100 protein-coding genes, 2 tRNA genes, 1 other RNA gene and 1 pseudogene (2 of these 104 cut by a window edge) are annotated in these 115343 nt (G+C 31.9%); 38 read left to right on the top strand and 66 right to left on the bottom strand.

The annotated features are described in order from the left end of the window. Nucleotides 1–1177 carry the 3' end of a cytochrome c biogenesis protein gene (locus ACQY1Q_RS01040; protein ID WP_431003418.1) on the top strand. It extends 1976 nt beyond the left edge of the window, so the window shows 1177 of its 3153 coding nt (coding positions 1977–3153); the start codon falls outside the window, past its left edge; it ends in the stop codon at nt 1175–1177. Continuing rightward, complete coding sequence (locus ACQY1Q_RS01035; RefSeq protein WP_431003417.1) at nt 1174–2382, top strand: hypothetical protein; 1209 nt, start codon at nt 1174–1176, stop codon at nt 2380–2382. Before ACQY1Q_RS01040 ends, ACQY1Q_RS01035 begins: the two co-directional genes overlap by 4 nt. On the opposite strand, the gene nadB is transcribed toward ACQY1Q_RS01035, so the two are convergent. The 3 genes from nadB to ACQY1Q_RS01020 all read right to left on the bottom strand — a co-directional run bounded on the left by nadB (nt 2379) and on the right by ACQY1Q_RS01020 (nt 5333). Beyond that, a complete protein-coding gene (nadB, locus tag ACQY1Q_RS01030) occupies nt 2379–3935 on the bottom strand; it encodes an L-aspartate oxidase (RefSeq protein WP_431003416.1) in 1557 nt (518 codons plus the stop codon). The genes ACQY1Q_RS01035 and nadB overlap by 4 nt on opposite strands. Then, nucleotides 3936–4862: a quinolinate synthase NadA gene (nadA, locus tag ACQY1Q_RS01025; RefSeq protein WP_431003415.1), complete on the bottom strand. Its 927-nt coding sequence runs from the start codon at nt 4860–4862 to the stop codon at nt 3936–3938. Nucleotides 4863–4985: 123 nt separating this feature from the next. Beyond that, nucleotides 4986–5333, bottom strand: coding sequence for a winged helix-turn-helix domain-containing protein (locus tag ACQY1Q_RS01020; protein WP_431003414.1), 348 nt, complete (start codon nt 5331–5333; stop codon nt 4986–4988). 287 nt (nt 5334–5620) lie between these two features. Between ACQY1Q_RS01020 and ACQY1Q_RS01015 the strand changes: the two genes are divergently transcribed. The 6 genes from ACQY1Q_RS01015 to dsrP are packed head-to-tail and all read left to right on the top strand — an operon-like array spanning nt 5621 to nt 11874. Then, the gene (locus tag ACQY1Q_RS01015) at nt 5621–5860 is read left to right on the top strand and encodes a hypothetical protein (protein ID WP_431003413.1); all 240 of its coding nucleotides are present in this window, start codon (nt 5621–5623) and stop codon (nt 5858–5860) included. Nucleotides 5861–5863: 3 nt separating this feature from the next. After that, complete coding sequence (locus ACQY1Q_RS01010) at nt 5864–8191, top strand: molybdopterin-dependent oxidoreductase (RefSeq protein ID WP_431003412.1); 2328 nt, start codon at nt 5864–5866, stop codon at nt 8189–8191. Between the two features lie 4 nt (nt 8192–8195). Then, nucleotides 8196–8885, top strand: coding sequence for a nitrate reductase cytochrome c-type subunit (locus ACQY1Q_RS01005; protein WP_431003411.1), 690 nt, complete (start codon nt 8196–8198; stop codon nt 8883–8885). A gap of 1 nt (nt 8886) precedes the next feature. Continuing rightward, nucleotides 8887–9513 (top strand): cytochrome c3 family protein, encoded by a 627-nt coding sequence (locus ACQY1Q_RS01000; RefSeq protein WP_431003410.1) that lies wholly within the window; start codon nt 8887–8889, stop codon nt 9511–9513. A 6-nt stretch (nt 9514–9519) separates the two neighbouring features. Then, nucleotides 9520–10641 carry a 4Fe-4S dicluster domain-containing protein gene (locus ACQY1Q_RS00995; RefSeq protein WP_431003409.1) on the top strand — a complete coding sequence of 374 codons (1122 nt, stop codon included), beginning with the start codon at nt 9520–9522 and terminating at the stop codon, nt 10639–10641. A 15-nt stretch (nt 10642–10656) separates the two neighbouring features. Further along, nucleotides 10657–11874, top strand: a complete 1218-nt coding sequence (gene dsrP, locus ACQY1Q_RS00990; protein ID WP_431003408.1) for a sulfate reduction electron transfer complex DsrMKJOP subunit DsrP — start codon at nt 10657–10659, stop codon at nt 11872–11874. A gap of 322 nt (nt 11875–12196) precedes the next feature. Here dsrP and ACQY1Q_RS00985 read toward each other — a convergent pair whose 3' ends face one another. From ACQY1Q_RS00985 to ACQY1Q_RS00970, 4 genes are all read right to left on the bottom strand, one after another. Next, nucleotides 12197–13087, bottom strand: coding sequence for a mechanosensitive ion channel family protein (locus ACQY1Q_RS00985; RefSeq protein WP_431003407.1), 891 nt, complete (start codon nt 13085–13087; stop codon nt 12197–12199). 11 nt (nt 13088–13098) lie between these two features. Further along, complete coding sequence (locus ACQY1Q_RS00980; protein ID WP_431003406.1) at nt 13099–13395, bottom strand: HPF/RaiA family ribosome-associated protein; 297 nt, start codon at nt 13393–13395, stop codon at nt 13099–13101. Nucleotides 13396–13406: 11 nt separating this feature from the next. Next, a complete protein-coding gene (locus tag ACQY1Q_RS00975; protein ID WP_431003405.1) occupies nt 13407–13910 on the bottom strand; it encodes a Dps family protein in 504 nt (167 codons plus the stop codon). A 176-nt stretch (nt 13911–14086) separates the two neighbouring features. Beyond that, complete coding sequence (locus ACQY1Q_RS00970) at nt 14087–14248, bottom strand: DUF1328 family protein (RefSeq protein ID WP_431003404.1); 162 nt, start codon at nt 14246–14248, stop codon at nt 14087–14089. Between the two features lie 221 nt (nt 14249–14469). On the opposite strand from ACQY1Q_RS00970, the gene ACQY1Q_RS00965 reads away from it, so the two are divergent. Next, complete coding sequence (locus ACQY1Q_RS00965) at nt 14470–15099, top strand: SOS response-associated peptidase family protein (protein ID WP_431003403.1); 630 nt, start codon at nt 14470–14472, stop codon at nt 15097–15099. 4 nt (nt 15100–15103) lie between these two features. Here ACQY1Q_RS00965 and ACQY1Q_RS00960 read toward each other — a convergent pair whose 3' ends face one another. Both ACQY1Q_RS00960 and ACQY1Q_RS00955 read right to left on the bottom strand, forming a co-directional pair. Further along, the gene (locus ACQY1Q_RS00960; RefSeq protein ID WP_431003402.1) at nt 15104–15898 is read right to left on the bottom strand and encodes a patatin-like phospholipase family protein; all 795 of its coding nucleotides are present in this window, start codon (nt 15896–15898) and stop codon (nt 15104–15106) included. A 5-nt stretch (nt 15899–15903) separates the two neighbouring features. Next, the gene (locus ACQY1Q_RS00955; protein ID WP_431003401.1) at nt 15904–16956 is read right to left on the bottom strand and encodes a helix-turn-helix domain-containing protein; all 1053 of its coding nucleotides are present in this window, start codon (nt 16954–16956) and stop codon (nt 15904–15906) included. Between the two features lie 188 nt (nt 16957–17144). On the opposite strand from ACQY1Q_RS00955, the gene ACQY1Q_RS00950 reads away from it, so the two are divergent. From ACQY1Q_RS00950 to ACQY1Q_RS00925, 6 genes are all read left to right on the top strand, one after another. Next, complete coding sequence (locus ACQY1Q_RS00950; RefSeq protein ID WP_431003400.1) at nt 17145–17681, top strand: hypothetical protein; 537 nt, start codon at nt 17145–17147, stop codon at nt 17679–17681. A 40-nt stretch (nt 17682–17721) separates the two neighbouring features. After that, on the top strand, nt 17722–18234 hold the full coding sequence (locus ACQY1Q_RS00945) for a hypothetical protein (protein ID WP_431003399.1): 513 nt from the start codon (nt 17722–17724) through the stop codon (nt 18232–18234). An 11-nt stretch (nt 18235–18245) separates the two neighbouring features. Further along, nucleotides 18246–19139 (top strand): tetratricopeptide repeat protein, encoded by an 894-nt coding sequence (locus ACQY1Q_RS00940; RefSeq protein ID WP_431003398.1) that lies wholly within the window; start codon nt 18246–18248, stop codon nt 19137–19139. Between the two features lie 118 nt (nt 19140–19257). Continuing rightward, the gene (locus ACQY1Q_RS00935; protein WP_431003397.1) at nt 19258–20250 is read left to right on the top strand and encodes a hypothetical protein; all 993 of its coding nucleotides are present in this window, start codon (nt 19258–19260) and stop codon (nt 20248–20250) included. Nucleotides 20251–20364: 114 nt separating this feature from the next. Then, a complete protein-coding gene (locus ACQY1Q_RS00930; protein ID WP_431003396.1) occupies nt 20365–20964 on the top strand; it encodes a DUF6642 family protein in 600 nt (199 codons plus the stop codon). 146 nt (nt 20965–21110) lie between these two features. Further along, nucleotides 21111–21734 carry a JAB domain-containing protein gene (locus ACQY1Q_RS00925; RefSeq protein WP_431003395.1) on the top strand — a complete coding sequence of 208 codons (624 nt, stop codon included), beginning with the start codon at nt 21111–21113 and terminating at the stop codon, nt 21732–21734. A 98-nt stretch (nt 21735–21832) separates the two neighbouring features. Here ACQY1Q_RS00925 and ACQY1Q_RS00920 read toward each other — a convergent pair whose 3' ends face one another. The 4 genes from ACQY1Q_RS00920 to hutH form a co-directional block, all read right to left on the bottom strand. Continuing rightward, entirely contained in the window at nt 21833–22378 is a 546-nt protein-coding gene (locus tag ACQY1Q_RS00920) for a hypothetical protein (RefSeq protein WP_431003394.1), read from the bottom strand. Nucleotides 22379–22387: 9 nt separating this feature from the next. After that, the gene (locus tag ACQY1Q_RS00915; RefSeq protein ID WP_431003393.1) at nt 22388–23581 is read right to left on the bottom strand and encodes an ImmA/IrrE family metallo-endopeptidase; all 1194 of its coding nucleotides are present in this window, start codon (nt 23579–23581) and stop codon (nt 22388–22390) included. Between the two features lie 499 nt (nt 23582–24080). After that, the gene (locus tag ACQY1Q_RS00910; RefSeq protein WP_431003392.1) at nt 24081–26078 is read right to left on the bottom strand and encodes a urocanate hydratase; all 1998 of its coding nucleotides are present in this window, start codon (nt 26076–26078) and stop codon (nt 24081–24083) included. A 3-nt stretch (nt 26079–26081) separates the two neighbouring features. Further along, nucleotides 26082–27572 (bottom strand): histidine ammonia-lyase, encoded by a 1491-nt coding sequence (gene hutH, locus ACQY1Q_RS00905; protein WP_431003391.1) that lies wholly within the window; start codon nt 27570–27572, stop codon nt 26082–26084. Nucleotides 27573–27650: 78 nt separating this feature from the next. Here hutH and ACQY1Q_RS00900 point away from each other — a divergent pair, with 78 nt between their 5' ends. From ACQY1Q_RS00900 to ACQY1Q_RS00890, 3 genes are all read left to right on the top strand, one after another. After that, entirely contained in the window at nt 27651–28544 is an 894-nt protein-coding gene (locus ACQY1Q_RS00900; protein ID WP_431003390.1) for a LysR family transcriptional regulator, read from the top strand. Between the two features lie 669 nt (nt 28545–29213). After that, nucleotides 29214–29546, top strand: a complete 333-nt coding sequence (locus tag ACQY1Q_RS00895) for a hypothetical protein (protein WP_431003389.1) — start codon at nt 29214–29216, stop codon at nt 29544–29546. Continuing rightward, nucleotides 29546–29971, top strand: a complete 426-nt coding sequence (locus ACQY1Q_RS00890) for a TerB family tellurite resistance protein (RefSeq protein WP_431003388.1) — start codon at nt 29546–29548, stop codon at nt 29969–29971. Before ACQY1Q_RS00895 ends, ACQY1Q_RS00890 begins: the two co-directional genes overlap by 1 nt. A 65-nt stretch (nt 29972–30036) precedes the next feature. On the opposite strand, the gene ACQY1Q_RS00885 is transcribed toward ACQY1Q_RS00890, so the two are convergent. The 8 genes from ACQY1Q_RS00885 to ACQY1Q_RS00850 all read right to left on the bottom strand — a co-directional run bounded on the left by ACQY1Q_RS00885 (nt 30037) and on the right by ACQY1Q_RS00850 (nt 41190). Further along, nucleotides 30037–32673 (bottom strand): T9SS type A sorting domain-containing protein, encoded by a 2637-nt coding sequence (locus tag ACQY1Q_RS00885; protein ID WP_431003387.1) that lies wholly within the window; start codon nt 32671–32673, stop codon nt 30037–30039. A gap of 261 nt (nt 32674–32934) precedes the next feature. Next, nucleotides 32935–35244 (bottom strand): DNA topoisomerase 3, encoded by a 2310-nt coding sequence (locus ACQY1Q_RS00880; protein ID WP_431003386.1) that lies wholly within the window; start codon nt 35242–35244, stop codon nt 32935–32937. Nucleotides 35245–35346: 102 nt separating this feature from the next. Then, the gene (locus tag ACQY1Q_RS00875; RefSeq protein WP_431003385.1) at nt 35347–37578 is read right to left on the bottom strand and encodes a M1 family metallopeptidase; all 2232 of its coding nucleotides are present in this window, start codon (nt 37576–37578) and stop codon (nt 35347–35349) included. Between the two features lie 72 nt (nt 37579–37650). Next, a complete protein-coding gene (locus tag ACQY1Q_RS00870) occupies nt 37651–38145 on the bottom strand; it encodes a DUF6702 family protein (protein ID WP_431003384.1) in 495 nt (164 codons plus the stop codon). 39 nt (nt 38146–38184) lie between these two features. Beyond that, entirely contained in the window at nt 38185–38961 is a 777-nt protein-coding gene (locus ACQY1Q_RS00865; RefSeq protein ID WP_431003383.1) for a carboxypeptidase-like regulatory domain-containing protein, read from the bottom strand. Then, nucleotides 38954–39760, bottom strand: coding sequence for a carboxypeptidase-like regulatory domain-containing protein (locus ACQY1Q_RS00860; protein ID WP_431003382.1), 807 nt, complete (start codon nt 39758–39760; stop codon nt 38954–38956). Before ACQY1Q_RS00860 ends, ACQY1Q_RS00865 begins: the two co-directional genes overlap by 8 nt. Continuing rightward, entirely contained in the window at nt 39757–40560 is an 804-nt protein-coding gene (locus ACQY1Q_RS00855; protein ID WP_431003381.1) for a carboxypeptidase-like regulatory domain-containing protein, read from the bottom strand. The genes ACQY1Q_RS00860 and ACQY1Q_RS00855 overlap by 4 nt, the downstream gene beginning before the upstream one ends. A 105-nt stretch (nt 40561–40665) precedes the next feature. Next, nucleotides 40666–41190 (bottom strand): hypothetical protein, encoded by a 525-nt coding sequence (locus tag ACQY1Q_RS00850; RefSeq protein WP_431003380.1) that lies wholly within the window; start codon nt 41188–41190, stop codon nt 40666–40668. Nucleotides 41191–41261: 71 nt separating this feature from the next. Here ACQY1Q_RS00850 and pepE point away from each other — a divergent pair, with 71 nt between their 5' ends. Then, complete coding sequence (gene pepE / locus ACQY1Q_RS00845; protein WP_431003379.1) at nt 41262–41963, top strand: dipeptidase PepE; 702 nt, start codon at nt 41262–41264, stop codon at nt 41961–41963. A 118-nt stretch (nt 41964–42081) separates the two neighbouring features. Here pepE and ACQY1Q_RS00840 read toward each other — a convergent pair whose 3' ends face one another. Continuing rightward, nucleotides 42082–43269, bottom strand: a complete 1188-nt coding sequence (locus tag ACQY1Q_RS00840) for a THUMP-like domain-containing protein (protein WP_431003378.1) — start codon at nt 43267–43269, stop codon at nt 42082–42084. A gap of 136 nt (nt 43270–43405) precedes the next feature. Here ACQY1Q_RS00840 and ACQY1Q_RS00835 point away from each other — a divergent pair, with 136 nt between their 5' ends. After that, nucleotides 43406–44275, top strand: a complete 870-nt coding sequence (locus ACQY1Q_RS00835) for an outer membrane beta-barrel protein (protein WP_431003377.1) — start codon at nt 43406–43408, stop codon at nt 44273–44275. 632 nt (nt 44276–44907) lie between these two features. Here ACQY1Q_RS00835 and ACQY1Q_RS00830 read toward each other — a convergent pair. After that, nucleotides 44908–44990 (bottom strand) — tRNA-Leu (locus ACQY1Q_RS00830). A gap of 39 nt (nt 44991–45029) precedes the next feature. Continuing rightward, nucleotides 45030–45102 (bottom strand) — tRNA-Lys (locus tag ACQY1Q_RS00825). 109 nt (nt 45103–45211) lie between these two features. Between ACQY1Q_RS00825 and ACQY1Q_RS00820 the strand changes: the two genes are divergently transcribed. After that, on the top strand, nt 45212–45730 hold the full coding sequence (locus tag ACQY1Q_RS00820; RefSeq protein WP_431003376.1) for a shikimate kinase: 519 nt from the start codon (nt 45212–45214) through the stop codon (nt 45728–45730). On the opposite strand, the gene ACQY1Q_RS00815 is transcribed toward ACQY1Q_RS00820, so the two are convergent. Further along, the gene (locus ACQY1Q_RS00815; RefSeq protein WP_431003375.1) at nt 45722–46228 is read right to left on the bottom strand and encodes a phosphoribosyltransferase family protein; all 507 of its coding nucleotides are present in this window, start codon (nt 46226–46228) and stop codon (nt 45722–45724) included. The two genes, ACQY1Q_RS00820 and ACQY1Q_RS00815, sit on opposite strands and share 9 nt — an antisense overlap. Nucleotides 46229–46277: 49 nt before the next feature. Then, nucleotides 46278–46652: an RNA-binding S4 domain-containing protein gene (locus ACQY1Q_RS00810; RefSeq protein ID WP_431003374.1), complete on the bottom strand. Its 375-nt coding sequence runs from the start codon at nt 46650–46652 to the stop codon at nt 46278–46280. A gap of 80 nt (nt 46653–46732) precedes the next feature. Here ACQY1Q_RS00810 and ACQY1Q_RS00805 point away from each other — a divergent pair, with 80 nt between their 5' ends. From ACQY1Q_RS00805 to ACQY1Q_RS00790, 4 genes are all read left to right on the top strand, one after another. After that, nucleotides 46733–47608, top strand: coding sequence for an FKBP-type peptidyl-prolyl cis-trans isomerase (locus ACQY1Q_RS00805; RefSeq protein ID WP_431003373.1), 876 nt, complete (start codon nt 46733–46735; stop codon nt 47606–47608). A gap of 430 nt (nt 47609–48038) precedes the next feature. After that, nucleotides 48039–48215 carry a hypothetical protein gene (locus tag ACQY1Q_RS00800; RefSeq protein ID WP_431003372.1) on the top strand — a complete coding sequence of 59 codons (177 nt, stop codon included), beginning with the start codon at nt 48039–48041 and terminating at the stop codon, nt 48213–48215. Between the two features lie 146 nt (nt 48216–48361). Next, nucleotides 48362–49489, top strand: a complete 1128-nt coding sequence (locus ACQY1Q_RS00795; protein ID WP_431003371.1) for a methionine aminotransferase — start codon at nt 48362–48364, stop codon at nt 49487–49489. 11 nt (nt 49490–49500) lie between these two features. Beyond that, on the top strand, nt 49501–50196 hold the full coding sequence (locus tag ACQY1Q_RS00790) for an AbiV family abortive infection protein (protein WP_431003370.1): 696 nt from the start codon (nt 49501–49503) through the stop codon (nt 50194–50196). 976 nt (nt 50197–51172) lie between these two features. On the opposite strand, the gene ACQY1Q_RS00785 is transcribed toward ACQY1Q_RS00790, so the two are convergent. Then, nucleotides 51173–51841, bottom strand: coding sequence for a TrmH family RNA methyltransferase (locus ACQY1Q_RS00785; RefSeq protein WP_431003369.1), 669 nt, complete (start codon nt 51839–51841; stop codon nt 51173–51175). 51 nt (nt 51842–51892) lie between these two features. Here ACQY1Q_RS00785 and ACQY1Q_RS00780 point away from each other — a divergent pair, with 51 nt between their 5' ends. Continuing rightward, entirely contained in the window at nt 51893–52576 is a 684-nt protein-coding gene (locus ACQY1Q_RS00780; RefSeq protein ID WP_431003368.1) for a Sir2 family NAD-dependent protein deacetylase, read from the top strand. Here ACQY1Q_RS00780 and ACQY1Q_RS00775 read toward each other — a convergent pair. The 7 genes from ACQY1Q_RS00775 to ACQY1Q_RS00745 all read right to left on the bottom strand — a co-directional run bounded on the left by ACQY1Q_RS00775 (nt 52573) and on the right by ACQY1Q_RS00745 (nt 59935). Continuing rightward, nucleotides 52573–53049: a DUF6495 family protein gene (locus ACQY1Q_RS00775; RefSeq protein ID WP_431003367.1), complete on the bottom strand. Its 477-nt coding sequence runs from the start codon at nt 53047–53049 to the stop codon at nt 52573–52575. The genes ACQY1Q_RS00780 and ACQY1Q_RS00775 overlap by 4 nt on opposite strands. 74 nt (nt 53050–53123) lie before the next feature. Further along, the gene (locus tag ACQY1Q_RS00770; protein ID WP_431003366.1) at nt 53124–54014 is read right to left on the bottom strand and encodes an anti-sigma factor; all 891 of its coding nucleotides are present in this window, start codon (nt 54012–54014) and stop codon (nt 53124–53126) included. Between the two features lie 74 nt (nt 54015–54088). Further along, nucleotides 54089–54760 carry a Crp/Fnr family transcriptional regulator gene (locus ACQY1Q_RS00765; RefSeq protein ID WP_431003365.1) on the bottom strand — a complete coding sequence of 224 codons (672 nt, stop codon included), beginning with the start codon at nt 54758–54760 and terminating at the stop codon, nt 54089–54091. 125 nt (nt 54761–54885) lie between these two features. After that, nucleotides 54886–57153: an aconitate hydratase gene (locus ACQY1Q_RS00760; RefSeq protein ID WP_431003364.1), complete on the bottom strand. Its 2268-nt coding sequence runs from the start codon at nt 57151–57153 to the stop codon at nt 54886–54888. Between the two features lie 242 nt (nt 57154–57395). Beyond that, an RNA gene (gene rnpB / locus ACQY1Q_RS00755) (RNase P RNA component class A) lies at nt 57396–57702 on the bottom strand. A 481-nt stretch (nt 57703–58183) separates the two neighbouring features. Then, nucleotides 58184–59305: a molecular chaperone DnaJ gene (gene dnaJ, locus ACQY1Q_RS00750; RefSeq protein WP_431003363.1), complete on the bottom strand. Its 1122-nt coding sequence runs from the start codon at nt 59303–59305 to the stop codon at nt 58184–58186. A gap of 69 nt (nt 59306–59374) precedes the next feature. Further along, complete coding sequence (locus ACQY1Q_RS00745) at nt 59375–59935, bottom strand: nucleotide exchange factor GrpE (protein WP_431003362.1); 561 nt, start codon at nt 59933–59935, stop codon at nt 59375–59377. A 202-nt stretch (nt 59936–60137) separates the two neighbouring features. On the opposite strand from ACQY1Q_RS00745, the gene ACQY1Q_RS00740 reads away from it, so the two are divergent. After that, a complete protein-coding gene (locus ACQY1Q_RS00740) occupies nt 60138–60329 on the top strand; it encodes a hypothetical protein (RefSeq protein ID WP_431003361.1) in 192 nt (63 codons plus the stop codon). A 63-nt stretch (nt 60330–60392) separates the two neighbouring features. Here the strand turns inward: ACQY1Q_RS00740 and ACQY1Q_RS00735 are convergent, their stop codons facing one another. The 4 genes from ACQY1Q_RS00735 to ACQY1Q_RS00720 all read right to left on the bottom strand — a co-directional run bounded on the left by ACQY1Q_RS00735 (nt 60393) and on the right by ACQY1Q_RS00720 (nt 65627). Next, nucleotides 60393–61157 carry a DUF6503 family protein gene (locus ACQY1Q_RS00735; protein WP_431003360.1) on the bottom strand — a complete coding sequence of 255 codons (765 nt, stop codon included), beginning with the start codon at nt 61155–61157 and terminating at the stop codon, nt 60393–60395. 151 nt (nt 61158–61308) lie between these two features. Next, the gene (gene murA, locus ACQY1Q_RS00730; RefSeq protein WP_431003359.1) at nt 61309–62625 is read right to left on the bottom strand and encodes a UDP-N-acetylglucosamine 1-carboxyvinyltransferase; all 1317 of its coding nucleotides are present in this window, start codon (nt 62623–62625) and stop codon (nt 61309–61311) included. Beyond that, nucleotides 62626–63252 (bottom strand): DUF4290 domain-containing protein, encoded by a 627-nt coding sequence (locus ACQY1Q_RS00725; RefSeq protein WP_431003512.1) that lies wholly within the window; start codon nt 63250–63252, stop codon nt 62626–62628. A gap of 44 nt (nt 63253–63296) precedes the next feature. After that, a complete protein-coding gene (locus tag ACQY1Q_RS00720) occupies nt 63297–65627 on the bottom strand; it encodes an ATP-dependent helicase (RefSeq protein WP_431003358.1) in 2331 nt (776 codons plus the stop codon). Nucleotides 65628–65809: 182 nt separating this feature from the next. Here ACQY1Q_RS00720 and ACQY1Q_RS00715 point away from each other — a divergent pair, with 182 nt between their 5' ends. Further along, nucleotides 65810–66322 (top strand): hypothetical protein, encoded by a 513-nt coding sequence (locus ACQY1Q_RS00715; RefSeq protein ID WP_431003357.1) that lies wholly within the window; start codon nt 65810–65812, stop codon nt 66320–66322. Nucleotides 66323–66347: 25 nt separating this feature from the next. On the opposite strand, the gene ACQY1Q_RS00710 is transcribed toward ACQY1Q_RS00715, so the two are convergent. The 8 genes from ACQY1Q_RS00710 to ACQY1Q_RS00675 all read right to left on the bottom strand — a co-directional run bounded on the left by ACQY1Q_RS00710 (nt 66348) and on the right by ACQY1Q_RS00675 (nt 79435). Next, nucleotides 66348–67772, bottom strand: coding sequence for an alpha-amylase family glycosyl hydrolase (locus ACQY1Q_RS00710; RefSeq protein WP_431003356.1), 1425 nt, complete (start codon nt 67770–67772; stop codon nt 66348–66350). Nucleotides 67773–67801: 29 nt separating this feature from the next. After that, entirely contained in the window at nt 67802–69466 is a 1665-nt protein-coding gene (locus ACQY1Q_RS00705) for an alpha-amylase family glycosyl hydrolase (RefSeq protein ID WP_431003355.1), read from the bottom strand. A 2-nt stretch (nt 69467–69468) separates the two neighbouring features. Further along, nucleotides 69469–71856, bottom strand: coding sequence for a TIM-barrel domain-containing protein (locus ACQY1Q_RS00700; RefSeq protein WP_431003354.1), 2388 nt, complete (start codon nt 71854–71856; stop codon nt 69469–69471). Nucleotides 71857–71870: 14 nt separating this feature from the next. Further along, entirely contained in the window at nt 71871–73724 is a 1854-nt protein-coding gene (locus tag ACQY1Q_RS00695; RefSeq protein WP_431003353.1) for a glycoside hydrolase family 13 protein, read from the bottom strand. Nucleotides 73725–73854: 130 nt separating this feature from the next. Further along, on the bottom strand, nt 73855–76161 hold the full coding sequence (locus ACQY1Q_RS00690) for a glycoside hydrolase family 65 protein (RefSeq protein WP_431003352.1): 2307 nt from the start codon (nt 76159–76161) through the stop codon (nt 73855–73857). A gap of 91 nt (nt 76162–76252) precedes the next feature. Further along, nucleotides 76253–76900, bottom strand: a complete 648-nt coding sequence (pgmB, locus tag ACQY1Q_RS00685) for a beta-phosphoglucomutase (protein ID WP_431003351.1) — start codon at nt 76898–76900, stop codon at nt 76253–76255. After that, complete coding sequence (locus ACQY1Q_RS00680) at nt 76900–78276, bottom strand: MFS transporter (RefSeq protein WP_431003350.1); 1377 nt, start codon at nt 78274–78276, stop codon at nt 76900–76902. Before ACQY1Q_RS00680 ends, pgmB begins: the two co-directional genes overlap by 1 nt. Nucleotides 78277–78409: 133 nt before the next feature. After that, nucleotides 78410–79435, bottom strand: coding sequence for a LacI family DNA-binding transcriptional regulator (locus ACQY1Q_RS00675; protein ID WP_431003349.1), 1026 nt, complete (start codon nt 79433–79435; stop codon nt 78410–78412). A 197-nt stretch (nt 79436–79632) separates the two neighbouring features. Here ACQY1Q_RS00675 and ACQY1Q_RS00670 point away from each other — a divergent pair, with 197 nt between their 5' ends. The 5 genes and pseudogenes from ACQY1Q_RS00670 to ACQY1Q_RS00650 all read left to right on the top strand — a co-directional run. Then, nucleotides 79633–82731, top strand: a complete 3099-nt coding sequence (locus ACQY1Q_RS00670; RefSeq protein WP_431003348.1) for a SusC/RagA family TonB-linked outer membrane protein — start codon at nt 79633–79635, stop codon at nt 82729–82731. 12 nt (nt 82732–82743) lie between these two features. After that, nucleotides 82744–84300 carry a RagB/SusD family nutrient uptake outer membrane protein gene (locus tag ACQY1Q_RS00665; protein ID WP_431003347.1) on the top strand — a complete coding sequence of 519 codons (1557 nt, stop codon included), beginning with the start codon at nt 82744–82746 and terminating at the stop codon, nt 84298–84300. Between the two features lie 19 nt (nt 84301–84319). Then, a complete protein-coding gene (locus ACQY1Q_RS00660; RefSeq protein ID WP_431003346.1) occupies nt 84320–85681 on the top strand; it encodes a SusE domain-containing protein in 1362 nt (453 codons plus the stop codon). 78 nt (nt 85682–85759) lie between these two features. Continuing rightward, complete coding sequence (locus ACQY1Q_RS00655; protein ID WP_431003345.1) at nt 85760–88480, top strand: alpha-amylase family glycosyl hydrolase; 2721 nt, start codon at nt 85760–85762, stop codon at nt 88478–88480. 100 nt (nt 88481–88580) lie between these two features. Further along, nucleotides 88581–89471: pseudogene (locus tag ACQY1Q_RS00650) on the top strand (alpha/beta hydrolase); the annotation flags it as partial. 315 nt (nt 89472–89786) lie between these two features. On the opposite strand, the gene ACQY1Q_RS00645 reads toward ACQY1Q_RS00650, so the two are convergent. The 7 genes from ACQY1Q_RS00645 to ACQY1Q_RS00615 all read right to left on the bottom strand — a co-directional run bounded on the left by ACQY1Q_RS00645 (nt 89787) and on the right by ACQY1Q_RS00615 (nt 96115). Continuing rightward, nucleotides 89787–90113 (bottom strand): hypothetical protein, encoded by a 327-nt coding sequence (locus tag ACQY1Q_RS00645; protein ID WP_431003344.1) that lies wholly within the window; start codon nt 90111–90113, stop codon nt 89787–89789. A gap of 382 nt (nt 90114–90495) precedes the next feature. Further along, nucleotides 90496–91656, bottom strand: coding sequence for a flavohemoglobin expression-modulating QEGLA motif protein (locus ACQY1Q_RS00640; protein ID WP_431003343.1), 1161 nt, complete (start codon nt 91654–91656; stop codon nt 90496–90498). A gap of 27 nt (nt 91657–91683) precedes the next feature. Further along, nucleotides 91684–92511, bottom strand: a complete 828-nt coding sequence (locus ACQY1Q_RS00635) for an N-formylglutamate amidohydrolase (protein ID WP_431003342.1) — start codon at nt 92509–92511, stop codon at nt 91684–91686. Continuing rightward, a complete protein-coding gene (locus ACQY1Q_RS00630; protein ID WP_431003341.1) occupies nt 92511–92840 on the bottom strand; it encodes a hypothetical protein in 330 nt (109 codons plus the stop codon). Before ACQY1Q_RS00630 ends, ACQY1Q_RS00635 begins: the two co-directional genes overlap by 1 nt. 2 nt (nt 92841–92842) lie before the next feature. Then, complete coding sequence (locus ACQY1Q_RS00625; RefSeq protein WP_431003340.1) at nt 92843–93685, bottom strand: sulfurtransferase; 843 nt, start codon at nt 93683–93685, stop codon at nt 92843–92845. Further along, nucleotides 93675–94706, bottom strand: coding sequence for a glutathione synthase (gene gshB, locus ACQY1Q_RS00620; protein ID WP_431003339.1), 1032 nt, complete (start codon nt 94704–94706; stop codon nt 93675–93677). The genes ACQY1Q_RS00625 and gshB overlap by 11 nt, the downstream gene beginning before the upstream one ends. Before the next feature lie 83 nt (nt 94707–94789). Further along, a complete protein-coding gene (locus ACQY1Q_RS00615; protein ID WP_431003338.1) occupies nt 94790–96115 on the bottom strand; it encodes a dicarboxylate/amino acid:cation symporter in 1326 nt (441 codons plus the stop codon). Between the two features lie 132 nt (nt 96116–96247). Between ACQY1Q_RS00615 and ACQY1Q_RS00610 the strand changes: the two genes are divergently transcribed. After that, nucleotides 96248–96895 (top strand): DUF937 domain-containing protein, encoded by a 648-nt coding sequence (locus ACQY1Q_RS00610; protein ID WP_431003337.1) that lies wholly within the window; start codon nt 96248–96250, stop codon nt 96893–96895. Nucleotides 96896–96972: 77 nt separating this feature from the next. Here the strand turns inward: ACQY1Q_RS00610 and fabG are convergent, their stop codons facing one another. The 11 genes from fabG to ACQY1Q_RS00555 form a co-directional block, all read right to left on the bottom strand. After that, the gene (gene fabG / locus ACQY1Q_RS00605; protein ID WP_431003336.1) at nt 96973–97719 is read right to left on the bottom strand and encodes a 3-oxoacyl-[acyl-carrier-protein] reductase; all 747 of its coding nucleotides are present in this window, start codon (nt 97717–97719) and stop codon (nt 96973–96975) included. A gap of 146 nt (nt 97720–97865) precedes the next feature. Further along, nucleotides 97866–100835 carry a M16 family metallopeptidase gene (locus tag ACQY1Q_RS00600; protein ID WP_431003335.1) on the bottom strand — a complete coding sequence of 990 codons (2970 nt, stop codon included), beginning with the start codon at nt 100833–100835 and terminating at the stop codon, nt 97866–97868. 191 nt (nt 100836–101026) lie between these two features. Continuing rightward, nucleotides 101027–101263: a hypothetical protein gene (locus tag ACQY1Q_RS00595; protein WP_431003334.1), complete on the bottom strand. Its 237-nt coding sequence runs from the start codon at nt 101261–101263 to the stop codon at nt 101027–101029. 119 nt (nt 101264–101382) lie between these two features. Further along, nucleotides 101383–102258: a succinate--CoA ligase subunit alpha gene (gene sucD / locus ACQY1Q_RS00590; RefSeq protein WP_431003333.1), complete on the bottom strand. Its 876-nt coding sequence runs from the start codon at nt 102256–102258 to the stop codon at nt 101383–101385. Nucleotides 102259–102334: 76 nt separating this feature from the next. After that, on the bottom strand, nt 102335–103255 hold the full coding sequence (locus tag ACQY1Q_RS00585; RefSeq protein WP_431003332.1) for a UDP-3-O-(3-hydroxymyristoyl)glucosamine N-acyltransferase: 921 nt from the start codon (nt 103253–103255) through the stop codon (nt 102335–102337). A gap of 6 nt (nt 103256–103261) precedes the next feature. Then, nucleotides 103262–103840 (bottom strand): hypothetical protein, encoded by a 579-nt coding sequence (locus ACQY1Q_RS00580; protein WP_431003331.1) that lies wholly within the window; start codon nt 103838–103840, stop codon nt 103262–103264. A 102-nt stretch (nt 103841–103942) separates the two neighbouring features. Beyond that, nucleotides 103943–104509: an elongation factor P gene (gene efp, locus ACQY1Q_RS00575; RefSeq protein WP_431003330.1), complete on the bottom strand. Its 567-nt coding sequence runs from the start codon at nt 104507–104509 to the stop codon at nt 103943–103945. A gap of 15 nt (nt 104510–104524) precedes the next feature. Then, nucleotides 104525–105310 carry an acyl-ACP--UDP-N-acetylglucosamine O-acyltransferase gene (gene lpxA, locus ACQY1Q_RS00570; RefSeq protein WP_431003329.1) on the bottom strand — a complete coding sequence of 262 codons (786 nt, stop codon included), beginning with the start codon at nt 105308–105310 and terminating at the stop codon, nt 104525–104527. 5 nt (nt 105311–105315) lie between these two features. Next, nucleotides 105316–106707 (bottom strand): bifunctional UDP-3-O-[3-hydroxymyristoyl] N-acetylglucosamine deacetylase/3-hydroxyacyl-ACP dehydratase, encoded by a 1392-nt coding sequence (locus ACQY1Q_RS00565; RefSeq protein ID WP_431003328.1) that lies wholly within the window; start codon nt 106705–106707, stop codon nt 105316–105318. After that, nucleotides 106700–107740, bottom strand: a complete 1041-nt coding sequence (gene lpxD, locus ACQY1Q_RS00560; RefSeq protein WP_431003327.1) for a UDP-3-O-(3-hydroxymyristoyl)glucosamine N-acyltransferase — start codon at nt 107738–107740, stop codon at nt 106700–106702. Before lpxD ends, ACQY1Q_RS00565 begins: the two co-directional genes overlap by 8 nt. 62 nt (nt 107741–107802) lie before the next feature. Continuing rightward, nucleotides 107803–109026 (bottom strand): HD domain-containing protein, encoded by a 1224-nt coding sequence (locus ACQY1Q_RS00555; RefSeq protein WP_431003511.1) that lies wholly within the window; start codon nt 109024–109026, stop codon nt 107803–107805. A gap of 159 nt (nt 109027–109185) precedes the next feature. Between ACQY1Q_RS00555 and ACQY1Q_RS00550 the strand changes: the two genes are divergently transcribed. Genes ACQY1Q_RS00550 through ACQY1Q_RS00540 form a run of 3 tightly spaced genes read left to right on the top strand, consistent with a single transcriptional unit; the run spans nt 109186 to nt 112389 of the window. After that, the gene (locus tag ACQY1Q_RS00550; RefSeq protein ID WP_431003326.1) at nt 109186–110733 is read left to right on the top strand and encodes a response regulator; all 1548 of its coding nucleotides are present in this window, start codon (nt 109186–109188) and stop codon (nt 110731–110733) included. Nucleotides 110734–110776: 43 nt separating this feature from the next. Then, entirely contained in the window at nt 110777–111190 is a 414-nt protein-coding gene (gene tsaE / locus ACQY1Q_RS00545) for a tRNA (adenosine(37)-N6)-threonylcarbamoyltransferase complex ATPase subunit type 1 TsaE (RefSeq protein ID WP_431003325.1), read from the top strand. Beyond that, nucleotides 111190–112389, top strand: coding sequence for an alanine dehydrogenase (locus ACQY1Q_RS00540; RefSeq protein WP_431003324.1), 1200 nt, complete (start codon nt 111190–111192; stop codon nt 112387–112389). The genes tsaE and ACQY1Q_RS00540 overlap by 1 nt, the downstream gene beginning before the upstream one ends. An 8-nt stretch (nt 112390–112397) precedes the next feature. On the opposite strand, the gene ACQY1Q_RS00535 is transcribed toward ACQY1Q_RS00540, so the two are convergent. Next, nucleotides 112398–113894: an ATP-binding protein gene (locus ACQY1Q_RS00535; RefSeq protein WP_431003323.1), complete on the bottom strand. Its 1497-nt coding sequence runs from the start codon at nt 113892–113894 to the stop codon at nt 112398–112400. Further along, nucleotides 113866–114606, bottom strand: a complete 741-nt coding sequence (locus ACQY1Q_RS00530; RefSeq protein ID WP_431003322.1) for a response regulator transcription factor — start codon at nt 114604–114606, stop codon at nt 113866–113868. Before ACQY1Q_RS00530 ends, ACQY1Q_RS00535 begins: the two co-directional genes overlap by 29 nt. A 175-nt stretch (nt 114607–114781) precedes the next feature. On the opposite strand from ACQY1Q_RS00530, the gene ACQY1Q_RS00525 reads away from it, so the two are divergent. After that, nucleotides 114782–115343, top strand: the beginning of a protein-coding gene (locus ACQY1Q_RS00525) for an AMP-binding protein (RefSeq protein ID WP_431003321.1). The gene runs 1073 nt beyond the window's last position; only the first 562 of its 1635 coding nucleotides appear in the window; the start codon lies at nt 114782–114784; its stop codon lies beyond the right edge, outside the window.

Here is a 115343-nt window from a genome sequence, read left to right as displayed (position 1 = left end):
TTTTCCTAATAAAAATGATAAAAACAATACATGGTTTAGTTACACACATCATTTTAATGATTTTACTGAAGAAGATGCTCGTTTTGCCCAAAGTATTCTACCCGGTTACTTTAACGATTTAAACCAGCATAAAAATAGTGAAGCTTATCAAAAGTTAATATACATTAAAAAATACCAAGAAATATTAGGAGCTTCCGTAAACCCATCACCTGAAAGGATAGAAGCTGAAATTTGGTACAACAAAGCCAATATAAATTTTTGGTTATTTCAAGTCTTTTTCTCTTTGGGCTTTGTCTTATTAGTATTGGCTGTTTTAAAAATGTTTAGTAACAAAAAATGGATACATATGTTATGGAACATAGGCGTGTTATTAACGTTGATTTCATTCTTGCTATTTACATTTAATATGGCGTTACGATGGTATATTTCACAACATGCACCATGGAGCAATGGTTATGAAATGTTATTATTCGTAGCTTGGTGTTTACTTTTAAGCGGATTAATTAGTTTTCGTAAGTCAGATTTTGCATTGCCTTTGGCAACATTATTTTCAGGAGCTTTGTTATTTGTCAGTTACTTAGATTGGCTAAATCCGGAAATAACCAATTTAATGCCGGTTTTAAAATCATATTGGTTAAAAATTCATGTGGCAACCATTGTAAGTAGTTACGCACCGTTGGCTTTATCTGCTGTTTTAGGAGTTATGGCATTGCTTTTAATGTTATTTAAAACCACTAAGACAAAAGAAATTATTCAATTAAAAATTAAAGAATTAAGTTACATTAATGAACTTTCCATGATCATAGGTGTGTTTACACTTTCGGTAGGAACGTTTTTAGGAGGTGTTTGGGCTAATGAAAGTTGGGGACGTTATTGGGCATGGGATCCAAAAGAAACATGGGCACTTATTAGTATTATAGTGTATGCTATTGTATTACATTTAAGATTTATTCCTAAACTCAATAATTTTTTAACCTTAAACATAGCCAGTATGTTTGCTTTTTGGTCTATCATTATGACTTCTTTTGGGGTAAATTATTATTTGTCAGGATTACATAGTTATGCAGCAGGAGATTCAATTCCGGTACCTAAATTTATCTATGTTATTTTTTTAAGTATGATTTTACTAACTATCTTAGTTTTGGTAAAGCAAAAAACATTAAAAATTAAAAAATGAAACTATTAGAAAAGCAAAGTAGTATAGCCCTAAGTTATTTTTTTATGATTGCTGTTTTGGGGGTATTGTTGCGTAGCTTTTCTGTAATTGTGATTCCTTTTAATTATCGTTATTTAGTACATACACACTCGCATATTGCTTTATTAGGATGGGTATATACAAGTTTAATGGTATTAGGGTATACAATGTTTTTATCTGAGGTGAAAATAAAACGGAACTATATAGCTGTTTTTTGGAGCACGCAAATTACTATTATAGGTATGCTGGTTACGTTTCCATTAACAGGATACGCTTTATTTTCTATATTTTTCTCTACCGCATTTTTAATAGCTTCGTATGTATTTAGTTTCTTGATTTTTAAACATACGCCCGTAGCAATTAAAAAAACGAATGCGTATCAATGTTATCGAATAGCCTTGGTGTATATGATCTTATCGAGTTTAGGTCCTTGGTCATTAGGAATCATTATGAATACCCTAGGAGAAAACTCAGGATGGTATCGAAATGCCATTTATTTTTATTTGCATTTTCAGTATAACGGATGGTTTATTTTGGCCTTATTTAGCGTGTTGTTTTATACATTAGAACAACAAAAGATTTATATAAGCAATGTTATATTTAATTCCTTTTTCAAGTTATTAAATATAGGAGTAGTATTAACATTTGCAATTTCTTTATTGTGGATGAAAATAGGGCTCAGCATGAATATTATAGCAGGAATAGGAGCAGTATTACAACTTTTAGCTTTTGTAATTTTATTAAAAGAGTTACAAAGGTATTATGAGAAGCTTAAAGGTTATTTAGGAGCTTTACACGTATTTTTTGTATTACTCACTTTTTTTTACAGCATAAAATTAATTCTTCAAGGAGTAGGAGTATTTCCTTATTTTTCAGACACAATTTCCGGTAATATAAGCTTCATTATAGGGTATTTGCACTGGATTTTTTTAGGAGTTGTTAGTTTAGGAATCTTTATTTTTTTAAAATTATTTGAACTTATAAAACTTCCTAAAATAGGTATATGGATGTTTATTATTGGTTTTATAATATCTGAAGGACTTTTATTTTATAAAGGATTTATGACTATGAAAAATGAACCACTAACAAATAACTTTAATTATTTTTTGCTAGTGGCTAGTTTTTTATTGCTTATTTCAGTAGGATATATACTAGGAATAACTGTTTATAAAAAGAAACATATTTAATGTATATTATCAATATTAAAATAACCTCCTTTATTTTCTTTACGGTCAATAGATTGATTAATAATTAAATGAGCTACATTAATCATGTTACGTAATTCACATAAAGAGGTATTTAATTTAGAGGTTTTGTACAATTCTTCAACCTCAGTATAAATAACATCTAATTTTATATTAGCTTTTTTTAATCGACTGTTACTTCTTACAATTCCAACATAGTTTCGCATTAAAGCTTGTACTTCTTTTAAGTTATGCTGAATTAATACATGTTCTTCGGTTATGGTGGTTCCTTTATCATCCCAATCAGGAATTTCAATAGGAGAAAAATCTGTGTTATTTTTAGATAGATGCTTATAAATATTATGAGCATATACTAAAGCCTCTAATAAAGAGTTTGAAGCAAGTCTGTTAGCACCATGAAGCCCTGTTCTGGAAGTTTCTCCACAAGAAAACAAATTGTTAATTGTTGTTTTTCCTTGTTGATCTACAACAATACCTCCGCAAAGGTAATGACAAGCAGGTACAACAGGAATCCAATCCTTTGAAATATCTATATGTAAACTTTTACATTTATCATATATGGTAGGAAAGTGCTTTATAAACTCTGCTATATTTAGATGTGTACAATCTAAAAAAACATGCGTATCACCAGATTTCTTTAATTCTTTATCAATACACTGTGATACAATATCTCTGGAAGCTAATTCAGCTCTTTCATCATAATCAAGCATAAAACGATGCCCTTTCTTATCACGTAAATAGGCACCGAAGCCTCTCACTGCTTCAGAAATTAAAAAAGTACTACTTCCTTCAGAGCTATATAATGCTGTTGGATGAAACTGGATAAATTCCATATCTTTAATAGCAGCTTTTGCTCTGTAAGCCATGGCAATACCATCACCGGTAGCAATTACAGGATTAGTTGTATGTCCGTAAACTCTACCAATACCGCCAGAAGCAAGTAAGGTATTTTCAGCATTTATGGTTAAAATAGTCCCGTTTTTTTCATTTAATACATAAGCACCATAACAAGTTACCTGTTCTTTAGGTTGTATTTTTAATTGATGCTCTGTTATTAAATCAACTGCAAAATGATGGGTAAGTAATGTTATATTTTCTAATTGATGTATACGTTGTAGCAGCGCCCTTTCAATTTCATATCCCGTAATATCTTTATGATGTACAACTCTGTATTCAGAATGGCCACCTTCTTTTCCCAAATCAAAATTACCTGAGGCATCAACATCAAAGTTGGCTCCCCATTCAATTAACTCTCTAAATCTTTTAGGGCCTTCAGTAATTACCATTTCTACTACTGAAAAATCACATAAACCATCACCGGCAATTAAGGTATCTTGAATATGCTTTTCAAAAGAATCTTCTTTGGTATCTAATACTACGGCAACACCACCTTGAGCGTATTTAGTATTCGATTCATTTTCGTCACTTTTTGTAACGATGGTAACCGTTTTAGAAGGAAACTTTTCAGCTATTTTTACAGCAAAAGTAAGACCTGCAATTCCGGATCCAATTACTAAATAATTAGTATGTATCATTTATTTTGAAAGTTCAAGCATGCGCTCAATTGGAACTAAAGCTCTTTTACGAATGTCTTCAGGAACTTCTACATAAGGCGCTTCATTAGCTAAGCAATCATATAGTTTTTGTAGCGTATTCACTTTCATATAAGCACACTCACTACAAGCACACGTATTGTCTTCTTTAGCCGGAGCAGGAATTAATTCGGTATTAGGAACTTCCTGTTGCATTTTATATAAAATACCTGCCTCAGTAGCCACAATAAACTTTTCATTGGCATGTTCTTTTACATAATTGATCATACCTGAAGTTGAACCAATATAGGTAGCGGTTTTTAATATATGTTCTTCCGATTCCGGATGGGCAATAATTTTATGATCTGGATATTGTTTATGCAATTCTAACAGCTTTTCTATAGAAAAAGCTTCATGTACTACACAACTACCATCCCATAATAACATATCTCTTCCGGTTTCTTTTATAATGTATTTTCCTAAGTTTCTGTCAGGAGCAAATATAATCGGGGTTTCTTCCGGGATAGATTCTATAATTTTAAGAGCATTAGAAGAAGTACATACTATATCTGTTAACGCTTTTACTTCAGCACTACAATTCACATAGGTTACTACTGTATGATCCGGATGTGCTTTAATAAATTTCTCAAACTCATCCGGCGGACAAGATTCAGCTAAGGAGCAACCCGCATTTAAATCGGGTAGAAGTACCTTTTTTGTCGGGTTTAAAATTTTTGCTGTTTCAGCCATAAAATGAACACCGGCAAACACAATTATTGAAGCATCGGTTTCAGCTGCTTTTTGTGATAAGCCTAAACTATCTCCAACATAATCAGCTATTTCTTGAATGGCATCTTCTTGATAATAGTGAGCCAAGATAACAGCGTTTTTTTCTTTTTTTAGTTTATATATTTCTTCTTTAAGATTCATTCTTATCCAACTTTTAAACGAAAAACAAAAATAACATTATATTAATAATTAGAATATGATAATCGTCATAATTACTACTTAGAATATGTACAATTGTGTTTTATAAAATATAAAAAGATATTTTTATCCTTTATTTGAGGTCAAAAAAATACTTAGTTGTTTATCTAAAAATTGCCAACATTTCTTATTAAGAGTATCATATTTACTAATAAGTTCTTCACCATAAGCAGTTACAACAGTACCACCTCCGTTAGCACCTCCAGAAACACTTATTACAACAGGTTTTTCAGCATTTTTATTAATAGAATTAAGTAATTTCCAAGCTTTTTTATAAGACATTCCCATTTTTTTTGCTGATTTAGATAACGATTTGGTTTCTTGAATAGTTTTAAGTAACTGTATTCTGCCTTCTCCTAAAAACATTTTATTGTTTACCTCTATCCACACTCTACTTTTAATAGTATAAGTCATAATTATACGGTTTAATACTTCAAAAATAAGATTCAAAACTTTCTTTAGGTATGATATTTATCATGTAAAGTAGTCTTATTTTAATTGATTATAAATAACATAGTGGTGTTTTAAAAAATGATGATTTTAGGTGTTAGATATACTTCTGAAAAATAAATATATAGTTAAAAATCGTTATTTCTTAAGAGATACAACGGGTTGATTTAATGTGTTTTATGATAAAAGTCATGTTTATTAAGTTTATATTTTTAGTAATTTGCTAAAGAATCAAATTAACTATTTTCCAAATGCCTATAAAAAGTTATTTAGCACATCCACATGAAGGAAAGAAAGAAGAATTATTACGTGCTATTTCAGAGTTGCATGAATGCGAAGTGCTTCCTGCAGAAAATAAAGAAGTTTTAATACTTGTTACTGAAACGGAAAATAAAGAAGACGAAGAAATTTTACAACAAAAATTAGAGGCCATTAGCAGCTTAAAGTTACTAGCAATGGTGTCTGGATTTAATACTCCTAAAAAGCACTAAATTATGTATACTTCAACAACAAACAGACGAAGCTTTATCAAAAAAATGGCAATGCTTTCTGCAATGACAGCAGCAGCAACCATGTTTCCGGGTATTATGTTTGCCGGTGAACAAGAAGAAAAACTACCAAAAGGAGGGAATTTAGATTGGAAAAAAGCACCTTGTAGATTTTGTGGAGTAGGGTGTGGTGTATTGGTAGGTATTGAAAATGGTAAAGCCGTAGCGGTTAAAGGAGACCCTAAATCGCCTGTAAACAAAGGCTTGTGTTGTGTAAAAGGATACCATTCGGTAATGGCTATGTATGGTAAAGATCGTTTGACAAAGCCTTTAGTGAAGAAAAACGGGAAGTATGTAGAAACCACGATGAAAGAAGCGTTGGATTTGATTGCTTCTAAAATGAAAGAAACCATCAAAGAACATGGAAAAGATGCCGTTTCAATTTACGGATCGGGGCAATGGACAATTCCGGATGGTTATGTAGCGTCAAAACTATTTAAAGGCTGTATAGGTACGAATAATGTAGAGGCTAATGCACGCTTATGCATGGCGAGTGCTGTAACCGGTTTTATGACCTCTTTTGGTATTGATGAGCCTATGGGGTGTTATGAAGATATTGATCATGCCGACGTTTTTGTCTTATGGGGTAATAATATGGCAGAAATGCATCCGGTATTATTCTCAAGATTATTAGATCAACGTTTAAAGAGAGGCGTAAAAATTATTGATTTTGCTACGCGCACCACACGTACAAGTATGGCAGCAGATAAATCAATTTTATTTTTACCTCAAACAGATTTGGCAGTAGCCAATGCAATTTGCTATGAAATTATACAGAACGGTTGGGTAAATACCGCTTTTGTGGAAAAGCACTGTAACTTTAGTAAAGGCTTGACCAATATGGGGTACGGTTTGGAAGATAATTATAAGTTTACGGATAAACCGGAAAAAATAAGTTTTGAAGAGTATAAAAAGTTCTTAGAAGACTATACCCCTGAAAAAGTGGAGAAAATATCAGGAGTTTCTGCTAAAGATATTAAATACATGGCTGCTTATTATGGAGATCCTAATAAGAAAGTAATGTCGCTTTGGTGTATGGGAATGAACCAACATACCCGAGGAACATGGATTAATAACCTAGTGTATAATATTCACCTGCTAACCGGTAAAATCTCCTCTCCGGGAAATAGTCCGTTCTCTTTAACCGGTCAACCTTCAGCTTGTGGTACCGTTAGAGAAGTAGGTACGTTAACACATAAATTACCGCACGGCGTGGTGATGAATAAAGAACATCGCGAATTTGCTGCTAAAATATGGAATGTTCCTGTTGAAAATATAGACCCTAAACCTACCTATCATACCGTAGAAATGTTTAGAGCTTTGGACAGAGGAGACATTCGTTTTATGTGGATTCAAGTAACGAATCCGATGGTAACCATGCCTAAATTAAAGCGTTATAGAGATGGTGCTAAAAAAGAAGGACGATTTATTGTAGTTTCAGACATTTATCCGACGCCAACAACAGACATTGCAGATGTAATTCTACCTTCTGCTATGTGGATTGAACGCGAGGGAATGTACGGAAATTCTGAGCGTAGAACACAGTATTTTGAGCAAATGGTACAGCCACCCGGGGAAGCGATGAGTGATACCTGGCAGTTGGTAGAAGTAGCTAAGCGATTAGGATATGAAAAACAATTCTATTATGATGAAGCCACTCATATAGAAGAGATTTATGCTGAATATCGTAAACATCACGATAATAAAAAGCATAATATGGCACCTTTAGAAGTATTAAAGGAAAATCCGGGAATGATGTGGCCTTATGTGGAAGGAAAATCAACACAATGGCGTTTTAATGCCAAATATGACCCGGCATGTAGTAATGGAGAAGACTTTCATTTTTACGGAAAACCAGACGGAAAGGCTGTAATTTGGCAACGTCCTTATGAACCAGCGGCAGAAGAACCGGATGCTGAATATCCATATTGGTTAAATACGGGTAGGGTAGTTGAACATTGGCATACAGGATCTATGACACGTCGTATTCCTGTATTACACAAAGCCATGCCTCACAGTTATGTAGAGTTGAATCCGGAGGATGCAAAACGAATGCAAATAAAAACAGGAGATAAGGTGAAATTAACTACCAGACGCGGTGAAATAGTATTACCGGCTTCTGTAAATCAAAGAGGTGTTCCGGCCCCAATGCAAGTATTTGTGCCGTTTTTTGATGAAAATATGCTGATTAATGATATTACATTAGATTCATTTTGTCCTATTTCAAAAGAACCGGATTATAAGAAGTGTGCTGTTAAAATAGAAAAAGCATAATAGTATGAGAAAACGTTTAGGCATCATATCGCTCTTTATTATTTTATTTATTGCTTTTATTACTCTATGGAATTATAGTTATTATCAAGGACAGGAAGAAGCATATATTCCTATAGAAAATAACAGACCTATTCCTATAATACCTTCAGAAACAGGAGTGTTTCAGCGATCTGAATTTGCTTTAGAGTATGCAAATATGCCAGTGGATGAAAATCACCAGAGAAGTATAAAAAGTTATTATAATAACAGAGCTTTTTACGGAGCTCCGCCAAGCATTCCGCATGAAGTAGAAAGTGAGCGTAATATGGGAGGGAATAGCTGTTTAAAGTGTCATGAAAATGGTGGATATACAGATAAATTTAAAGCATATGCTCCGGTAACTCCGCATCCGGAAATGGTAAATTGCCGCCAATGCCATGTACCTCAAAACACAGAAACATTATTTAAAGCCACCAATTTTGAAAAAGGAACTATTCCATTGGTAGGTGTTAATAATGCGTTGGCTGGAAGTCCGCCTGTAATACCACATCAATTACAATTAAGAGAAAATTGTTTGGCCTGTCATGCCGGACCTAGTGCTCCTAAAGAAATTAGAGTATCTCATCCTGAGCGAGTGAATTGTCGCCAATGTCACGTTCCTAACAATAAAGTTACAGAAGATATAGGTGTTTTTGTAAGAAAAAATCAAAACTAATATGAACAATCGTTATCATATACATATAGTTATTAGTTACTTAATTATCGGTTTTTTATGGAGTTCTTGTAAGCATAAAGAAGAATATCACAGTATTACTGATAAAATAGAGGCTAAAAGTAAAAATTATCACGGTACCTCAATTTCTTCAGAAAAATATTTAGAAGGAATAGAAACTATAGAGGTTATTGAAAATGGACATACTTTTTTAATTCCTGAAAGAAAAGGAGAACTCAAATCGTTTGCTTGTACAGAATGCCATACCAAGCCTATGCACCAAATGCAGAGCAAGGATTCTACTAAAAAAGCACATTGGAATATTAAATTAAATCATGCTGATTTGGGTACGATGAACTGTGTAACGTGCCATAATGGCGATAATCCTGATGCTTTAAAGAGTTTAACAGGAAATCCTATTGATTTTAATAATAGTTACAAATTATGTAGTCAATGCCATCAAAAACAATATAAAGACTGGACCGGTGGAGCACATGGAAAACGTATTGGTGGATGGGCACCTCCAAGAGCTTCTATGACCTGTGTAAATTGTCATAATCCACATGCTCCGTCATTTGATACGAGATGGCCGGCACGATTTAATACGCAAAAAATAAAAGAACGAAAATAAATAGGCATGAGTAATACGAGTAAAAAATGGTTTTCCTTAAGCCTTAAGAGTAAGAATAAAAACATTTCAGATTCTTGTGGCTGTGGTAAAACTTCAGGAGGGTGTGGCACCCATAAAGAAGAATTGAGCGAAGCTGAATTTTTTGAAAAAGCAGTAGAAGCCTCTATTGGAGAAGAGAAACATAAAGATGGTTTTGATCAGGTTTTTGATGTTACCATGAGCCGAAGATCTGCTTTTAAAAAGTTAACAGCAAGTTTATTAATAGGTGCAGGCGCTGTATCTACTTCTTGTAGTTTAACCAGCGGTGATGATACTAAAGAAAAGGCACAAATTGATTGGGAAGAGCAGTTTAAAGGGAATTATAAATTAATGACCGATGAAGAAAAAAAAGCTACGGTAAATCGTTTAGTGCGTTCATATCAATTGCGTACCGGAAAAACGCTGAATATGTCTTCTAAAAATGCAGAAGAAAGCGTATTGTTTGGTTATGCATTTAATATTTCTAAATGCCAAGGGTATATGGATTGTGTAAGTGCTTGTGTTAAAGAAAATAACCAAGATAGAAACTCGCAAATGCAATACATCCGTATTCATGAAATGAAAGACGGTAAAGGTTTTAATTTTAATGAAGCCGATGATAATTACTATCATGAAGTACCTGCTGAAGGACATTTTTACATGGGAACTCAATGTTTTCATTGTGATAACCCTCCATGTGTAGAAGTATGTCCTGTACAAGCTACTTGGAGAGAAGAAGACGGATTGGTGGTTGTTGATTATGACTGGTGTGTAGGTTGTCGTTACTGCATGGCTGCTTGTCCGTACGACGGAAGACGATTTAATTGGAGCAAACCGGAAGTACCTGAAGAAGAAATTAATCACAATCAACATTACCTAGGTAACAGAATGCGTAAAAAAGGAGTTATGGAAAAATGTACATTTTGTGTACAACGCTCCAGAGCAGGTAAAAATCCGGCTTGTGTTGAAGCATGCCCTACCGGTGCACGTATTTTTGGAAATTTATTAGACCCAAATAGCACCATTCGCTGGGTATTGGAAAACAAAAAAGTATTCAGATTAAAAGAAGATTTAGGTACTGAACCTAAGTTTTGGTACTTCATGGATTAAAAAATAAAATGACACATGAAACAACTTAAAGTTTTTGGTAGCTTAGTAAAAGATAGTGTAGATGTTATTACAAAAGGGTCTAAAACATACCATGTATGGATGGCTTTTTTAACATTGGTAATGTTAATAGGGATGTATTGTTATTCCATACAGTTAGAACACGGATTAAGTGTTACCGGAATGACTGATAGGGTGAGCTGGGGGTTATACATTTCTAATTTTACATTTTTAGTAGGAGTGGCAGCAGCAGCAGTTATGTTGGTAATGCCAACCTATGTCTTAAAAGATATAGACTTTAAACAAGCTGTATTGATAGGTGAGGGCTTAGCGGTAGCAGCACTTATTATGTGTTTGGCTTTTGTAATAGCAGACATGGGAGGGCCTTCTGTTTTATGGCATATGATACCCGGGATAGGCGTTTTCAATTTTCCTAACTCCATGTTAACATGGGATGTAATTGTATTAAATGGGTATTTATTTTTAAATATTACCATTCCGTTTTACATTCTGTTCAGACATTACCAAGGAAAAGAAGCAAAAGCTAATGTGTATGTACCGGGAGTTATATTGTCTGTTTTTTGGGCGGTAGGAATTCACTTAGTTACAGCATTTCTTTATCAAGGTTTACAAGCACGTCCTTTTTGGAACAATGCTTTATTAGGACCAAGATTTTTAGCCTCTGCATTTGCAGCTGGTCCAGCTTTAATTATTTTAGTTTTAGCAATCATTAGAACCTTTACAGCATTTAAAATTGAAGATAAGACTATCAAGAAAATAGCGATGGTAGTTACTGTCGCTGCTCAAATAAATATTATAATGTTAGTTTCTGAATTGTTTAAAGAATTTTACGCTCCAACACACCATAGTGAGAGTGCTTATTATTTATTTTTCGGTTTAGATGGAAAAACAGCGTTGTTACCATGGATTTGGACGGCTATTTCATTAAATGTTTTAGCTACGGTATTGCTCACTTTTCATAAGCTTCGTAATAATTTTAAGGTGCTATTTTTTGCTTGTAGTATTTTGTTTATTGCTATTTGGATAGAAAAAGGTTTCGGCTTAATTGTTCCGGGATTTATTCCGGGGCCTTACGGGAAAATTGCGGAATATACGCCAACAGGTATTGAAATAGGTGTTACCTTGGGTATTTGGGCCTTAGGTGCACTTATTTTTACAATGCTAGCTAAAACAGCCATAAGCATTGAAACAGGAAAACTACGATATAAAAAGTAACAAAAAGCCGGAAACTTTATAAAGTTTCCGGCTTTTTTAAACTAAACATACAAATGACAGTCGTCACAATTTTTAATTTCTCCATAATAGGTTTCTCTATATTTATGGAGTGTTTTTAAGGGAAGGCCCAGAAAGTATTTTTTTATATAGGTGACTTTCGTTATAAGCCTTCCCATCGGGGGTGAAAATCTTTTTTCTGTCCTTGTTTTTCTTTTGATATATAAAAGTTTCATATGTTATCTTATTATTGATACTTCTGTTTGTCGTAACTAACAGAAGATTGAATTCTTATTTAATTTTATTCGCTTTTTAGTGGGATGTATTATGCTTTTTTTAAAGAAATTGGTATGCTATCTTGTGAACCATATAATTTAATTTCCTTAATATCTGCCGGCATATTTAAACCGTTGTCTACAATTGTATTTTTAACGTTTCTAATTACATCACTTTTTACTTCTAAAGCACCTCGTTTATACTCTTTTGTTTTGGTCCAAAACAATACTTTAAGGTTTACAGTACTAACTCCAAGAGAATCAACAGTAACAAAACATTGATGTTCGTCAGTATCAATTACTCCTTTTGTTTTTACAACAGCATCAATAATTACTTTTTTAGCTAGATTTATATCATCTTCATAGTCAATTCCTACAATAAAATCCGATCTGTAAAAGCCGTCTTCTGTATAATTAAAAACTGCTTTTTTAATTATATCACTATTGGGTATATATACATCTCTACCATCAAACGTTTTTAGTTTTGTATATCGAAATTCCATGGTTTTTACTTTTCCAAAAATTTCACCAATCATAACTGTATCATCTACATGAAAAGGTTTATTGAATGATAGTATAACACCCGATATAAAATTTTCTCCAACATCTTTAAAAGCAAAACCTATAATAACTGCAGAAGCACCTGCCGCTGTTAATAATCCTGTAGCTATGCCTCCTAATCCTGCCATTTTTAAGGCAAACATTATAACAATTACTACCAATCCTAATTTTATAGATTTAGTTAAAAAATTAGTCATTAAAGGATCTTGAGTTCTGGCAGAAATGGTTTTTCTAAAAAATCTGGCAATGAAATCTGATAATAAAAAGCCTATAGCAACAATTAGTATTGCTACTAATATTCTAGGAGTTTGCTCTATTAGTTCATTCCAATGAGTTTGCAATGATTCTTTTAATTTTTGTAAGGTGTCTTGAAAATTCATTTATTTATATTTTAATGAGAAATCATTTGTGATTTTCGCCTTTCGAGCTGATCTTTCAAATCGTTAATTGTTTCTCTAATAGCTTCTTCAAAACTTGTTTCATTAGAAGAAGCGTATATTCTTGGACCTTTTAAACTCAATCTAATACCACAGTGATTTCTTTTCTGCTCGTCATTATCCAACTTCAGAAAAACATCACTTCTTATAATAAACGGGTATTGTTTTTCTAATTTATCTAAGAGTTCCTTTAGCAGACTTTCTAAACGATCACTTTGGCTTACGTTTACGTATTCATATACAATATTCATAGCTCACTATTTTATGATAATATAAGCTCGTCATTAAGCTGCTCAACTGTACTTTTAGACCATGCATTTAGCATCCAACTTACTTTCTCTAATTGTTTTACGTATCCACCAATCATATCAATGGTACCTTCATCTTCCGCCTCTTCCGCTTTTTTAATAACATTTTTCATTTGTGATAAAAGTATTTTATGGTCATTTAATAAAATATATACCATATCTGTATCTGTTTGAAAAGGCGTTTCTTCAGAAATAGAAGCCATTTTTAAATACTTACTATATCTACTAATTGGGTGATATTGTAAGGTTAAAATACGCTCTGCAATTTCATCTATTTTAACTCTGGCATCTATATACATTTCTTCAAACTTTCCGTGTAATTCAAAGAAGTTTTTACCAACTATATTCCAATGGAAATTTCTAAGTTTTTGGTAGTATATATGGTAATCTGCTAATAATTGATTTAACTCTTTAGCAACGGGTAAAGTATGTTCTTTAGATATATTCAAATAATTCATAATTATATTGTTTTAAAGGTTACTAATCTATTTACACTACAAAGGTACATTGGCTATTAAGGGGTTTTTAGCTCATTTGATTTGGATCTTTGCTCATTTCAAATTTGTAAAAGTTTGGGCATAAAAAAACTCTGACAGATTCAGAGTTTTTTTATGATAATGGAAGTTATAAGTTTCTATACTCTTCTTCTTCCTGTTAGTAATGATATAACGAATAGAATTAGAAATATGAAAAATAAAATTTTTGCAAATCCGGCAGCTGCCCCGGCAATTCCCGAAAATCCTAAAAAAGCAGCTATAATAGCTATAATAACAAAAGTGATTGTCCAACGTAACATATTTTAAAGTTTTTAAGTTAATATTAATTTGTAGTATGCTTTGCAGCACATTACAAAGGTAGTGTACGGTTGCACTGTGGTTTAGCTCATATAGTTTTGATATTAGCTCATTTAAAAAGCTACGAAAAATATGAAATGGGTTAACATGAAAATGTATTGAATTAAATTTATTGGTTATAGATGTATAATTTTGATTATGAGAATAATAAAATTATAATCCCATGAAATATAAATTATCAAATGTAGCCAGTAGAACCCGAATAGAAGAGCTAACAAAATTACCTTTTAAATATGCTAATATTTACAAGCCTAAGCGTAAAATAGATGGTACTAAAGAACAAAACGTTAGTATTATTACTATGGAAAATCCTGGTGAAATAATACAAGGTATTTGGGGAATGCTTCCTCAAAACTATGAAGATCATTGGAATAAATTTCAGCAAATTAAAAGTACACTTCATACGTGTATTAACGATATTTACAACAATGTTTTATACAAAGAAGCCTTATTTAAACGCAGATGCTTACTTATTGTTACCGGATTTTATGCTCATAAGCTTTTAGGAAACAAAGTTGAAAACTATTTAGTTGAAAAAGAGAATAGAGAGCCTTTTTATTTAGCAGGAATTTATAATACTACAGAAGATGGTTTTTATACATGTACAGTTATTAATACGAATGCTACAGAAGAGTTGAATAGCATAAATAATTTATATGAAACTATGCCTTTACAAATTCCGCAGATGTTTAAGAACAAATGGTTAGATAAAAATACTACAAGAGAAGAACTAGCGCATTTAGTATCTAAACCGTATCATATTAACTTTTGTGTTCAAAAAATAATATCTTAATATACTAGGCTAAAACTTCATCAATATAGTTTTTTGCTTTGTTGTATATTTTTTCAACTTCTTTAATATCAAAGCCACTAAACTCACCTAACGGATAGCATATGGTGGCATAAGTGTTAAAAAACTTATATTCTTCAGAAGAGAGCATTAATAATTTAGCTGTATGAATTAACACTTTTAAGGTGGTATTTAATTCACTGTTACTTTTTTCAGTAGGGTAGGTAACGTAGCTTCCTATAATAGGATAGTCAGATGATTGAAAAGGATCTATTGGAAAATTATCAAGAATACCTCCGTCAGAATATAAAGAGTTGCCTATTTTAACAGGGTTAAACAATCCGGGAATAGCACAAGATGCCAAAACAGGTTTCAATAAATCTCCTTCATAAAAATATTGAGTAGCCCCTTTATTCAAATTGGTGGTTGATAGCGTTAAGGGAATAGAAAGTTCTTCAAAGGTTGCTTTTATTTTCCCTTTTAATAGCCTAGCATAATTACCGGAATTAAATATTCCGGGTTTTGCAAAAGTTATCCAAGAATATTGAAATAGTTCTGTGGTTTTAAAAAAAGACAAAATTTCCTGAGGTTTCATTCCGGACGCATACATTGAACCTACTAATGAACCGGCGCTACAGGCAGAAATAGCATTAACTTTAAATTGTAACTCTTCTAGTTTTTCTAACAAAGCAATATGAGCCACTCCTTTTTCACCGCCGCCACTTAAAACCAAATTAACAGGGGTTTTATTGTCTAAGCTCTTTAATTTATGCAGGGTGCAGGTATAGGTGTCTTTAATCATAGTTTTTAAGTTCGGTTAGGTTGAGAAATTTTTATAGATGCTTCTTGTTTGTTTTTCAAAAACTTACTAGGGCTTATTCCGTATTTTCGTTTAAAAATTTTAGAAAAATAACTTCTGCTGCTAAACCCAATAGAATACACAATTTGAGAAATATTATAATCTGTATTATTTAACATATTTCTGGCTTCTTCTAAACGTACATGTCTAATATATTCTATAACGGTTCTTGAAAACAACAATTTAAATCCCTCTTGTAGTTTGGCTTGGGTAATTCCTAGGCCATTTGCCATTTCTTCAACGTTGTATTCTTCAGAAATGTTTTTAGATATTTTTTGAGCTGTTTTTCTAATTAGTCGAAGCTCTTTTTTAGTTAAAGAAGTATCCGGTTTACGTTTACGAACAATATCTTTATCATGCTGTAGCATATGTTCTGATAAAATTTGGTAAATAATACCTTCTTTCATCAAAATTCGGATAATGCCTTTTTGCTTTACAGAGTTTAACTGTTTAATTAAGTTGGCTAATTTTAAATTATAAGTTCCAAAATAGGCAAAAACATTTTCGTGTTGCTGATCATGAAAAACTTCATACAAGCGTTGGTTTAAAACAGAACCATCATTTAAACGTTTTTTTAAAAACTTAACTCTGTTTACTTGAATGGAGTTGATGTGAAGTTTGTTATTTTTTTCAAAATATACATAATTCTGCCCATCATTTTTACTGGTAATTATAACCGATTGAAATTGCTCTAGTTTTCTTTTATTTTCTTCAAGATTAAAACGATGAAAACTATAGCCTTCAAGTGTGTATATAAAATGAATTGGGTTGTATTCTGAAGTATCCATTTGAAGCACTAGGTCTTCAAAAAAAGTAATGTTATATTCTAATAAACTGCCACCCCATTCAAAGGTGATGAAAGTAATACTACCAAAAGCATGCTCATTATTAACTTGTAAAACATATTCGCCCCAATGTTCACTCAAATTTCCTCCAATAGCTTTTTGAAGTTGTTTTACTGTTTCTTCAGTGTTTTTGGCGGTAATATGTATTGTTTTCATAAACCAATCTTTAGGGAAATTCAAAGATAATTTATTTCACTTTTTCTTTTACATCAAATGAGTTGAAACCTGTTTTTTTGTGAGTTAAAATTAATTCATTTTTTAATGAGAAGTATATAAATGCGTAGGAGTTACTATTTGCCATATACTAAAATAGTATATTTGGTAATTGGTATTATACTTCATTTATGACTAACTTTTATGAAATAGAAAAACCTATTACAGATGTAAATTATCTGACTATAGCAATCAAATATACAGTACTTTTTATACTATTATTTTTAGTTAGTTGGATAGCTATTCCTTTATTAGTTTTAAAAAGAAGCTCATCCGGAGTTCATAAAGTAGCTGAATTTCTTTTTGAAAATGTCGTTCTATCTAGTCTGGTAATTTCAATTGGAATTTTATCTTGGTTTATTTACCGGATAATTAAAAAATATAAGAAAGGAGAGGTGTTTAAAATTGAATTTAACGATGCTGAGCAAAAGTTAGGTATTAAAACAATTAATTTGGTTAATAATCAAGAGCGTGATAATTTGTATGAGTATAAAAATGTGAGATATAATTTTTACGAATCAACAGACCTTTTGTTTGGTAAACAAAGAATAGTTTGTATTATGAATACGAATAAAGTAGTTCATACAATTAATATTGACCGTACAGCATGGTGTAGAAATGAACAGCTGGATGAACTAATTGAAAAAATGATGAACTCATCACTTTGACAAAAATTATATACATTTATTTCTTACAAAAAAACAAAAAATGAAAAAATTACTTTTTCTTATAATCATAGTATCAATCACAAATTTGAAAGCTCAAAATAGCGATAAACTTTCTTCTCCAATAAACTTTTTTAATTCTATTGAAGGAACTTGGGAAGGAATGCCTAAAGACACTTCATTTATTTCTGTTCTTGATTATAAGAAACAAAACAAAGAGCATTTTGTATTTGTAGATAACGACTTACTTTCAAAAAAACGTAAGCTTTTTTCACATTATGAAGGAGTTTACTTTTTTAACCCTAGTCAGAATTGTATTGAGTATAGAACTATTAATAAGTCTGAGATTCATAATGGTTATTGTAAAATAAGTAAAGACACATTATTTCATTATGCAACCGTTAAAAATAAATCAGGAAGCATAAAAGCATACGCATCAGCAATTGTAAAAATAGATGATAAAACATTGGCTTATTACGCTGTTTATGGAATGGATGAAACCATTCCGGAGTTAGTATTTAAAAAACCTTTAATTTATAGAAAAATAGAACAGTAAAAAATAAATAGATGAAAAGAATATTAGGAATAGCAGTTACAATTTTAATTTCTCAAATTGGATTTAGTCAAGATTATGAATTAGAGTTTCAAAAATACTGTGAGACGAATGATACAATTAATCAATTAAAGGTTTTAACAAAGTGGAAGTCTGATAAACCAAACAACCCAGAACTTTTTATGACTTATTTTAAGTATTATTTAATAAAATCTAGGAAAGAAGTTCTTGAGTTATCAACTGATAAACCCAATGGAGAAAGGTTTATTGTAAAAGATAGTTTAAATCAAACGACAGGATATTTAGGAAGTCAAATTTATTATAATCAAAAAGAATTAAAAAAAGGACTGGATAAAATTGATGAAGGAATCAAACTTTATCCAAACCGGCTTGATATGCGATTTGAAAAAGTATATGTATTAGGAGAGGTAGAGGATTGGGAAGGTTTTACTTCAGAAATAATCAAAATAATAAAACATTCAATTACGAATAACAACGACTGGGGCTGGAGATACAATAAAAAATACGATGGAAATGAAAAAGAATTTCTTTTAGATATTCAAAATTTTCAACTACAATTATATAATACAGGAAATGATAATTTGTTAAAAAACATGAGACAAATTGCGAATACGATTTTAAAATATTATCCAAATCATATTGAGAGTTTGTCAAACTTATCAATTACTTATTTGCTAACAGGTGAATATGATAAAGGAATTGAGGCGCTTGTAAGAGCAGAAAAAATTAATCCGAAAGATTATATAATTCTAGGGAATTTGGCACAAGGATATAAATTGAAAGGAAATAAGAAGAAAGCAATTGAATACTATCAAAAAGTTATTGATTATGGTGATGATAAAGCAAAAGAATATGCACAGCAACAAATAATTGAGTTAAAAGAATAAGGTGTAAGTGTATATTAAAGGAAAACACTTTAAGGATTAAGGTTAATTACCTCTCAATAAATTATTTAAAATAAACCAACTTTGGTTTAAGAAGTAATATAATTTTAATCCGAAAAAAATGAAAAATTTAATCAACCTCACAATTTTTGTGTTTGTAACAAACTTATCTTTTGGGCAAAATGTATCTATTGGAAGCTGTAAATCTTGTCAGTCTACTCCAAATTTATTTATTAAAAACTTTAAAATAGCTAACGGAATAACTTCAGCTACGTTAAACACAGGTACAGCTTGGGCTTATCATAATATTTATATGGAAAGCGCTAGTGTTTATAATAATTTTGAATTTAAGAAAGGAACAGAATATTGCATTGAAATAGAGTTCGAATTATCAAAACAAGGGAATAGTAATTTTACTGACCATAAATTTAATATAAGAGCAGCCAATCATCTAGTTCCTAATTCTAACGGTCCAACTCAGTTACCTTCAATTTTAAATACAGAATTAATACATGAAGAACTTTATAGAAATAACAGGTTTAATTTAAGCAGACCTAATTTAGCTAGTATAAATACATTAAAGATTAATTATACTCCGACTTCCGATTTTAAACAAATCTGGTTTTATGTAACTACATCATCCAATGGTCCTACTGCTAGGTTTACTGTTAGAAATGTTGATATTAGGGAGCAAGGAGCCAAGGCTCAAGCTAAATTTGTTAACCCTAAAAGAGTAGAGAAAATTAATAATACTGATGTTAGTGTGCTTTGTTTAGACACTGATTTATTAGTTGATGGCACTGATAGTCAATGTGAAGACAGATATTTTGTTGGGCTAAGTGAATTTAATGTATTTACCTGGTCAGACATCAAAGTTTTACATTCTGATTGGGTAAAACCACTATCTCAAGTACCTAATAATATTAAAATAACAGACTTTTTACCTCAAGGATATCAATTAAGACCCAATAAAATATATAAATTTCGTTTAGCTGTAGGAATACCTTGGAGCTCCGTTGATATCTTTTTTAAAGTTGACTGCTGTACCAGTAATTTTATTTTAAATGAACAAACTCAAGATAAAAAAGATAAAGGAAATTTTAAAATTAAGTAAAGTAATCTTTATAATAATGTATTTAAAAAACCTTTAATTTATAGAAGAAGAGAGCAATAAAAAACAACATAGTTATCGTATTTTTGTGTGTTACTTTTCCTTAAATTTTGAAACTTGTTAGAAAAAAGAGAACAATTACCCCAAGAAAATTATACACCTACAGATTATTTTATATACTGTTTAGAAGCCGTTGATGATATAGAAACGGAAGAGGTTACTTCAACGCAACAAAAGTTGGAGGAGCTAACCATACAATATGGTATAGCGAGTATTTATAAGACATGCGACTCTATTGAAGGTTTAGAGGCAAGTTTAAATACGCTGGTGTTAGACGATCATAATTTTAAAAACTATGAGATTATCTATTTGGTAATGACGGGTGAAGCAAATAGTATTTGCTTAAATGATTATTACTATAGTTTACAGGAAATTGCGGAGATTTTTGAAGGAAGATTGAATGGTAAAATAGTACATTTTTCAAATGCCAAAGTTCTCGATTTAGACGATGAAGAAGCACAGTATTTTTTAGATATTACAGGTGCTAAAGCTATTTCCGGGTATGGTAACAAGTTTAATGGAATAATCAGTGCCAATCTAGATCAAGTATTCTTTAATTTATTTAAAGAAGATGATAATATGCTTGATGTGGTGGAACAATTGTATCAAAAACATTACAAAGTTTGTAAACTGCTTGATTTTAGATTGTATTATTAAGCTGAAATAGATACCGAAAATCTTTTTTTAGTAAAAAACCTTAAAGAAATAGAATAATTGGCAGTAAGCATAATTGTTCTTTTTTAAGACAAGTTTAATACTATAAATACATTTTTCAGTTTAAAATAAAACCTTATTTTTATGCTATGGATATAAAACTGACCGAAGAAGAAAAAATTAAAATATTGAATTCCGATGATATTTTCGGAATTATGCAACGCATTTTAGTAAGAGAAAATAAAATAGACCAAAACCGTGAGCACTTTTGGGTAATTGGTTTAGAAAACAACAACCGTATTTTATTTATAGAACTCATTAGTTTAGGTACAGTAAACCAAACACTGGCAAAACCTATGGAAGTGTTTAGCTTGGCGTTGCAAAAAAGAGCGGTTAAAATAATTTTATGCCATAACCACCCAAGCGGAGAGTTAAAACCTTCTGAAACAGATAAAGATATTACTGACAGACTTATTCAAGTAGGTATTATTGTAGATACTGAGGTTATAGACCATTTAATTATTTCACCAAAAAGCTATTTAAGTTTTGTAGATATTGGCTTGTTTGAAGAGCTAAAAAAGAGCACTAAATATGTACCTACCTTTGAATTATTAAAAGAAGCCAAAAAAGAAGCTTCTGAATTGGCTAAACAAAATGAAAAAATTGAAATAGCTAAAGAACTAAAGCGTAGAGGTACTACTAATGAAGATATAGTTGCCATTACCGGACTTTCTACAGATGAAATTGAAAAATTAAGGGTTAGGAAGAAGTAGGTTAAGTAAGGTCAATAGAACTGGGTTATAATTAATATAAATATTATAACCCAGTTATTTTTATACTTTAAACATTTGGAAGGATAGTGTCCTAAAAATTATTTTTCACTCAATTTAAACATAGCCTTGGCTATACTTAAAGTAGTTTTGTCATATTCTTCATGACCGTATCCATATTTCTCGTTTAATTCATAAAATTCTTTATAAATAACGAATGGGTTTTGTGATTCTCCTACCCATTTTACAATAATATCTAAAATTTCATTCATTATGGGTTGAAAAGTCATTCTCCCATCTGATTTTCTAATCCCATTATTATCAGATTTACGTTTACCTGAATTAAGGAAAATATTTTTCTCATCGTAAATAATATTTCGAACCTCTTTAAATTCTTTTCCCTTAGGTAGATAATCCATTAATAGCTTACGAATACCTTTATAATAAATATTATATTTCTCTTCGGGGTTTTCAAATTCTTTTCCAATTAACTCTCTTAATTCATCAATTTCTTCAATATTACCTTGATCAGAATTGATAGTTAATTGTCTGCCCACTTTTTCATTTGCCATTTGTAATAATTCTAATCTTTCTAAATCTGCTTCTGAAAGTTCCTGCTTTTTCTTTATATTGTTATCTTTTGCCATAAATATTTATTATTTAATTTCTAAAATAGACTTGATTTTCTTGCTTGTTTCTTTTATACTCTGATTATCCCATGATATTGGGTTTAATTTATTTAAAGCTTCTTTATAATTGGGATAATGTTCTTTAAAAGCAGCATGATAATTTTTTCCATACAACTTATCCTGATACCAAGTGAAAAATGAATAAACTATTGATACGTGTATTTCATTTTGTTCAGCAAATTTTGAGACTAGATAAGGATTGTTTATATATTTTTTGATATAGTTGAATTTTTCTTCAGACATAAAAAAATCTCTAGCAAAAGAATCAGCTTTTTCTTCTATTAAAAATAAATCATCATCACCAGTTAAATGAAAACTATTTGTTTCTATTAAATCAAAGTCAAATAAAACATGATGTAATTCGTGTAAAAGAGTGAACCAAATCGTAGGATATTTTTTATTAAAATCAGTAAGAACAATACAAGGTTTTCCTTTTACGATAAATGTCCCACCTCTTACTTGAGTTGTAGATAAATAATCTTGAAAAATAACAGTAATACCTATATTGTAAAGCGCTTTACAAACAGTTAACAAGCCTTCTTTTACATCTTGGGAATAAGGTTTTATTTTAATAATTAATCCTTTTAATTTATTTCTATCATATTCATTAGGATTGTCTATAATTCTAAAACTTTGATAAGCAGATTTTATCCAGAAGTCTTTCATTTTATCAGAAAAACTCCTCTTGGTTCTACTATACAAAGGCTCAATAAGTTCATCTTCGAATTCTTGGATAGAAGAGTATCCAAAAAAAGTAAGAACTCTACTGACTAAGTCATTAGTTTCATAATTTTTATCAAAAAAACCAAGCTTTGTTAATGTTTTTACGTCAAAGTTTTTTAACAAAAAAGTAGCTTTTCGAGCTTTGTCAATCGTGCCAATATTTTCCTTACTTTGATTGTTCAAAACAACTTTAATAAACTTGTCAATATTTATCTCTAAAAATTCCGCTATTTTAACAACATGAATTAGATTAGGCTGTTTAGCTGTACCATTGATTATTTGCTCAAAAACATCTTTGTCAATATTTAAAAGTAATAATGCTTTAGTTTTACTAATATTATAATCAATCAATTTTTGCTCAAATTCGTTTCTAATATCAAAATTTTCATCATCTGAAAAAATTGATTTTAATAAATTATCTATGTTGCTTTCTTTCATTAAAAGAGTATTTACCCTGCAAATATAGTTATTTTTTTTGTTTTTATATTTAATTAAGGGGAATTACCCTTGGAAATATCTGAAACAATAAGATGTTAAATATAAATATAGAACCCTATTAAACAAACTCCTAAATACCTTTGTAAAAAAGATGCTTACCTTTTCTAAAAAACATCAAGACGTTTTGTGTAAAACATCAAGGTCTTTTGTTTAAAACGTCTTGATGTTTTTTAGCACTTATTAATATGTTGTTTTACAATGAGTTGTAAAAATCAAAAAATCCCTACTTTTTAAGGTAAAAACAGGAACTTGTTTTGAGATAAAATCAACAATTACATCTACAAGCGTACTTCCAATTTCTTTTCAGGTTATTACGAAGGATTGATAGCTACTAAAGCAATCCGTCGATAAAAAAAGACTGCCACAGCAAAAGTGTTTCCTTTGCAATGGCAGTCTTATTTTTTAAAACGGGAATTAGTCGTATATCCCTATCTAGCTATTAAAACAAGTTTTCTAAAAGCGTTTCATCTACCAAATTAGGTAATGTTACTTTTAAACTTGGTGTACGGTCCATTTCGCGTTGAATGGCAAATAAGGCTTCTTTATTTCTTGCCCAGCTTCTTCTGGCAATACCGTTATTTACATCGTAAAATAACATTTTCTTTAGGCGAGCATCTGCTTCCGTAGTTCCGTCTAATAACATACCAAAACCACCGTTAATTACTTCACCCCAGCCAACACCACCACCGTTGTGGATAGATACCCAGGTAGCACCTCTAAAACTATCGCCAATAACATTATGAATAGCCATATCTGCCGTAAACTTACTTCCGTCATATATATTAGAAGTTTCTCTATACGGAGAGTCGGTACCACTTACATCATGATGATCTCTTCCTAAAACTACCGGACCAATTTTTCCTTCACCAATAGCTTTGTTAAAAGCTTCGGCAATTTTAGCACGTCCTTCAGCATCTGCATATAAAATACGTGCTTGTGAGCCTACCACCATGTTGTTTTGCTTTGCATTGGTAATCCAAGTAATATTATCTTGCATTTGCAATTGTATTTCTTCAGGAGAGTTTTCCATAATTTCCTGCAATACGGTAGCTGCAATAGCATCAGTAGCATCTAAATCTTCAGGCTTTCCTGAGGTACATACCCAACGGAACGGACCAAATCCATAGTCAAAACACATAGGGCCTAAAATATCTTGTACGTATGACGGATATTTAAAATCAATACCATTTGGGGCAAATACATCTGCTCCGGCTCTAGAGCTTTCTAATAAAAAGGCATTTCCGTAGTCAAAGAAATACGTACCTCTTTCGGTGTGTTTATTAATAGCTTCCGCATGACGACGTAATGTTCTTTGTACTTCTTGCTTAAACACTTCCGGCTCTTCACGAATCAATCGGTTCGCTTCTTCATACGAAATATCAACCGGATAATAACCTCCCGTCCAAGGAATGTGTAACGAGGTTTGATCTGAGCCTACATGAATAAAAATACCTTCTTCATAAAAACGTTCCCATACCGTTACCACATTACCAATAAAGGCTATAGAAACCACCTCATTAGCGGCTTGTGCCTGTTTAACACGTATAATTAAATCGTCAATATTATCTACTAATACATCTACCCAACCTTGTTCATGACGTTTGGTAGCCGCTTTAGGATTTACTTCTGCAGCAATGGTAATACAACCGGCAATGTTTCCTGCCTTTGGTTGTGCACCACTCATACCACCTAAACCTGCTGTTAAAAAGATTTTTCCGCTAGGTGTATCTCCTTTTTCTAATATTTTTCTAAAGGCATTCATTACCGTAATGGTAGTTCCGTGTACAATACCTTGCGGTCCAATGTACATATAAGAACCTGCGGTCATTTGTCCGTATTGCGTAACGCCTAAAGCATTAAATTTTTCCCAATCATCAGGTGCAGAGTAGTTAGGAATCATCATTCCGTTAGTAACAATAACCCTAGGTGCTTCTTTTGATGAAGGAAATAATCCCATAGGATGCCCGGAGTACATGTGTAGTGTTTGTTCATCGGTCATCGTGGCTAAGTAGTGCATGGTAAGCAAGTACTGCGCCCAGTTTTGAAATACCGCACCGTTACCCCCGTAGGTAATTAACTCTTCCGGGTGTTGCGCCACAGCAGGGTCTAAGTTATTTTGTATCATTAACATAATAGCCGCTGCTTGTAACGATTGTGCCGGGTATTCCTCAATACCTCTGGCATATATAGCGTATTCAGGCTTAAAACGATACATATAAATTCTACCAAAATCATTTAATTCCTGTGCAAACTCTTGAGCTAATTCAGCATGCCAATGCGCAGGAAAATAACGTAAGGCATTTTTAATGGCTAATTGTTTTTCTTCTTTAGAAAGAATATCTTTTCTTTTCGGGGCTCTGTTAACACCCTCAGGATAGGTTCTTTTTGCAGGTAAAACTGCCGGAATTCCCTGTAGTATTTGTTCTTTAAATGTCATAATTTAGGCAACTTTAAAGGCTTGTTCTTTAACTAATTGAATAATGGCGTAGATGTCGTCTTTTAAAATTCTATCTTCTTCCAGTTTAGCAACTTTACTACGAATTAACGCAAAGTTATGCTCTAAAATATCAGAAAACGTATTAGGTCTTCTAAATTCCATAGCTTGTGCTGCATACATAAACTCAATGGCGAAAATCTTTTCTAAATTGCCTAGAATTTGATTGAATTTTCTTCCTGAAATACTTCCCATAGACACATGATCTTCTTGCCCTAAAGAGGTAGGAACACTGTCTGCGGAAGGAGGAAAGCACAACGATTTATTTTCAGTAACCAAAGCAGCCGTGGTGTATTGCGGTATCATAAATCCTGAGTTTAACCCTCCGGCCGTAGTTAACAAACGCGGTAAACCGTATTTACCTTCTAATAATAAGTAACATCTTCTGTCTGATATATTACCCAACTCAGAAGCGGCAATAGACGCATAATCTAACGCCATGGCTAAAGGCTGACCGTGGAAGTTTCCTCCGGAAATAGCCTCGGTTTCACTTAATACAATAGGGTTGTCAGTTACCGAGTTCATTTCAATTTCTGCCAACTCTTTTAAGTGGGTATAGGCATTTCTTGAAGCTCCGTGTACCTGTGGCATACAACGTATAGAATACGGATCTTGTACACGTTCACAATCATAATGCGCTTCTAAGTTTTGAGAACCGTCTAATAACATTCTCATACGTTCTGCTACCTTTAAATTACCCGGAAACGGACGAATAACATGCAAAGCTTCTTTAAAAGGAGAAGCACTTCCTTGAAAGCCTTCTAAACTCATGGCACCCGCTAAATCGGCCAGATCCAACAAGTATTCCATTCTTTTAAGTCCGTTAATAGCATGTGCTAAAATAAATTGCGTACCATTAATTAACCCTAAACCTTCTTTAGCACTTAGTTCAATAGGCTCTAAATTATGGCTTTTTAATACCGCTGCAGCCGGTTGTATGGTATCGCCTACCCAAAACTCTCCTTCACCAAACAACGGTAAAAATAGGTGAGATAACGGAGCTAAATCACCCGAAGCACCTACAGAGCCTTGTTCCGGCACAATAGGTAATAAATCATTTTCTATAAAATAGATAATACGCTCTACTACTTCTAAACGAACTCCTGAAAATCCTTGTGATAACGCCTGAACTTTAGTTATCAGCATGAGTTTTGACAAGAATTTATCAATAGGATTCCCTACACCAACCGCATGGGTTATCAATAAGTTTTTTTGTAATAAACTGGTTTCTTCCGGAGAAATTTGAGTGTCGCATAAAGGACCAAATCCAGTGTTTATTCCATACACAGCTTTGTCAGAAGCAGCCATAGCTTCAACTTTAGCTCTGCACGTATGTATGTTATTAATAGCTTCTGGAGTTAGCACGCCTTGTAACTCATTTTTAGCTATAGCCATCACTGTATCTACAGTTAAGGTATCTATTCCGTATTTAAACATGTGTATTCTACTTAGTTTTACAAATTTATGCCTATTTTTGATGCTTAACAATATCAATATTGATAGGTATTAATAACTATGAGTTATCAATTAGAGTACAGACATCTGAAATATTTTTTGGCAGTAGCAGAAGAATTGCATTATAGAAAGGCGGCTGAAAAGTTATACATATCACAACCGGGCTTAAGTAGACAAATAAAACAATTAGAAGATAGCTTGGGAGTTACATTGTTTGAACGACATAATAGAAGTGTGGTATTAACAGAAGCAGGGAAGTACCTAAAAACTGAATTGACACAAAATTTAAAGAGTTTAGACAATATTTTAAACCACGCTAAACTGATTAGTACAGGGAAAGATGGTAATTTAAAGTTCGGATATGTAGGTTCTGCCATACAAGAAATTATTCCGGAGTTATTAGTCAAGTTAAATCAGCAATACCCTAAAATATCGTTCAGTTTAAAAGAAATGGACAATCAGAGCCAGATAGCAAGCTTACTGTCTAACGATATTGATATTGGTTTTGTACGTTTAGAAAGAGCGCCTAGAAGCATACAAAGCAAAACCATTATGGTAGAGCCTTTTTGCTTAGTATTACCCGAAAAACATGTAATTACTGCTGAAAACTTTAGCGGGTTGCAACAATGCAAAGAAGAGTCTTTTATATTGTTTGATCCTAAATATAGTGTATCGTATTATGAAAAAGTCATGCAAATTTTTGATGAGTATAATTTTACGCCCATAGTTTCACACAATACCATTCATGCAGCTTCTATTTATAAATTGGTTGAAAATGGCTTTGGTATTTCAATAGTACCTAAATCATTAACGCAAACTCAGCATCCTCATATTCGGGTTATTGAGCTTACGGATATTCCGCAAAGAACCGTATTATCTGCGGTTTGGAGTAAAGAAAACCGAAATCCCGTTATTAAAAATGCCGTTGATCTTTTAACGGAAGTTATTGTATAAAGTTTTTTTTGACACTTTGTCAGCACTTCTTTTTTTGGTATATCGTTTGCTTTTTCCTTAACAACTATTTTTTATGGTTTAACTTTTTAAAAATTTTAGATTATGAAGAAACGTCCAACAAAAGTAAAATTGGTAGGAAAAGAAAAAACGAACTATAAAATAAAGTTCCCGTATTTAAAAATCCCTGTAATAGTAAACGAATATATGTACCGGAAGATGCTCAATGAAACTGATGAGTATTATTTTGTAAATTCTTAGGGCTAGTATTAATTCACTAACAGAACCTTAAACACCTTAAAAGTTTATTTAGATACTTTTTAAGGTTTATAAGTGAACTTGCCTAATTGGTTGTTATAAAAGTAAATACATTGTTAGGGTCATTAAAAAACAATGTATTACTTAAGGTGTTTTAGCAATGAGATACCTCAACGTAAAGCTGTTTAATTTTAAACAGCTTTTTTGCTTTTTATTAAAAAAAATGGGGGATTAATGCTCAAATAATTTGAAAAAAATAAAGTATTTTTAGGTGTATTAAATTGATGCTTATGTAACGCTTTTTTGTAGAACATTCACGGGCAAAATTAGGGATAATGAATGCTAAAAGAATCTTAGACTTGTGGTGGCAAAACTCTAAGAAAAAGTATTTTTTACAATCTATAATTTATAAACATGAAAGCATTAATTTTAAAAGCATTTTTTATACTAACATTGGTAGGTAGTTACTCAATGAAACCGGTAACTGAAATATTAGAACCTAAAAAAGTAACCGCAACTTATGAAGGTTATACAGAATTAGGGTATAGTTTTATCTTTGTTAATGAAGATGATGACGATGAAATAGTAACATTTGAAAGTATTTCTGAAAAGTTATTAGAACAATATGATTTAACTGACGATAGTTATATAGATGAAAAATTTGAAATTACTTTTGATTATGAAGTAGTAAACAAAGAGGAAGAAATTAAAGTTCCTGTATTAAAAACCATAAAAAAAATTAATTAATGAGCATTTTAGATTTATATGAATCCGGTAAGCACAGAAGTAATGTGGCGCATTTTTGTGCTATTGTAAATATAGCCAGAGTTGATGAAGCCCTAAATGAAAGCGAAGAAAAACTAATTAATCGTTTTGCCAGAAAGTTAGATATAACAGAGAGTGAGTATGAAGAAATAGTGAAGGACTCTAAGAAGTATCCAATTCAACCTCCTTCAAATTCAGATGTAAGGTTAGAACGATTGTTAGATTTATTTAAGATTATTTATTCTGATCATCACATAGACGAGCCGGAAAAGAAGCTGATTCTTAAATATGCTATTCAAATGGGATTCTCTGAAGAGTCTGCTGAAAACATTATAAAGAAAACAATCAAAGTATTTAATGGAGATATAGATTTGGATGAATATAAGTCTATCTTAAAATCGATTTAATAAAAAAATCCTGAGAACATTCTCAGGATTTTTTGTTTTAGATTCAATGTTTAGCATACATAATACTATTCAATACTAATTTTATGAGTTATGGTTTGTTGTAATTCATTAGTTATTTGTAAAATATAAAGTCCGGGAGTTAGAGAAGAGGTGTTGATACTAACTACTTCTTTGTTGTCGGATATCTTTCTTTTAGGTAAAACTTCTTTTCCTAATATATCATAAACGGTTACTTGTAACTCAGAGGTTAAAGAGTTTTTTAATTTTATGTGTACAACATCACTGGCAGGGTTTGGATATACCGTAAAAGTACTTGCCAATGCAGAGTTGTCAGAAGTGCTTAAAGAACTTTCATTAATGGTAAAATCTAATATTCCGGAACCCCATGAAGCAAAACGTACCGTATGAGTAGCCTCAATATAATCAACATCCATTGCGTTAAAAAAGCCTATTCCTTCTGCTATTGAATACCATTTTTCAGTGGCTACATCAAAAACATACGGACCAATATCTGTACCCGCAAAAATAAACTTTCCATCTGGAGTAGCTACCATTCCTCCGGTTTGTGCATCAATTCCGCTAGGAAAGTCACCGGTAACATCTTGCCAAGTCAAGCCCCCGTCTTTAGATAAAATAGCTCCAACAGTATTAGAACTAGGGCCGCAAAACAATATCCAATTATCATTGGTTGGTAACACAATGCCGCTACCTATATCACCACGCCCCCAAACTTCGTTAGTTTGTAAAAACGGTGTTGTAACTCCGGTATTAAAAGTAGTTCCACGATCGTCAGATATAAACACTTTTCCGTCTTGTAACATAAAAAATTTATCCGGTGTATTCCATGCTTGTGCTAAGGCTGCTACATGGTTATTTCCTTTATCAATAGAATAACCGTTAATAGAAGTTCCGTCCCAAGTAGCTCTGTTTAATTCTTTAGCTAATACCCACATTCTTTTGTCCGGAGCTTCATGGTCTATATAAGTCTGTACCCAGCCCATAACTGTATTTTTAGGAAAATCGACACTGTTAGTTTCTGAAAACTGAGAGTTTATTTTTGCAATGGATTGAAAATTGTTAGTTGATGAATAAACAGTAACGGGAGCATACACTTTAGCTCCTTCACGTTGCCATTTCCATGCATATTTTCCATCATAGCTATCAATAGGAGGGCCGTCACCACCAATGCTTTGGTAAAAGTCTAAAACATCTTGATCTTGATCGCTAATAACACTACCACTTCCTTGATCTTGTGTACTGTAATAAATATGGTTAGGATTGTTAGCTCCTGTAAATAGGTTTCTTCTATAAATTAACGGATTAATTGTGTGTAGTACATTTAAGTTTATATAGTGCGCATTGGCATATCCTGAATTATCAAAAGCAGTTCCTTCCGGAGGAAAATCTACCCATTCTTTATAAGAAATAAAAATACCTCCATCTGAACAGCGAGCTGAAAATAAATCACCTGAACTGTTATAGAAAAAGTGGGAAGATTGAAAGTCAGGATGGTAATTAAAACGGATTCTATTATAATAATCAGCAGCACTTAAACTGGTACCGTTTTGGTATCTTCCCCAGCCACTGGTGGTAGAAAGTGTGGTATCTAACCCGTCTAATGAAATTACAGGTTGCGCATATCCGGCAACAGAAATACTCGGGTTTTCAGGGTGCACAGCAAAAAATTTACCGGGCGACATTTTTCCTGTTCTATCTCCATACCAATTTCCTTTAGGATATTTACTCACCCAATTGGTACCGCCATCTGTAGAAATCCAATAATCTTGACCTTCTGTTACATATAACATTCTACTATCACCACTTACGCTAAACTGATTATTACCATGACTTGCTGTATAGGTACCTAAAAGAGAGAAGTCTGTTTTATCAGCAGTTAATGTATAAAAGCCTCCGGAACGAGCCAGGTAAACAGAAGCGGCGTTAGGTTGTATAGCATATCTGGGCGTATATAAAAAACTACTTTTTTTAGTACCAAAATCTTTCAATAGCGTAAAATTAGCTCCATAATCAGTAGATACAAATACTTTTTGCCCGTTGGTAACATATAGGGTATGATTATCTTGTCGGTTAATTGCAGCACTGGTATTAGCATCCGGAAGTCCGTTAGACTGCGACCAACTTTGCCCTTGATCGTCAGAATAGTAAAGGGGACCGTTTTCTATGTGTACTATAAGTCGGGTTGTGGTATTTACTTTAAAAGCAAATAAATTTTGATATCTGTTAGGCCAATTATCGGTTAATAAAACAAAATCATCACCACCTGTTCCTTTCTTAGGATTGTATATAGTTCCTCTGAAAATATAAGATTTAGAGTTAAATTCTCCGGCATAATGATTATGAGTTACGCCATAAATGGTATCGGTATTTTCTAACAACTCAGCAAATTTAAAAGCACCCGGCATGTTTTTAGGGCCTCTGTTTTTCCAAGTACCTGTTAAATTTCCGTTGGCATAGGTAGTATTAGGCCTTTTTAGGTTTTTAAAGCGTTGTGCTGTAGCTGTTAGTTTTTTTAGAATTTTTTGATGTCTTGCTGCTTGTTCAGGAGTCCAAATAGCTTGTTTATCAGGATTGTTATTCTTTTCTTCTCGTTCATGATCTTTTGGAATAGCTACTGAAGAAGTATTTTGCTTACAAGCCATTGAAATAACAAGAAGCAACAAAATAAAATACTTTGTTTTCATGAGTTAGGGGATTTTTGTAACGGTATAAAGATAGTTTTTTAAGTTAATTAAAAAGACATTGAATTTTTAGTTTTCATTTTTTAAGATTGCTATCTTACACAAAAAGAGTGTGAAACGTATTCAATTTGCTAATGAGAATTGTAAACACATTATACATTTCTGTTATTGGATTAACTTATTAGCACCGGTTCATTAAAAGTTCTAATACGACTCTTATAGCTACACAGATGTAGGTATTAATAAGTTGAGGAAATAAAATTACTAGCTTAAAAGTATTTTATATACTAATTCCTTAGTTAATGGCGCACCATTGGCTATCTTTTTGATATTTTCAAAAGTAAACACAAAATCACAACCGTTTTTATAATTGGAGCATCCATATGCTGTTTTCCCTTTTAAAACAGTTCCTTTTTTACATTTAGGACAAGAAATTACCTCAGGAACTTCTTTATCATTAATTTCTTTATTGTCGGTTGTTTGTTTAGGTTCAAGTTTTAAGTTAAACTCTTCATCAAAACGAACTAAAGCTTCAATTTTTCCCGCATCTGTTTTCCAGCCTTTTAAATTGGTTGTACATCCTTTTTCTAATAAACGAATAAGCTGATTATCAGAAATTTTCTTTTCCATGAATTCAAAAGGTAAGGTAAAGTTACAACCGTTTTTATAGTTTGAACAGCCATACGCCGAGCTGCCTTTTAAAAGCTGTCCCTTTTTACATTTAGGGCATTCTTTTCCTACAATTTTATTTTTATCCTGTGATTCTTTTTGAGGTATTGTTTCTTCAGTTTGATCTAAGGAAGAAATTTTTTTAACGGTAGTGTTTGAACGTACTTCATATACAAGAGTATCAACCATTTTTTTCATCTGATTGATAAATGTAGCTGCATGATATTCACCTCTTTCAATCTCTTTTAATCGCTTTTCCCATAAACCTGTTAATTCTGCTGATTTTAAAAGTTCATTATCAATTAAATGAATCAAATCAATACCGGTTTGGGTAGGTACAATTAACTTTTTTTGACGTTCAATATAATTTCGTTTGAATAATGTTTCTATAATACTGGCTCGGGTAGAAGGGCGTCCTATTCCGTTTTCTTTCATTAATTCACGCATTTCATCATCTTCTACCTGTTTTCCGGCAGTTTCCATAGCTCGTAGTAAGCTGGCTTCAGTATAATTACGCGGTGGCTTGGTTTCTTTTTCTAAGAACGAAGGTTCATGAGGGCCTTTTTCTCCTTTCTCAAAGGTAGGTAGTACATCAGAATCACTCGTTTTTTTACTTTCATTTTCATATTCAAAAACAACTCTCCAGCCTTTAGTAATCACCTCTTTCCCTGTAGTTTTAAACAATACATCATCCGCTTTTCCTTGTACAGCTGTGTTAGCAATGTCGCTATCCGGATAAAATACAGCTATAAAACGTCTTGTAATGATATCATATACTTGTTGTTGGTTATGCTGAAGTTGTATTTGAACACCGGTTGGAATAATAGCATGGTGATCGGTAACTTTCTTGTCGTTAAAAACCTTGGTTGATTTTCTTATTTTTTTCCCTAATAAAGGGACTGTTAAGCTAGCATAGGCTGTTAAGTTTTTTAATATGGCCGGTACTTTAGGATAAATATCATTAGGAAGAAAAGTAGTATCAACTCTGGGATAAGTAACCACTTTCATTTCATATAGTTTTTGTACTATTTTTAAAGTTTCATCTGCAGAAAAGCCAAATTTATTATTACAGTATACCTGCAAACCGGTTAAGTCAAAAAGTTTAGGAGCATATTCTTTTCCTTTCTTTTTGCTAACAGAAGTAATTTCAAACTCAGCTTCTTTAACCTTGTTGGCAAATGCTTCACCATCTTCTTTTTTTAAGAAACGGCCTTCTTCACAGTTAAAAAGGGTATCTCTATATAGAGTTTGTAGTTCCCAATAGGGTTGTGGTTTAAAATTTTGTATTTCATGATAACGTTCAACCAACATGGCTAGGGTAGGTGTTTGTACCCTTCCTATTGAGAGTATTTGTTTGTCTCTACCAAATTTAACGGTATATAAACGAGTAGCATTCAATCCTAATAACCAATCACCAATGGCTCTGGAATAACCCGCGTAGTATAAGTTATTGTATTTTTCTTCTTCTTTTAAATTATCAAATCCTTCTTTTATAGCTTCTTCAGTTAAAGAAGAAATCCATAACCGTTGTACTCTTCCTTTATATTCAGCTTGGTTAATAACCCAACGTTGAATTAACTCTCCTTCTTGTCCGGCATCGCCACAGTTTATAACAATATCTGCTTTTCCTAGTAATGATTTAATAATGTTGAATTGTTTTTGTATTCCGGAATCTTTCACCACTTTAGTACCAAAGCGCTCGGGTAACATTGGAAGGTTGTTTAAATTCCAACTTTTCCAATGAGGTTTATAATCTTTGGGTTCAAGAAGAGTACATAAATGTCCAAAAGTATAGGTAACAGCATAGCCATTGCCTTCAAAATATCCATCACGTTTAGTATTGGCTCCCAAAATAGTAGCTATTTCACGAGCAACGCTAGGTTTTTCTGCAATACAAACCTTCATTCTATCCTATTTTAAAAATCGAAATTACTATTTTTTATGGTATGTATACAAACAAAAAACGTGGCAAGTGCCACGTTTTTTTAACAATGATAGATATAGTATCTATTTTTGTACTTTATTTTTAAACTTATCAAATTTATTAGTGGTCTTTTTGGGCCAACTATTATTTGAAGTATCAATGTCTGCAGTCTCTAAATCCGGATCAACAACAAAACTTTTAATTTCTTTATCAGAAGTAAACACACGGAATACTTTATTCTCATCTCTTCTCCAAATTTGAGCAGGGAAAGTTTCACGCTTTTTAGAACCATCTGCATAAGTTAACTCAACAATTATAGGCATTACAAGACCTCCAGGTTTTTCAAATTCAACCTGATAGATATATTTAGGGATATCTTTTAATTCAGCTTTTTTATCGGCTGGTAAAGTATTGATATAATTCTCTATCTCTTTTGAGTTAGCCTCGTCATTTTTACTTGTTAGATATACTATTTTATTCCCTAATCTGGCAAAATAAGCTGGATATTGTTCTTGTAATTTTTTTGTTTCTTCATTTGGTTTATCTGTTAAATATAATGGTTTTACTTCTTTAATACCTATGTCAGTATAATCGGTAGTATAAAACCATCCTCTCCAAAACCAATCTAAATCCATTCCGGAAGCATCTTCCATAGTTCTGAAGAAATCAGCAGGAGTAGGATGCTTAAACATCCATCTTTGAGCATAGGTTCTGAAAGCATAATCAAATAACTCAGGGCCCATAATTGTATGACGTAACATGTATAATCCGGCAGCCGGTTTTGTATACGCATTAGGACCGAAATTATGTACATAATCTCCTTGAGACATAATAGGAGATAAGCGGTTTTGATCTAAACTCATGTAACGAACAATATCTTTTGGTAAGTTACCTGTGTTGAAATTAGGGTCGTAATCTAATTCAGCCAACGTTTCAACAAAAGAGTTAAGTCCTTCATCCATCCAAGTCCACTGACGCTCATCAGAGTTAACAATCATAGGGAAGAAGTTATGTCCAACCTCATGAGTAATTACTCCTATCATTCCGTTTTTAGTTCTGTCAGAATATGTACCGTCCGGTTCAGGTCTTCCATAATTAAAACAAATCATAGGATATTCCATTCCTTGACGATCTGCATGTACAGAGATTGCTTTTGAGTAAGGATAATCAAATGTTAATTTAGAATATTCTTCTAAAGTGTTAGCTACCACTCTGGTAGAGTGCTCTTCCCATAACGGGTTTCCTTCTTTAGGATATAAAGAAACTGCCATAACGGTTTTACCGTTGATATTAACAGCCATTGCATCCCAAATATATTTTCTAGAAGTTGCAAAAGCAAAATCACGAACTTGGTTAGCTTTAAAATGCCATGTTTTAGTTTTAGTTGTACCTTCTTTTTCATTAGCTTCAGCCTCGGCTTGAGATACAATAAATACCGGATTTTTATATGACTTTCTAGCTTTTTCCCAACGGCTGCGTTGTTCTTTGCTTAATACATCTTTTTCGTTTTGTAATTCTCCTGTAGCATCAAGAATATGGTCTGCCGGTACAGTTAACTTTACATCATAATCTCCAAATTCTAAAGCCCATTCACTACGGCCCCAGAATTGCATATTTTGCCATCCTTCTACGTTATCATAAACCGCTAAGCGAGGAAAGAATTGTGCAATTGTATAGTTTTTGTTTCCATCAGGAAATGATTCAAAACCTGAACGACCTCCGTCTAATACTGAATTGTTGATTAAGTAATTCCACTTAATTCTAAATTTAAATTCGTTACCCGGAGCCAAAGGAGTAGGTAAGTTAATACGCATCATTGTACGATTGATAGTGTAGGGTAAATCTCTACCATCAGCGTATTTTACAGCCTCTATTTTAAAACCAAAGTCTTTTGGTTTAGCCATGTTTTCTTTTACGAAATTTTCAGGAGTCTGAAAAGGAGCAGCACCTCTAGATTCTGCTAAAGGACTTTTTGAATCAGGAGCCCTCATGTTTTGATCTAATTGAACCCATAAATATTCTAAATGGTCTTTAGAGTTATTATGATATGTAATTGTTTCATCACCATAAATTCTATTTGTAGCTTCATCCAAGCGTATATCCATTACATAATCAACTTTCTGCTGAGTATAACCATGCCCTGGAGCACCTGAAGCAGTTCGTTGTTCATTAGGAGTTGCCAAAAGATCTTTTAACTGGCGAAACTTGTTTTGGTCTGTATGACCTTTTTGAGGTTCTTTCTTTTCTACTTCTTGTGCAAAAATTGAAGTGGATGCTATAAGAACTGAAAATAGAAGTGATGTGTATTTTCTCATTTCCTGCTTGTAAAATTTGTTTTTAAATAAGCGGAAAATTAATGAATTAATCTTACTATGAAAGTATCTGTGTTAAAAATTTAACAAACCTTTATCATTTTTTTTATCTAAAAACAGGCTTTTACGTTCTTTTTTAACAGTTGCTTTAATAAGATTTTGTTGATCCGGAAAGTATTTCACTAGAATATCGTTTTGAATTTCTATGGATTCAACTGAGGTAACATTACTAATTTCTAAGTAGAAATAGACAATATTGCCGTCATACTCTTTACCTATAAACTTATATTCTCTTTCTTTATTGTTTAAGAGTATTTTAAAATGTTCTTTTAAGTATGAATAAAAGTATTTTTCAGCATTGGCATTTTCATGTTTAGAAGCTAATTGTAGGTCTGTTTGATATTCTTTGTTTATGGCTAATTCTATATCATCCATAAAAACATTCATAATCATTTGGACACTATTATTTTTTTCGCTGTATTCTATTTCTGTTAGTGCTATGTAATATTTATGAATTCCGGTAAAGGAAAGAAATGATAAAATAAGTGTATAAAATAATATTTTTTTCATGAAAGTATAGCAACAAATTCTACGCCAAATTACAACTTTTTACTGATAAATTTCAGGATTTAGCTTTTTAAATTCAATCGATTTTTTTAAGAGAAAATCAATCATCGCAACTTTTCCTTGCTTAAATTTAACAGGAAAATTTTGATCTGTTTCGCTAAAGTAAATAAACCTGTATACATCAGTTTCTTTTATTGTTAATTCATTAAGTATATACTCTGAATAATTAGTTTTTACTTGATGAATTCTATTTTCAAGATCTTCAATATGTTTGTTTTGCTTTAGTTTTTTTAATCTTCCTGATATCCAGTTTAAAAGCGGATCTAACGGAATCCCTCCATAACTGGAAGTTGCTGCGTGTAATTCTCGTTCTGCTTTGGTTAGTATTCTTGATCCTGCAAAAGGTAGTTTTAAGGTAATTGCATTAATAACTTTTTCTTCTTTAATTAATTTACTATCGGCACCTAAATAGCCTAATAAATTATTTTTCTTTACTTCAACTTCATCTAACGAAATCGATATTTTGTTTAATTCTATGTTGTTTTTATGAATTCCAAAATGACTTTTTTTTACTACCCATATTTTTGTTTCATATCCTACATACGATAATTGTAAACTGTCATTTTCTTTTGCTAACACTCTAAATTCTCCATTTTCATTGGTAAATGTACCTTGTTTGGTTTGTAAATTAAGTACGTGAACATCTGGTAATAGAGCAACTTTGTCTGCTATTTCAGCATATATAAAAGTTCTTTTTTCTTGAGCATATACTAAAATAGTTGTAAAACATAAAAAAAGGGTAATTGTATGTTTATTCATGAATGTTTTTAATGATTTTTAAATAGCTTTTGCTTTCTTGTTGTAAAATTTTAATGATTTCTAATTTTTTTCCTTTTTTATATAAATTTTCAATGCCTAACGGATTGCAATATTCTAAAAAGTGATAATAACGCTCCGGTGGAATTTTAAGATCTTCAAAGAAGAATTTTTCTCCTAATTCAGCCATTAATTTTGTAGGCATTCCTTTTTTAAAAGCGAGTTCTTTTCTTAATGCCCATAAACGTTTAGAATAGCCAAAAGGAATATTTTTAGCTGTACCTGCCCCAACAAATAATCTAGTAGGGTCTGTATTAACCACATGGGGCCTGACTTTTTCATCTATATAATCATCATCTTCAACTACGGTCATGTCAACATTAGAAAAATCCATTGTTTGTTTTAAAGCTTCTTCCTTTCTATCTTTTGGGGTTTGCCTTAAATCTGAGGATAAACTACCGGATAGATTATGTTTTTTTAACTGAACTTCATCAAGAGTATAGGTAGTTTTTTCCAGGTAAAAAATATTATCGCTAATGCTGAAATGCTTTTTAGAAATTAAGACAAGCTTAGTTTCATATCCTACAAAAGAAAAACGAAGACTGTCGTTAGGTTTTGCCGGTATTTTAAATTCCCCTTCATCATTTGAATAAGTCGCTCTTCTAGTAGAGGTATTTATGATATGAACGTTAGATAGCACACCTACTTTATCATAGATTTTACCAAAGATAAACTTACGTGAGTTTTGAGAAAATGTATGTAAGGTGCTTAAAAGAACAAGTATGAGAACTATTTTTTTCATTTTTTTGATTTAATGGTTTTAAGATACAAAATACTTTCTACTCTTAATACATCTATCAATTTAAATAATTGCTTGCTCTTGTATAAATTTTCAATGTTTTTACTACTACAAAAAGATATAAAATGATCATAGTTTTCTTTCGGAATTTGTAATTCTTTAAAGAAAAAAGAAGGAGTAAGCTCTTTAAGAAGCTTTTTAGGAAATTCTTGTTTCTCTTGTATGGACTTTTTTAGCGCTCTTTCTTTTTTTAGTTTTTTACTTTCAAAAGATTTTGAAACACCAATCCCTTCAAAGGTGTTTGGAGGTCTAACAATAGGAACTCTTGATGAATGTTTTTCATAAAAACTTACTGGTTTTGTAGGAAATTTAATCATCATATTTTTTATACCCGAAACCAATTTTTCAACACGTTCTGCCTTTTCATCTTTAGGTGTTTTTTGAATATCAGATAAGAGATTCCCTGACAATTGATGTTTTTTAACAACCACTTCATCTAACATGTTAGTTTTGGTATCTAACGTTATATTTAGTTGTTTTTCAATCATCACAGCCTTAGATATAAATACTTTTTTATGGGTATGTTGTATAGATGAAATTTTTAAAGAGTCTCCTAAAGAAACGTATATCTGAAAACTTCCGTGATCGTTACTAAAGGTTCCTTCGTTGTTAGATTGGTTTATGATATGGGCATTAATAACAACTCCGGATTCATCAATTAGTTTTCCTTTAATTTCAATTTTTTTCTGCTGTGCATTACATAACTTAGTACATAGAAAAAGAAAAAGTAGTTGTTTTTGCATAGACTGGTTAGTTTTGTTTGAAACAAAGTAACAGACTAGCACTCTTAAAAATGTTTTAAGGACCTTGTAAAGTTTTGTTAAATTAAAACATAGAGGTTCAAAGTACTATCTTTCTAAAGTTAATGTTTGAATACCATTTACTTCAAATTCTTTTCCTTTAATGTTGTTTTTATCTGAAATATAGTATCTTAAAATAAGTTTATCTTCTTTAAAGTCGGAAATAGAAACAAAAAGTGTGTCTTTATTCTGAATGAGTATTAATTGGTTATTTTCTACAACCCATTTAGCATTATTACCAAAACCATTAATCACCTGTGCTTTTTGTTCAATTGTTTGACTTTTGTTTTGTGTAGTTGAAGTATTAATCATTGTAAAATCTCCTTTAACGGATAAAGAGTTATTTTTATTGAAAATAAAAGAAAAATTATATTCCTTTCCCAGAATTTCAACATCACTTTTTATTGATTTATTTTGATAATTAACTTTAGTAACACCTTCTACATAAAAATCAGTTAATCTCCATTTTCCTAACATAGAATTATTGGTTGCAATTGAAAAGTCAGTTTCATTTTCAGAACAAGAAAATAACAATAATACAGAAAATGATAAGAGAAAGAAGATTTTTTTCATAGACGCTAATTTTTATAAGATTAGTTTTGATAAAGGTATAAAATAATTAGTTTTGGATAAATTTTTTTAAGATGAAAAAACTAATTGTTGCAAGTACCTCTACTATTCACGGAAGTGGTTATCTTGAATACATTTTACCTGTTTTAAAGGAACATTTTAAAAATGTTAAAACAATTTTATTTATACCTTATGCCAGACCGGGAGGAATAAGTTATGAAGGATATACATTAAAAGCCAAAGAAGCTTTTGAAAAAATAGGAATTGCGGTTGTAGGTATACATGAGTTTACTAATCCCAGAGAAGCTGTTTTAAAAGCAGAAGGAATTTTCACCGGAGGAGGTAATACTTTTGAATTGGTTAATCAACTATATAAAAATGAACTAGTAGAAGTATTACAAGAGGTATTAGATAAAGGAACTCCTTATTTAGGAACAAGTGCAGGAAGTAATATTTGTGGGGTTACTATGATGAATACAAACGATATGCCTATTGTGTATCCTCCAAGTTTTAAAACTTTAGGAGCCATCCCATTTAATATTAATGCTCATTATTTAGACCCGGATCCTGGTTCTACTCACATGGGAGAAACTAGAGAAACCAGAATAAAAGAATATCATGTGTTTAATGAAACGTCTGTTTTAGGTTTAAGAGAAGGGAGTTGGTTAGAAGTTAACGGCGATTCAATTATCTTGAGAGGTAATTTAACTGCCAGACTTTTTCAAAAAGATAAAACTCCGCTAGAACTACTAACAAATACTGAAGTTAAGATATAAAAAAAGCCTTGAGAAATCAAGGCTTTTTCAGATATGTTTATATATCATTTCCCCTAATAAAAACATATCAAGATATAGACACTTATCAATGTAATAACGCAGGGGAATTATAATTATTTTATTGAGAATTGATCTTTTTACATTTAATTGCAATTAAGTCATTATTAAGGTCTGTTGAAAAGAATAGGTAAGTAGTACCGCCATCTTTTAACTTTGTTTCTTTTCTTAATTGTTCTACACTTTTTGGAAAATTTCTTGTAGTAATGTTGGCTTGTTTTTCAGTTATTTCTTTTTTAATTAATTTCTTATTGTATTTAAAAACCTTTTCAATTAAAAATAATCTTCCCGGAAAATTAGCAATCAATTCTTCAGATGTATATAAATGAGAATGTTGATGTAATTTAGCTATTTTAAGTTGTTCGGATATATGAGCAAAGCCTCCTGATTTTAATATTGCAGCGTTGGGTTCATATAAGTAATGTTGCGGTAAGCTATAAGTTATTGTAGGATTACTATCCTTTTCAAAACTAAAAATATCAACAGTTGTATCTAATATGTTATGCGTTTTTATTTCTATGCCATCTACATATTCCTTTTCTAATAAAAAAAGTAATTCTTTTACCTCATTTTTTAAGGAAATAATATGAATTTCTTTTACGTGTTTAAGTTCACTTATAGCAGAAGAGATATCTAAAATAGGAGAATTTTTAATCAGGATAGTACTCGATTTAGAAAATAAAAAATCTAAATGCTCTGGAACGTTAGGTAGACAATCTTTTAGTAAAAAAACTTTACCTTTTATATCACTTCTTCTGGAAGGATCAATATATATACAGTCAAATTGTTTCTCAACATTTTTAAGATATTCTATTCCGTCAATCGCAATAGTATTAATATTGGTGGTTTTTAATAATGAATAATTATAATTTACAATGGTTGATAGTTCACTATTAATTTCGCAATGAGTTACAGATGTAAAAGCTTTAGAAAAATAAAAAGTATCTACACCAAACCCACCGGTTAAGTCAATTAAAGAATTACCCTTAATAAGGGTTGCTTTATATTTTGCTGTTCTTTCTGAAGAAGTTTGTTCTATACTTAGTTTAGAAGGATAATAAATCAAATTTGTTTGAAACCAAGTAGGTAATTTTTTTTCTGCTTTTTGCTTTGCCATAATTTGATTAACCAGTTCTTGAATTGATATAGTATCAAAAGGAGAACCTTTAAAAATTAATTTATTTATATCCGCTTTTAAGTTGTTTTGTATAAATAATTGAGCTTCAGAAGTTAAAATGTCTCTATTCATTGAATGCAAAAAGTGAAAAAATTATACTAGTATAAGCAATACAAAAATACAGATATTTTCATGCTTGAAACCGCTTTAAATTGGACATTTTTTTAGTACGTTTGCTTCCTTTTTTAACTAAAAACGTAACTATTTTATGATGAAAAGAAGTATTTTATTGATTGCTATGATTTTAGTAGCTGTAAGTGCTAATGCACAATTTTATGTATCTGCCAGCGGAGGATATTCAATTCCAAGTGCAGGTGTTCGATTTGGTACAGAAACCACAATGAACGGAATTAAAAATACATATGGTAGCTATGGAGAAGGGATACATACTCAATTAAGAGGTGGATATTATTTTAATAAATCTTTTGGTGTAGAAGTAGGATTAGGGTATTTATACGGATCTGATCAAAACATTGCTTATGTTGAATTACCTAATCAACCATTTGTTGATGTAAAAGCTAGAGGTAGAGCTTATGGAGCTTCTGCATCTGTTGTATATAAGTTTACAAATAATGTTTACGGACGTATTGGAGCTTTAATTAAAGTTGGTGGAAAAACAGAAGCTATAGGTATCCTTAGAGATATTAAAATTCCGGCGAATACTTTTCCTGGAGTACCTGTTGAAACTACTTTAGATGTTGATTTTGTACACGATTATAAAGGTAGATTGCCATTAGGAGCTATTGCTGCTATTGGTTATAAATATGATGTAGCAAAAAATGTGTCATTATTTGTAGAAGCTGAATATATGGGGGTTAGTGTAACGAGAGATAGTTCTACAATGAAAGAATTCTCAGCAGTTATCAGAGAAAACGGAGCTACATTAAACGTAGATCAAGTTAGAGAAATTATGAAGGCTGGAGGAAGTCCTTTAACTCCGGTTTTTAATAACCATGTTGAGTATGTTGATGAATTGCCTTTAGGAGCTGATCAAACAGGGTCTAAGCAATTATCTCAAAAAGTTCCTTACTCTTCTTTTGGAGTAAACTTTGGTATTACTTATACTTTTGGAAAATAAATGTAGTATTTAAAGATAAAATCAAAACAATATTTTGAAAAGGCATAGAAGTATTTTTCTATGCTTTTTTATTTAAGTATTATAGTAAAATCATTTTTATGATAATATATTGAGTTTTTATATAAGTGATATTAATAAAAAACCCGCTCAAAATAAATTGAACGGGAAAATTGCTATGAAAAAGAAAAGATTCTAAGACGTCTCTCAGAACTAAAAACAAATATATAGCAAGGTGCTATATAGATATGTTAAAATTTTAAAGTTTTTCTATCCCTAGAAACCCTAAAAATGCACTAGGGTTTTCCCTAGTTATATTGTTTTCCAGTTAAAAAAAGAAAAACTCTTACTAACAAAAATGTTAAGTAAGAGTTTCGTTTTAAGGTTGTATGTTTTTTGGTTTTAGTTTTTCATAAAAATTTTATGAGTTTTTCACTGATGTAAATATACAATGATTAAATAGTAAAAAAAATACCCGATATCCCTAGTTATGGACTAAGGGAAAACCCTTAAATGAGTAGATAAAATTACTTAGGAGGTTGTTAAAAAAATTAAGATTTGATAAAAAAGTAGGCTATAAATAAAGAAACCTGTAAACTATTACTAAAAAATAAACAGTTTACAGGAATTAACAGTGCACATAACAGGAATCGAACCTGCACTTCCTTAGGAAACAAGCCCCTCAAGCCTGCGCGTCTACCAGTTCCGCCATATGTGCATAAACTAAAAAAGTTAAGCAAGTTTGCTTAACTTTTTGTGACCGAGCTGGGACTCGAACCCAGGACCCTCTCCTTAAAAGGGAGATGCTCTACCAACTGAGCTACTCGGTCATTGCTTCTTTCCGAAAGCGGTTGCAAATATACAACGGTTTTTTAATTTACAAAAGCTTTTTAAAAGTTTTTTTTATTGATATTTGTAAGCGTTTAATTTTCAATAAAAATGAAGATAATATTATTAGGATATATGGCTAGCGGTAAGTCTTCCATAGGAAAAATAGTAGCAGAAAAGTATACTTTACCTTTTATAGATTTAGATGATTACATAGAAAAACAAGAAGGAAAAAGTGTATCTGCTATTTTTAAGGATAAAGGAGAAATTTATTTTAGAAGAAAAGAGAATGAATGTTTACAAGAGCTTCTTCATCATGAAAATAACTTTGTTTTATCTTTAGGTGGGGGCACACCTTGTTATGCAAATAATATGCAGTTGATTAATGAATCTGTAACATGTTTATCTATTTACCTTCAAGCTAAAGTTGCTACTATTGTAAATAGATTAAAGAATGAAAAGGAACAAAGACCTTTGGTAGCAAATTTAAATGAAAATGATTTGGATGAATTTGTTGCTAAGCATTTATTTGAACGTAGCTTTTTTTATAATCAGGCAACTTATAAAGTCAATATAGATACTAAAGATATAGAAACTATTTGTTCAGAAATTTATAGCTTATTAACTTAAATAAGCTATAGTTTCTGTATTACTAAATTCAACTACCACGTGTTCTTTTATAGAAGTTGACAAGGAAATTCCTTTAAAATCTGCTTTAACAGGGTATTTTTTATGATTTCTATCTACTAAAACAGCCGTTTTAAATTTTTTAAGTGGTACATCTAAAAAGTATTTTACTCCATATATTAAGGTTGTACCGGAATTTAAAACATCATCAACTAAAACTAATGCCTTATTTTTATACTCATCAGGATTTAATGACGTGGTAACAGAATTAATAGGCTTCTTTTTATTAATAAAAACTTCGCAAAGCAAAACGTTAATTGATGAGATTTCTGAAAGAATAGTAGCTAGTTTTTCAGCTAGAATATATCCGTTTTTTGAAATTCCTGCTATAACAATTTCTTTTTCATTACTGTTGGTTTCATAAATTTGATAAGCAATTCTTTTTATTTTTTGTTCAATTTGTATATTGCTTAGTATAATGTTATTATTCTGTATGCTCATATCTTTTAGTTAAGTAAGAAAGTAGTTTTAGATAAAGTTGGTAAGCAGGCTATTCTTCATTATCTTCATAATATCCGTCTATATCTCTTCTATCTTTTTTAGTAGGTCTACCGATACCTTTTTTTCTGTAATAATCTTTAGCGTATTGTAAAAGTTCAGTTTTTTCAAACTCTTCTTTTGGAGTTAAATCCTTTCTATAAAGATCAACTAATTTAGCTCCAACTCGGTTTTGAGGGATATCTAAAACTTTTATTTTGTAATTAATTTGATTTTTTCTAACAATAATTTCCTCATTTCCATAGATTTCTCTTGAAGGTTTTAAATTGGTGCCCTCAATTTTAACATGCCCTTTTTTACAAGCATCTGTGGCAATACTTCTTGTTTTATAGAGCCTTATACACCACAAATATTTGTCTACTCTCATTTAAAAAGTTAAAAATTATTAATTCATTTTTTACAAAGGTATAAAAATGGTAAATTGCGCATTAAAATTATTGAGATTAAATGATAAAATTTAAGCATTTTTTTTACGTCTTAATCGTAAGTATTGCGTTGTATTCATGTGGAGATAATGGTACCTCTAATGTTGATAACTTTGATCATGCTGCACAAGCATTGATTGATAATGATTCTTTAGTTAAATTTTTAAAAAACAATTACTATAATGAGGTTACTGATGCTGTTGAAGTTTTAGAAGATGGCAAAACACCATTATATAATGATGATAAATTAGTTACTAAAGAAGTTACAGAAAATGATATTAAGTATACTTTATATTATTATGTAAATAGAGTAGGAACTCCGGATCCGGTGAAAGGAAATCCCACTGTAATGGACTCTGTACTTACAAAATATAATGGTAAAAGAATTGTTAATAGTAAAACTTTAAGCTCTTCATTTGATAGCAGAGTTAGTTGGTTAACGTTATCAGATGTAATCGTTGGGTGGAGACAGAGCTTTATTCATTTTAAAGGAGGTAAAAAAGCAACACTCCCTGATGGGCCTCTAAACTATGAGAATGGGGGAAAAGGTATTATTTTTATTCCTTCCGGTTTAGCTTATAGAAATATAGGTAATGGCTCAATACCGGGTAATGCTATTCTTATGTTTTATATTGATTTATGGGATGTTATTGAAAATACAGATCATGATAGAGATCATGTACCTTCTATATTTGAAGATCCTGATGGGGATGGAAATCCTAAGAATGATGATACCGATAATGATGGTGTGCCAAATTACCTTGATGTTGATGATGATAATGATGCTGTTTTAACAAAAAATGAGGATAGAAATAAAGATGGTGACCCAAGAAATGATTTTAATGACCCTAATAATCCTACATTACCGGATTACCTTAACAGGAAAATTAGAAACTAATTCAAAAAAATATTTAACTGAAAAGCTCATCTATTAAGATGAGCTTTTTTAATTAAAAAATCCCATTATAAGATTTTATAACAGGATCTTTTAAACAAAGTTTATATAAACTATATCTTTCTCTTTATAGTTAGAAATTTCTCCCAACAATAGAATTAAAGTATTAATTCCTATACAATATTAAAGCTAATCGTTCTAACCTACAATGAGTAGTTTCCCTAGAAAAAAATATGGTTAACCCTAGTTTTTATAGGGAAATCACTTAGTTTCATCTTCAGAATATAATAAGATGATATTTCTTTTTTCTATTTATTGAGTGATAAAAAAATAAGGTTTATCCTTACTAAAAGTAAGGTTCTTTCGAAGTTTTTTAAAAGAAATAAAATTATATTTGAGTAATTATAATAATTAAAGCTAAAAAACTATCCAAATGAAAAAAGCAATTTTAAACGTAAAAGGAGTTCAAGAATTAAACAAAACCACTTTACAAAATATTAAAGGAGGAATTAAAGTTCCAACTAAATGTGGAGGTGATGGTTCTTATATCTATCAAAATGGTGTAAAAGTATGTTGTTATCAACCTGCTACCGGAAATTATATTTGCTAAAACATAGCTTAAATAAAAGATAATTCATCTTATATAAAACTACTTAAACTAAATTGTTTAAGTAGTTTTTTTATAGGGTGATTTTAATCAAAATGTTCTATAAATTCAATCAATGTACTATTTTCGTAAAAACTGATTTTATAACAATGTCAAAGTTACCTAATACAACAACCAGTATTTTTTCTGTAATGTCACAATTAGCGGAAAAACACAATGCTATAAATTTATCGCAAGGATTTCCAAACTTCCCTATAGATGAACGATTACTTCAAATCTCAGAGCGTTTATTATCAACTAATATCCATCAATATACCCCTATGGTTGGGTTACCATCTTTATTGGAAAAAATAGCATATTTGACAAAGGAAAATTATGGAAGAGAACTTGATGTTTCTTCAGAATTATTAATCACAACAGGAGCTACCCAAGGAATTTATACAGCAATTAACGCAATTGTTGCTAATGGAGATGAAGTGATTATTTTAGACCCTAGTTATGACAGTTACGAACCTTCAGTTTTAGTAGCAGGAGGGAGGCCCGTACGTATTTCATTAAACGATGATTATTCTCCTGATTTTAATAGAATTGAATCAGCTATTACAATAAAAACAAAGCTAATTATTATTAATAATCCGCATAATCCGACAGGGAAAATTTGGAAAGAAAGTGAATTTGAAGCTTTAGAAACATTGCTTGAAAAATATCCACATGTTTTGTTGTTAAGTGATGAAGTATATGAATATATTTCCTTTATACATCCACATATTTCTGTTCATACAAGACCAAAATTAGCTGATAAAGCAATTATAACTTCTTCTTTTGGAAAATCATTACATGTTACGGGTTGGAAAGTAGGATGTTTAATTGCTCCGGAAAGATTAATGAATGAAATTAAAAAAGTACATCAGTTTTTGGTTTTTAGTGTTAATAGTATTTCACAACATATTATTTCAGAATATTTAGATATAGTTGATTTTAGTGAAATAGCAACTATGTATGCCCATAAAAGAGGTTTATTTCAAGAAGCACTTAAGAATAGTAAATTTGAATTATTACCCTCAGAAGGAACGTATTTTCAGGTTGTAAATTATACCGAAATCAGTAATAAAAAAGACATAGAATTTGCCAAAGATTTAATTACCAAACATGGTGTTGCTGCAATTCCTATTTCAGTATTTTACAAGAATGAAACTGATAAACAAATGCTTCGTTTCTGTTTTGCAAAAACCGATGAAACTTTATTGGCTGCCGCTGAAAGGTTGATAGCTATTTAATATTTCAAATTATGATGAGAAAAAAAGATGGAAATAAAAGTTTTATGAACCTTTCTAAAGAAGAATGCTTAGAGGTTGCGAAAGAAATTTTTCACAATGCAAAAAGCAAGTATAGAGATGCTTTAATTTTAGCTGATAACAATTCTTATGGAATGGCAACATCAACCTTAATTCTATCATTAGAAGAAAATATGAAAGCGGTAATTCTTTTTCTGGATGGAAATGGTTTTGAGTTTAGAAAAAGAATTAAAGGGATAAATAACCTATTTATAAACCATAAACTAAGATACCCTTTAGGCTTTGTGATTTCAAGTTTCAATATTTTTGGGGATGACCTGAAAGGTTTTACTGCCAAAATAGTTTCAAACCCTTCCATAATAAAAGATTTTAACATAAATGAAAAAGAGTGGGAAGGCCCAGTGCTCAAATATATTTCAGAAAAAATCAATCAACTCGAAGAAGAAATAACATGGTATTCTAATGCGGAATATCTTAGACAAGACGGAATGTATGTTGATTATGACAAGGTAATAAGGACACCATTAAGTGTTGATAAAGAATATTTTAATGATATTCTTACCCGAGTAAGACGGATTAGAGAATTTATAGATGAATTTTTACCAATTTTTGGTCAAAGTAATGAAAGCATTGATACCGAGTTAAAAATGCAAGTAAAAAAATTACAGAAGCAATTAAGAAGCAATTAATTTCCGAAAAGGTATATGACAAAATTGGAATTATAGTTTCAAAAATGAACGGAAAGGGAAATAACTCATTTATAGACATATCGAAAAACCTACAAGAATTCAAAAAGAATATTGACGATAATTAACGTAATGTTAAAATGAACTTATCCGACCTCATACAATTTTGGCTAAAACAATAGGTGAGTGGAGCGTCTATATTTTAGGGGTTTAGTTCGTGTTATTCTTGGTTTCTCCACATTTTAAAGGGATTTTAAAACAGTGTTGGTTAGTTGTAAAGCTTCCTAAAATATAGCGTAACGAGCCGTACATTGTTTCCAAAATTATATGCAGTCTTGAATTTTTGTTTCTTTTGTTTCAAGACAAAAGATATAATAAAACCTTAGAGAGTTCAAAAGTTTAAGCTCTATTTTACATAATATTAGAAGTGCTAAATAAAAAAAGTTCAATCGGAGCTATGTATAGAACAAGTGTATAGAAATTTTAGAGCATGGATTTGAGCCAGGGAAAATTTTATACTCTTGTGGCAACCTTTACGAGAATTACGTAGAAAAAAATCTTGCGATATTTTCATCGAATACGCGAATTTTAAACAAGAAGCAAAAGCTAGCTTTTTTTGGTGGTGGCAAGCGATGGATAATTGTGTTTAAAAATTACTGCGAAGGGTTTGCGAGCGGCAATTTTACATAGCGTCTAATTATAAATGACCCAAGTTCTAAATTTTCTTTTGGAATACTAAAACCTATGGGATATTTTGCATAATAGAGAATTATAGCTATCAAATAAACCTACAAGTTAAATAGCCGTAATTTCTTTTAACATAATATCTGACGATATAAGTCTAAAGACATTATATCTGATATTATGTGTAAATAGCCTGAAAAACGGCTATACAGAAATTACTATATATTTGTACTATAATTAATATTATGTTAAATAGACTAAAAATAATATAAAATTTAAATAAGTATGATATTCTTTACTCCTTGTTATGATAATATTCTATTAGTTTATCTACGTTTTTAATGGACTTTTGTATCCATTCAGCGTAAATCTTACTTTTTTCAGAAGGAGTTAATTGCCAATTCGTGTCGGTTTTTTTTATTCTGTTAGTAACATCCTGTAAAATAATGGCTGCTGCTACAGAAATATTCAAACTTTCAGTAAAACCAACCATTGGTATTTTCAAAAAACCGTCGGCTTCGTTTTTTACATATTCAGAAATACCATCACGTTCAACTCCAAATACAAAAGCAGACTTTTTAGTAATATCAAAATCCGGTAGCAAACAGGAATCATTATGCGGTGTTGTTCCTATGATTTGATACCCTCTATCACGTAAATCTTGAATACACCTTTGAGTATTATTACCATCTTTCTTATAACGGTAAAAATCAAGCCATTTTTGACTTCCTTTAGCTACATGTCGTGATACTTTACTCGTATATCTATTTTCAATAGCATAAACATCCTGAATTCCAAAAATATCACAACTTCTTACTACAGCACTTGCATTATGTGGTTGGTATATATCTTCTAAAACAACCGTAAAATGTTTTGTTCTTTCTGCTAATACTTTTTTAAACAGATTTTTACGGTTTTCTGTTACATATCCTTCTAAATACGCCAATAAATCATTATCAATCATGTCACAAACATACTAAATTTTCATATTTTTAGCGTTTTATTTTAAAGAGCAATGAAAAAACACCTAGTTATATTAACCGGTGCCGGTATGAGTGCAGAGAGCGGTATAAAAATGTTTAGAGATGCTGATGGTTTATGGGAAGGCCATGATATTTATGAAGTAGCCTCCCCTATTGGTTTTCATAAGAATCCTGAATTAGTACTTGACTTTTATAATCAGCGTAGAAAACAATTATTGGAAGTTATGCCTAACGAAGGACATAAAAACTTAACTCTTTTAGAAAAAAAATACCAAGTAACTATTGTAACTCAAAATGTTGATGATTTGCACGAAAGAGCTGGTAGTACCTCTGTTTTACATTTACATGGTGAATTGCGTAAAGCTAGAAGTACTCAAAATGACGCTTTGATTTACGACTGGGATGGTGATATTGTTATTGGAGATGTTTGCGAACAAAATTCGCAATTGCGACCACATATTGTATGGTTTGGGGAAGATGTACCAATGTTGGAAAAAGCCATAGAAATTACTTTAAAAGCAGATATTTTGGTAATTATTGGAACTTCTATGCAAGTTTATCCTGCTGCTAGTTTAATTGATTATGTACAACCTAATACTCCTATTTATTTTATTGATCCTAAACCTGCTGTACAAAAAAATGCCTTTAATAATTTAACAATTATAGAAGACATTGCCAGTTCAGGAACAGAAGATTTATTAAAACTACTATCTTAAGATTTTGTAATCAATCGATTAAAATACTCGTATAATTCTCCTTTTGATATAGAACTTCCTTTTTCTATGAGATCAAATAACTCGGTATTTCTTTCTTGTTGATATTCTTTTGTTCCTTCCAATATTTCTACTTGTTCATGTGAAGGATTTTTTAGTAGCCACTCATACCCTTCTTTTTCCATTAAATTTATTGTAGAAACGGTTACTTTTACAACAATTCTGTGAAGAGTTTCTTTATGGCATTTAAATAAGTTGATAATATTAGCTGAAAAATGCTCTAAATACTCAATTCGGGTAAGTACATCATCCCAAACTACATCGCTAAACACATTCATTTCTTCTTCTGCTACATGAGGTTTTTCTTTTTTTATTTGATCCCATTCGTTAACATCAATACTTTGAGAGGCTAAAAAATGAGCAAATTCTACATGTAAACTTTCAAATTGTTCTTTTGTTAATTGTCTATATTTCATTTGTTGTATAAAAAAATAAGAGCAACCAAAGATAATGATTGCTCTCAAACATAAAGGGAACTTTCAACAAAAAACTAACGTGTTACTGTTCCGGTAATTGCAGCTACCGGACCTGCTCCCATTGAGAATGTTACATGGTCATTGGCATCTGCAGGTACTGTATGTGCTAATGGTTTTAAGGTAAAAGGATTAGTACTATTATCCGGATCTGGTTCAACAGAAATGACAACAGTTTTTCCTCTTAAATCTGTAGGAAAAGTTACACCGTCTGGTGCATTTTGTAAAAAATCTTCTCCCGGGTAACCTGGTCCATTGCCCATATCTCCTTTGAAAGGTGTTGTTGCAGCATTATCATCAGCTTGATCAACTGCTGTAAATGTTCCGGTACTTATGGCTTTACCGTCAATTACAACCCATCCTTCATATTTCCAACCTGCAGATAATGTTGGTAAGGTTAATCCTGTAGCCGGATTTCCACTAGCTAAATCTAAAAACCATATACCACTACGCTCATTGTTGTTCATACCATCTGTTGGCGTTGCTAAAATGTATTTTCCAGCTGCATTAGAAAAATCACCTACAATTCCTGAAGAAGAAATACTGGCAGTATTACTACTAAAATCTCCTGCTAAAATTTTGGTGTTTGCCGGAGCCGGATCAGAATCATTGGCAGGTTCAATGGTTAGCACAAACTTAGTGGCAGAATTTAACTGATTAATATTTACAGTAAACGAGGTTTTTGATAAGTTTCCGGAAGCATCAACCGTAAAAGTTCCTGTTGATACCGGAGCCCCGTTTACAATAATCCATCCTTCATATTTGTACTCTGCCCCTAAGTCTTCCAATCCATTAATATTTAGTGTCAAATCTGCTGTTGTTGGTACAACTGTATTATCATCATCATTACTACATGATGTGAATACTAAGGCTGATAATGCTAAAAAGCCTAAAATTGTTTTTCTCATTGTTTTTTGTTTTAAAGATTACTTTCAACAAAGTTATTTTAGACTTTTTTATTAAAATGTTAGCTAGCTTACACTTATGCTATTTTTTTTAATAATCTTAATTCTTTTCTGTTAAAATCAATTATTTTTTCTTGTTTTAACTCGTTCATTAAGGTATTAAGTGTAGGTCTGGAAGTTCCAATAAGTGTAGCAATATCTTTTTGTGTGTAAGGGTGTTTTATGATATGATCTCCTGTTTCATCACATTCATAGCCATAATCTTCGCAAAGTTCATTAAAAAACTCTAACAAGCGTGTTCTTGTGTCTTTATATAATAATAGTTGAAGCCTGCGTTCCAATTTTTTCATTCGTAAACCTATAAACTTATAAATCTTAAAACTAACGGATACATTATCTCGCATTAAAGAATACATCGTATCTTTTGATACCGGGCATATTAATGTTGAATTGTCTATAGATTGTGCAAATTCATTTCGTTTATCAATTCCTAAAATAGCTTTTTCACCAAAAATTTCACCTTTGGTAAGTATTGCTTTAATTACTTCTTCTCCTTCTTCTGTATAATATCCTATTTTTACTTTACCGCTATCAATTAAATAGATTTTGGTAGCAACATCTTCTTCAAAATAGATGTAATCGCTTTTTTTATATATATTTAATTCATGATCTTTTTTATATGCAGGATATTTATGCGGGCATAATATTTTAAATAGATTAATATCTTCAAAATACCAAATAGCACTCATAGTTCATAGTTTTAGAAGTTTTCTTGTACTATTTTGTCTGAAAAAAATGAGAAGCATTACAAAAAAAATAAGCTTCGGATATTCCGAAGCTTATTTTTTAATTTATAAAAACAAAATATTATAGCCTAAGCATTTTGTTTTTTGATTAAGTTTAAAGCAGATCCTTCTTTAAACCACTCTATTTGACCATTATTATACGTATGATTTGCTATAATTGTATCTTTTGATCCATCTGCGTGTACTACCTCAATAGTTAAAGGTTTACCTGGAGCAAACTGATCTAAATCTAAGAAGTTAAATGTATCATCTTCTTGAATTAAATCATAATCAGCCTCATTAGCAAATGTTAATCCTAACATTCCTTGCTTTTTAAGGTTTGTTTCGTGAATACGAGCAAATGATTTAACTAAAACAGCAGCTACTCCTAAGTGACGAGGCTCCATAGCAGCATGTTCACGAGAAGAACCTTCTCCATAGTTGTGATCTCCTACTACTATTGTTTTAATTCCATTAGCTTTGTATTCTCTTTGCACTTTAGGTACTGCATCATACTCACCTGTTAATTGATTTTTTACAAAATTAGTTTGCTTATTAAATGCATTAACAGCACCAATTAACATGTTGTTAGAAATGTTATCTAAATGACCTCGGTAACGTAACCAAGGACCTGCCATAGAAATATGGTCTGTAGTACATTTTCCGAAAGCTTTAATTAATAATTTAGCCCCTTCAATTTTATTACCTATTGGTTCAAACGGAGTTAAAATTTCTAAACGCTCTGAATCAGGATTTACAATAACTTCTACATTACTTCCATCTTCATTAGGAGCAATATAACCTGCATCTTCAACAGCAAATCCTTTGATAGGTAATTCCCATCCTGTTGGTTCGTCTAATTTAACCTCTTCACCGTTTTCGTTAATTAACGTATCTGTAATAGGGTTAAAATCTAAACGTCCGGCAATTGCAATAGCGGCTACCATTTCTGGTGAAGCTACGAATGCGTGAGTATTTGGGTTACCATCAGCTCTTTTAGCAAAGTTACGGTTGAAAGAGTGAACTATACTGTTTTTAGGAGCATTTTTAGGATCTTCATAACGTCCCCATTGTCCTATACAAGGTCCACAAGCATTGGTAAATATTTTAGCATCTAATTTTTCAAACACTTCTAAAATACCATCTCTATCAGCAGTATATCTAACTTGCTCAGAACCCGGATTGATTCCAAATTCTGCTTTTGTTTTTAATCCTTTATCGATTGCTTGTTGCGCAATTGATGCAGCACGTGATAAATCTTCATAAGATGAGTTTGTACATGAACCTATTAATCCCCACTCAACTTGTAAAGGCCAGTCATTAGTTTTAGCCTTTTCAGTCATATCTTTACCAGCTTCAGTAGCTAAATCCGGAGTAAATGGACCATTTAAATGTGGTTTTAACTCATCTAAGTTAATTTCAATAACTTGATCAAAATATAACTCTGGGTTAGCATATACTTCAGCATCAGCTGTTAAATAATCTTTTATTTTGTTTGCTTCATCAGCAACTTCATTTCTTCCGGTAGCTCTTAAGTAACGCTCCATAGATTCATCGTATCCAAATGTAGAAGTTGTAGCTCCAATTTCAGCTCCCATGTTACATATAGTTCCTTTACCTGTACATGACATTGCTGTAGCTCCTTCTCCAAAATATTCAACGATTGCACCAGTACCTCCTTTAACAGTTAAAATACCGGCTACTTTTAATATTACGTCTTTTGGAGCTGTCCATCCAGATAATTTACCTGTTAACTTCACTCCTATTAGTTTTGGAAATTTTAATTCCCAAGGCATACCAGCCATTACATCTACTGCATCAGCTCCACCTACACCAATCGCTACCATTCCTAATCCTCCTGCATTTACAGTATGAGAATCAGTACCAATCATCATTCCTCCAGGGAAAGCATAATTTTCTAAAACTACTTGGTGAATAATACCAGCTCCGGGTTTCCAAAATCCAATACCATATTTATTAGATACAGATTCTAAGAAATTAAATACTTCATTACTACTATTTAATGCTTCTTGTAAATCTTTATCAGCTCCTACTTTCGCTTGAATTAAATGATCACAGTGTACAGTTGTTGGTACCGCTACTTTATTTTTACCTGCTTGCATAAATTGTAATAATGCCATTTGAGCAGTTGCATCTTGACAAGCAATTCGGTCTGGGGCAAAATCAACATAATCTTTACCTCTTTCAAAAGCTTTTGTAGCTTTTCCGTCCCAAAGGTGTGTATATAATATTTTTTCTGCTAAGGTTAAAGGTTTACCGGTAATTTCACGAGCAGCATCTACTCTCTCCACTACTTTACTATAAACCCCTTTTATCATTTCAATATCGAAAGCCATATATAGTGTAATTTTGTTAATTTTTGTTATGCAAAAGTAATGATTTTACCTCTAATTTTAAAGATAAACAACAAAGCGTTGATATTAATAGAAATTATGTAAATTAAAATTAATAAAATAAGTATTTGTTAATTTTAAATAGATAAAATGTTAATTTTTTACGTAGTTTTAAATTGAGGTTTACAAGGTAACGTTTCTTAATAGTATGGTTTTTAGTAAATAAAAGTAGTTTAATCTAAAAAATAAAAAGCAGCTCAATAAGCCGGGTTCTGTATCCTTATAAAAAGGCTCTTATCATTTATCTAGTCTTAACATTACTATTAAGATCAATCTGCCTACCCCTTAGAATCGTGCGAGTAACACTCAATCTCTAATATACGTGGCATTTCACCGCATAGAGTTTACCTGGTTTCACTACAGCTTAACCTGTACATTCTTTCTGTTGCACTTGTCCTCAGTTTACACTGGACGGATGTTATCCGCTATGCTACTCTACGGTGCCCGGACTTTCCTACTTAATTAAATAAGTCGATAAGATAGAGCTGCTAATATTCTTTTATTGTCTTCCTTCATAAAAAAACCCACTCAAAAGATTGAGTGGGAAAATTGCTATGAAAAAGAAAAAGTATCTAGGACGTCTCCTAGACGCTACAAATATAAAAAACATTTTTTATATTTTTTAAAAATTTATTTCATTTTTTTATTAATTATTTTGTTTTACAGAAAGTAGCATTCCGTACAAAAGCCTATCAATATTTTTACTATTTAGACAAAAAGCATAAAAAAACCCACTCAAAAGATTGAGTGGGAAAATTGCTATGAAAAAGAAAAAGTATCTAGGACGTCTCCTAGATGTTACAAATATAAAAAATATTTTTTATGTATCTTAATTTTTAGATGTTTTTTAGCCTTTTTATTCACATAGAAATAACTATTATTTTTATAATATTCATTTTCAGTTTTTTATTAAAAATAAAAAACCACTCTTTTTCTGAGTGGCTTATAAAATTTTTAGATTTTTTTATTCTATTTATGAAAACATATCTTTCACTTTCTCAAAAAATGACTTGTCTGATTTTTGAGGGTTAGGATTAAAGTTTTCATCATTTAACATTTGTTCAAAAAACTTTCTTTGTTCTTTTGTTAATTCTTGTGGAGTCCAAACATTAACATGTATTAAGAAGTCTCCGGTACCGTAATGTTCTATACTAGGTAGCCCTTTTCCTTTTAAACGTAATATTTTACCCGATTGTGTTCCCGGGTCAATTTTTATTTTAACTTTTCCGTTTACAGTATCTATTTCTTTTGATGTTCCTAAAACTGCTTCAGAATAGCTTACATATAAATCGTAATGAATATTACTTCCTTCTCTTTTTAACGTTTCATGTGGTACTTCTTCTATTAAAACTAATAAGTCACCTGCTATAGAATTTTTACCCGGTGCTTCGTTACCTTTTCCTCCAACTTTTAATTGAACTCCTTCTGTAACCCCTTCAGGAATGTTAATAGATACGGTTTCTTCTTTAATAATCATTCCTTGAGCATCTGCTCCGGATGGTTTTTTATCTAAAATTTCTCCGGCTCCATGACATGTACCACAAGTAGTAGCTGTTTGCATTCTACCTAATATAGTATTGGTAACACGCATTTGTTGTCCGCTACCATTACAGGTTGAACATGTTTTATAAGTAACCCCGTCTGCCTGAATTTTTCTACGAACTTTAACTTTTTTCTCTACACCTTTAGCAATTTCTTCTAAGGTTAGTTTTACTCGTATACGTAAGTTGCTACCTTTAACTCTAGCTTGACGTTGACCTCCGCCAAAACCACCGAATCCGCCTCCAAACGCTCCTCCAAAGATATCACCAAATTGGCTGAATATATCATCCATATTCATACCGCCACCACCAAATCCGCCATGACCTCCTTCAAAAGCTGCATGACCATACTGATCATAACGTGCTTTTTTGTTTTCATCACTTAAGATTTCGTACGCTTCAGCCGCTAATTTGAATTTTTCTTCAGCATCTTTATTATCCGGGTTTTTATCCGGATGATATTTAATAGCCATTTTTCTATAGGCTTTTTTAATTTCTGCTTGTGATGCTGATTTTGTTATTCCTAATATTTCGTAATAATCTTGTTTCGCCATATTTGTGTCAATTGACAATTAACTATTAACAATTTCTAATTGGTAATTGATAATTGAATTATTAATTGTTTACGCTTGTCCCATAACTACTTTTGGGTAACGTATAATTTTATCACCTAATTTGTATCCTTTCTCCACACAATCAATAATTTTTCCTTTTAAATCATCTGAAGGTGCCGGTATTTGTGTTATAGCATCGTGAATTTCAGAATCAAAGTCATCACCTGCTTTCACGTCTATTTCTGTTAATCCTTTTTGAACTAATATGTTTTTAAACTTGGTATTAATAAGTTCCATTCCTTTTAATAGTTCCGTGTCTTCTGATTTTTTTATTTCTGCCAATCCTCTGTCAAAATCATCCATAATTGGCAGTAAAGCTGTCATTAATTCTTGACTGGCTGTTTTAAAGAGTTCGATTCTTTCTTTCATTGTACGTTTTTTGTAGTTTTCAAACTCTGCAAATAAACGTAAATACTTGTCCTTCTCTACTTGAAGTAAATCTTCTGTAGAAGGCTTTTCTTCTTCATTTTTTTCTGTGTTTTCCTGAGCTACTTCCGCAGTTTGTTCTAATTCGGAATTATCAATAGCATCCTTAATCTCGTCTTCTTTTGTATATTGATCTTTACTCATTTGTAAATCGTTTCTTTAATTTTTCATTATTTACTTTAGCAAGAATATTGCCAATACATAAATAATGACATATTGACATTAGATAAAAGCGTTGTATTTTTTTAACATTTTTTTTAGATTATAGTGTTTTATTTACCACTCGATTTTTATACTTTTAAAGAAATTTAACTAAAATATTAATTTAAAAGTCCCTCGTAAAACTATGAGAAAAAATTTTTTAAACATTTCGGGTGTTTCAATTTTATCAAAAGAACAACAAAAAAATTTAACTGGTGGTATTGCTATTGATCTTAGCAAATGTGGATGTGACTGTGCTGGAAGAGTAACAGGTCCTTTATACTGTCACCAATATTTTGCTTGTACACAAGAATATACTTGTCAAGAAGAAATGTAAAAGTTTAAAAAACTTTTTAAAAAGCTGTTACTTTTAGTAACAGCTTTTTTTATTTGTTATAGTTTACTCTACCTCAATCGTATTTACTTTTTGAGCTTTTTCAGGTATTTCAAAATTGGCTGTATCTATAAATGAGATATTTGACAGCTTAACTTCTCCAATAATTTTTTGGTATCCTTCTTTTAAAGACCATAAGTGAAAAGTCCAATGTGTTGCAATAGGTATCGTGTTTATTAATTGAAAGTCATTATATTTAATAGCGTGAGGTTCTTCTTCAGCTTTTTTCTTTCCTTTTCCAAATGTAACAATATAGGCTGCTCCATTAAGCATATTGTTTTTTGGATTTTTATAAATAATATACCAATCATCTGGAGCATCTCCTGTTCCTGCTTTAAAAGTTAGTTTTCCTGTTGGGATTTTCTTACTTCCCCATTTATTTTCATTAAAATCAGACCAAATAGTTCCTTCATCATTTAATTTATATGGTAAACCTAAAAAATAAGCCCAAGTAAAAATATCAAAACGAGCCGTAGCCATATCGCTATCTCTAATCCCTAAAGCAAATACTTCTTTACCATTAAAAATAATTTTTGACCCGTCTTCTTTTTCTATTTTGATTTTCCCTCCTCCAGGTTCTTGTGTTATCGTTCCTTTTAAATGTTGTTGTCCTCCAAAAACAATATCTATAGAATACCTAAGATATTTTTGACTCATAAAAACATCTTTATGATGTGCTTTTTCTATTGAGGTTATAAAATTTTGCGCTTTTTCCTGACTAAAAAGGATGGTTATTTGTAATAAGATAACCAGTGTCATGAATTTTTTCATTTTTTTTTACTTAAAATTTGAGTTTCTAGTGTCGTCAAAAAACTACAGTGCTTACAATTTTTATGCATCTTTTTTACAACAATGTTTTCTAAATAGCAAAAAGCCGAAAAATCTAAACTTTTCGGCTTTTATATTTTTTAAAGAAAGTATTTTAATTTTCTTCTATTCTCTCAATTTTAGCACCGATGGCACGTAAACGTCCTTCTATGTTTTCATATCCTCTATCGATTTGTTCAATATTATGGATAATACTTGTGCCTTTTGCGGATAAAGCTGCTATTAATAATGAAATACCGGCTCTTATATCCGGAGAAGTCATTTTTGTTGCTTTTAATTGGCTTTCAAAATCATGTCCTATAACTGTTGCTCTATGCGGATCACATAAAATAACTTTAGCTCCCATGTCGATCAACTTATCAACAAAGAACAAACGACTTTCAAACATTTTTTGATGGATCAACACTGTTCCTTTTGCTTGAGTTGCGACTACCAAAACGATGCTTAATAAATCTGGTGTGAATCCCGGCCAAGGGGCATCAGCAACCGTTAGTACAGAACCATCTATATAGTTTTGAATTTCATAGCTTTCTTGTTCAGGGATGTAGATATCATCTCCTTTTTTTTCTAGTTGAATTCCTAACTTTTTAAATACATTAGGAATTTGGCCTAAGTCTTTCCAACTTACATTTTTAATCGTTAATTCTGAACGTGTCATAGCAGCCATTCCTATCCAGCTTCCTATTTCAATCATGTCAGGTAAAATAGTATGCTCACATCCACCTAGCTGTTCAACTCCTTCTATAGTTAATAAATTAGATCCAACACCTGTAATTTTAGCTCCCATACTATTCAACATTTTTGATAATTGTTGAATATACGGTTCACAAGCTGCATTATATATAGTTGTTGTTCCTTTGGCTAATACGGCTGCCATTATAATATTAGCAGTACCGGTAACTGAAGCTTCATCAAGTAGCATATGAGTTCCTTGTAAACCATTATCAGCTTCTACTCCGTAAAAATATTCTTCTTTATTGTATCTAAACTTAGCTCCTAAATTTATAAATCCCTCAAAGTGAGTATCTAATCTACGTCTTCCTATTTTATCACCTCCGGGTCTTGGTATATACCCTTTTCCAAATCGGGCTAACAAAGGTCCTACAATCATAATAGAACCTCTTAAAGAGCTTCCATCTCTTTTAAAATCGGCACTTTCAAGATATTTTAAATTAATATCATCTGCTTGAAAGCTATAGGAATTGGGGGCTAATTTTTCAGTTTTTACTCCTAATTCTCCTAAAATGAAAATAAGTTTGTTAACATCAAGAATGTCAGGGATATTATTTATAATTACTTTTTCCGGTGTTAGCAATACTGCACAGATAACCTGTAAAGCTTCGTTTTTTGCTCCTTGGGGAGTTATTGAGCCTTTTAATTTATGACCACCTTCTATTTTAAATGATGCCATTTATTTTTTTCTGTTTTTCTTATTGATTGGTTTTGCTTTTTGCCCTTGATTGTTTCGCTTTCTTAATAGGTTTTTACTATCAGAAAGTTCTTCTTCTACACTTCTCATATCTATTTTTCCTCCGGACAATTCGTATAAATGGTCTAATATAACGGTATCTTCAACAGTATCTTTGTTCCAATTTAAATAGCATTTTTTCATATGATTAGCTATTGTAAATATTAAAGCTTCTTTCATGTCACCATCTTCCCATGTTAAGGCAACATCTATCATGGTTTGAATATTGGTTCCGTAAAAACGATATTTAGAAGCCGATTTTGGATAGTCTAATTTAGTAGGTTTTTCGGTTAGCTCTTCTTTTGATGGTGTTTCGTAGGGGGAATCTACATCTAACTTAAAGCTGGCCATAATATGAAGTTGATCCCATAATTTATGTTTAAAGTCAGGTACATCACGTAAATGAGGTTGTAAATTTCCCATTACATTAATTATTGCTTGTGCCATTGTGTTTCTTTCTTCTCTATCTTCTAATGCTACACAATGATTTACTAACTTTTGTATATGTCTTCCGTATTCTGGAATGATTAATGTTTCTCTCTCTGAGTTGTATTCTAAATCAAACATAATTTTCGTTTTTATGTTAACGCAAAATAGTAATAATAATTAATTACTTATCCTATTACTTTTAATTTTGCAAACTGTAATAATAATTTTTTCTTTCCTACTGTTCCAAATTCAATTTCAGCTTTTTTATTTGGCCCTTTTCCTTCTAAAGCTACTACTCTACCAGTACCAAATCTATTGTGCTCAACAATATTACCTACTATAATGTCTCCATCAAATAAGTTAATTTTAGCAGACGAGGTTTCTGATACTTTTTTTAATTTACTTTTTGGAGGAATACCAACACTTTTCTCTTTTTTATCTAAGAACTCTTTTCTTTTCTTTTGAATAGGTTTTTGAAAACGAATTTTAGAAGGTGAATCATCTTCAAATAAACTGGCATCAATAAATCTGTTAGCTACAGATTCCGGTACTTTGGGGGCTAAATATTCTACAAAGTTTTCATCTATTTCTTCTAAGAAACGGCTAGGTTCTCCATCTGTTAGTTTTCCCCAACGGTATCTTGTTTGTGCATATGTAAGATATGCCACTTTTTCAGCTCTGGTAAGTGCTACATAAAATAACCTTCTTTCTTCTTCCAATTCACTTCGGGTATTCATGCTCATTGCAGAAGGAAACAGGTTTTCTTCTAAACCAACAATATATACGTAAGGATATTCTAATCCTTTAGATAAGTGAATAGTCATTAACGATACTCTTGGCGTATCATCTTTTTCACTGTCAAAATCAGTAGCTAATGCAACATCTTCTAAAAAGGCTGTTAATGAAGCATCTTCACCGGTTTCAATTCTATCGGTAATAAAGTCTTTAATACCATTGAGTAATTCCTGAACGTTTTCAACCTTATTAATGCCTTCCGGAGTACCATCTTTTTGTAAATCACGTACTAATTGAGTTTGCTTTACCACTAAATCGGCTACTTCAAAGGCATTTTTGGTTTGTGCTTCAACTTGTAATCGTTGAATCATAATTAAAAAACCTTCCAGCTTACTTTTAGTTCCTTGTGTAAGCTTAATATCAACTTTATCAAGGTTTTGAATTATTTCAAAAATTGATTTTTTGTAATGGTTAGCGGCTACTACTAATCTATCAATGGTTGTTGCTCCAATTCCTCTGGCAGGATAATTAATAACACGAACTAACGCCTCTTCATCATTTGGATTGATGAGTAAACGAAGATAAGATAACAGATCTTTTATTTCTTTACGTTGGTAAAATGATATACCTCCGTAAATCTTGTATTTAATATCTTTCTTTCGTAAAGCATCTTCTATAGCTCTCGATTGGGCATTGGTTCTGTATAAAATAGCAAAGTCATTGTTTGTCAACTGATGATTCATTTGGTTTTCCCAAATAGATTGTGCTACAAAGCGTCCTTCTTCCCCATCAGATATTGAACGCATAATTTTTATACTTTCACCGGCTTCATTAGCGGTCCAAACTTCTTTATCTAATTTGGTTTTATTTTTATCAATAACACTATTTGCTGCCTCTACTATGTTTCCGGTTGAACGGTAATTTTGTTCAAGTTTGAAAGTTTTAGCATCTGAATAATCTCTTTGGAAATTTAAAATATTATTAATGTTTGCTCCACGGAAACTATAAATACTCTGAGAATCATCTCCCACCACACAAATATTTTGGAAACGATCTGCTAAAGCTCTAACAATTAAATATTGAGAATGGTTGGTATCTTGGTACTCATCTACCATTATATACCTAAATCTATCTTGATATTTAGCTAATACTTCCGGAAAACGAGCCAGTAATTCATTAGTACGTAATAGTAAGTCATCAAAATCCATTGCTCCTGATCTGAAACATCTATCTACATACTCTTTATAAATCTCTCCTATTTTTGGTCTGCTGGCTTGTAAATCAGCTTCCTGTAAATCTGAATTATTAAAATAAGCTCTAACAGTTATTAAACTGTTTTTAAAAGAAGAAATTCTGCTCAGAACTTGTTTAGGCTTATAGCGCTCTTTATCTAAGTTCATTTCTTTAATAATAGAAGTAATTAATCGAACAGCATCTTGCGTATCATAAATAGTAAAGTTAGAAGGGTATCCTAATTTATCTGCTTCTGCTCTTAAAATACGTGCAAAAACCGAGTGAAAAGTTCCCATCCATAAGTTTTTTGCTTCACTATACCCTACTACTGAAGCAATACGCTCTTTCATTTCACGCGCTGCTTTATTAGTAAACGTTAATGAAAGTATATTAAAAGAATCTACTCCTTGCTGCATTAAATGAGCAATTCTATAGGTTAATACACGGGTTTTTCCCGATCCTGCTCCTGCAATGATAATCATCGGTCCGTCTTTTTGTAAAACAGCCGCTCTCTGTGGTTCGTTAAGTTGCTCTAAATAAGTATTCAATGAAAATTAGATTGAAAGAATTTTTAGACTGGAAAATTAACCATTCTTTTAGGTTTTATAAAATATGTTGCCACTTTTTTATTCACAGTTTATTTTTTACTGTAAAAGCTCTTTTTTTTGTTTTTATATTTAGTTTTAATAAAGATTGTATATTAGCACTTGTTACAAGTTATAAATTAATCATGGAAGATAAAATAGTAGAAGGTTTGGCCTATGTTTTGCCTGCTTTAGTAACAGGGGGAGTTGCTTACTATATTTTAAGTGCCTTTATTAAACAGGATAATAATGAAAAGAAATTCGCTGCTTTATTAGAAAAGAAAAAAGAAAGTTTGCCTATTAAATTACAAGCGTATGAACGGATGTTATTATTTTGTGAACGTATTAACCCCGTTAAACTTTTAATTCGTGTTAACCCTATAGGCGATAAAACCGAAAGCTATTTACATTTACTTATTGCTAATATAGAACAAGAATTTGAACATAATTTAGTACAACAATTATATATTTCTGATGATAGTTGGAAAGCAGTTGTTGCTACCAAGTTAGCAATTATAGCTAAACTTAGAAAAATTTCTGAAACCTCTGAAACAGCTATTGAGCTTCGTGAAAAGGTTTTAATCAATTATACCAAAGAAGAAAATCCTACAGAAACTGTAGTAGCATTTTTGAAACAAGAAGTTAAAAAGCTTTTATAAAAAAGGACTCATTTGAGTCCTTTTTTTATTTCACTAACACCTTATATTCCCAAGGTTGTAAAGAAATTTCTTTATCACTTGGTTTATATTCTTGGTTTGAAAAATAGTCTTTATACGACTTATTGAGTTCTAAAGCTTGCGTTACAGGCGTAGATGATAGATTGGCAATAAATACTATTTCATCATCTCCTTTGTTTCTTTTGAAAAACAATACATTTTCATTTGACTTAAATCTTGTATAAGTTGCTGCATTTTTACCACCGTTAAGCGCTTTATTTTCAGCTTTTAAGTCACCTAACTTTTGTAAGAGTTTCCAAGCTTTTCCTTTGGTATGAGGAATTTCATCTTTTTCAAAAAACTTTAATCGGTGGTTTAATCCATATTCTTGACCCGAATAAATCAAAGGCATTCCCGGAGCTACATAACTTAACACGGTAAATACTTCCCAAGCATCTCCCATTCTTTCATTGACAGTTCCATTCCATGAATTTTCATCATGATTGGTTACAAAAGTCATTAAAATATCATTAGGCTCATATCGTGCTGAATCTTTGGTATACTTTTCATCCCATTCAGTTACACTCTTCTCCCCTTTTGCTATATGATTCATAGCATGATGTCTGTCCCAGCCATAAGCCATGTCAAAAAGATTTTCTTTTAAAAGCTCAGGTTCCCATGCTTCTGCTAACATAAAAACATTTTTTTTTGCACGAATTTGTGGTATTGCATCTTTCCAAAAATCGGTAGGTACTGAACCGGCTACATCACAACGAAAGCCATCAACACCTTCATTGGTTACCCAATATAACATGTCATTTACCATGGTTTTTCTCAGGTCTTTATTATCGTAATTCAAATCGGCTACATCTTGCCAACCTACCGGAGTTCCGTCTTCATTTAACGGATCGGTAATTTCACCTTGTGCATTTTTAGTATAAAACTCAGGATGTTCTTTAATCCAAGTATGATCCCAACCGGTATGATTAGGCACCCAATCTAAAATTACGTATATGTTATTTTCATGGGCTGTTTTTACTAATTTTCTAAAGTCCTCTATAGTACCAAATTCAGGGTTTATTTTTTTAAAATCAGACACTGCATAGTAACTCCCTAAGTACTTTTTACGTTCTTCTTCCGGAAATTCAGAAGCAAACTTATCGCCTGTTGCTTTTCGTTTTGCTTCAGAAATAGGAAAAACCGGCATTAACCAAATTATTTTTACTCCTAATTCTTTTAACTGCGGAATGTCTTTAGTGAATTCATTAAAGGTTCCTTCTTTTGAATATTGACGAATGTTAGCTTCATAAATGACAGCATTTTCCAGCTCTTCATCTGATAAAGCCATAGCAGTTTTAGGAACTGTTATCTTTTCTGTATCTTCTTTAACAGCTTTCTTACACGAAAGTGAAACAATTAGAAAGCTTAAAAATAATAGAGTTATTCTTTTCATCTATATCTAATGGATTATATGATTATACGTTACTTTTTTTCAATTAAAACGAGCTTGTAAGGACTGTCAATTTTTATGGTTCCTTGTACCACTTTGGTTGCTTGTCCAGAGTACCCATCGGTTACTTCTGTTCCGTCTTTAAAAACGGAAGAAACTTCTATTTCTTTAATTCCAAGGGGCATTTCTAACCCTATAATTACTTCATCTTTATAGTCTTTACTTTCAAAGGTTCTTTTAAAAGTATAAGGAGATATGGTAATTAGTTGGTGTTTTCCTGCACCAATTGCGGGGTGTTTTGCTCTAAATTGACCTAATTTTTGCCAGTGAGTTAACACTTTTTGTATGTTAGTTTCCTGTAATGTTTCCCAATTCATTGAAGAGCGTAAATTGGCATCTCCCTCTGCTCCTTCGATTTCTAAAGGACGCGCTATTTCATCTCCATAATAAATTTGAGAAGTTCCGGGAGTTAGTAAGAGTTTAGTAGCTGTTTCATGCGGTTTTATTCTTTTCGCATCAAAGGGAAGTCCATCATCGTGTGATGCCATATAGTTTAGGACTCCATAACCTTTTAAATTGTTGGTTAATAAACTGTCGTACTTTGAAAATAAATGCTCATAATCAGGTAATTCTTTAGCGTTCCATTTATACTCAAAGTTTATTAAACTGTTAAAAGCTTTGTCAAAATAGTTTACTTTTTTATCGCCAAAATTATAAAACGTTCCTCCGCTAATTCCATAGCCGTAAACTTCACCAACTAAATAAAAAGATTCTTCTAAAGTATGCTCAGGGTGTTGTTCTTTATAGTGTTCAAAAGCAGTATTACACACCTTTCTGAATTCTTGCCATACATTTTCTTCTACATGTTTAACAGTATCCACTCTATACCCATCTATTCCAAATTCTTCAATATAATCTGCTAACCATTTCATGATATAGAAACGCGGAGCTCTAGGGTATCCGGTTCTTTCAAAAAAATGATTTAATTCTTTTATTTCTTGTTCGTATCTACCTTCTTTTTGCCATTTTTCAACTAACATTTGGGGTAAAGCTACTTCATTATCACTTTCTGTCTTAATATCAGGGAGGTTTTTAACTAAGGTGCAGCTTATTGTATTTTCATAAGAATCGTATGTGCATTGCGGACTTGTACGCACCCATTCTGATGGCCAAACAGGATCTTGTTCTGTAACAGGACCTGTGTGATTTATAACGGCATCTAATAAAATCTTTATTCCTTTTTTATGAGCTGTTTTAACGAGTTCATGTAATTCTTCTTTGGTTCCGAAATTAGGATCTATTTGCGTCCAATCTTTCGTCCAATATCCATGAAAACCATAAGTTACTCCTGAACCTTCATTTACTTCTCCATGAATTTGTTCAACAATCGGAGTCATCCAAATAACATTAATTCCTAAATCTGTAAAATAACCTTCTTCAATTTTTTGCGTGATTCCTTTTAAATCTCCTCCTGTAAATCCTCTTAATTTTCCGGTTTTTTTATCTCGGTTAAAATTGATGTCATTACTTGGGTTTCCATTATGAAACCTATCCGTTAATAAAAAATATAGATTAGCACCTTCCCAAACAAAAGGTTGTTTTGCTTTTTCATTCAACTCCATATTTTTTGAAATTGTATTTTTTTTACAACTAACAATTAGCAGTAGTAATAGCAGAAAAATTGATATTCTTTTCATGTCTAAAATTTTAATTTAATTGTTTGGGTTGTTTTAGTATTCCAATGAGTTGGTATGGTTACTGTTTTTTTAGTTGAGTTCCAGGTTATGCCTACTTTTTTACCATTAATCGTTATGTTTTTAGGCACCATTGTTATGTTATGTATGACAAAAGTGTACTGTTTGTCTTGAGTCTGATATTGCTTTCCTATGTATGCATTCATTTTTATTTGTAAACAGTCATTTTTGTATTTGCTATTGAATGTAACTAATTCGTAAGCATCTTTTTCAAAAGCTTTGGCGGTTTTTCCGTCATCATTATACAATGTACGATTACTTGATTGCACTGTAGTATCATGATAGTAATGAATATCCAATACATTAGCATTGTATTGTTCTGTATTTTGAACTAAAGGAGCCATTGGAATAAAAGCTCCTGCTCTAACTAGCGTAGGAATACTATACTTTTTAGGAGATATAGACGGCTGTAATCCAGTGCCTACTACCCTTTCATCTCTATAGAAATCAAACCACACCGTTGATTTGGGAATGTAAACTTTATGTTTATGAGTCTCTTTTAAAATTTGCGGGCTTATTAAAAAATCGTTACCCCATAAATAAGTTGAGGCCAAAGTATCTGTTTCTTTGTTAGGAAACTCAAAAAATAAAGGACGCATTAAAGGGGTTCCTTTGGTGTGATTTTCATACACTAAATGATAATTATAAGGTAATAATTGGTATCGTAATTCAATGGCTTTTTCAGCCCTGCTTTTGGCTTCTTCTGATCTGAAAACAGGTTCAGAAGCTACTTCTTCTTGCGCATGAGGTCTGAATATGGGTTGAAAAACACCGTATTGTAACCAACGTACATACAACTCATCATCTAAATTAGCTCCTGCAAAACCACCTAAATCTGAATGCATGTATCCTAAGCCTTGCATTCCCATTTGTAACGCTATTTCCGGTTGTCTGTATAATCCGCCCCAAGTTCTGTTGACATCTCCTGACCAAGGTATCATACCATATCGTTGTGATCCGGAATATCCTGCTCGCATTAATATAAATGGGCGTGTTGTTGGAAATTTCTTTTGATAACCTTCAGCTACTAATCCGGCCCAATCATGTCCATAAATATTATGAACTTCATTTGCAGTACCTGTTGCGTGTTTAACCCAATCAGGATGAACTTCCGGTTCTCCTAAATCGCCCCAAACTCCTGCAACTCCTTTTTGGGCTAATTTTTCATATACAGACCAAAACCATTGTTTTCCTTCCGGTTTATAAATATCTATAATACCGGTGTTTCCAAAATAAAAGTCATATTTGGCAGGATTACCCTCAGAATCTTTAGCTAAAATATCTTTTTCAACGGCTTCCTTCCATTTAGTTGAAGTGGTTAATACAAAGGGTTCTGTTATAGTAATGGTTTTTACTCCTTTTTCTTTTAATCGTTTAATCATTCCTTCAAAATCAGGGAAAGAGTCTCTAAAAACTTCTAAATTACCCATAGTACCTTTGATGTCTTTACCAAACCAATATAAATCTAAAATGATAGCATCTACAGGAATTTGTTCATCTTGAAATTTTTGAATGGTATTTTCAACTTCTTTTTGAGAGTGATATCCAAATCTACTAGAGAAATTTCCTAATGCCCATCGGGGTATCATAGGTTGCTTTCCTGTTAGTTCGGTATAATTATCTATAACATCCATCCATGTTTTTCCGGCAATAACCTGATAGGTTTTTCGACCTGAAATGGTTTCATAAGTCAGTGTATTGTTCTTTTGACTATCTAAATCTAAAAAACCAATAGGAGCATTATCAAAATGAAGCATGTATTTTTTAGAAGAAATGACCACAGGCATCGTATAGTTCATTAATTCTGAATGCGTTTCATATCCATAGTGAGCCCTGTTATATAATTGTAATCGGTATCCTCTCCTATTCATTCCTAATGCTCTGGCTCCTCCTCCATATAAAACTTCATTCGGAGTAAGATTTAATTGAATGCTCTCTCCGTCTTTTTGTTGTGTATATCCTTCTTTTTCAGACGTTAATTCTTTTCCTTCATAGAAATAAGAAATTTTAAAAGGAGATTTTTGAATGTTTACTGTAATGCCTTGCTTAGCTTTAAAAGAAATGAATGTTTTTTCTTTTTCTAGTTTTGTTTTAATGTGTTTAGGAACTAAAACAACTGCATGTGATTTTTTTATGAATTTCTGACCTTCAGGAATAAACGTTGTTTCTACAATTTCCGGCGTATAAAATTGTATGCGATACGTACCGTCATTAACTTTTACAGTAAGTATATTTTCTTTATCCCATGTTACTTGGTTAACTATACGTTTAGTATTTTGACTCGTTATAGTTAATGAGCTAAGTAATAATAGTATTAGTAAATATCTTTTCATTAATAATTCTATCTTTAATTTTCAAGATCAGTTGTTAAAATAATACTTCCGTTTTGAGAAAGTTCTAAAAATTCATTCCAAACAACTGATTCATTTGTTATTATGTTTCTTAGGGATTTACCGGATAAACCAATTTCATGAAAACGAGCCAGGTTTAATCTGTAATTCTTATCATTTTTATTGATGATATGTATAACAGTTTCTTTTTCAAATTTTCTGAATAGTACATACACACCTTCTTCAGGGGCAAAATGAATAGTAGTTCCTTTATGAATAGCCTTGCTTTTTTTGCGGTAGTTTAACAGCTTCTTTACATATTCTTGCATTTCTTTTTGTTGCTCAGACAATCCTTTTCCTGTAAAAGCATTTACTGTATCGTTATTCCAACCTCCAGGAAAATCTGAACGAACCAACCCGTGGTCTCCCGGTTTTTCAAAATCATTCATCAAAATTTCTGTTCCGTAATACAATTGAGGAATTCTAGGTAAAACCAACAAGTAGCTTAAAGCAGCTTTTGTGTTTGTAAAATTACCTTTTAACTGTGTAAAAATTCTACTCATATCATGATTGTCAGGAAAAATCATAATGTTTTCAGGGGAAGCGTAATGAAAGTCATTTGCCAATCCTTCATACATTTTAATCAATCCTTTGTTCCAACCTTCTTCTTCGTTTAATGCTTCTACACTATTTTTTTGCATGGCAAAATCCATGGTAGATTTTAAATCAGATACATACCCGTCTTTATTAATAGCTCCTTTTTGCCAGTAACCAATTAATAACGGATTGTAACTCCACTCTTCACCTACAATTGTAAAATTAGGGTATTCATTCATAATTGACTGAGACCATTTTGCCATAAACTCTTTATCCGGATACGGATAGGTATCTTGTCTTATTCCTCCTAATTGCAACGTTTCTATCCACCAAATACTGTTTTGAATGATATAGTTTGCCATAAAAGGATTTCGCTGGTTTAAATCGGGCATTTCGGCAACAAACCATCCTTTTGTGTTGCGATTTTTGTCAAATGTTGAAGCGTAAATATCTTGATTGGTCGTTCTTCTATGGTTAGAAACAATTACATTTTTCCATGACCAAGTATCTTTATATTCTTCATATTGTTTTTGATAATTTAGCCAATCTTTAAAAGGCAAATCATTCATCCACCAATGGTACAAGCCACAATGATTTGCTACTTGATCCATGATTAATTTCATGTCTCTTTTTGCTAATTCTTGCGCTAATTTTTTATAGTCTTTTAAAGTTCCGAATCGTGGATCTACCTTATAATAATCTGTAATAGCATATCCATGATACGAACTTTCTTTCATATCATTTAGCAATAACGGAGTTGGCCACACAGTAGTAAACCCTAAATCTTTAATATACTCTATGTGATTTATAATTCCCTCAATATCACCTCCATGTCTCATATAGTCATGAGTCCTATCTACTTTTTGTTCTTTTAAACCTGCTATTTTATCATTAGCTATGTTACCATTTGAAAAACGATCCGGGGTAATTAAATAGATAGCATCAGTACTATCAAAACCCTTGTAGTCGTTAGCTGGTTGTATTCTTTTTTTTAATTCATAGTTATGTTTTTTCTCTTTTCCTTCCTTATCTTTAAAAGTAATAGTAAACGTTCCGGGTTTCGTATTCTTATGAATACTTAAATCAATAAATACATAATTTTCACTATCACCTTTAGTTACACTTGTAACTTTAACTCCTTCATAATTAATAGTTACTTCATAGTTAGCAATCCTATCTTCTTTTACTAATAATTGTAACCCAGTATTTTTAAATCCAATCCACCAATTTGGAGGCTCTACTCGTTCAATTTCAGCAAAAGATGTATCAGTCATTGTAGTTATAACTGTGTCTTGTTTCTTTTGATTTGAACAAGAGAAGCTTAAGAGTAAAATGATATATAGAATGTTTTTTTTCATAAAAAGAAGAATCCTCACAGCATTAAAGCTGTAAGGATTGTGTTGATTAAACTGTAATCAAATTATTAGGGGGAACAATAATTGTTTTGTTATTAACCAAGATTTCTAATTCTTTACTTCCTTCCAATTCAAATTGGGCGTCATCTTGGTATACAGATACTTTAAGTGTTTGACCTCTAAAGTTTACTTTAAATGAGTAGGCTTTCCATTGTTTTGGTATTTGCGGAGAAAAACTTAATACATTATTTTTTACTCGCATTCCGCCAAAACCTTCAACGATACTCATCCATGTACCTGCCATTGAGGTAATATGCAAGCCCTCTTCTACTTCCTTATTATAATCATCTAAATCTAAACGAGAAGTTCTTAGATAAAAAGTATAGGCTTGGTCCATTCTTCCTAATTTAGCAGCCTGAATACTATGAACACAAGGAGATAATGAACTTTCATGTACTGTATACGGTTCATAAAAATCAAAATGACGTTCTAATTCCTCTAGGGTAAAGTCATCTTCAAAAAAATAAAAACCTTGTAAAGTATCCGCTTGTTTTATATAAGGAGATCGCAAAATTCTATCCCAACTCCACTTTTGGTTGATAGGTCTGTGTGCTTTATCTAAATTAGCTACCGTAATTAATTCTTTATCTAAAAAACCATCTTGTTGTAAATACACATTATGCTCTTCAGAATACGGGTAGTACATATTTTCAGCTACCTCTTTCCATTTTGCTAATTCTGTATTTGTAAGTTGTGTTTTTTTGATGATTCTTTCGTAATCAGATGAATATTCCTGAGCTACTTTGCTTAAATTTTCCAACGCATATTCAATACACCATTTTGCTGCATAATTAGTGTACCAGTTATTATTAATATTATTTTCATATTCGTTAGGACCGGTAACCCCTAAAATAACGTATTGTTTTTTTTGTGCAGAATAACTGGCTCTTTGTTGCCAAAAACGAGCAATTCCTATCAATACTTCCAATCCTTTTTCAGGAATATAACTGTAATCACCTGTATAACGATAATAGTTAAAAACAGCAAAAGCTATAGCGGCATTTCTATGAATTTCCTGAAACGTAATTTCCCATTCATTATGACACTCTTCCCCATTCATGGTTACCATAGGATATAAAGCTGCACCGCCACTAAAACCTAATTTTTCAGCATTTTCTATGGCTCTTTCTAAATGATGATAACGATATTCTAATAAATTTCTGGCTACATTTTGCTCTTTTGTTGCCATATAAAATGGTAAGCAATAAGCTTCAGTATCCCAATACGTACTTCCTCCGTATTTTTCACCTGTAAAACCTTTAGGCCCTATATTTAAGCGTGCATCTGTACCTAAATAGGTTTGATTTAATTGAAAAATATTAAAACGAATACCTTGCTGCGCTTTTACGTCTCCGGAAATGGTAATATCTGCCGTATCCCAAATCTTTGCCCATGATTGTTTTTGAAGAGTCAATAAATCTTCAAAACCAAAATTAGTAGCTTGTTCAAGTACTGATTTAGCAGCTGGTATTAAGTTATTTCTATCATGATTTCTGTCAACAGTATACCCTGCAAACTTATATAACGTCGCTTTTTGATTCGGTTCTACCTGAACTTTATATGTAAATGATATTTTATTATCACTACTATTCTTAACCGGAATCTGATCGTTTTTATGGGAATCGACATATACTTTAGATTCCATAAAAGTACATACATGAAATGCTGTTTTCATGGTATGGGTATGAATAAAAGCTTGTTGTTCTTCAGAAGAAATACTTACTATTTCCCAAAACTTATCATCCCAATTACTGTCTTCATTGGTTATTCCTGCATCGATATAGGGTGAAAACTCAATAGTTGCCGACTGGTTTAAAGGGATTACAGAATATTCTATAGCGCCTATTTCATCTAAATGTAAACTTAAAAAACGTTTTGAACTTACTTTTACTTCCATGCCGGTTGGTAAGGTAGCTTGGAAACTTCTGGACAACCAACCTTCTTTCATGTTAAGTTCTCTTCTAAAATCGGTTACTTGTTTACAGGTAGCTAAATCTAACATTTCACCATTAATACTTATGTGAATTCCTATCCAGTTAGGAGCATTTAATACTTTTGCGAAATATTCAGGATATCCGTTTTTCCACCATCCAACTCTGGTTTTATCCGGGTAATATACCCCCGCAATATAACTTCCTTGAAATGTAGCTCCTGAATAATCTTCTTCAAAATTAGCTCTTTGTCCCATTGCACCGTTACCAATGCTAAAAAGACTTTCAGACGATTTTACTCTGCTTGTATCAAATCCTTCTTCTACAATACTCCACTCATTGGGGATGATATAATTCTGATTCATTTTTATTCTTTATTTTAAAAAAGAAAAGTTCTTTTCAATGTTGTTTGTTTCTATTACTATATTAAACACCTTATTTGTTAGTAGGCTGTTTTTACAATTGAGCTATGAATTGAAGATCTATTTCTGTAAAATCTTTGAAAACAAAATCTGCTTCATTTAAAATAGCAGTCTCTCCAATACCTATAGCTACCATGTTTGCATTTTTAGCAGCTTGAATGCCTGCTAAAGAATCTTCAAATACTACACAATTTTCAGGAGCTATGCCCAACTTTTGCGCAGCAGTTAAAAACACTTCCGGGTCTGGTTTTGCTTTAGTAACATCATTACCATCTACAATAGCATTGAATTGAGTAATTAAGTTTACTTTTTGAAGTATTGCTCTTGCATTTTTACTGGCAGATCCTAAAGCAACGGGAATTTTATTATCTGTTAAATAGGTTAGTATTTTTGGAACATCCGGCAAAATTTCGTGTGCATCCATTTGTGCTATGTAACTCAAGTAATCATCATTTTTCTTTCCCATGAGTTCCATAAATTTATCTTCTGAGATTACCTTATTTCCCCAGCTTAAAATTTTTTCTAATGATTTTACACGACTTACTCCTTTTAATTGTTCGTTTTGCTCGTGTGTAAAATCTATTCCTATATCATTTGCCAGTTTTTTCCAGGCTAAAAAATGATATTTAGCAGTGTCAACGATCACACCGTCTAAATCAAAAATAAATCCTCTCGTATTCATTATTCAGTTTCCGGCTGGTAAGTAATTGCGTTTTTGTTGGTAATTAAAAAGTTGCATAATCCGGCTATTATTAAGCTTAAACCGGCAACCATCATGGCATTTATAGCTTCTTCTCCAAATAGATTTGAAACAAAATTCACACCTCCTATGGCTGCTATAATTTGAGGAATAACAATAAACATGTTGAATATTCCCATGATAACTCCCATCTTTTTAGGATTTACAGAGCTTGATAGCATAGCATATGGCATTGACAAAATACTACCCCAAGAAAAACCTATTAAAATAAAAGATACTGTTAAGTATTCATGAGAAGGAATGTATTTCATAAGAATGAATCCTATTCCTCCTAGAATTAATGAAAACATATGTACATACTTTCTGTTAATTCTTCGTTTAGAGGTGTACATTACTAATAATAAAGCAAAAGCCATAGATGAAAGTCCGTAAACCCCCATATACGAGCCTACTGAATTGGAAGATTTTTGAAAAGCGGTATTAGCCGTATCAAAAGCTTCTTTTTGTTCAGGAATGCTCATATCATAATTTGCTTCTACCGGAGCAGGAGTATTAAATACATGTTCAGTAAGCGCCGGGTTGGCCATACTCCACATTGTAAAGAAAGCAAACCAGCTAAAAAACTGAATAACTCCCAGTCTTTTCATAGTTAAAGGCATACTTCCTATGTTGTTTACAATGTCTGAAATGAATTGATTTTTTTTAGCTTTTTCCTTTTCAAACTCTTCCATATCTTCCGGGGGGTATTCTGAAGTAGTAAAAATGGTATACAGAATGCTTAATAAAAAAACAAAAGCTCCAATAGCAAAAGCTATTTTTACAGACATAGGAACAACACCTGATTCAGCAGCATCACTTACACCTAGTTTAGAAACAAACCAAGGTAAATTACTTGCAACCCACGTACCTATTCCAATAATTAAAGTTTGTACAACAAAGCCGTATGAACGCTGTGAGTCCGGTAATTTATCAGCCACTAAAGCTCTGAAAGGCTCCATAGATATGTTTATAGACGCATCTAAAATCCATAAAAATCCGGCCGCTACCCATAAAGCAGAAGAATGAGGTACAAAAAACAATGCTAAAGAGCTTAGAATAGCTCCTAATAAAAAGTAAGGTCTTCTTCTTCCCCATTTAGGACTCCAAGTTCGATCACTCAAATAGCCTATGATAGGTTGTACAATTAACCCTGTTAAAGGAGCGGCAATCCATAAAAGAGGTATATCTTCTTTACCTGCACCTAACGTTTGAAAAATTCGTGACATGAAGCCTCCTTGTAAGGCGAATCCGAACTGAATTCCCAGAAACCCAAAACTCATATTCCAGATTTCCCAGAAATTTAATTTACGCTTGTTCATTATCGTAATTATTAGTTAATACTACGATAAGCGCTACGACTTATCTAACTTAATGCGTGGAAAGAAAATTATTGATAAGTCATTTTCAGTGGGGTAAATATATCATTTTTTCTTTATACCAAAGAAAAAAATATTATTTTTCTAAAAATCGGCTTGATTCTCTTATTTTTAAGTTACTTGATATTACTTTAGTTTGCGGTCTTATATCTTCTTCATTATTCTCAATTCTGTCAATTAACATTTCTGCCGCTTGTTTCCCCATAGTAAAACCATGTTGAGCTACAGTTGATATTGACGGAGAAGCATATTCCGATATTAAACCATCTGTAAAACCTATGATAGATACATCTTCCGGAATACGTAATTTTTTTTCTTTAGCTACTCTAATGGCTAAAGCAGCATAAATTTCATTCACCGCAAAAACAGCATCTATTTTTTCTTCAAATAAGGTTTCTATTTGAGCTTTAATATCTTGTTCTTCGTCTATTTTTACAATTAAAGATGCTTCTACTGCCCTTCCCTGTTCTTTCAAGGCTCTTTCATAACCTAATAATCTATCTAACCCTACAGTAACATGTTCCGGAGTAGTTAAAATTCCTATTCTTTGGCAATCAGAATCTATTAGGTATCTTGTAGCTTTATAACCGGCACCAACATCATCAACGGTTACTTTATCGCACGATAAAGAATTATGTGTTCTGTCAAAAAGCACCAAAGGTATATTGGCATCAATTAGTTTTTGAAAATGCGTAAAATTCCCTTTTTCCAAAGTTTCTTTAGCTAATGAAACTAACAACCCGTCAACACTTCCGTTGGTTAACACCTCAATTGTTTCTACTTCCTTTTTTTCCAGGTCATTAGAAAAACAAACCATAATATTATATCCTCTTTCGGTAGCTTCATGTTCTATACCTTTAATAACGGTAGAGAAAAAATGATGTACTATTTGAGGTAAAATAATTCCTATTACTTTGGTTTTTTGGTTGCGTAGTTGCAATGCTAAATTATTAGGTCGGTAATTATAATAATCGGCAAAAGCTTTTATTCGATCTTTAGTTTCCTGACTAATTTCGTGACTATCTCTTAAAGCCTTTGACACGGTTGAAGTTGCAACACCTAGTTCTTTAGCTATTATTTTAATGGTAATTTTTGTTTTCATATTTTACAAAACTGATAATTTTCTTAATCTTATTTTACTAATGTGTTAAGATAAGGTTAAAAAAGTTATCAACACGAAAACGTTTTCGTAGTGTTTACGGTGTCTACAGAGCGTTTTTTATTGCTATCTTCACAATGTGGAACGTAAAATTATTGATAACTCATATATCAAATTTACACGTATTTTAATCTAAAACGATGAAGTATTTTAAAATAATTTTATCTGGTATACTACTACTGTTTTCCTTCCAATTATTTGCTCAGCAAAAATTAAACGGAACAGTATTAGAGAAAACTACAGGAGAAGGACTTCCTGGAGTTAATGTAGTTATTAAAGGAACTATAAAAGGAACATCTTCAGATTTTGACGGTAAATTTCAATTAGAAAACGTTAAAACTGGAGATGTTCTTGTTTTTAGCTCTATTGGATTTATTGATAAAGAAGTAACCGTTGGTACAAATTTTAGAATAACAGTTATTATGGAAGAAAACCTACAACAACTGGAAGAGGTTGTAGTTGTAGGGTATGGAACAACAACTAAAAGAGATGCAACAGGATCTGTTACCTCTATTAGTGCTAAAGACTTTAATCAAACTCCTGTAGTGGGTGCAGAACAATTACTACAAGGTAAAGTTCCAGGAGTAAAAATTACAACAGCTGGTGGACAACCGGATGCGGCTCCAAACATTAGGATTCGTGGTGGTTCTTCATTATCGGCAAATAACAACCCACTTATTGTAATTGATGGTGTACCGGTTGATAATACAAATCCAGCCGGGGTTAGTAACCCTTTAACATTGGTGAATCCAAATGACATTGAAAACTTCTCTATTTTAAAAGATGCTTCTGCAACAGCTATTTACGGTTCCAGAGCTTCTAACGGAGTTATTATTATTACGACTAAAAAAGGAACTACCGGAGGTGTTAAATTCAACTTTTCTAGTAATGTATCTATAGGTGTTGTAGGAAGAACGTTGGATGTAATGAATAGTAGTGAGTTTACAAAGTTTATACAAACCTATCACCCAACCTATACTAATTTATTAGGTGTTGATGATCCTACAACAACAGCTACTGATGATTTAAGTACCCCGCAAATTGAAGGACGTATTTTATCTGATACCAATTGGCAAGAGGCTGTTTACAGAACTTCGGTATCTACCAATACTAACTTTAGTGCCAGAGCTTTTTTATTTAATAAAGTACCGGCACGCTTTTCTTTTGGTCATACAAAAAGTGAAGGTATTGTAAAAACAAACGATTATGAGCGTTATTCTTTGGCTTTAAAATTAACCCCTAAATTTTTGAACGATAAGTTAAAAGTTGATATTAATGCAAAAGGAATTTATGCCGATAAAAACGCTATTGATGAAGGTGGTGCTTTAGGAGGGGCTGTTAATATGGACCCAACCAAACCTATTTATGATAGCAGTGCTAATGGTTTTGGAGGTTTTTATCAAGACACTTTTTTAACTGAACCTGATAATAATGGTAGACAAATATTACAACTTAGTGGGCAGTACAACCCGGTAGCTTTATTAATGCAACGTTCACGACCTGAAAGAGTGTATAAACTATTAGGAAATGTAGAGTTTGACTACACCACTCCTTTTTTACCTGAATTAAGAGCTGTTTTAAATTTAGGATTAGAAACGTCTAAAGCAAAAATTAAAGAAGAATTTACTGAAAATGCGTTGGCAACTAGAAAATTTGAAGCAGCAAATCTAAATCCAAACACAAATGCTGTATTTAACCCCGGAGTTAACTATACAGAAGATCAAAACATTACCAATACAACTTTAGATGCTTATTTAGTATATGCTAAAAAATTAAATGGTTTTGTTTCTAAAGTTGAATTACAAGGAGGTTATTCATATCAAAACTTTAAAAATGAAGGAACCAAAGAACTTTTTATGTATAATACAGTAACAGGTATCAGAGAATTAGTTTTTAATCGTCAGAATCCGACTAACCGATACTTTAATGAGTTAAACTTACAGTCGTTTTTTGGAAGAGCAAATTTTGATTTAGCTAATAAATATTTATTTACATTCTCTTTAAGAGCTGATGGTTCTTCTCTATTCCGTCCATCAAAACGTTGGGGATACTTTCCTGCAGCAGCTTTGGCTTGGAAGATTAAAGATGAAGAATTCTTAAAAAATGCTGAATTTATAAATACCTTAAAATTACGATTAGGTTGGGGTAAAACCGGACAGCAAGATATTACAGGAGGGGTAGGATTTTATCCGTCTATTCCATTATTCTCTCAAGGAGACGCTTCAAGTCAGTATTTAAATGGCGTAAATATATATTCTGCCATTCCTTTTAATGAAAATCTTACGTGGGAAAAATCCACTACTTATAACGTAGGACTTGATTTTGCATTTTTAAACAATGCTATTTCAGGTACTTTTGATATCTTTAAGAGAAATACAACAGATTTACTAGTTGAGGCCCCAGTAGGACCAGGACAAGGATTTACAGATCTTTTTGCTAAAAATGTAGGTAAAACTTCTTCTAAAGGGTTTGAATTGGCCTTAAATGCTACCCCGTACAAGAATGATCAATTTAGTTTTGATATAAATACCAATATAGCTTATAACAAAACAGAAATCACTAGTTTAAATGATATTAATAGAATCCAATCCCCAGATGGCGGATTACCTATAGGAACAGGAGTTAATTTAGCGTACTCACCTGTAGGATATCAAGCACATTCGGCTTGGGTATTTAAACAATTATATGATACCAGTGGAAAACCAATTTGGGGAGCTCATGCCGATTTAAACGGTGATGGTGTTGTAGATAATGATGATCGTTTTTACAAAGCGTTAAGACCTAACTGGACGTATGGTTTTGGCTTAAACTTTACTTATAAAAACTGGGATATAACCTCTAGTTTCAGAGGTCAGTTAGGAGGCTTGGTTTACAATGCTAAAAAGTTGACCAATGGTTGGAGTGATAAAGCCTTGCCTGTTAACTCAAACAGTTTAACTAACGTACTTGATTTTTATAACGGAGCTTCTGATGTAAACTTTGTAAACGTAAACGGTAATGTTAAGTTTTCTGATTACTATTTAGAAGATGCTACCTTTTTACGTTGTGAAAATATTGTATTAGGGTATCGTTTTGACCAGTTAATTAAAAAAGGAACAGTTCGTTTATACAGTTCCGTAGCCAATCCGTTTATTATTACTAACTATTCCGGTCAAGATCCTGAAAACTTTAATTCAATCGATAATAATTTCTATCCAAGACCAAGAACTTATACAATTGGTGTAAATGTGGATTTTTAATTTTTAAGAATTATGAAAAAATTTCTAATACTCATACTCATTATTTCAACTACGTTTTCTAGTTGTTTAGATGATTTAAATACAAAACCGCAAGTTGAATTAACCTTGGAAGAGTTATTACAACAAGACCCTAATGCTATTTCCGGTATTTTATCAAGATTGTATGCCTCGTATGCCTTATCTGGTGTACAAGGACCAGGAAGTTCTGATATAAGTGATGACCCTGGAGAATCTCCGTTTTTAAGAGGAATTATTAACCTACAGGATTTTACGGCTGATGGCATGAAAAACAGATGGGGTGATGATGGTTTAGATCAGTTAACCACGACCTCTAACTGGGATGAAAACAATAAGTTTTTCCGCTATTTATATAACCGTATTTACTACACGATTCCTCAAGCTAATAATCTTTTATCAGTCATGAGAAATGTTACGGTAAACGATCAGGAAAACATTATTAGTGAAGTTCGTTTTATAAGAGCTTTGGCTTACTATTACCTAATTGATGCCTTTGGAAAAGGAGTATTAGCTACCGAAGAAAACATTGGTGCTTCTCAACCCTTACCACAAGCTTCAAGATTAGATCTTTTTAACTATGTTGAATCAGAGCTATTAGCAATAGAGCCTACCATTGCTGCTTCTAACGGTTATGGTAGAGCTAACAAAGCTGTAGTACAAATGTTACTTGCTAAATTATACTTAAATGCAGAGGTATATACAGGAACAGCTAAGTACAATGAAGCAGCTACCTTTATTAAAAAAGTTATTGAGCAAGGCGGGTATTCTTTAGCCCCTAATTTTGTTAATAATTTCTCAGGAGATAACGATTCTTCTCCGGAAATCATTTTCCCTTTAATTGCAGATGCTGTAAGTAGCCAAAGTTATGGGAACACTACCTATATAATTAACGGAAGTTTATCTTCAGATACCATGAATTTAGACGACTATGGCGCTACCGGCGGATGGGGAGGTCACAGAGCTACCTCTGCTTGGTACGGAAAATATTGTGGTGGTGTAACAGATGCCACACAACTTACTAATTGTCCTGATGAAAGAGCTAAATTATTCTGGACTCAAGGGCATTCTTTTGATATGGCAGACTATAAAAAGTGGACCGACGGATTTCCTTCTATTAAATTTAGAAACACCAACGTAAACAGTTCTACAACTTCTACCGAGTTTGCTAACACAGATTTTCCAATGTTCAGATTGGCTGATGCCTATTTAATTTATGCTGAGTGTGCTTTAAGAGGTGCTGCTTCTGCAGATCTATCAACAGCATTAACATACGTTAATAATGTAAGAACCCGAGCTAAAGCCGGAACCATAACACAGGCTGAACTAACCTTAAGTTTTATCATAGATGAAAGAGCCAGAGAGTTAAATTTAGAAGGACACAGAAGATCTGACTTAATTCGTTTCGGAATGTTTACAGGCGGTACTTACCTATGGCCTTGGAAAGGAAATACAGCTAGCGGTACAGCTATACCAAATACCTATAAGCTTTTCCCTATTCCGTTAACTGCTTTAGAAGCAAACCCTAACTTAACACAAAATCCTGGTTATTAATAATTAATATAAAAACACCATGAAAAAAATAGTATCACTTATAGCATCGTTTATCTTAATTCTAGGCTTTGTAGCTTGTGAAGATAATGATAACTTAGAATTTACTGTACAGGCGCCTAAAGAGAGTGTGGCATTTACCAACACACTTTTAAATGAGTATATAATCACTCCTCAAACTTCAGGAAATATTGCTGAACGCTTTGTGTGGAATCCTGTAGTTTTTGACGGGGTACCTACTGAGGTTACTTATGAATTACAAGTATCTCTGAAAGAAGATTTTTCAGATTTTGAATCGTTAGGCACAACCGGACAAACAAACATGGCCGTTACTGTTGAAAAATTATTAATGCTTGCAGAAACTGCCGGTTTAGATAATGACCCAACAACAGATGATAAACCTAATATGGGTAAAATTTACTTCAGAGTAAGAGCTTATGTTGGTAACGGAGGTACTGATGCTCCGGAAAGTATTTCTGATGTTATGGTTATGAACATTACTCTACCGGAAGTAACGCAAGGTTCAGGAGTTGAAATCTCTACTTGGGGTATTGTAGGTTCAGGATATAATGATTGGGGTAACGGTGGACCTGATGCTCCTTTTTATACTACTGAAACAGCTAAAGTATATGTTGCTTATGTTACGTTAAAAGACGGTGAAATTAAAATCAGAGAAAATAATGACTGGACGAATAACTTTGGTGATGATGGTGCCGATGGTACTTTAGAAGCCGGAGGAGCCAATATTATATCTACTGCAGGTACTTACAAAGTTACTTTAGATCTAAACAACAATACTTATACCATAGAGGCTTACTCATGGGGTATTGTAGGTTCAGGATTTAATGATTGGGGTAATGGCGGACCAGATGCTGAATTCCACTATGACTATACAACGAATACGTTTAAAGCCGGAGTAAAATTATTAGACGGTGAAATTAAATTCAGATTAAACAATGATTGGGGAACCAATTACGGTGACTCTGGTGCTGATGGTACCTTAGATGCCGGAGGTGATAATGTTGTTTCAACAGCAGGTTTTTATCAAGTTACTTTAGATTTGAAAAATAACACCTATACTATTGAAGCTGCTGATGTTTGGGGAATTGTAGGTTCGGGTTACAACGATTGGGGTAATGGCGGACCAGATTTTAACTTTACGCAAGTAAACCCGGGTATGTACGTAGCTAATAACGTAACCTTATTAGATGGTGAAATTAAGTTTAGATTAAATGAAGATTGGGCGAATAATTATGGTGATGACGGAAATGACGGTACCTTAGAAAATGGAGGTGCTAACATTCCTTCAACTGCAGGTAAATACAGAATTGTAATGGATTTAACTGATACAGCCAACCCAAAATATACCATAACTTCATTATAATTTGTTTGAATTAAAGCCTGTAATGAGTTATCATATACAGGCTTTAGTTTTTATATATCCTTATTACATTTTTCTATTATGAAAAAACTTTACCTACTCATACTCCTTCTTATAAACTATACGGTTTCTTCACAAGTTACCACCTCACCCGGTACACCAACGGTTAATGATGAAATCATTATAACACTAAATACAACAGGTACTGAGTTAGAAAATTATACCGGAGATATTTATGCTCACACAGGTGTTACTGTAGACGGAACACAATGGCAAAACGTAATTGGAAGTTGGGGAAACAACAGTACACAACCTAAGTTTACTAAAACAGCTTCTAACACTTATACACTTACCATAACAACAAACGTATATGCTTATTACGGCGTAACAAACACAAAAGAAATTACTGAAATTAATTTGGTAGCTCGTTCAGGAGACGGTTCAAAACAAACCAAACCGGATATTCATATTAAAATATTTTCAGCAGATTTAAATATTCAAATCACAAGTCCGGTTAACACAGTATTTGATGCTAATGCCACTATTACAATTACAGCAGAAGCTACTACTACTGCTAATTTAGAATTACAGGTTAACAACGTAGCCATACAAACAACAACAAACACCAAAACTATTACCAAAGAGTACACCTTTACTACAACTGGGCAACATACTATTAAGGCTATAGCTACTTCCGGCACTACACAAAAAGAAACCCTTATTAATATATATATAAAGACACCTACTACGTCAGAAACAAAGCCTGTGGCTTCTAATGGAGTTACTATAAATGCTGATAAGTCTGCAACTTTTATCTTATTAGCACCGCAAAAGTCAGATGTTTTCTTAATTGGAGAATTTAACAATTGGAGTTTACAGCAAGACTATCAAATGAAAAAGGACGGAGATTACTTTTGGATAACCGTTAATGGTTTAGATGAGACAAAAGAGTATGCCTACCAATATTTTATTGATTATGATAAAAAGGTAGCAGACCCTTATGCCGAAAAAGTATTAGATGAAGCTAATGATCAGTACATCTCTCCTTCTAATTACCCGAATTTGAAAGAATTTCCATCCGGAGCTTCAGGTATTGTTTCAACTTTTACCATAACAAAAACACCTTATACTTGGCAAACTACGTCATTTAGTAAGCCGGCTAAAGATAACTTGGTTATTTATGAGCTTTTAGTACGTGATTTTTCTGAAAATGATAGTTACCAAGCCGTTATAGATAAATTGGATTATTTAGAGGGCTTAGGTATTAATGCTCTTGAATTAATGCCGGTAAACGAGTTCGAAGGAAATGATAGTTGGGGGTACAACGTATCTCAGTTTTTTGCTTTAGATAAAGCTTACGGAACTCAAAATAAGTTTAAAGAGCTTATTGATAAATGTCATCAACGTGGTATAGCGGTTATTGTTGACGTAGTGTTTAATCATTCGTATAGCCAATGCCCTTTATTGCAAATGTATGATTATAACGCAGCTAACGGAACCACCAGTAACAATCCGTTTTACAATGATGATCATAACTTTCAAAACGGTGCTTTACGCTTTGGGTTCGATTTTAACCACGAATCTGCCTATACGCAGCAATATTTTAAAAATGTAATGTCTTATTGGATTAATGAATATAAAATAGATGGCTTCCGTTTCGATTTTACCAAAGGATTTACCAATACCTATTACCCTACTTCCGGTGATCAATGGGGAAATGCGTATAATCAAGATCGTATCAATCGATTAACCGATTATGCCAACTATGTATGGACCAACCATGGAAATGATTTTTATATTATTCTTGAACATTTAGCAGATAATTCTGAAGAAAAGGCTTTAGCCAGCGCAGGAATGATGTTATGGGGAAAAATGACGCATAACTACAATCAAAATACAATGGGATATAGTTCTGATGCTGATATTGCCTGGGGGTACTATAAAACCAGAGATTTTACCGCGCCTCATTTGGTTACTTATATGGAAAGCCATGATGAAGAGCGATTAATGTATAAAAATCTGCAATACGGTAATGCAAACGGTAGTTACAGCGTAAAAAATTTAAACACGGCCTTAAGTCGTGAAGAATTGGCAGGGGTATTTTTCTTCACTATACCGGGGCCTAAAATGATATGGCAGTTTGGAGAGCTTGGATATGATATGAGTATCGACCAAAACGGGAGAACCGGTAGAAAGCCTGTAAAATGGGATTATTATACCATAGCAGAACGTAAAAAGATTTATGATATTTGGGCTACATTAATAGCCTTAAAAAAGAAACACGAAGTATTTTCTACTACAGACGTTACTTTAGATGTTAGCGGATTAGCCAAAAGAGTTACGTTAAACCATGCATCAAACAACGTAGTGGTTTTAGGTAATTTTGATGTGGTAGCCAAAACTATCAATCCTAATTTTTCTACCACAGGTACTTGGTATGAGTTTTTTACCAACTCAAGTATTACGGTAACAACTCCTACTGAAGGAATTACCCTACAACCCGGAGAATACCGTTTGTACAGTACTACTCCGTTAGAAAATCCTTTATCTACAGACGATAATGTTAGCGTATCTGATACAATTTCTTTGTATCCGGTACCCGGAAATACAACATTCTATATCAATACCGAAGTACAAAAAGTTTTGATGTATGATGTGTCTGGAAAGTTAATAAAGGAATTTAAAGGTACTTTCTCTAAAAATAAAGCATACGATATTTCAAAGATAACACCGGGTATGTATTTTGTACAAATTACTACCCAAGGTAATCAAAAACTGTTTAAAAGACTTTTAATAGAATAGGTTAGTTAATTGTGAATTGGTATCAAGGCCTGCTTCGTATCTTATGAAGTGGGCTTTGTTCTTTTAGGTTTATTCGTTACTTTCATCCAAAAATACAACCGTAATGAAACAGAGCTTGTCATACTATATCACCATTTGGGTTATTAAACTAATGGGACTTAAAAAAATTTTTAGCACTACTCCCATACCTTATCACAAGCTAAGAAAACATGACTGTTACCAACCCAAGAGTCGGTTTTTTAAACAAAAAGGAATACAGCAATTTACTATTCTTAACACTGGTATTACAGAAATAAATATTAAAAAAGACAATACCAAATTACTGCTTTTTATACATGGAGGTGCATTTGTTTCCGGTCCTGTACAACATCATTGGGATGTGATTAAAAAAATAGCCCAAACAACCAACTATAATACTTGGTTATGTAATTACCCTAAGGCTCCTGAAAATGATATCACAAAAATAACTGATAATATTCATGCTGTTTATAAAGCCGCTGTAAACAATTATGGCGCTGATAATATTGCGTTAATAGGAGATTCAGCCGGAGGAACCCTTGCTACTTTATTAGTACAACAGTTGGTGCAACAACAACTTAAATTACCCAAAAAAATTATTTTAATTTCACCTGTAATGGATGTTTCATTAACAAATCCGGATATTGTAGAAGCAGCTAAAAAAGATGTAATGCTTTCCATGAAAGGAGTTATTAGTGCTAAGAAAATGTGTGCCCAACACATTAGCTTAAAAAGTCCTCTTATATCTCCGCTTTATGGTAGTTTTACAAACTTTCCTAAAACATTAGTTGTTATTGCTGAAAATGACATTATGTATCCTGATGCTAAATTAGCTATTGGTAAATTACAAGAATCACATACAGATTTAGAGATTATTGAAGGAAAAAACATGCCTCATATCTGGCCGTATTTACCGGTTATGAAAGAAGCCAAAATAACCTTAAAAAAAATTATTGATTTTTTAAATGAATAATTCAGCTAATTAAATTAACGTAAGTTTGACGTAAGAATTGTAGCAGGCAAAGCAAAGCTTTGCTCTCCTTTTACGCAGAATAATCTGAAAAAGCACTGAAAATCAGGAGTAAAACGACGCAGTGTTTTTCAGATGGTTTTAAACGGAGTTTAAAAATTCCTCGTAAAAGTGTCTTTTCTTTTGGTTCGTTTTCTTTGGACAAGCAAAGAAAATGAACAATAAGGATTTATTAAAATCATAATCAATATATTACATAGATGTAAAAACAAAAGTTATATAGAACTCACGCTAAATTAACGATTATCTCTCTTTTCCTTACTTAGAAAGTAATTCTTTTAATAAAGTAATCTGAATCTTTAAATCTTCATTTTCTTTCTGTAATCGTTGAATTTCTAGGTCTTTTGGATTAATTGATGCCTTTTTAAAAGAATCCGGAAGCATTTCTGCTATGTCAGCAAAAAAATTATACTCTAAAGCATAACATAACTTCCATAAATTACTGCTTAATAAATGTGAGCTTTTAGAAAACCGATGTAACGAACTTAATGCTATTCCATGTTTTCTTGAAACAACTACTGTTCTTATATCGTTACTTTTTATACACTCTGAAATTAACTTACCTGTGTGAAGTTTCTTTTCCATATTGACAATACTTTTTCATTAATACTCAAATATACAGTATTTTATTAAAAAACATTTAGCGCTTTAAGCCTAATAAAATTATATCCATTATATAGTATTATTAGTACCGTATAATGGAAACATATACACTAGATTGTATCAAGAGCCCCGCTTAATGGAATTGTATACATACGGTTGTATCAGCTATTCCGCCTGATGGAATTGTATACACATGGTTGTATCAGCTATTCCGCCTAATGGAATTGTATACACACGGTTGTATCAGCTATTTCGCTTGATGGAATTGTATATACTCCATTGTATTAATTGTACAGTAAGCTTACCATATCTTCTTTTGAAAAAAAAGGATCAGACTTAGGGTTATAGCAGGATAGATCGGGTGTTACTTTAAATTATCTAAAATAAAATCTATGGTCTTATTAGTGTTTTTATTCTGTGCGTATGAATCTGTAATAAATTTAGAAGGTACTGCAAACCCTTGATCTATTAAGTACTGAATGTCTTCTGCATACTTTAACGATACTTTTCCGGTTAGTAAAATACTTAAATCATTCCCGGATTTGTAGTAATCATATACTTTTTTTAAGCCTGTTAAGTATAAATAATCTTTAGTAAACCCTCCTCCTCTATGTACTCTGGTAGTAATATAAAAAGCTTGCTCTTTTTCTAAGTCATAAGAGTTATGCAGCATTCTAAATGTTTGAGAAAAAGTATATCCTTTTGCTAAACTGTCAACAGCTATTACACGGTATGCTAACTCTTTTAAGCGTTTAATGGTTAAATTACCCGACATATACTCGCTAAATACCGCTAAGCCTTCTTGGGTTTCTACATTATTAGGTAAACCGTGTGAAAATATTTTCAACTGGTGCAGTAAACCATTCATTGTAGTTACCATATGCACACCTATTTCATGATTGGTTAGTATGCCCATTTCATTTTCGGTAAAGGTGTGATGGCTATTGAGTACTAAGGTTTGTATATTATTTAATACCATGGCAATGGCTCCCATAGCTGAAGATTCTTTTATCTTAAAAGAAAAGTCATAACGCCCGGCATATTCTTTAAAGATTTTTTTGGCTTGATCGGGAGTGTATTTTGGAGTAAAAACAGGGTTGTTTTGATCTTCTTCTTCAAAATGCAAAATAAATTTAGCATTCTCTACCTCCTGCTCTGTTGGTGAACCAAATGATTGTAAGCTGTTGTAATAAAATTTTTTACCTTCTCCAATAGTTTCTATACAGCGCACCACACCGGAATAGAAATAGATAATATCTTCATATAAATTTCGGATTCTCTCATCTTCTATCTGCTCTATGGGTTGCGTAAAAAAACGTTTATGAATTTTAAACTTATCAAAATCTTTTTCAGGATAAATAAAAACAGGATCTATTAAGTAGTTAGAACTAAAAAATGCTTGTTTTTCTGCTTCTATATTGGTTGGGTTTACATAGTTTAAGAGCTCTATTTTTTCAACCAATTTATCTATGTTCTTATCTATATCCAACAAGGCCTTATCAGCCATTTCTACCTTGTTCTTCATTAAAAATCGTCTTTAAAAGTAGCTTATTTATGTATGATTTTGTCTAAACTGTAATGCATGCGCTTTCAGTTCTGTAGTTAAATAGTGTTCTACGGCTTTAACTACTTCCGGATAAATTACCTGCGTTAATTCATCACAATATACTTTAGCTATTTCAGTTGCTAACACCAATGTATTTGCAAAATGCTGCGTAATGTATTTTAAAAAATAGCCATTACCTTGAAAAGTATCATTGATACGAGAAGTTGACGGAATTCCGTTAGGGAGTGGCATTTTTTCTAAAATAGAACGCCATGCTTCAACTTCATCTTTAAATCTTTCGGTATCAATATTTGCCGTACCTAAATTCCAAGTAGGTACTTCTCTGTCCCATCGTTTCCAGTTATATGAATGCATATCATACACAATACAGGTTCCGAACATAGCTTCTAACTTTGTTAATAAAGCAGAAACTATTGCATAAAAGTCGGCATGTTTTTGTAGGCTAACCGCCTTCATTGTATCAGGTAACGGTTCTTTCCATAATTGTTTACCCCAAGCATCCGTATAAATAGCCGTTTCCGGGGCTCTGTTTAAATCGTATTCAAAACGCGAATCTAAACCGGCAATAACTATGGGGTGAGACTGTATCATTTGTTTAGTAGCTGGGTCTTCTTCATACCAACGTTCATATTCAGTATGTAAGCAGTAGTTCCATAACTCTTTTCTAAATTGATGCCCGTCATGTATTGCTGCGCACACATAAGGTACATAGGCTTCAATTTTTAGGGTAAAAGAGTATTCATAAGAAACGGCTTCAAAAGTTTTCCCTTCTTCTATTTTTTGAATAATTTCAGCAACTGTTAGCCTTTCCATTAATCTAAAATTTTCTTTAAAAACATAAATACTTTTCTTTCTGAATGATCTACTGTGCCATCAGCAAAAATTACATCCTTTATATCAGAAAGTAGCTGTTTTTTTTCGTCTTCGGTATATTTATTTTCTTCTAAATACTCCTTAATTTTATTCAGCTTTATGTCTTCATCACCGTCCATTACAATTTCTGTATGAACTTTATTGTATAGTTTTTCGTCTATTTTTGAAATAATGTAATCACTTTCTTCTTTTGTTTCAATATGATTACAATGAGCTACAAACAATAATACGTAAGTTGTAAACTCTTCTTTAGTCCACGTTGTATCCATCTTTATTTTTCAATTGGTAAGCCGGGAGTACTAGCCCACTCTGTCCAAGAACCATCATATACACTGTAATTTTTTATTCCGGCCAATTCAGCACCTAAGGCAAGAATACAGGCTGTAATTCCGGAACCGCAAGTAAAAATTAAAGGCAATTCTGAGGTATTTTGTTGTGTAAAAATGGTGTGTAATTCAGTCGCTTTTTTCATTTTACCGGAAACTTGTAACTCGGTAAAAGGTAAATTTTTAGATGTAGGAATATGGCCTCCTTGCAAATCTGCTCGGGGTTCCGGTTGCGTAGCTTCAAACCTTCCTTTTGAGCGTGCATCTAAAATGCAGGTGTTATTTGCGTCTATAGCATCTAAAATATCTCCTGTAAACTTCACATTCTCTGGATGGTATTCTGCTTTAAAATCTCCTTTAGCTCTGATAGAGTTTTGAGGAGTTTCCGTTGCATACCCTTCATGTATCCAAGCCGGTAATCCGCCATTTAAAACGGCAATATTATCAAATCCGAAAGTTTTAAATAACCACCAAACTCTGGGTGAAGAGTATATTCCTAAATCATCATATACTACAATACATGTTTCTTTGGTTACGCCTAATTTTTGAGCTTCTGCTTCAAATTTTTCAGCATCCGGTATGGTATTCGGAAACATGGCTGCCGTGTTTGAAAACACATTCTTTATATCAAAAAATACAGCGTCTTTAATTTGTTTTTTAGGGTTTTCTTCGCTGGTATTAGTGCCCACTTTTGGTATTGTGGCATCTAAAATCAATAAATTTTCAGCTTCAAGGTTTGTATGTAACCACTGAGGTTCTACAACAAAATTTGGTATCTTAAGCTTCATTAACTTTACGTTTTAAATTGGCTACTCTGGTAAAAGAAGCACTTTTTTCGGCAATTTTCATTTCTACAAAATCAATTACTTTTTCTTGTAGTTTTACTTTAGAAACTTTGTTGATGTAAGAAATTCCTCCCGGGCTCATTACATTTACTTCTACTAACTTACCTCCGATTACATCTAACCCTACAAAATAAAGTCCGTCTTTTACCAATTTAGGTCCTATTTTTTTACATAGTGTTTTTTCAGCATTAGTAAGTCTATGTTTAGCAACTCTTCCTCCAGCTGTTATGTTTGATCTGTGATCTTTTTCACCCGGAATTCTTTTCATAGCTCCAATAGGCTCTCCGTTAAGTAATAAAATACGTACGTCACCTTTATCGGCACCTTCAATATATTCTTGTAAAATTACATAGTCTGAAGAACCATCACTTTTGTTTATATAGAAATCTAATAACGAATTTATATTACTCATGGCCGCTTTTTCTATTAAAATAACTCCTGAGCCTCCATAACCGTTTAATGGTTTAAGAATCATTTTATCTGAGCTAGATTCTTCAATGGTTTTTATTAAATATTCTTTGTTTTTTGAAACATGCGTTACAGGAATGATTTCATTATTAGGATCTTCAAAAACAGCCGTGTATAATTTATTATTGGCTTCTCTCATTCCTTCTACTGAGTTGATAATGAAAACATCATCTTTAACAGAGTCTAAAAAGTTAAGCATTAACGGATCCAAGGGTGGATTTCCTCTCATAAAAATGGCATCAAATCCGGCTAAAGGCAGCATTTCTTCTCTAAGCGTTGCTTTTTTATAGAATGATTTGATACTCATAGGTACTTTATCCATTCTATTGATAATAGAGCAAAATGCACTGGTAATACTATTTCGAATGGTTAAGTTAGAAGGTGTACAAATGGCTACTCCATGTCCTCTCTTAACACTTTCGTGTATTAATGTTAATGTAGAATCTTTCTCCGGATTAATTTCTCCCCAAGGATACATTAAAAAGCATATATTCATTTATGTGTGTATTATTTCTTCAGTTTTTATATAATCTTTCTAAATTTACTATTTAATTCAATACCTTATTTACTAGCTAACAATTATTTAACCTCGTCATAATTGTCATCCCAATTTTTAGGCTGTGGTTTTCCTAATTTTCCAACAGATTTAGCCACTAAAGTAGCCACGGTAGCATCTCCCGTTACATTAATAACAGTTCTACACATATCTAAAGGTCTGTCAACCGCAAAAATTAAGGCCAAACCTATGGCTAATTTATCTGCAGGAAACCCTACAGCTTCCAATACAATAACTAACATAACCATACCGGCTCCCGGTACTGCTGCTGAACCTATAGAGGCTAATAAAGCGGTTAAAATTATGGTTAATTGATCTCCGAATGTTAAATCGAACCCTAATGCTTGCGCTATAAATACTGAAGCTACGGCCTGGTATAAACTGGTACCATCCATATTAATGGTAGCTCCAACCGGAAGTACAAAACTTGATACTTCTTTATCTACTCCAACATGTTCTTCTACTCGTTCCATCGTAACCGGTAATGTGGCAGCACTGGAACTGGTTGAAAAAGCTAATAATTGTGCCGGACTTATTTGTTGTAAGAACCATAAAGGATTCTTTTTAGTAAATACACTTATTAGCACCATATACACAATAACCATAAGAATTAATCCTCCTACTACAGTTAAAGCGTATTTTAATAGAGCTACTAACAAATCCGGATCATTAGAAGAGACTACTACATTTGCTAATAAGGCAAATACGGCGTAAGGTGCAAATAGCATAATAAGATCTACCATTTTAAGTACTACCTCATTTAATGAATCAAAAAACTTTTTTAGGGGTTTTGATTTCTTTTCTCCAACTAATAACATAGAAAGCCCTAGAAATATGGTAAAGAAAATAACCTGTAGCATTGATTTGTTGCTTCCCATTGCTTTAATAGCATTATCGGGTACCATATCTACTATAAATTGTAGCGGACCACTTGATCGTTGTTTAGTAGCTTCTGCTATCTTTTCTTGTACGCCTCCGCTATTAGCATAGGTTTCTGTAAGTTTATGAATAGTTTCTTCTGAGATTCCGTCTCCCGGTTTAACAACGTTTACCAGTAACAGTCCAAGTGTAATAGCTAGAACCGTTGTTCCTATATAAATAAAAATAGTTTTTAATCCTATGTTTCTAAACTTTGAAATATCTTTTAAATCTGAAATACCTTTCACTAAAGAGGCAATGATTAAAGGAACAGCTATTAGTTTTAATAATTTTACAAAAATAGTTCCTAAAGGTTTTATCCAGTTGCTAACAAAAGTAGAACCACCATCAACATAGGTCATTCCTAAACCAAATAAAATCCCCAATAACATTCCTATTAAAATTTGCCAGTGTAGTGCTAATTTTTTCATATAAATCAGATTAATATTTCGAAATGCTAAAAGTATAAATAATTATTTAAAAAAAAGTGTGACCTAAAATTTGTACCTTGTGTCTCAGAATTAGAAATACATTTTACTAACCCTAATAACATAAATCAGATAATGGAAGGTATTTTAGACTTATTAAACAGTGACTTAGGTAAAACTATCATTTCAGGTGTAGCCAACTCTACAGGGCAAGACACCAACAAAACAAACAGTGTTTTAACCATGGCTTTGCCGGTTTTAATGAAAGCGATGCAACGAAATGCGTCAACTCCTGAGGGTGCTGAGGGGTTAATGGGTGCTTTATCAAATAAACATGACGGAAGTATTTTAGATAACTTAGGTGATTTATTTAGTGGTGGTGTTAATGCTGATGTGTTACAAGACGGGAGTAAAATTTTAGGTCACGTTTTAGGCAATAAGCAACAAGGTGTTGAACAAGTAATTGGTCAGAAAGCAGGAATCAGTTCAAGTGACGTAGCTAGTATTTTAAAAACCGCAGCTCCTATTTTAATGGGGGTTTTAGGTAAGCAAACCAGACAAAACGGAGTAAATAACTCAGGAGACCTTGGAGGCTTGTTAGGAGGCTTATTAGGAGGTAATTCAACAGAAAGAGAACAAAGCTTCTTAGAGAAAATTTTAGATGCTGATGGTGACGGAAGTGTTATTGATGATGTTGCCGGAATGGTTTTAGGCGGAAGCAAGCAAAAATCAGGAGGTGGTTTACTTGGCGGATTGTTAGGTGGTTTATTTGGAAAGAAATAAGCTTTCTATAGATATAAAAATAAAAAAACCAGTTTCAAAACGAAACTGGTTTTTTTTATTTTTAATTACCGATGTTTTTAGGTTAACATACCTCCATCAACAGATAAGGTTTGTCCGGTAATGTATGAACTCATATCTGAAGCTAAGAAAACACATGCGTTAGCAATATCTTCCGGGCTTCCTCCTCTTTTTAACGGAATTTCATTTCTCCATTCTTCTACTACTTTTTCATCTAAGCTGGCAGTCATTTCAGTTTCAATGAATCCCGGAGCAATCACGTTACTTCTAATGTTTCTCGACCCTAGTTCTAAAGCTACAGATTTAGAAAAACCGATGATTCCTGCTTTAGATGCTGCATAATTTGCTTGTCCTCCGTTTCCTTTTAATCCAACTACAGAACTCATGTTAATGATAGAACCTGCACGTTGTTTCATCATAGGACGAATAACAGCTTTAGTTAAATTGAAAACTGATTTTAAGTTTACTTCAATTACTTTATCAAAGTCTTCTTCAGAAATACGTAATAATAAATTATCTTTTGTTATTCCTGCGTTATTTACTAAAACATCAATTGTTCCAAACTCTTCTAATACATTTTTAGCTAACTCTTGCGCTGCTTCATAATCTGCTGCGTTTGATTGATATCCTTTAGCTTTTACTCCTAAGTCTGTTAATTCTTTTTCTAATGCGTTTGCAGCTTCTACAGATGAACTGTACGTAAATGCAATATTACATCCTTGCTTAGCAAACTCTAAAACGATTCCTTTACCAATCCCTCTGGTTGCTCCCGTTACAATTGCTGTTTTATTTTCTAAAAGTTTCATTTATTAGTTGTTTTAACTGAAAGCAAATATACTATATACAACGTACTTTAAAAAAACTCTGTTTTAAAATTATTCCTAAATAAAAAAACTCACAGAATCAAAGTATGATTTCTGTGAGCTTTTATGGTTTTAAGTAAGTAAGCTACTTATTGCTTAACTTCTTTTTTATCTACGTAATTGAACAGATAATCAACATCTAACTCTGTAATTTTTCCTAGTTTTTGAAGTGATTTAACATCCAAATCATTCTTATTACCAATTACCATTACGTTGTATGATTCACCTTTAATATTACCGTCAAAGAATCCTTTTAAGTCTTGAATAGTCATATTTTTAATGGTGTTATACATTTCTTCACGGTTATCGTTATCAATTCCTAATTTCTTTAATCTTTCGTACGACCAGAAAATATTAGATTTTGTAATACGTTGCGCCGCTATTTTTTTCAACGTAGCTTCTTTTGCTGCATTGAATTGTTTTTCAGCTTCCGGCATGTTATTCATTAAATCCATCATAGCATCAACTGCCTGAGATAATTTATTTGCTTGAGTACCTACGTAAGCTAATACATAATTAGGGCTGTCTTTTTTATCAGCATCATCATATGCTGCAAAAGCTGAATACGCTAATGATTTACTTTCTCTTATTTCTTGGAAAACTATAGATGATAAACCACTACCAAAATAGGTATTAAATAAAGTAGAAGCTGCTAAGTTTTTAGGATCAAAAGGTTTTCCTTTAGCTAAGAATAACATTTCAGTTTGTACCATATCGTAGTTTGTATAGAATACGTTACCTCCTGTTTCGATTTCTTCATATTTTTTAGCTTCCGGATAGTCTTTTAAGTCTCCGTAAATTTTATGATGTGTATTTAAAGCACCTACTGCTGCCTCAACATCTTTACCATAATAAAAGATACGTTGCTTATAGTTTTTCATATCTTTTATAATGTTAACTAATTCTTCAGGACTAATTGCTTGTAATTCGTCTATCTGCATAATGTCACGTAAGCGCGAGTTTTCACCATATTTTCCATAGTTCATTAACCCACCCCAAAGAATATTTCCTTTTTGAGTTTTTCCGTCTTGACGCTCTTTATAAATCTTTTCTACATATTTATCATATGCTTCTTGATCTGCTTTAGCATTATCCCATAAATCTTCTAATAGCTCTAAACCTTTAGCTAAGTTTTCTTTTAATCCTCTTAGCCCTACAAACGTTTTATCATCTTGAGCGCTTACATAATAATCGATTCCTAATTTATAGAACTCTTTTTTGATATCTTCAGCAGAATATTTATCAGTTCCTAAATACTCTAAATATCCGGCAGCTAAGCTTAATTTTTTATTATTGTCTTTCCCCATATCAAAAATGATATTAAGGTCAAACAAGTCATTTTTCTCATTTAAAACGTATGATACGTTAATATCATTAGCTGTTTTAGTTTCTTTAATAGCCGTTTTATAATCTATAAATTTAGGTTGTAACGGAGCTGACTCTATTTTATTGAATGCTTGAATGTATTCTGAAGCTTTGTCTCTGTTTAAGTTTACAGGAGTAATTCCCGGGTTTTCTACTTTAAAAATATTCTTATCTTCTCCTTTTCTTTTATATACCAAGACATAATTGTTTTGATAGAACTTGTTTGCAAAATCAACTAATTGTTGCTTAGTTATTTTCTTTAAATCATCTAAAAATTTAACTCTATCCTCCCAATTTTCGCGTTGAATAAATGCGTTATAATAAGCACTGGCTAAAGCTGTGTTATTTTCATATTGACGTGTTCTGCTTAACTTTAAGTCATTTACAACAGCATCAATCATCCATTCATCAAACTCTCCTTTTTTTAACTTTTCTATTTGTTCTAATAACAAATCTCTAACTTCATCAAGTGTTTGCCCTGATTTTGGTCTTCCTGTAAAAGTGTGGTATCCATATTCAATATTAAATGTTGGATAACAACTAGCTCTTTGTACTAACTGTTTTTGATTTAAGTTTAAATCTAATAAACCGGCATTTCCGTTAGCCATAATCATATCACATAAAGTCACATATTTTTCATCTTCAGAATTTGAACCATTACTTCTAAATGATATTGATATATTTTCAGCTGTGGGTCCGAAAACTTCTTTAATAACCGGTTGTGTAATAGGTTGTTCTTTTGGTAAGGTAGGGTGCGTTAATTCTTTTTTCTCAAATTTTCCAAAAACCTCATTTACCTTTTTTATTGTTGCATCAAAATCTAAATCTCCTACTAAAACAACAGCCATGTTATTTGGTACGTAGTATTTATCAAAATAGTTATGAATATCAACCATAGAAGGATTTTTAAGGTGCTCTCCTGTACCTATCGTTGTTTGTTGACCATAAGGGTGATTAGGGAATAAACCTTCTAACATAGCAAAATATGATTTCCAACCATCATTGTCTTGACCTCTGTTGAACTCTTCAAAAACAGCTTCTAATTCTGTATGAAATAAACGTAATACTAATGTGCTGAAACGCTCACCTTCTAAATCTAGCCATTTGTCTAATTCATTAGCAGGAATTTTATTTTGATACACTGTTTCTTCAAAAGATGTGTGTGCATTGGTTCCTGTAGCCCCTAATGATGCCGTCATTTTATCATATTCATTAGCTACTGAATAGTTTGATGCTTCTAAAGAAACTTTATCTATTTCTTTATAGATCTCTTTTTTCTTTTCTGCATCTTCCTCAGTTCTGTGTGCTTCATATAAATCTGAGATTTTCTGAAGGTATTCTTTTTCTTTTTCCCAATCTAACGTTCCGATTTTATGGGTTCCTTTAAATACCATGTGCTCTAAATAGTGTGCTAACCCTGTTGAGTTTTTAGGGTCATAGTTAGATCCTGCACGAACCGCAATATAGGTCTGAATTTTTGGTTCATCTGTATTTTTACTTAAATATACTTTTAAACCATTGTCTAATGTATACAAACGTAGCCCTGTAGGGTCATTTGTTACTGTTTCATAAGTTAAACCGCTGGCATCGGTTTTTTGCTCCGTTTTTACTTCATTTTCTGTAGTAGTAGTTTGTTTACAGCTTGCCAAGGCTATAAATACTACACTGAAAAACAGTATTTTAAATTTTGTCATAATTGATTAACGTGTTTGATTAAATAAAAAAATCCGTCGATTTTACACATTCAACGGATTTTGAAAAGTTAAATTATGTTAATTAAGTATTTTTTTAACTTTCATTAAAACATTTTTAGATTCTTTTTTCAAAAGAAAACTCAATAAACATATTTTGCCTATTGCGTTTTATAATTAAATAATCTAAATAATTAATTAAAATAACGATCATCTGGACTAATTGGTCTTCTAAAAGTTTGAGTACCTCCGGAACCTCCACAAGCAGATTCAATCATTCCATCCCAATCTGTACTACCATTTATTCCTGTTAGCCTACCTGTTTGACCGTTACCACATATATAGCCAACTTCCATATCTCCTCCAGCAACATTAATTAATTCTTTTTTTGTTAACTCTTTTCCAAGATTTTTTAATTGATTTAATTTCATAATAATATTTTTAAAATTTACGCTAATATAAAAAAGTCCATTGAACTTTTAAAATCAATGGACTTTTTTATAGTTAAATTTTATAGATTTAACATTTATTTTACAAAAAATGTAAAATCTTATGCTAATACCTTTGCTACCATTTCACCAATTTTAGCCGGAGAGTCAACAACGTGTACTCCATTTTCAGCTAAAATTTTCATTTTTGCTTGAGCTGTATCATCTGCTCCACCAACAATAGCTCCTGCGTGCCCCATTGTTCTACCTGCCGGTGCAGTTTGACCTGCAATAAAACCAATTACCGGTTTACGGTTTCCATCAGCTTTAATCCAACGAGCAGCTTCTGCTTCTAAATTACCTCCGATTTCTCCTATCATTACGATAGCTTCAGTTTCATCATCATTCATTAATAATTCAACAGCCTCTTTAGTTGTGGTTCCAATGATTGGATCTCCACCAATACCAATAGCTGTAGTTATACCGTAACCTTGTTTTACAACCTGGTCAGCAGCTTCGTATGTTAAAGTACCTGATTTAGAAACAATACCTACTTTTCCTTTTTTGAAGATAAATCCTGGCATAATACCTACTTTAGCTTCATCAGCCGTAATAACTCCCGGACAGTTAGGTCCGATTAAAGTACAGTTTTCTTTAGCATCGATATATGCTTTTACTGTTACCATATCAGCTGTAGGAATTCCTTCAGTAATACAAATGATTACTTTAATTCCAGCTTCAGCAGCTTCCATAACAGCATCTGCAGCAAATGCAGGTGGTACGAAAATAATAGAAGTATCTGCTCCTACTTTTTGTACTGCTTCTGCAACCGTATTAAAAACAGGCTTTCCTAAATGCTCTTGTCCTCCTTTACCCGGAGTAACACCTCCCACTACGTTAGTACCGTAGTCAATCATTTGACCTGCATGGAAAGTTCCTTCGCTTCCAGTAAAACCTTGTACTATAATCTTTGAATCTTTATTTACTAAAACACTCATTGGTTTGTTTTTTAATATTTTTTAAAAAGTCAGACAAAAATACTCTTTTAATTGAGTTTTCACAATTAATTTTATGTTACTTTTTATCTTTATTAGTTGCATTTTTTAAATAAATCACTTCTCTAAGCGTTTGTCTGTATTCTCTTTGAGGGGTTCCGTAATAAGTTCCTTTTTTAAGAGATTTAGATACGCCTGTTTGCGCCATAAGCACTGTACCTTTCTCTATTGTTAATCCGCTAATTATACCTACTTGCCCCCAAATAGTTACTTCGTCTTCAATTACAGTACACCCGGCTATTCCTGATTGTGCTGCAATTAAGCATTTTTTTCCTATGACAGTGTCATGACCAACATGTACTTGGTTATCAATTTTTGTACCCTCTCCAATAGTAGTATCACCTGTTACTCCTCTGTCTATTGTACAAGAAGCGCCTAAATGAACATTATTTTCTAAAACAACTCTTCCTCCAGAAATTAATTGATCAAAACCTTCCGGTCTGTTTTTATAGTAAAAAGCATCGCTTCCTAATACTGTATTTGAATGTATGGTTACATTATCCCCTATTATACAGTTATTATTAATTACTACATTGGCATGTATTAGACAGTTTTTTCCTATGTGAACATTCTCTCCTATAAACACATTAGGTTGAATAATTGTGTTTTCTCCTATATGTGCTGTATCAGCAATACTGCTTTTTGAGGCTATAAACGGATTAAAATGTTTTGTTAGTTTATTAAAATCTCTGAATGGATCATCTGAAATTAATAAAGCTTTTCCTTCTGGGCATTCAACCTTTTTATTAATTAATACAGTAGTTGCCTTAGAGGTTAATGCTTTATCATAATATTTAGGATGATCTACAAAAACAATATCACCACTTTCAACTACATGAATTTCATTAATACCTGTTACAGGAAAATTCTCTTCTCCTACAAATTCAACATCTAATAACGATGCTATTTGCTTTAAGGTTTGCGGTTCTTTAAATTTCATAAGAAATTACAACAATTTAAATGAGTTATGTGTAAACTTAAACGTATCAATGTATTTCTTCATTCTATGATCTAATGTCCATGACATGACTAAATACATATTTTTATCTCCTTCGATATACGTAATAATATATTCAATTTTTATTCCGTCTACTTTTCCTTTTATCAAGTATTGTTTTGCTGCTCTGTTATTTATATTTTTCTTTCCTATCAGAATAATTTCTGCTTCATCTATTGATTCTTTAAAGTTGTTTGATTGAATTTCCTCATAATTCTCTAGAGGTGTTTTGGTTTCATCATACATTTCATAACTTAAAAAAGCATCAATAAACTCTTGCTTATCTTCATCAAGAACAATCGTATATGTTTCTTTAAAAATATTGGCATATTTTAATGAAGCCTCATCATGCAACGACTTCATTTCTTTCATATACTTTGGTATTTTTATGGTGTAAAGATCATTAATGTTAATATCATTAAATTCTTCAACTGCTAACTCTTCCTTTTTAGATGTATCATTGTTTGTAATTTTATCACAAGAACTGAATATTACTGTGATAATTAATAAAATAGCTATTTTTTTCATTATTTTTTACTCAGAAGATGAGATTTTTACGCTTTATGCTTTGAATTAGAGAAAAAAAAAGAAGAATTTATGTATTCTCCTCTTTTTTATTATTTGTTAAGTTTATTCTTTAATACGTTCAGAATAAGCTCCTTTTTCTGTGTCTATTTTTATTTTATCTCCTTCATTAATAAATAAAGGCACGTTAATTCTGGCTCCTGTTTCAACTGTTGCCGGTTTTGTAGCATTTGTTGCCGTATTTCCTTTAACACCTGGCTCTGTATGCGTTACTTCTAAAATAACATGAGAAGGCATTTCTACAGATAATGGAACTCCATCTTCAGCATTTATTAAAACGGTTACTACTTCTCCTTCTTTTAATAAATCTGGTGCATCTAATGTATTTTTAGATAAAGTGATTTGATTGTAATCTTCAGTATTCATAAAGTGAAAGTCTTCACCTTCTGCATATAAAAACTGAAATTTATGAGTTTCTACACGTACGTCTTCTATTTTGTGCCCGGCAGAAAAAGTGTTGTCAAGTACTTTACCTGAAGTAACGCTTCTTAATTTGGTTCTAACAAAAGCCGGTCCTTTACCCGGTTTAACATGTAAAAACTCTATGATTTTATAAATATCATGATTAAATTTAATGCACAATCCTTTTTTAATATCTGATGTTGTTGCCATTATTTCTATATATATTTAACTTGCTTTAAAATATCCTTTCATTATACCTCTATGAGAATCTTTTACAAATTGTAATATTTCATCTCTTTCAGGTGTAGCTTCCATTTCGGCTTCTATAATTTCTACAGCTTGTGTATTGTTGTAGTTCCTTTGATATAATATTCTATATATATCTTGAATTTCTCTAATTTTTTCCGAAGTAAACCCGCGTCTTCTTAATCCTACTGAATTAATTCCAACATAAGATAAAGGCTCTCTGGCGGCTTTAACATACGGAGGAACATCTTTACGTACTAAAGAACCTCCGGTTACAAAAGCATGGCTTCCTACAGAGGCAAATTGATGTACGGCTACCATTCCTGCCAGTACAACATTATCACCAATATTTACATGACCTGCTAATGTTGTATTATTGGAAAAAATACAATTATCACCAACAATACAGTCATGCGCTATGTGGCTGTAAGCCATTACTAAACAATTATCACCTATAACTGTTTTCATCCTGTCTGCTGTTCCTCTGTTAATAGTTACGCATTCTCTGATGGTTACATTGTCGCCAATGATAACAGTTGTATCTTCATCATTATACTTCAAATCCTGAGGTATAGCTGAAACTACTGCTCCCGGAAAAATACGACAGTTCTTTCCTATACGTGCTCCTTCCATAATAGTTACATTAGATCCTATCCAAGTACCCGAACCAATTTCTACATTGGCGTGAATAGTTGTAAAAGGTTCTATTACTACATTTCTAGCTATCTTAGCTTGGGGATGAACGTAAGCTAAAGGTTGATTCATATTTATTATTTTACTTTTGATATTTGAGCCATTAACTCTGCTTCACAAACTAATTTTCCGTTTGCATAAGCATAAGCTTGCATATGGGCTATCCCTCTTCTTATAGGAGTTATCAACTCACTTTTAAAAATTAAAGTATCTCCTGGTAATACTTTTTGTTTAAACTTAACATTATCTATTTTCATAAAGTACGTTAAGTAGTTTTCCGGATCCGGCACGGTACTTAGTACTAATATACCACCACATTGAGCCATTGCTTCAACTTGTAACACCCCCGGCATAACAGGTGCTCCAGGGAAATGCCCTACGAAGAAATTTTCATTCATCGTTACATTTTTCATTCCTACAACGTGTCTGTCTGATAGTTCTAAAATTCTATCAACTAATAAGAATGGCGGACGATGTGGAAGAATATTCATAATTTTATGAATATCCATTAACGGTTCTTCATTTAAATCAAAAGAAGGTACATTATTTCTTTTCTCTTGTTTAATGATTTTAGCTAATTTTTTAGCAAATAATGTATTTACAGAGTGCCCAGGCTTATTTGCTATTACCTTACCTTTAATTTTTACACCTACTAAAGCTAAATCTCCTATAACATCTAATAATTTATGACGAGCTGCTTCATTAGCCCAACGTAAAGTCAGGTTATCTAAAATTCCGTTAGGTTTAACTGAAATATTATCTTTTTTGAAAGCTTTTTTAAGCCTTACCATAGTTTCATCTGACAATTCTTTATCAACATATACTATAGCATTGTTTAAATCGCCTCCTTTAATTAGATCATTCTCTAATAACATTTCAATTTCATGCAAAAAGCTAAATGTTCTTGCTGCAGAAATTTCTTCTTTAAAATCTGAAATTGTATTTAAAGTAGCATTTTGAGTTCCTAATATTTTAGTACCAAAATCTACCATAGTGGTTATTTGATACTCATCTGCAGGCATCAAAATAATTTCACTTCCTGTAGCTTCATCTTTGTAAGTAATAACTTCTTTAACTACATACTCTTCTACTTCTGCGTTTAGCTCAACTATTTCAGCTTTTTCTAAAGCTTCTATAAAAAATTTAGAAGAACCATCCATAATCGGAGGTTCAGAAGCATTCATTTCTATAATTAGGTTATCTATACCTAACCCAACCGCTGCTGCTAATACATGTTCAGATGTTTGTATTTGTACTCCGTTCTTTTCTAGGTTTGTACCTCTTTGAGTATTGGTTACATATTCTGCTTTTGCTTCAATTGTAGGTGTTCCTTCCAAATCAATACGTATAAAAGCAAAACCGCTGTTCTCAGGAGCGGGTTTAAAAGTCATTGTAACCTCATTACCTGTATGCAATCCTACACCAGATAATGTTATCTCATTTTTAATTGTTGTTTGTTTTTTACTCATTTTTATTTTTTTGAGTATTCAACTCTTTTTCAATTTTATGAATTGTTGTTGCTATGTTCGGTAAATTTTTAAAGTGCACATATGACTTATTGAAGTCAGAATAACCAAAAGCGGGAGATCCTTGAACTACATCTCCGTCTTTTAAGTTTCGTCCAATACCTGATTGTGCTTGGACTTTTACATTATTTCCTATTGAAATATGACCTACAATTCCTACTTGACCTCCTATCATGCAATGTTCTCCTACTTTGGTAGAGCCTGCAATACCTGTTTGTGAAGCTATTACCGTATGTTTGCCTATTTCAACGTTATGTGCAATTTGAATTTGGTTATCTAATTTAACCCCTCTTCTTATGATAGTTGATCCTAATGTAGCTCTGTCTATGGTACAGTTTGCCCCAATATCAACATTATCTTCAATAATTACATTTCCTGTTTGAGGTATTGCTTTGTACTCACCTTGTTCGTCAGGTACAAAACCAAATCCATCCGACCCTACTATACAGCCCGAATGAATTTTACAATTATTTCCGATTTGTGTTTCTGAATATATTTTTACGCCGGCAAATAAAGTACAATTATCTCCTATAACTACATTATCACCAATGTAGGAATTTGGATAGATTTTTACATTGTTACCTATTTTCACATTTTCTCCAATGTAAGTAAAGGCTCCAATATACTCATTTGCTCCTATGCTAGCCGATGCAGCTATAAAACTAGGGTTTTCTCTACCTGTTTTATTATTTTTTACTTCATTATAAAACTCTAATAATTTAGAAAACGCTTTATAGGCATCTTCTACTTTTATTAATGTTGTTTCAACCTGTTTTTCTAAGGTAAAACCTTTATTTACTATTGTTACACTTGCTTTTGTAGTGTATAAATAGTGGTTATATTTAGGGTTTGATAAAAAAGTTAAAGCGCCTGCTTCTCCTTCCTCTATCTTAGATAATTTTGATACTTCAGCCTCTGGATTTCCTACAATCTCTCCTTCTAATATTTCGGCTATTTGTTTTGCTGTAAATTTCATTAGTGGCAAAAGTAATTAATTTTGTTCAATTACCCTTTCAAATAGGAAAAGTTCGTTTACTTTTAAGCAAATATTTTAGGATAGCACAAGTAATATTTCACCACAGGTTTGGTTAAAACTTGAACATTTAATTGGTCTGAAGCCTTAGCAATATCTTTTAATTTACCTTTTTTAGTATAAATTACAATTGGTTTATCTGTATTATACGCTTGGTTTTTAATGGTGTTAGAAAAAACAAAATATTCTAGCTCTTCTTCTTTAAGAGACCATTCTTTTTGCACTTTCTTTTTAATCTTTTCCTGATACTTTTCAGAAAAAGGAACATCCTGCAATTCAATCTTTAACAAATCTCTATTAATAATCATAGTTGCTAAGTTTGACAAAATAGGATCTTCGTGATTTGTCCATTCTTTTATGGCAGACAATACATCATAATCATCTAATTTAGAAAATGTTTCTAAGGTGTCTTCTGTGAAATTTTCTTTAGAAATCGTATTGTATAAGAAATATTTTAGTGCTCTGCTAGCAAAAAGCTCTACCCCTTTTGACGCTAATTCTTTGGCTCTCTTTAATACATTAACCAATATACTTTCTGCAACTAAACCTGTTTTATGTAAATATACCTGCCAGTACATTAGCCTTCTTGCTATGATAAATTTTTCAACAGAATAAATTCCTTTCTGTTCAATTACTAATTCATCATTTGCTACATTCATCATAGTTATTAAGCGATCAGACGAGATATTTCCTTCAGCTACCCCCGTATAAAAACTATCTCTTTTTAAATAATCTAATCGGTCAATATCTAGCTGACTTGATATAAGCTGACATAGGAATTTTCTATGATATTTACCTTCGAAAATTTGAATGGCTAAACTTAATTTTCCTTCAAATTCTTTATTTAAGGCTTGCATGAACTTTAATGAAATTTCTTCATGTGCTATGCCATTTACAATACTATGTTCTAACGCATGAGAAAAAGCACCATGACCAATATCATGTAACAAAATGGCTACACAAGCTGCTGTTGTTTCTTCTTCAGAAACTTGTACATTTTTTGATTGTAGCACTTGAATAGCTTTTTGCATTAAGTGCATACAGCCTATTGCATGATGAAAACGTGTATGATTTGCTCCGGGATAGACTAAATTAGACAATCCCATTTGAGTAACTCTTCGCAACCTTTGAAAATAAGGATGCTCTATGATATCAAAAATTAAGGTATTGGGAATTGATATTAATCCATAAATAGGATCATTCAATATTTTTAGTTTGTTGGTTTGTATCTTATTCAAAATAGATTAAAGACTTCAATTTTAAGCAAAAGAATTATAATTTATCTACAAAAACAAATAACAACTGTATTTATTAACGTATTTTTAGCTTTATTTAATACAACAAAACTATTTTTAAACGTTTATTTAAGCAAATATTAGAAAAACTATATGCGAAAAATTGATATACTTTGGGTTGATGACGAAATAGATTTATTAAAACCACATATTTTATTTTTAGAACAAAAAAATTATAATGTTACTTCATGTACCAATGGGGCTGATGCCATTGATTTAGTCAATGAGCAAAACTTTGATATTGTTTTTTTAGATGAAAATATGCCCGGAATAACTGGTTTAGAAACCTTATCTTCTATTAAACAAATCAATGCTAATCTTCCTGTTGTTATGATCACTAAAAGTGAAGAAGAGTATATCATGGAAGAAGCTATCGGCTCTAAAATTGCCGATTATTTAATTAAGCCGGTAAATCCGAATCAGATACTATTAAGTTTAAAGAAAAACTTAGATAATTCAAGATTAGTTTCTGAAAAAACAACATCTAACTATCAACAGGAATTTAGAAAAATTGCTATGGACTTAGCCATGGTAAATTCGTATGCTGACTGGGTTGATATGTATAAAAAATTAGTTCATTGGGAATTAGAGCTTGAAAATATTAACGATACCGGAATGTTAGAGATTTTAGAATCTCAAAAAACAGAGGCGAATACTCAATTCTTTAAGTTTATTAAGAAGAACTATCAACATTGGTTAACCAGTGATGATAAACCTACTTTTTCTCATACGCTATTTAGAGATTATGTAATTCCAAATCTTAGTAAAGATCAGGGAGTTTTATGGGTCGTTATTGATAATCTACGCTACGATCAGTATCGAGTTTTAGAACCTTTTATAAATAACTACTATAAAAAAGAAGAAGAACATTCTTATTATAGTATTTTACCTACAGCAACACAATATGCTCGTAATGCAATATTTTCTGGATTGATGCCTTCTGAAATGGAAAAAATGTATCCTGAATATTGGAAGAATGATACCGATGAAGGGGGAAAAAACTTATTTGAAGCAGAGTTTTTAAGTTCTCATATAAAACGTTTGGGATTAAACTTACAACACGAATTTCATAAAATAATTTCGCTAAAAAACGGTAAAGATTTAGCTGAGAATTACAATGCAACAAAACAAAACGATTTAACTGTAGTAGTCTATAATTTTGTAGATATGATATCGCATGCTAAAACAGAAATGGAGGTTATTAAAGAACTAGCAGGAGACGATAAGGCCTACAGGTCATTAACTGTAAGTTGGTTTAAAAACTCTCCGCTGTATGATATAATTCAAAAAGCACAAAAACTAGGTCAAAAGTTAATTATTACCACAGATCATGGTACTATTAACTGTAAAACTCCAACAAAGGTTATTGGTGATAAAAATATTAGTTCTAACCTGCGTTATAAAACAGGAAGAAGTTTAACGTATGAAGATAAGGATGTGTATGCTGTTAAAAATCCTAAAGACATCTTTTTACCTTCAGTAACAATTAATAGTCCTTTTATTTTTACCAAAGAAGATTTATTTTTTGCGTACCCTAACAACTACAATCATTTTGTAAAATACTATAGAAACACCTATCAGCACGGAGGAATTTCTTTGGAAGAAATGATTATTCCTTGTGCCGTTTATTCGCCTAAATAATTAAATTTTAATACCTGTATAAAGTTGGTTATTTTTGCCGCCTATGAATGAAAATTATTCTTTAAACGAATTACCTTTAATAGCTAAAAAGGTAATTGACAATGCCAGTAGTAAAGTTTTGCTTTTTCATGGAGAAATGGGAGTAGGTAAAACTACTCTTATAAAAGAAATATGTAAAACTTTAGGAGTTGAAGATGTTGCCAGCTCTCCTACTTTTTCGTTAGTAAATGAATATAAAACTTCTGATAATGAAACGGTTTACCATTTTGATTTTTATAGAATAAAAGATGAAAATGAAGCTTATGACATGGGTGTGGAAGACTATCTATACAGTAACAATTGGTGTTTGATTGAATGGCCTGAAAATGTAAAAAATTTATTACCTTTAGAAGCTATTTCCATTGAAATTTTATTATTAAATAACGGACAACGTAATATTCAATTAAAAACTAACTAATGAGCGCTATATCTTCTCCTTTTACTAAAGAACAATTAATCCCACAACCGGAAATGCTTGAAGTAAGAAAGCAAAAAGGAGAATTGTTTATCGGACTTCCCAAAGAAACACACTTTGAAGAAAAACGAATTAGTTTAACTCCGGATGCTGTTTCAGCATTAGTAGCTCATGGTCATAGAATTGTTATTGAAAATGGTGCTGGCGAAGGTGCTAATTACAGTGATAAAGAATACTCTGATGCCGGAGCTAAAATTTCATACGATACTAAAGAAGTTTTTGGTTGTAATATTGTTTTAAAGGTTGAACCGCCTTCTTTAAGTGAAATTAAGCTATTAAATCCGCAAGCAGTTTTAATCTCTGCGTTACAGCTTAAAACCCAAGAGAAAAAGTATTTTGAAGCTTTAGCTAAAAAGAGAATTACGGCTATTGCTTTTGATTATATTAAGGATGAACTGGGCATGTATCCTATTGTAAAATCCTTAAGTGAAATTGCAGGGATTGCTTCTATGCATATTGCTGCTGAACTTATGACCAATGCTAATGGAGGAAATGGTTTATTATTAGGAAATATAGGTGGTGTACCGCCTAGTGATATTGTAATTATCGGAGCAGGTACTGTAGGGGAATTTGCAACAAAATCTGCTGTAGGACTTGGTGCCAGAGTTAAAGTTTTTGACAATTCTATCACTCGTTTACGAAAATTACAAAACTGTGTTCACGCTCCTATTTATACGTCTACTATTCAGCCTAAAACATTGGCTAAAGCACTTATGCGATGTGATATTGCTATTGGAGCTTTACGAGGAGAAGACCGATCTCCTGTAGTTGTTACCCAAAGAATGATTGAGCAAATGAAAGACGGTGCTGTTATTGTTGATGTTAGTATTGATAGAGGTGGTTGTTTTGAAACCTCTAAAGTTACTACACACAGTAATCCTACTTTTATTGAAAATGGTGTTATTCATTACTGTGTTCCAAATATTCCATCAAGATATGCCAGAACGGCTTCTGTATCTATCAGTAATATTTTTACACCTTATTTACTTGATATTGCTGAAGAAGGTGGTTTTGAAAACGCTGCCCGATTTAATAAAAGCTTGAGAAACGGAATGTACTTTTACCATGGAATTTTAACGAACAGAACCGTTGCTGAATGGTTTGATTTACCATATAGAGATATTAATCTGCTGTTTTTATAAACAGCAGATTAATTACTGATATGGTAACAGGGTAGATCAAATTCAAAAACACTTCCCCTGTTCATAAAGCTCTTTACTTTTATATTTGTTTTATGAAGTTCCATTATTTTCTTAACAATTGCTAATCCCAATCCAATACCTTCTTCTTTATAAGTTATTGTTCTTTGTACGTGTCTGTTAAAAATCAATTCCTGATTTTGTTTTTGAATTCCAGGACCGTTATCTTTTATTTTTATAGATACTTTTTCAAATTTACTAGACACATAAATCACTATTTTTCCTCCTACCGGAGTAAACTTAATAGCATTGTCTAAAATATTCTGAATAGCACGTTCAATCAATCCAACATCAGCCATAACCGGAGGTATGGGACTTTTAACGGTTACTAAAAGTTGTATGTTTTTTTCTTCTGCTAATATTTTATACCGAGCTCTTAAATCAAAAATTAAATCTGAAATATAAAAAGGCTCTTCATTAAGCTCTATGTCTTTGGTTTCTAACTTTGAATATTCAAAAAGATGGTTTACAAGATTAGATAAATAACAGGCACTTTTTTCAATAATTGTCATAAACTCATTTCTATCATCAACTTTTATACTTTCATCTTTCATTTTCAATGTTTCAATGTAGCCTCTTATAGCTGTTAGCGGAGTTCTTAAATCATGAGATACATTGGCTATTAATTCTTTTCTGAATTTATTAATAGATTCTATTTCTTTAATATTTTCAGCAATCGTTTGAGCCATATTATTATATGTAACGGCTAAAACCGACAAATCCGATTGCTGAGCATTAGGAATTCTACTACATAAATCTCCTTCTTTAAACTTATTTACATAATGTATAATTATTCGTAAACTTTTAGTTAAAAACCAAATACTTGCTCCGCCAACTAATAAGGCGAAAAACATGGTTAAAAGGGTTGACTGTATACTTAATTTAGTAAAATACTCTTCAAATAAAGAGTCACATATTTGCTGATAACTTTGGCTGGAAAGTATAATATAGATATAACCTTTGTGGTTGTCTTTTTCAAAATATCCGGCAGAAAATATGTTTTTTTTCCCCGCTTCTCTTGGGTCATCTCCTAAAATATATTCTTGATTATTATGTATAAATTGCTGTATCGGTTGTAATCGTACCTTTTTTAATGGTTTATTAGGATTAGAATGATCAAGTACAACTGAATATAATATTTCTCCGGATTCATTTAACAAATACACTTCTATGGCTCTGTTAACAGCCATCATATCATGCATTATATCATCAAACAAACTTTTATTTACCGAACCATCTTGTAAAAACGGAGAGGTATTTTTAAATTTTTCTTCTATTAAATGATTCGCCACATTCACATTTAATCTTTGTGTAGTTTGACTATAAAACTTTTTAACAAAGAAAAATGTAAGTAAAATATAGACGGTTCCTATTATTAAAATGGTTACTAAAAAAGAAATTCCAAGTTTTGCTATTAATTTACTTGATACCGTTTTGCATTTCATCATGGGAGGGAATTTTTAGTTCTTCATTAAACTTATACCCTACCCCCCATGCAGTTAATATAAATTTTGGTTTTATCATGTTTTCTTCCAACTTTCCTCTCAATCTATTTATATGTGAATTTACGGTATGTCTATACCCGTCAAAATCGTACCCCCATACTAATTCCAGTAATTTCTCTCTACTGTAAACTTTTCCCGGATTTGATGCCATTAAAACAAGTAAATCAAATTCTTTAGGAGATAAGTTTATTTCTTCATTTCTTAAAACTACTTTTCTCTTATCAATGTCAATAAATAACTCTTGAAATTCTAATTCATTGTTAGCTATCAGAATTTTTTTAGCGTCAAAGGTTGAATCAAACCTTCTTGTAACAGCTTTTACCCTTGCAATAAACTCTCTAACACTAAATGGTTTTGTAATATAATCATCTGCCCCTAACTCTAAACTAAGAATTTTATCCAGTTCTTCCGTTTTAGCCGTCAGCATAATTATAGGTGTTTGCTTAGCTAAGCGAATTTGTTTACACACCTCTATTCCATCAATTTTAGGTAGTGTAATATCCAAAATTATCAGAGAAAAATTTTCTTTTAATGCTAGGTCAAGCCCTTTATCACCTTGATGAGCTTTAACAATTACATAGTTTAAATCTTTTAAATGAATTTCTAACAAACCGGCTATTGAAATATCATCTTCTATTATAAGTACTTTCTTCATTGTTTACTCTAGCAAGGGTTTTAGGAGAATTGGGCTAACTTAAAAAAATTACATGTGATATAAAAATGATTTTTTTGTGATATTTCTGTGATACATATCAAAGTTCTTTACTTCATTAAAAAATAGCTGCAGCTTTTTTAATACATCACGAGTATTAACTAAACAATTTACTTTTATGAAAAAATCAGCTTTAACTAGCAATTCCATTCCTTTGGAATTCTATGCAAAAAGTGAGGAAGAGTTTTTAAAAAAAGCCATTAATTTAGAAGCTATTAAAAGTCTACCTCCAAGAGATCAAGATCTTTTTATTAAATACGGCTTTGCAAGCCAAACAACTCCTTTATTTAGTAATGTTTTAAGTGCTTTTGAGTATTGGGTATCTAAAACCCCAAATAACATCGCTGCGAGTTTCAACGGACAGGAAATTACCTATAAAGAGCTCGATAACGAAGCAACCATCTTAGCCCTTATTTTAAAACAGAAAGGAATTAAATCCGGTGATACTATCGGATTGTATACTCATCGATCTATTTATTTATTAACCGGAATAATAGCGACTCTTAAGCTAGGAGCATCTTATGTACCACAAGACCCTAGAATTGTTCCTGAAAACATGTTAAATCATATAAGTGAGTTAAGCAATCAAGCCCTTATTTTATCATTATCAGATTATAAGGATAATTTATCTTTTGCTTCATCTAAAAAAACTGTTTTTATAGATAAAGAGCTCCATAAAA

The organism is Tenacibaculum sp. TC6, from assembly GCF_050606265.1.
In the GTDB taxonomy this organism is placed as follows: domain Bacteria; phylum Bacteroidota; class Bacteroidia; order Flavobacteriales; family Flavobacteriaceae; genus Polaribacter.
Note: the sequence above shows the minus strand (reverse complement) of the source record. Positions and strands in the feature narration are given on the sequence as shown.

Bases quoted from the DNA above. Each gene is read 5' to 3' on its own strand.
- ACQY1Q_RS00975 (WP_431003405.1), bottom strand. From the start codon at position 13,910: ATGAATTATTTGAATATATCTAAAGAACATACTTTACCCGTTGCTAAA.
- ACQY1Q_RS00870 (WP_431003384.1), bottom strand. From the start codon at position 38,145: ATGAAAAAAATATTATTTTATACACTTATTTTATCATTTCTTTCCTTT.
- ACQY1Q_RS00960 (WP_431003402.1), bottom strand. From the start codon at position 15,898: ATGATTAAAGACACCTATACCTGCACCCTGCATAAATTAAAGAGCTTA.
- ACQY1Q_RS00705 (WP_431003355.1), bottom strand. From the start codon at position 69,466: ATGAAAAGAATATCAATTTTTCTGCTATTACTACTGCTAATTGTTAGT.
- ACQY1Q_RS00965 (WP_431003403.1), top strand. From the start codon at position 14,470: ATGAAATATAAATTATCAAATGTAGCCAGTAGAACCCGAATAGAAGAG.
- ACQY1Q_RS01000 (WP_431003410.1), top strand. From the start codon at position 8,887: ATGAACAATCGTTATCATATACATATAGTTATTAGTTACTTAATTATC.
- ACQY1Q_RS00565 (WP_431003328.1), bottom strand. From the start codon at position 106,707: ATGAGTAAAAAACAAACAACAATTAAAAATGAGATAACATTATCTGGT.
- ACQY1Q_RS00695 (WP_431003353.1), bottom strand. From the start codon at position 73,724: ATGACTGATACATCTTTTGCTGAAATTGAACGAGTAGAGCCTCCAAAT.
- ACQY1Q_RS00840 (WP_431003378.1), bottom strand. From the start codon at position 43,269: ATGAATAGAGACATTTTAACTTCTGAAGCTCAATTATTTATACAAAAC.
- ACQY1Q_RS00550 (WP_431003326.1), top strand. From the start codon at position 109,186: ATGCGAAAAATTGATATACTTTGGGTTGATGACGAAATAGATTTATTA.
- ACQY1Q_RS00630 (WP_431003341.1), bottom strand. From the start codon at position 92,840: ATGGATACAACGTGGACTAAAGAAGAGTTTACAACTTACGTATTATTG.
- ACQY1Q_RS00850 (WP_431003380.1), bottom strand. From the start codon at position 41,190: ATGAAAAAAATCTTCTTTCTCTTATCATTTTCTGTATTATTGTTATTT.
- ACQY1Q_RS00920 (WP_431003394.1), bottom strand. From the start codon at position 22,378: ATGGCAAAAGATAACAATATAAAGAAAAAGCAGGAACTTTCAGAAGCA.
- ACQY1Q_RS00635 (WP_431003342.1), bottom strand. From the start codon at position 92,511: ATGGAAAGGCTAACAGTTGCTGAAATTATTCAAAAAATAGAAGAAGGG.
- ACQY1Q_RS00710 (WP_431003356.1), bottom strand. From the start codon at position 67,772: ATGAAAAGAATAACTCTATTATTTTTAAGCTTTCTAATTGTTTCACTT.
- ACQY1Q_RS01035 (WP_431003417.1), top strand. From the start codon at position 1,174: ATGAAACTATTAGAAAAGCAAAGTAGTATAGCCCTAAGTTATTTTTTT.
- ACQY1Q_RS00790 (WP_431003370.1), top strand. From the start codon at position 49,501: ATGATGAGAAAAAAAGATGGAAATAAAAGTTTTATGAACCTTTCTAAA.
- lpxA (WP_431003329.1), bottom strand. From the start codon at position 105,310: ATGAATCAACCTTTAGCTTACGTTCATCCCCAAGCTAAGATAGCTAGA.
- dnaJ (WP_431003363.1), bottom strand. From the start codon at position 59,305: ATGGCGAAACAAGATTATTACGAAATATTAGGAATAACAAAATCAGCA.
- ACQY1Q_RS00795 (WP_431003371.1), top strand. From the start codon at position 48,362: ATGTCAAAGTTACCTAATACAACAACCAGTATTTTTTCTGTAATGTCA.
- ACQY1Q_RS00530 (WP_431003322.1), bottom strand. From the start codon at position 114,606: ATGAAGAAAGTACTTATAATAGAAGATGATATTTCAATAGCCGGTTTG.
- ACQY1Q_RS00640 (WP_431003343.1), bottom strand. From the start codon at position 91,656: ATGAAGAACAAGGTAGAAATGGCTGATAAGGCCTTGTTGGATATAGAT.
- ACQY1Q_RS00940 (WP_431003398.1), top strand. From the start codon at position 18,246: ATGAAAAGAATATTAGGAATAGCAGTTACAATTTTAATTTCTCAAATT.
- ACQY1Q_RS00625 (WP_431003340.1), bottom strand. From the start codon at position 93,685: ATGAAGCTTAAGATACCAAATTTTGTTGTAGAACCTCAGTGGTTACAT.
- dsrP (WP_431003408.1), top strand. From the start codon at position 10,657: ATGAAACAACTTAAAGTTTTTGGTAGCTTAGTAAAAGATAGTGTAGAT.
- ACQY1Q_RS00665 (WP_431003347.1), top strand. From the start codon at position 82,744: ATGAAAAAATTTCTAATACTCATACTCATTATTTCAACTACGTTTTCT.
- ACQY1Q_RS00765 (WP_431003365.1), bottom strand. From the start codon at position 54,760: ATGAGTGCTATTTGGTATTTTGAAGATATTAATCTATTTAAAATATTA.
- ACQY1Q_RS00805 (WP_431003373.1), top strand. From the start codon at position 46,733: ATGATAAAATTTAAGCATTTTTTTTACGTCTTAATCGTAAGTATTGCG.
- pepE (WP_431003379.1), top strand. From the start codon at position 41,262: ATGAAAAAACTAATTGTTGCAAGTACCTCTACTATTCACGGAAGTGGT.
- pgmB (WP_431003351.1), bottom strand. From the start codon at position 76,900: ATGAATACGAGAGGATTTATTTTTGATTTAGACGGTGTGATCGTTGAC.
- ACQY1Q_RS00910 (WP_431003392.1), bottom strand. From the start codon at position 26,078: ATGACATTTAAAGAACAAATACTACAGGGAATTCCGGCAGTTTTACCT.
- ACQY1Q_RS00690 (WP_431003352.1), bottom strand. From the start codon at position 76,161: ATGAATCAGAATTATATCATCCCCAATGAGTGGAGTATTGTAGAAGAA.
- ACQY1Q_RS00735 (WP_431003360.1), bottom strand. From the start codon at position 61,157: ATGAAAAAATTCATGACACTGGTTATCTTATTACAAATAACCATCCTT.
- ACQY1Q_RS01015 (WP_431003413.1), top strand. From the start codon at position 5,621: ATGCCTATAAAAAGTTATTTAGCACATCCACATGAAGGAAAGAAAGAA.
- ACQY1Q_RS00915 (WP_431003393.1), bottom strand. From the start codon at position 23,581: ATGAAAGAAAGCAACATAGATAATTTATTAAAATCAATTTTTTCAGAT.
- ACQY1Q_RS00925 (WP_431003395.1), top strand. From the start codon at position 21,111: ATGGATATAAAACTGACCGAAGAAGAAAAAATTAAAATATTGAATTCC.
- ACQY1Q_RS00895 (WP_431003389.1), top strand. From the start codon at position 29,214: ATGAAAGCATTAATTTTAAAAGCATTTTTTATACTAACATTGGTAGGT.
- nadB (WP_431003416.1), bottom strand. From the start codon at position 3,935: ATGATACATACTAATTATTTAGTAATTGGATCCGGAATTGCAGGTCTT.
- hutH (WP_431003391.1), bottom strand. From the start codon at position 27,572: ATGTTTAAATACGGAATAGATACCTTAACTGTAGATACAGTGATGGCT.
- ACQY1Q_RS00780 (WP_431003368.1), top strand. From the start codon at position 51,893: ATGAAAAAACACCTAGTTATATTAACCGGTGCCGGTATGAGTGCAGAG.
- ACQY1Q_RS00645 (WP_431003344.1), bottom strand. From the start codon at position 90,113: ATGGAAAAGAAACTTCACACAGGTAAGTTAATTTCAGAGTGTATAAAA.
- ACQY1Q_RS00535 (WP_431003323.1), bottom strand. From the start codon at position 113,894: ATGATGAAATGCAAAACGGTATCAAGTAAATTAATAGCAAAACTTGGA.
- ACQY1Q_RS00595 (WP_431003334.1), bottom strand. From the start codon at position 101,263: ATGAAATTAAATCAATTAAAAAATCTTGGAAAAGAGTTAACAAAAAAA.
- ACQY1Q_RS01005 (WP_431003411.1), top strand. From the start codon at position 8,196: ATGAGAAAACGTTTAGGCATCATATCGCTCTTTATTATTTTATTTATT.
- ACQY1Q_RS00655 (WP_431003345.1), top strand. From the start codon at position 85,760: ATGAAAAAACTTTACCTACTCATACTCCTTCTTATAAACTATACGGTT.
- ACQY1Q_RS00985 (WP_431003407.1), bottom strand. From the start codon at position 13,087: ATGAATTTTCAAGACACCTTACAAAAATTAAAAGAATCATTGCAAACT.
- ACQY1Q_RS00660 (WP_431003346.1), top strand. From the start codon at position 84,320: ATGAAAAAAATAGTATCACTTATAGCATCGTTTATCTTAATTCTAGGC.
- ACQY1Q_RS00745 (WP_431003362.1), bottom strand. From the start codon at position 59,935: ATGAGTAAAGATCAATATACAAAAGAAGACGAGATTAAGGATGCTATT.
- ACQY1Q_RS00980 (WP_431003406.1), bottom strand. From the start codon at position 13,395: ATGAATATTGTATATGAATACGTAAACGTAAGCCAAAGTGATCGTTTA.
- tsaE (WP_431003325.1), top strand. From the start codon at position 110,777: ATGAATGAAAATTATTCTTTAAACGAATTACCTTTAATAGCTAAAAAG.
- ACQY1Q_RS00950 (WP_431003400.1), top strand. From the start codon at position 17,145: ATGACTAACTTTTATGAAATAGAAAAACCTATTACAGATGTAAATTAT.
- ACQY1Q_RS00955 (WP_431003401.1), bottom strand. From the start codon at position 16,956: ATGAAAACAATACATATTACCGCCAAAAACACTGAAGAAACAGTAAAA.
- ACQY1Q_RS00580 (WP_431003331.1), bottom strand. From the start codon at position 103,840: ATGAAAAAAATAGCTATTTTATTAATTATCACAGTAATATTCAGTTCT.
- ACQY1Q_RS00540 (WP_431003324.1), top strand. From the start codon at position 111,190: ATGAGCGCTATATCTTCTCCTTTTACTAAAGAACAATTAATCCCACAA.
- ACQY1Q_RS00945 (WP_431003399.1), top strand. From the start codon at position 17,722: ATGAAAAAATTACTTTTTCTTATAATCATAGTATCAATCACAAATTTG.
- ACQY1Q_RS00800 (WP_431003372.1), top strand. From the start codon at position 48,039: ATGAAAAAAGCAATTTTAAACGTAAAAGGAGTTCAAGAATTAAACAAA.
- ACQY1Q_RS00890 (WP_431003388.1), top strand. From the start codon at position 29,546: ATGAGCATTTTAGATTTATATGAATCCGGTAAGCACAGAAGTAATGTG.
- ACQY1Q_RS00610 (WP_431003337.1), top strand. From the start codon at position 96,248: ATGGAAGGTATTTTAGACTTATTAAACAGTGACTTAGGTAAAACTATC.
- ACQY1Q_RS00670 (WP_431003348.1), top strand. From the start codon at position 79,633: ATGAAGTATTTTAAAATAATTTTATCTGGTATACTACTACTGTTTTCC.
- ACQY1Q_RS00585 (WP_431003332.1), bottom strand. From the start codon at position 103,255: ATGAAATTTAAAGAACCGCAAACCTTAAAGCAAATAGCATCGTTATTA.
- ACQY1Q_RS00995 (WP_431003409.1), top strand. From the start codon at position 9,520: ATGAGTAATACGAGTAAAAAATGGTTTTCCTTAAGCCTTAAGAGTAAG.
- ACQY1Q_RS00880 (WP_431003386.1), bottom strand. From the start codon at position 35,244: ATGAAGGTTTGTATTGCAGAAAAACCTAGCGTTGCTCGTGAAATAGCT.
- ACQY1Q_RS01020 (WP_431003414.1), bottom strand. From the start codon at position 5,333: ATGACTTATACTATTAAAAGTAGAGTGTGGATAGAGGTAAACAATAAA.
- ACQY1Q_RS00600 (WP_431003335.1), bottom strand. From the start codon at position 100,835: ATGACAAAATTTAAAATACTGTTTTTCAGTGTAGTATTTATAGCCTTG.
- ACQY1Q_RS00680 (WP_431003350.1), bottom strand. From the start codon at position 78,276: ATGAACAAGCGTAAATTAAATTTCTGGGAAATCTGGAATATGAGTTTT.
- ACQY1Q_RS00675 (WP_431003349.1), bottom strand. From the start codon at position 79,435: ATGAAAACAAAAATTACCATTAAAATAATAGCTAAAGAACTAGGTGTT.
- ACQY1Q_RS00810 (WP_431003374.1), bottom strand. From the start codon at position 46,652: ATGAGAGTAGACAAATATTTGTGGTGTATAAGGCTCTATAAAACAAGA.
- ACQY1Q_RS00760 (WP_431003364.1), bottom strand. From the start codon at position 57,153: ATGGCTTTCGATATTGAAATGATAAAAGGGGTTTATAGTAAAGTAGTG.
- fabG (WP_431003336.1), bottom strand. From the start codon at position 97,719: ATGAAACTTTTAGAAAATAAAACAGCAATTGTAACGGGAGCAACCAGA.
- ACQY1Q_RS00775 (WP_431003367.1), bottom strand. From the start codon at position 53,049: ATGAAATATAGACAATTAACAAAAGAACAATTTGAAAGTTTACATGTA.
- gshB (WP_431003339.1), bottom strand. From the start codon at position 94,706: ATGAATATATGCTTTTTAATGTATCCTTGGGGAGAAATTAATCCGGAG.
- ACQY1Q_RS00815 (WP_431003375.1), bottom strand. From the start codon at position 46,228: ATGAGCATACAGAATAATAACATTATACTAAGCAATATACAAATTGAA.
- ACQY1Q_RS00935 (WP_431003397.1), top strand. From the start codon at position 19,258: ATGAAAAATTTAATCAACCTCACAATTTTTGTGTTTGTAACAAACTTA.
- ACQY1Q_RS00770 (WP_431003366.1), bottom strand. From the start codon at position 54,014: ATGAGAAAAACAATTTTAGGCTTTTTAGCATTATCAGCCTTAGTATTC.
- ACQY1Q_RS00785 (WP_431003369.1), bottom strand. From the start codon at position 51,841: ATGATTGATAATGATTTATTGGCGTATTTAGAAGGATATGTAACAGAA.
- murA (WP_431003359.1), bottom strand. From the start codon at position 62,625: ATGGCATCATTTAAAATAGAAGGTGGTCATAAATTAAAAGGCTCAATA.
- ACQY1Q_RS00885 (WP_431003387.1), bottom strand. From the start codon at position 32,673: ATGAAAACAAAGTATTTTATTTTGTTGCTTCTTGTTATTTCAATGGCT.
- ACQY1Q_RS00970 (WP_431003404.1), bottom strand. From the start codon at position 14,248: ATGTTACGTTGGACAATCACTTTTGTTATTATAGCTATTATAGCTGCT.
- nadA (WP_431003415.1), bottom strand. From the start codon at position 4,862: ATGAATCTTAAAGAAGAAATATATAAACTAAAAAAAGAAAAAAACGCT.
- ACQY1Q_RS00820 (WP_431003376.1), top strand. From the start codon at position 45,212: ATGAAGATAATATTATTAGGATATATGGCTAGCGGTAAGTCTTCCATA.
- ACQY1Q_RS00865 (WP_431003383.1), bottom strand. From the start codon at position 38,961: ATGAATAAACATACAATTACCCTTTTTTTATGTTTTACAACTATTTTA.
- efp (WP_431003330.1), bottom strand. From the start codon at position 104,509: ATGGCAACAACATCAGATATTAAAAAAGGATTGTGCATTAAATTTAAT.
- ACQY1Q_RS00855 (WP_431003381.1), bottom strand. From the start codon at position 40,560: ATGCAAAAACAACTACTTTTTCTTTTTCTATGTACTAAGTTATGTAAT.
- ACQY1Q_RS00860 (WP_431003382.1), bottom strand. From the start codon at position 39,760: ATGAAAAAAATAGTTCTCATACTTGTTCTTTTAAGCACCTTACATACA.
- ACQY1Q_RS00700 (WP_431003354.1), bottom strand. From the start codon at position 71,856: ATGAAAAGATATTTACTAATACTATTATTACTTAGCTCATTAACTATA.
- lpxD (WP_431003327.1), bottom strand. From the start codon at position 107,740: ATGAAATTTACAGCAAAACAAATAGCCGAAATATTAGAAGGAGAGATT.
- ACQY1Q_RS00875 (WP_431003385.1), bottom strand. From the start codon at position 37,578: ATGAGAAAATACACATCACTTCTATTTTCAGTTCTTATAGCATCCACT.
- sucD (WP_431003333.1), bottom strand. From the start codon at position 102,258: ATGAGTGTTTTAGTAAATAAAGATTCAAAGATTATAGTACAAGGTTTT.
- ACQY1Q_RS00740 (WP_431003361.1), top strand. From the start codon at position 60,138: ATGAGAAAAAATTTTTTAAACATTTCGGGTGTTTCAATTTTATCAAAA.
- ACQY1Q_RS00715 (WP_431003357.1), top strand. From the start codon at position 65,810: ATGGAAGATAAAATAGTAGAAGGTTTGGCCTATGTTTTGCCTGCTTTA.
- ACQY1Q_RS01010 (WP_431003412.1), top strand. From the start codon at position 5,864: ATGTATACTTCAACAACAAACAGACGAAGCTTTATCAAAAAAATGGCA.
- ACQY1Q_RS00900 (WP_431003390.1), top strand. From the start codon at position 27,651: ATGAGTTATCAATTAGAGTACAGACATCTGAAATATTTTTTGGCAGTA.
- ACQY1Q_RS00835 (WP_431003377.1), top strand. From the start codon at position 43,406: ATGATGAAAAGAAGTATTTTATTGATTGCTATGATTTTAGTAGCTGTA.
- ACQY1Q_RS00615 (WP_431003338.1), bottom strand. From the start codon at position 96,115: ATGAAAAAATTAGCACTACACTGGCAAATTTTAATAGGAATGTTATTG.